Here is a 115,343-nt window from a genome sequence, read left to right as displayed (position 1 = left end):
CCGATACGCGCTCGATATGTACTTGAGATGTCCGTGATCAGAACCGTGATCAGAACATGGAAGGCGCGTGAGGGTACCAAGCCGGTCGCCGCGGCCCTCACCGGGGGCCCGTCTCATCTGTCGAGCCGGGGCGCGGAGCGGGGGCCCGGACCCCGTAGGGTTGAGGGGTGACCGTGAACGCTAAGACCAGCCCGAGCGCTGGCAACACCTGGCGAGACCTGCCCGCGGCGCAGCAGCCCGAGTACCCCGACACCGAGGCTCTGCGCGCAGTGATCGCGGACCTCGAGTCGTATCCGCCGCTCGTCTTCGCGGGCGAGTGCGACCAGCTGCGCGCCCGGATGGCGGCCGTCGCCAAGGGAGAGGCGTTCCTCCTCCAGGGCGGCGACTGCGCCGAGGCCTTCGACGGCGTGTCCGCGGACCACATCCGCAACAAGCTGAAGACACTGCTCCAGATGGGCGCCGTGCTCACGTACGCCGCGTCCGTGCCCGTGGTGAAGGTCGGCCGGATCGCCGGCCAGTACTCCAAGCCGCGCTCCAAGCCGACCGAGACCCGCGACGGCGTGACCCTGCCGACCTACCGCGGCGACTCGGTCAACGGCTTCGACTTCACCGAAGAGGCCCGGATCCCGGACCCCGAGCGGCTCAAGCGCATGTACCACGCCTCGGCCTCCACGCTGAACCTGGTGCGCGCCTTCACCACCGGCGGCTACGCCGACCTGCGCCAGGTGCACGCCTGGAACCAGGACTTCGTGAAGTCCTCCCCGTCCGGGCAGCGCTACGAGCAGCTGGCCCGGGAGATCGACAGCGCGCTGAACTTCATGCGGGCCTGCGGCACCGACCCGGAGGAGTTCAAGACCGTCGAGTTCTTCTCCTCGCACGAGGCGCTGCTGCTCGACTACGAGTCGGCCCTCACCCGGGTCGACTCCCGCACGGGGCAGCTGTACGACGTCTCCGGGCACATGGTGTGGATCGGCGAGCGCACCCGGCAGCTGGACCACGCGCACATCGAGTTCGCCTCGCGGATCCGCAACCCGATCGGCATCAAGCTCGGCCCCACGACGACGGCCGAGGAGGCGCTCCAGTACATCGAGCGCCTCGACCCGGAGCGCGAGCCGGGCCGGCTGACCTTCATCGTCCGCATGGGCGCCGACAAGATCCGGGACAAGCTCCCCGAGCTGGTCGAGAAGGTCACCGCCTCCGGCGCCACCGTCGCCTGGATCACCGACCCGATGCACGGCAACACCTACGAGGCGGCCTCCGGGCACAAGACCCGCCGCTTCGACGACGTGCTCGACGAGGTCAAGGGCTTCTTCGAGGTCCACAAGGCGCTCGGCACCCACCCGGGCGGCATCCACGTGGAGCTGACCGGCGACGACGTCACCGAGTGCGTGGGCGGCGGCGACGAGATCTTCGTCGACGACCTGCACCAGCGCTACGAGACGGCCTGCGACCCCCGGCTCAACCGCAGCCAGTCGCTCGACCTGGCGTTCCTGGTGGCGGAGATGTACCGGGACCAGTGAGGCCGTGCCCCTTACGGGCGGTGGAATGGGGCGCGGGTCACAGGGGATCCGCGCCCCCTCCACTTTTGCCGGCCGGACCTGATGGGTAAGGTTAGGTTTGCCTCACCGATCAGTCGGGCCCTCCGGTCGTCGGTACGGCACGACCTTGTACCCCGCCCGGGAGGTGAACCGCGTGTTCGTCTGCAGCTGCTTCGGTGTCACCGAGGAACAGGTGAAGAGCCACGCGGACGCCGGTGCGTGCACGCCCCGGCAGATCGCGTCCGCCTGCAAGGCCGGCACCGACTGCGGCGGCTGCGTACGGCGCATCCAGGCGCTGCTCGGCCGCGGCGCCTGCCCCCGCCGGAGCATGGCCGACCAGGGCGAACCGGCACTCGCCGAGCTTCCGGAAGCCGCCTAGCCGGCCGTAGGCCGCGCGGCTAGAGCGAGCCGGGGCCGGACGGGTCGGGCTGGGACTGCTCGATCACCGTCGACAGGTACAGCGACTCGCCCAGCTTCTCGATCAGGTCGAGCTGGGTCTCCAGGTAGTCGATGTGGTGCTCCTCGTCGGCGAGGATCGCCTCGAACACGTTGGCCGACGTGATGTCGTGCTTGGCCCGCATCACCTCGATGCCGCGGCGCAGCCGGTCGATCGCCTCGATCTCGATCTCCCGGTCGGCCTGGAACATCTCGGTCACGCTCTGGCCGACCCGCACGTGGAAGAGCCGCTGGTAGTTCGGCAGGCCGTCCAGGAGCAGGATGCGGTCGGTGAGCACCTCCGCGTGGCGCATCTCGTCGAAGGACTCCGCGCGCGTGTACTTCGCGAGCTTGGTCCAGCCCTTGTGGTCCTGCAGCTTCGCGTGCAGGAAGTACTGGTTGATCGCCGTGAGCTCGGCGGTCAGCTGCTCATTCAGGAACTCGATGACCTCGGGGTCGCCCTGCATCGCTTGACGCTCCTTAAAACGGGAACTGGCCTGTTGCGCCGCATGATTGCACCGGCATCGAAGATCGTCCAGTAAGTGTTGACTTAGTAAGTAAGTACAGGCTTAGTCGATTTTGTTGATGTCTTTCCCCTTTGCCCGAATGTAAGTGGGGTGGGTCAAGGGCATCGGTCCGGGTCTGTCAGGATGGAGACATGGGTCAGCCGGTGGGAAACGAAATGGGGGAAGACGGTTCGGAAGGGGCGTCCTCGTTCGAGCTCCCGCCGGGACAGCGACTCCAGCGCGGCTGGCCGGTCACGCACTACGGACCGGTCCCCAAGTTCCGTCCCGAGCGCTGGGAGTTCCGGGTCTTCGGCGCCACCGCCGACGGTGACAAGCGCGGCTGGACCCATGAGGAGTTCACCGCGCTGCCGTACACCACGGTCGTCGCCGACCTGCACTGCGTCACGAAGTTCAGCATGCTCGGCGCCGAGTGGGGCGGGGTGCCCGCCGCCACGATCCTGGAGCTCGCGCCGCCCGCCCCGGCCGTCACCCACGTGATGGTCTGGGCCGAGTACGGCTTCAGCTCCAACCTCCGGCTGGCCGACTTCGCCGCCGAGCGCGCCCTCTTCGCCACCCACAAGGACGGCGAACTGCTCACCGCCGAGCACGGTTTTCCGCTGCGGCTGATCGTCCCCCACCTGTACGCCTGGAAGGGCCCCAAGTGGGTCCGCGGCATCGAGTACATGACAGCCGACCGGCGCGGCTTCTGGGAGGAGCGCGGCTACCACAACATCGGCGACCCGTGGCGCGAGCAGCGCTACTCCTACCAGGAGGAACCCGGGGACGGCCCCGAGCTCTGAGCCCGCCGCCGGACGCGGATCAGCCGTCGCGCAGCTTCTTCAGCCGCTCCACGTCAGCCGCGTGCCCCTCTTTGCCGCCCGGCGTCTCGATGATCAGCGGCACGCCCTCGGTCGCGGGGTGGGTCATGAGCGCCCGGAACGGGTCCTCGCCGATGTGCCCGGCGCCGATGTTCTCGTGCCGGTCCTTGTGGGCGCCCGCCACGTCCTTGGAGTCGTTGGCGTGGATCAGCTTCAGCCGGCCCGCGCCGACCGTGTCCACCAGCAGGTCCAGGGTCTGGTGCATGCCGGACGGGCCGGTCAGGTCGTGCCCCGCCGCGAAGACGTGGCAGGTGTCCAGGCACACGCCCAGCTTCGGATGGGAGTCCAGCGCCTCGAAGTACGGGCCGAAGTCCCAGGTCCGCGAGCACAGCGAGGCGCCCTGCCCGGCGGTCGACTCCAGCAGGAGGAACGGGTCGTCGTCGTGGGTCAGCTCGTCGAGCAGCGGCAGCAGGTACTCCCGCACCTGCTTGAGCGCCACCGACCTGTCCCGTCCGCCGGTCGCGCTGCCGGTGTGCACGACCACGCCCAGCGCCCCGATGGCCCGCCCGCGCCGCAGCGAGTGCCGCATGGACTCCACCGACCGCTCCGCCGTCGCCTCGGTGTGCGAGCCGAAGTTGATCAGGTACGGTGCGTGCACGTACGCCGGGATCGACTCGGCCGCGCAGGTCTCCCGGAACGCCTCGTCCTGCTTCGGGTTGCCGGCCGGCGTGGCCCAGCCGCGCGGGTTGGCGACGAAGACCTGCACGGTCTCCGCCTTCAGCTCGCGGGCGTAGGACAGCCCCACGGAGTGCAGCCCGCCGGCCACGGGGACGTGACCGCCGACCGGGTTGCGGGGGAGTGCGGGCGTCCCGCCCCTGCCCCCGGTCATCGGATGGTGATCGTGACGGTGGAGCCCTCGGCCGCCGTGTCCCCGGCGTCCACGGACTGCTTCTTCACCGTGTCGCCGAACAGCCCGAGGAGCCCGCGGTCCTCGTCCACCTGGAAGCCGGCCTCCGTCAGTTTCCGCTTGGCGTCGTCCACGCTGTCGCCGACCACGTCCGGGACCTCGATCTGCCGGGGGCCCTTGGACACCGTGAGCGTCACGGTGTCGCCCTCGGCGGCGCGGCTGCCCGGCTCCGGGGTCTGCCGGGCGACCTGGCCGCTGTCGTACTCGGAGTTCACCCGCGTCTCGTCGACCTTCACCTTGAGGCCGGCCTCCGTCAGTTGGCTCCGCGCGTCCTCCAGGCCGGCGCCCGCGACGTCCGGGACGTCCACCGGGCTGCCCTTGCTGACCACGAACGCGACCGCCGAGCCGCCGCGCACCGTGGTGCCCGAGGCGGGCTTGGTGGAGATCACGAAGCCCTTGGGCACCTCGTCGCTGAACGCGCGGGTCACCATGCCCGGCTCCAGCCCCTCGTCCTTCAGCAGGGTGCGCGCCCGGTCCAGCCTGTAGCCCTCCAGGTCCGGCAGCTTCACGGTGTCGGGGCCGTCGGAGACCGTGAAGGACACGGAGTCGTTCCTGCGGATCCGGGAGCCCACGCCGGGGTCGGTGCTGATGATCCGGCCGCGGTCCACGGTGTCGCTGTGCGCGTGCCGCACCTTGCCGACGTCCAGCCCGGTGTCCTCCAGCCGGTCGCGGGCCTCCGCCTCGGTCTTCGAGAGCAGCGGCGGCACCTTCGTGAACTGGCCGGAGTTGATGTACCAGATGCCGGTGCCCAGGCCGAGCACCACCAGCACGGCCAGCACGATCGTCAGCGGGCCGCGCCGCACCCCCGGCCGGCGGCGCCGGGGCGGGTCCGGCGGGGGAGACGCCAGCCGGCTGGTGTGCTGCACGCCGTCGTCGGCGGCGCCGTACTCGTCCTCGTTGACCGGCAGCGGCCGGGGCACGGTGAGCGAGCGCGGGATGACACTCGTGCGGTCCTCGGCGTTGTCGTGTTCCGTGCCGAGCGCCTGCGGCGGCACCGCGTCCAGCTGCTCGGCGGTCAGCGCCGCGCGCGCCTCACGGGCCCGCGCGAGCAGCGCGACGGCGTCGTACGGGCGGATCTCCGGGTTGCGCGAGGTGGCCGCGGCGACCAGCTCGTCCAGCTCGTACGCCATCCCCGGCACCGCGGCGGACGGCGGCGGCACGTCCTCGTGGAGGTGCTTGTAGAGCACCACCGCGGCCGAGTCCCCCTCGTGCGGCTTGCCGCCGGTCAGCATCTCGTAGAGCACCACGCCGCACGCGTACACGTCGACCCTGGGGTCGGCGGCACCGTGCTCGACCTGCTCGGGCGCCAGGTAGGAGACGGTGCCGAGGACGGCGCCGGTGGTGCTGGTGACGGTGTCCACGGAGCGGACCAGGCCGAAGTCGGCGACCTTGACCCGGCCGTCGTCCCCGATCAGCACGTTCTCCGGCTTCATGTCCCGGTGCACGAAACCCGCCCGGTGCGCGGCGCCGAGCGCGGCCAGCACCGGCTCCAGGATGTCCAGCGCGGCACGCGGCCGGAGCGCGCCGCGCTCGCGCAGCACGTCACGCACGGTGCAGCCCGGGATGTACTCCATGGCCAGGTAGACGTACGCCCCGTCGGCCCCCTGGTCGAAGACCTGGACGACATTGGGGTGGTCGAGGCGGGCCACCGACTTGGCCTCGCGGATGAACCGCTCGACGAAGCCGGCGTCGGTCGCGAGCGCCGGGTGCATCACCTTCAGCGCGAGCACCCGGTCCAGGCGGGTGTCCACGGCCCGGTAGACCGTGGCCATCCCGCCGACCGCGATCCGCGCCTCGACGCGGTACCGGCCGTCGAGCACCTGCCCGACGAGAGGGTCCTGAAGGGTCGTGTCCACGCAGGCGAGTGTACGAGCCGCGACCGACACCCCGCGCTCGCCGCCCGCCACCGGGGCGGTACTGCAGCGCACCTGTGACGGACGTGACACGTACCCGGTCACGACGGGTCGGCCGCCGACGCCGCACCCCACGGGAGAGGCCAACCTCTTTCCCGACCGGAAACGGGTGGAGGACGCGGTTCGACGCAGGCTCACTGAAAAGCGGGCCGCTCCGGATCGAGCACCGCCAAGCCCTCCGCGGGAGACGACGCCGAAGCGAAGTGCCGCCGAGGAATCCGCCCGGCCCGCCGGGCCAACCGCCCCGCCTCCACCGCGGCCCGCATCCCCGCCGCCATCAACACCGGCTCCTGCGCCCGCGTGACCGCGGAGGCCAGCATCACACCCGCACACCCCAGCTCCATCGCCAGCGCCACGTCGGACGCCGTACCGGCCCCCGCGTCCAGAATCACCGGCACCCCCGCGCGCTCCACGATCAGCTCGAAGTTGTGCGGGTTGCGGATCCCGAGCCCCGACCCGATCGGCGAACCGAGCGGCATGATCGCCGCACACCCCACGTCCTCCAGCTTCCGCGCGAGAACGGGGTCGTCGTTCGTGTACGGCAGCACCGTGAACCCGTCGTCGACCAGCGTCTCCGCCGCCTCCAGCAGCTCGATCGGGTCCGGCAGCAGCGTGCGCTCGTCGGCGATGACCTCCAGCTTGACCAGGTCCGTGCCCAGCGCCTCGCGCGCGAGCCGGGCGGTGAGCACCGCCTCCCCGGCGGTGAAGCAGCCGGCCGTGTTGGGCAGCACGCGGATGCCGAGCTTCTCCAGCACCGACAGCACGGACCCGTGCACCGACGCGTTCACGCGCCGCATCGCGACCGTGGTCAGCTCCGTCCCGGAGGCCACCAGCGCGCGCTCCAGCACGTCCAGACTGGGCGCCCCGCCGGTACCCATGATCAGACGGGACGCGTACGACGTGCCGTCGAGGACAAAGGGATCGTCGGCCATGGTTCAGCCTCCTTGCACAGCGGTGAGGACCTCGACGCGGTCGCCGTCGGCCAGGGCGGTGGCGGACCACCGCGCGCGCGGGACCACGGTTTCGTTCAGGGCGGCGGCCACTCCGGACGGCGCGGTGGTGAGCGTGCCCACCAGGGCGTCCAGGGCCGTACCGGGAGCCACCTCGCGCGGCTCGCCGTTGACGGAGATGTTCATGCGGACTGCTCCGAGAGTGCGGGGGCGGCGGCGAAGCGCCGGGGGGTGAAGGGGCGGGCCTCGTCCGGCAGCTCTCCGGTGGTCAGGGCGTGCGCCATGGCGTCGCCGGTGACGGGGGTGAGCAGGACGCCGTTGCGGTGGTGCCCGGTGGCCAGCAGCAGCCCGTCGAGGCCGGTCGGCCCGAGCAGCGGGGCGTTGTCGGGGGAGGTGGGGCGCAGGCCCGCGCGAGTCTCCGTCAGAGGCAGCTCGGTGATGCCGGGGACCAGCTCGTGGGCGTCGCGCAGCAGCTCGTAGACGCCCCCCGCGGTCACCGTGGTGTCCCAGCCCATCTCCTCGCTGGTGGCGCCGACGACCAGCTCGCCGCTCTCCCGGGGCACCAGGTAGACGTGGTTGCCGCGCACCACCGCGCGCACCGTGCGGTTCAGCAGCGGCCCGTGCGTCCGCGGCATCGTCAGCCGCAGCACCTGCCCCTTCACCGGCCGCACCGGCGGCAGCACGGCGTCCGGTACGCCCGCGAGCCGCCCGCTCAGGCTGCCCCCGGCCAGCACCACCTGCCCGGCCTCCAGCGCGGTCCCGTCGGCGGTGGCGATCCCGGTGGCCCGTTCCCCGGGCCCGACGGTGAGCCGGTCGGCCCACACCCGGTGGAAGACCACGCCCGCCCGTTCACACGCGGCCACGAGCGCGTGGGTGAGGCGCCGGGGGTCGATCTGGTGGTCGCCGTCCACCCGCAGGCCCCCGCGCACGCCCGGCGCGAGCATCGGCTCCAGGCGCCGGCACTCACGCCCCGACAGCCACTCCGACTCCAGGCCGGAGCGCTGCTGGAGCGCGTGCAGTTCGCGCAGGTGGGCCCGGTCGTCGGCGTCCAGCGCGACGGCGAGGGTGCCGCAGCGGCGGTAACCCAGGTCATGGCCGGTGACGTCGGTCAGCTCGGCCGCGAACTCCGGGTAGCGGCCGGCCGAGGCGAGGTTCAGCGAGAGCAGCGTCTGCTCGCCGTAGTGCAGCTCCGTGACGGCGGCCAGCATCCCGGCCGCCACCTGCGCCGCCCCGCCGCCGGGCTCGGGGTCGACGAGGGCCGTGACGAGCCCGCGCTGGGCGGCCCGCCAGGCGGTGACCAGACCGATGACGCCACCGCCCACCACGAGGACGTCGGGCGTACGGGACACGGTGGGTGACGACATGGTGTGCGACGACACGGTGTGTGACGAGCTGTGTGATGAGGACGGCATGGGCGTCCAGCCCCTCCCTTCGCCGGCATGACCCGGATCAGGTTCGTACGGTCGGAGGCCGCCAGCCTCCCTCTCAGCCCGGTGCGTCCGGGCTCCCGCGAGTGCTTTACGTTGGCCAGCCTAGCCCGCAGCGCCACGCACTCGTAAGGGAGCCTCCGCCCGTGCCCCGTTCACTCGACGGTCTCGTCCTCGCCCCCGTCGCCGACCAGGCGCCCGGCCAGGTGGGCACCCGCACCCGGTTCACCTACCACGAGCGGGACGGCGCCGTCTGGGCCGACTACGCGGGCGGTGACGTCGTCCGCGGCCACCTGGTGGGTACCCGCGCGGGGGACCGGCTCGACTTCCGGTACGTGCAGCTCAGAACCGACGGCAGCACGGCGTCGGGGCACTGCGTGTCGACCGTGGTGGAGCTGCCGGACGGCCGGGTGCGCCTGGAGGAGAGCTGGGAGTGGGAGTCGCGCCCCGGCCGCGGCACGAGCGTTGTGGAGCAGGTCACGGTGCACGACCGCTGACTGACAAATTGTCAGGTGGCTAAGGTGATCAGGTGAGCGAGCAGACGCGGGAGCGGGGACCGGAACCGGCGGCGGACGACGCGCGCCGCGTGGTCGTGGTGGGTGCCGGCATGGCGGGCGTGCAGACCGCCGTCGCCCTGCGGGAACAGGGCTTCACCGGCACCCTGACAGTGATCGGCGCCGAACCCCACCAGCCCTACGACCGGCCCCCGCTGTCCAAGGCCGTCCTGCTCGGCACGGCCGAGGGCTCCGCCTTCGACGTCGACTTCGAGGCACTCGGCATCACCCTGCGGCTCGGCTGCGAGGCCCTGGGCGTCCGCCCCGGCGAGCACCTCCTGGACACCTCCGAGGGTCCCGTGCCGTACGACGCCCTCGTCCTCGCGACCGGCGCCGAACCGGTCCGGCTCCCCGGTACCGACGGCGTGCCGGGCGTGCACCTGCTGCGCACCCTGGACGACGCCGAACGGCTGCGCCCCGTGCTCGCCCGCCGCCACGACATCGTCGTCGTCGGCGCCGGCTGGATCGGCGCCGAGTTCGCCACCGCCGCGCGTGAGGCGGGCTGCGCGGTGACCGTGGTGGAGGCCGCCGACCGGCCGCTCGCCGACGCGCTGCCCGCCGAGGTGGCCGCGCCGATGACCGCCTGGTACGCCGAAGCGGGCGCCGCACTGCGCACCCACGCGCGCGTGGAGCGTGTCGAGCCCGGCGACCCGGGGGAGCCCCTCCGGGTCCTGCTCGACGACGGCACCCGGCTGCCCGCCGACGCGGTCGTCGTCGGCATCGGCGCCCGCCCCTCCACCGCGTGGCTCGCCGGCTCCGGGATCTCCCTCGGCACGCACGGCGAGGTCCTGGCCGACGACCTCCTGCGCACCTCGGCGCCGGACGTGCACGCGGTCGGCGACTGCGCCTCCTTCCCCTCCGCCCGCTACGGCGAGCGGCTCCTGGTGCACCACTGGGACAACGCCCTCCAGGGCCCGCGCACCGTCGCCGCCGACATCGTCGGCGCCCCCGCGGACGAGACCCCGGCGGCGTACGACCCGGTGCCGTACTTCTGGTCCGAGCAGTTCGGCCGCTTCGTCCAGTACGCCGGTCACCACACGGCCGCCGACACGGTCCTGTGGCGCGGGGACCGCACGGGCCCGGCCTGGACGGTCTGCTGGCTGCGCGAGAACCGGCTGGTGGCCCTGCTCGCGGTGGGCCGCCCCCGCGACCTGGCGCAGGGAAAGCGGCTGATCCAGGCGGGCACGACGATGGACCCGGTGCTGCTGGCCGACCCGGCGAGGCCGCTCAAGGGGGCGACGGCCTGACACCGGTCCGGACGGGTCCGGCTTCCTCCTGTCAGTGCCAGATGGCAGGCTGGAGACGTGACCGAGATTGACGCAAAGACCGATGCTCTCGTGCCTGCCTGGCTCACCGTTCCCGACATCGCCGAAATGCTCGGCGTCGAGGTGACCCGCGTACGCCAGCTGATCAAGGAAGGCCAGCTCATCGCCGTACGCCGGGGTGAGAACCGCGCGCTGCACATTCCGGCGGCCTTCATCGACGAGGACAAGGTCGTCAAGGGCCTGGTCGGGACCCTGACGCTGCTGCGGGACGACGGCTTCACGCCGGAGGAGATGCTGGAGTGGCTCTTCACCCCCGACCCGACCCTGCCGGGCACCCCGGCACAGGCGCTGAGTGAGAATCGCGGCACGGAGGTGAAGCGCCGCGCCCAGGCGCTCGCCGTCTGACCCGACCCATCGCCCGGCGTACGGGCCGCGGCCCTCACGGTCCGCGGCCCGTACGCCGCACGGCCGTGCGGCCCGCGCCGTCCACGCCATCCACCGACCCGGGGGACACCCGCATGCCCGACAACGCTCCGACCACCGCCCGCGCCCGGCTCGCCGACGCCCGGCTCTACCTGTGCACGGACGCCCGCCGGAGCCAGGGCGACCTGCCCGAGTTCCTGGACGCCGTACTGGCCGGCGGCGTCGACATCGTGCAGCTGCGCGACAAGGGCATGGAGGCCGCCGAGGAGCTGGAGCACCTGGCGGTCCTCGCCGACGCCTGCGCCCGGCACGGCAAGCTCCTCGCGGTCAACGACCGCGCGGACGTCGCGCACGCCGCCCGCGCCGACGTGCTGCACCTCGGCCAGGGCGACCTCCCGGTGCCCGCCGCCCGCGCGATCCTCGGCGACGACGTCCTCATCGGGCGCTCCACGCACGCCGGGTCCGAGGCCTCCGCGGCGGCCGTCCAGGACGGCGTGGACTACTTCTGCACCGGCCCGTGCTGGCCCACCCCCACCAAGCCCGGCCGTCACGCCCCCGGCCTCGACCTGGTCCGCCACACCGCGTCGCTGGGCACCGACCGCCCCTGGTTCGCCATCGGCGGCATCGACCTCGGCAACCTCGACGAGGTGCTGGAGGCGGGCGCCCGGCGGGTCGTCGTGGTCCGCGCGATCACCGCCGCCGAGGATCCGGGCGCGGCCGCGGCCGAGTTCGCGAAGCGGCTGCGGCAGCCGTAGGCGGATGCCGGAGGCATGTGTCCAAGGGGTGGACAACAAATCGACAATGCGGACAAATATCCCGCATCCGGTTGGGTGACCGCCGCCCCCTGGCTAACCTGCCCGTATGGCCCTCGGAACCGCAAGCACGAGGACTGACCGCGCCCGCACGGTGCGTGACATCCTCGCCACCGGCAAGACGACGTACTCGTTCGAGTTCTCGGCGCCGAAGACGCCCAAGGGCGAGAAGAACCTGTGGAGTGCGCTGCGCCGCGTGGAGGCGGTGGCCCCGGACTTCGTCTCCGTGACCTACGGCGCCGGCGGTTCCACGCGCGCGGGCACGGTCCGGGAGACCCAGCAGATCGTCGCCGACACCACGCTGACCCCCGTGGCCCACCTCACCGCCGTCGACCACTCCGTCGCCGAGCTGCGCAACATCATCGGCCAGTACGCCGACGCCGGGATCCGCAACATGCTGGCCGTGCGCGGAGACCCGCCCGGCGATCCGACGGCCGACTGGATCGCACACCCCCAGGGACTGACCTACGCGGCCGAACTGGTCCGGCTCATCAAGGAGTCGGGTGACTTCTGCGTCGGAGTCGCGGCCTTCCCGGAGATGCATCCGCGCTCCGCCGACTGGGACGCGGACGTGAAGCACTTCGTGGACAAGTGCCGGGCCGGCGCCGACTACGCGATCACGCAGATGTTCTTCCAGGCCGAGTCCTACCTGAGGCTGCGCGACCGGGTCGCCGCGGCGGGCTGCGCGACCCCGGTCATCCCCGAGGTCATGCCGGTGACCAGTGTGAAGATGCTGGAGAGGTTGCCGAAGCTCAGCAACGCCTCGTTCCCGCCGGAGCTGAAAGAGCGGATCCTCACAGCCAAGGACGATCCGGCGGCTGTACGCTCCATTGGCATCGAGTTCGCCACGGAGTTCTGCGCGCGGCTGCTGGCCGAGGGCGTCCCCGGACTGCACTTCATCACGCTGAACAACTCCACGGCGACGCTGGAAATCTACGAGAACCTGGGCCTGCACCACCCACCGCGGGCCTAGACCGGCCGCACATACTTACGACACACTGCGTAACGGCCACTGGGAGAGGGGCGTACATGGGCTGGACGGTCCTCTACATCGCGTTCGGCGTGGTTGCGCTGTGGTTGCTCGGTGAGGTGCTGCTGCAGTACAAGGCGCGGCTGCGCTGGCGACTGCTCGCCTTCGGCGGCTTCGTCGGCGTGGTCGCCGGCGTGCTGATGTCCAATGTGCTCGTCATCGGACTGGGTGCCGCCGCCTTCGCGGTCGGCCAGACCTACGTCACGCTGTCGTTCCGCCGCGGCTTCGAGGCCGGCTGGGCGGTCAACGCCCCGGCGAGCCTCGTCGGCAAGCGCGGCCGTCCCGAACGCGGCCGCCAGGAGCCGACGCTGGAGGTCTCCGGTCTGGAACCGGCCGACGCCGGCCAGGGCCACCGGGACGGCTACGACGACCACGCCGGCCACGCCCCGTCCCAGGACGGCCTGTCCTACGGTCACGACGACTACGACCGCGACGACGTCTTCACTCCGGCCCGGCCCGGCGCCCCCACGGCCGCCGAGACCACCGCCGTCTACGAGCCGCAGCCGATGCCGGACGACACCGGCTCCTACGGCGTCTACGCCGACTCCGGCTACGGCCACGACCAGCAGGCACCGGCCGCCGCCGCACCGGGCGCCGACCAGGCCTACGCCTACGACTACTCGGGCTACGGGCAGCAGGGGTACGGCTACGACACCGGCGCCCAGCAGCAGTACGCCGCCTACTCCGACCCGTACATCGGCACCCACGCCTACGGCGGGGCCTCCTACGACACCGGCGGCTACGACACCACCGGGGCGCAGCAGCAGTACGGCCAGCAGGGCTACGGGCAGGACCAGTACGCCACCGGCACGCACGGCGGCTACGGCGGCGAGACCCCGGCCGGCGGGGTGTGGGTGCCGCAGCAGCGCAGCACCGACGACCCCTACGGCGGCGAACTCCCGCCGGAGCAGCAGTACCCCTACCAGGACAACGGCCAGACCCAGGGTCAGAGCCAGGGGCAGGGCCAGGGACAGGGCCAGGGATACGACGAGCAGTACCGCTTCTGACGGCCCCTCCGGCGTCCGGCGACCGTCCCCGGTCGCTCACTGGGAGCCGCGGAACTCCGGTCCCTCCACCACGAGTCCGGCGACCAGCGCGCCCGACATGCCCGCGTGCGGGAGGCCCCCGCCGGGGTGCGACCAGCCGCCGACCGTGAACAGGCCCGCCACGCGCGTGTTGTTCGCGGCGTGCAGCAGCCGTCCGCCGGCCGCCGCCAGCGTCGGCACCGGAATCGCCCCGCCCGCCACGCCGGTGGCCGCGGCGATGTCGGCCGGAGTGCGCACCTCGCGCCACAGGAGGCGGTCGCGGAGCCCGGGTATCGCCCGCTCGGCGGCATCGACGAGGCGTTCGGCCCCGTCCTCGGCGTCCACTCTCCGGCCCGCGGGCACCACCGAACTGAGAGTGACCGCCTCGTGGTCCCCGTCCGGCACCAGCGCCGGGTCGTCGGGCCGCAGGACGGTGACGGTCGCCCGCGCGGGCATGCGCGGCTCCGGGCCGAACAGCGCGTCCAACTCGCCGTCCCCGTCCGGCGCGTGCACCACCGTCCGGTGTGCCGCGCCCTCGTCACGCCCACCCCGCAGCGCCAGATGCACCGTCAGCCGGCTCGCCCCGCCGCGCTGTGGCGGGACTTCGCCCGCACCCCGCACCGTCGACCCGCCGCACAGCCGGTCCAGCACGTCCGGCGCCACCCCGGCGACCACGAACTCGGCCTCCGCCAGGCCCCCTTCGGCCAGCTCCACGCCCGCCACCCGGCCGTCCTTCTCGACCACTTCGGTGACCTCGGTGTCGAAGCGGAACTCGACCCGGCGGGCCAGACACCGCTCGTACACGGCGCGCGCCAGCTCCCGCAGGCCGCCACCGCGCACGTACCACATCCCGAACGCGTACTCCATGTACGGCAGCACGGCGGTGTTCGCCGGGGCGGTCCGGGGATCCAGGCCGTACGCCAGCGCGTGGCTGCCCAGGAGGGCGGCGAGCCGGGCGTCCCGCAGCTCCCAGGCACCCACCTCGGCGAGCGTGCCGGCGCGGCGGGTGCGCAGCAGCCGCTTGTGCGGGACCGACGGGTAGGGGTCGCGTTCGGCCAGCACCTCCCAGTTCGGCCACAGGGGCTCCTCCAGGAGCGGGCGGCGCGTCCGGTCCCAGGCCTCGCGGGCCCGCACGAGGAAGTCGCTCCAGCGCCGCCCGGCCGTCGGACCGAGAGCCGCGTCCAGGGCGTCGACCACGCCGGCCCGGGAGGCGTTCGGCAGCGCGACCTCCGTGCCGTCCGCGAACACGTGCCGTGACGACGGGTCGACCTGGACCAGCTCGACACAGTCCTCCAGCGGCTCCTTGCCGGTCTTGACGAACAGATCGCGCCAGACCGCGGGCAGCGGCAGCAGACCGGGGCCGGTGTCGAAGGAGAACCCGTCCCGCTCGAAGCGGCCGAGGGCTCCGCCGTACGTCCCCGTCCGCTCGTACACCACCACCCGGTGGCCCGCGACGGCCAGCCGGGCGGCGGCCGCCATCGCGCCCATCCCGGCGCCGATCACCGCAATCCGTGCCATGCCAGGGACTCTATCCGCCCCCACCGACAGTCCTCCTCCGGCCTGCTCCCGCCTCGTGCGAGTACCTCGACGGACGCCCGGGTGACCAGTGGACAGGGCGCTGCCGTGAGCCGGGGTGCGCAGGACTGAGTACCCGTACCTAGCCGCGTAGATGAGTATGCGCGCGGATGGGCCCCGACCTGCTGGAACGAGAGAGTGGAGGCACGGAGAGGGGCGCGGCTCCGGTACCGGCGACACGGGGTGCCGGAACGGAGCCGGGCCCGCGATCCGCTCCTTCCGCCGACTGCGGTCGGCGGGAGCGAGGCACGGGGGAACCCGGGGGAACGACCGGCCACGGGGGTTCCGGACGGGGGGACGTAGGGGGAGCAGGAGAAGGCGCCGGTCCGACGGCGGCCCGCGGGGGACGCGGCCACCACGGGCCGGCGTTCTTCGTGTGCGGGCGGCGGCTCAGGGGCGGCCGCTCACCCGCCCGTGGAGCAGCCGCGACAGCGCGGCGTGCACGTCGTCCAGGGAGCGCTCCGGCTGGAACGACTGCCAGTCCAGCGCGGCCACCAGCACCATGCCCACCAGCGCGGCGGCGGTCAGCGGCACGTCGATGCCGTCGCTGAACTCCCCGCTCGCCACGCCCTCGCGCAGCACGCCCTCCACCACCGCCACGGCCTCCTGCCGGACCACCAGCAGAGTCGACTGCCAGGCTCGGTTGGTGCGCCACAGCTCGGCCACGTACAGCTGGGTGAAGGCCGGGTAGCGGTCGATGAACACGAGCCCCGCGCGGATCATCGCGTCCAGGGCGTCGACCCGGCCGCGGCCCTCCCGCGCCGTCCGCTCCGCCGCCTCCCGCAGCGAGGCGGTGAGCAGTCCGACGCCGTGCCGCAGCAGCTCCTCGAAGAGGACGGCCTTGCTGGCGAAGTTGTAGTAGACCGTGCCCTTCGCGACGCCGGCCCGCTCGGCGATCTCGTCCACGGTGGTGGCGGAGAAACCCTGCTCGGCGATGAGGGTGACGGCCGCCTCGTACAGCTTCTGCCGGGTGGCCTCGCGACGGCTGCTGCCCGGCGCGGCGGTGCTGCTGCTTTCCATGGTCCAGATTCTCACAGCACCGCTCGCGCCGCGGTCACCGCAGGGCCCGCCCACCGGCCCACCCGAACGCTCGCTCGAATCAAAAGTCCAGGTCAGAACGGATTGTCAGTGCCATACCTCACGATGGGCACATACGGCACCTCCTGCCAGGACGTGCCGTCCAGGAGACGACAGGAGGATCGTCATGGCCCACTCGTTCGCAGCCGCCTCCCGGCGGCGCCGCGCAGCCGGCCCTGCACCCTCACTGACCGGCCCGGCGAGCGACGTGCACCCGGTGCTCCGCCGGGCGACCGCCCCGCCCGCCGCCCTCGACCTCCTCGCCCAGGCCCGCGCCGGCCTGGAGGAGGCCACCACCCTCGCGACGCCGAACGAGCGTTACGCGACGGCCCACCTCGCCGCCCTGCGCACCGCGGCCGCGGTCCTCGCCGCGCGGGGCCGCCCCGAGACCACCCCGCGGGGCCGCGCCCGCATCCGCAGCGCCTGGGAGGTGCTCCCCGAGATAGCGCCCGAGCTGTCCGACTGGAGCGCCCTGTTCGCCGCGGGCGCCCGGCGCCGGGCCCGGGCCGAGGCGGGCATCCAGGGTGCGGCGGGCCGCCGGGACGCCGACGACCTGATACGCGACGTGGCGATGTTCCTGCGCCTCGTGGAGCGGATGCTGGTACTCCAGCCGGTCCTGCCCCAGCCCCGCCCCGACACGGACCAGCCGGATCCCGACCTGCCGGACACGGGATGAGCAGCGCGGGGCGCCGGGCGCCACCTTGTGGGCGCGGCGGAGGCAATAGGGTGGGAGGCGCCTGAAGCCTCCCCCTTCCCACGCCGGGCGGGGGCGGCAGCCCGTTCGCTCCGCCCGAGTCCGAGGCGGTGCCGCGCCGAGGAGTCGACTGCCGTGCCGGACCCGAGCCCGAACCCCGCGTCGCCGCGCTCCGAGCCCTCGCGCTCCCGGGCGGCCCTGCGCACCGCCGTGGTCTGGGACGTCCTCCAGGACGCCCTGGACCGCCGGGTGAAGGCCACGGGCCGCCAAGCGCTGGACGTCCTCGACACCGGCGGCGGCAGCGGCAACTTCGCGGTGCCGGTGGCCCGCCTCGGCCACCGCGTCACCGTCGTCGACCCGAGCCCCAACGCCCTGTTCGCCCTGGAGCGCCGCGCCGCCGAGGCCGACGTCGCCGACCGCGTGCGAGGCGTCCAGGGGGACGCCCACGGCCTCTTCGACGTGGTCGAGCGCGGCGGCTACGACGTGGTGCTGTGCCACGGCGTCCTGGAGTACGTGGACGACCCCGCCGAGGGCGTCCGCAACGTGGTCGCCGCCCTGCGCGCCGAGGGCGTCCTCAGCCTGCTCGCCGCGGGCCTGGGCGGCGCCGTGCTCGCGCGCGCCCTCGCCGGGCACTTCACGGAGGCCCGGCAGGCCCTGGACGACCCGAACGGCCGCTGGGGCGCGGGTGACCCCGTGCCCCGCCGGTTCACCGCCGAACAGCTCACCGGGCTGGTCGAGGCCGCGGGGCTGCGGATCGGCGCGGTCCACGGTGTACGGGTCTTCGCCGACCTCGTTCCCGGCGTGCTGGTGGACACCGAGCCCGGCGCCATGGACGCCCTGTTGAAGCTGGAGGCCGCGGCGGCCGAACTCGCCGCCTTCCATTCTGTGGCCACGCAGCTTCATGTGCTCGGTGAGACCGCAGGGACCGACGAGACCTGAGCAACCCGGTGGGGTACGCCGCTGATCAGGGGCGCGACTGCACATGGAGTACGCCACAGGCCCCCCGAACGGGGGCCACTCGCCGTATGATCGAGGGAGACGGCCCGGCATGACGGGTCGGCCGCTGGGGAATGGGAACTTCAGCGAGCCGGCACGGCCATGACGGAGTCCGGTTGGCCAATTGGCGCAGAGGGGCGGGTTTCACGGGGGCGATTCCCTGCCTATCCTGAAGGGACCCCCCCGGGTCGCCCCGGCGACTGCACGATGAGGAGGACTCCGTGCCGCTCTCGGAGCACGAGCAGCGCATGCTCGAGCAAATGGAGCGAGCGCTGTACGCCGAAGATCCCAAGTTCGCGACAGCGCTCGAGGGAAGCGGGCTGCGTACGTACACCCGGCGACGGGTCTACCAGGCGGTCGCGGGCTTCCTCGTAGGTATTGCGCTCCTCATGGCCGGTATGGTCGCCCAGCAGGTGTGGCTCAGCGTGGTGGGCTTCCTGGTGATGCTGGGTTGCGCCGTGCTCGCCGTGACCGGCTGGCGCAAGGCCCCCAAGCCGGGCGAGCAGCCGGCTGCCGGTGCCGGACCACAGACCGCGGGCCGCCAGCAACGCCAGAAACGCTCGATGATGGACCGCATCGACGAACGCTGGCAGCGCCGCAGGGATGAGCAGCAGGGCGGCCAGTAGCGCGCCCGGGCAACCGCTCACCAGGACATCCGCGTGAGGGGGTGACCACCGACCGGGTGGTCACCCCCTCACGTGTCCCTACGCGCGCTCACGTGTCCCTACGCGCGGCCGGCGGGTCTCCCCGCACGGCCCGTGCCACCCCGGCGCCTCTCCCTCAGCCCTGCTGCCCCGTCGTCTTCCGCAGGGCCGGCCGCGCCGCCGCGGCCCGCCGCTTCAGAGCCGTCCACCGGTCCGAGAGCGCCCAGGCCACCCGTACGGTCGAACGCGGGGCGATCCGTGCGCGCAGCCGCGTGCGGCGGCCGACCGCCGCCCGCAGACCGGCCGTCGCGAGCCTGACGTCCTCGGCGAGCCCCGCCGTCAGGCGCGGTCGCGGCGCGTAGAGGACCTGCTCCACCGCGTCCGCGACCCGGTGCACCGCCGCAGCGGCCGTCGGATCGAGCCGGCCCAGCCGGACGATCCGGGCCGCCGCCTTGCGGGGCGTCTGCGCCTCCTCCGGCGGGATCCCGTGGTCCCACGCCGTATCGGCCAGCTCCTGCCAGACCGCCAGGGTGTGCGGACCCGCGTCCGCCTCGGCGCGGCCGTGCGCCCCCAGCCGCCTGGCCCGGGTACGCAGGCGCCACAGCATCGGCGACAGCGGGATCAGCAGCACCAGGAGACCCGCCAGCGCCCAGGCCGGCGCCTCGTACCACTTCGGGCCGCCGTCGTCCGAGACGGGCACGGGCAGCGCGGACTCGGTGTCGCAGGCGTCCAGCTTCTTGTCCTGCGCCGAGCAGCTCTCGCTCGTCGACGGCGCCGCGGACGGCTCCGTCTCGCTGTCCTGCGACGGAAGGGCCGGGTCCGGCACCGAACTGCCCGGCGTGTCCGGCACGGTGTACGCCGGGGTCGAGCCACGCGTCGGCGTCGGCTCGAAGCGGGTCCAGCCCACGCCCTCGAAGTACACCTCGGGCCAGGCGTGCGCGTCCCGCAGCCCCACCGACACCGAACCGTCCGCCTGCGGGGAGCCCGGCGCGAAGCCCACCGCGACCCTGGCCGGAATGCCCAGGGACCGGGCCATCGCCGCCATGGCGAAGGAGAAGTGGACGCAGAAGCCCTCCTTGTCCCTCAGGAAACGGGCGATCGCCTCCGAGCCACTGCCGACGCTGACCTCGGTGTCGTACTCGAAACCGCCGTTGACCGCGAAGTACTCCTGGAGCTTGACCGCCTGCTCGTAGGGGTTCGCCGCGCCGGCGGTGACCTCGCGGGCGGTCCTGGAGACCAGGTCGGGCAGCGAGTCCGGCAACTGCGTGTACTCGCGCTTCAGCGCGGTCGACGGCGACGGCGCGGCGGCGAGCTGCTCCGCCGTCGGCTGCACGTTCAGGCTCCGCACCTCGTACTTCAGCCCGCGGGTGTTCTGGCCGTGGTCGCCGACCAGGGTCATGCCGACCGGTTCGTACCGCCAGTTCCCCGCGACGCGCACGCCGGTGGGCGGGTACGGCATCGGCAGCCAGTCCTGCGCGTACCAGTCCGCGGCCGAGATGAAGGTCCGGGTCTCGCTGCGCCGGACGTCGGGGCCCAGGCCGACGGGGGTGGGGAACGAGCCGTCCGGTACGGCGGTGATCTGCCGCTTGGACGGCTTCCAGGTGGTGCCGTCGAAGTCGTCCAGGGACACGATGCGCAGGTAGAGGTCCGACAGGTTGTTCGAGTCCGTCTGGACGGAGAGGACCTGCCGGTTCTCGTCGACGTTGAGACTGTCCCGCAGGGAGACCAGCGGGTTCACCGCCGAGATCGTGCCGCCGCCCCCGGTCCCGGAACCGACGCCCGTCCGGGCGCTGTCCAGCAGCCCGCCGTTCATCGCGGGCAGGGCGAGCGGCACCACCAGGGCGACGCCCAGCGCGAACGCGCCGATCCGCCGTCCGGTGCGGACCGGGGCGACCGCGCCGCCCTGCTCGGCGCCCGGAGCGCGCGCCGCACCGCCGAAGACCCGGCCCCACTGCGAGAGCCGGTCCCGCCCCTCCGCCAGCAGCAACGTCAGATAGCCGACCGCCGCCACCAGGAACCACAGCCAGTCGGCGCCGCCCTCGGACAGCCCCGCGGCCACCGAATACAGCGCGAGCAGCGGCAGGCCGGCCGGCGCGGCGCTGCGGAAGGTCACCGCGAGGGTGTCCACCAGCAGCCCGATCACCAGGACACCGCCGACCAGCATCAGCCGGATGCCGTCGGACTCCAACGGCGCCGGGATGGCGTACCGGGCGATGTCGTCGCCGCCCTGTTGCAGCAGGTCGCCGAAGCGCTGGATGGCCTGCGGGCCGGGGATCAGCCCCGCGAACGCCTGCTGCCGGGCGAAGACCAGGGTCAGGAGCAGCAGCGTGACCAGGGCCTGCACGGCGATGGTCAGCGGGCGCGCCAGCGGCACCCGTCGCGCCACCGCACCCACCGCGGCCTGCACCGCCAGCAGCACCGCGGCCTGCAGGATCCAGGTCGCCGGTTCGACCAGCGGCAGCAGCGCGCACGCCGCCATCAGGGTGGCAGCCCACGCGCACACCGCCAGCCGCGCCCGCCCGCTCATCGCGTCCCCTCCCCGCCGGCCGCCGCCGCGACGGCGGTGCGTTCCCGGTCCGCCAGACGCCACAGCTCCTCCAGGGTGGCGCCGTACGGAACGCTCACGGCGGTCCAGCCGGCCTCCCGCAGCATCCGCAGCCGCTCCTCGCTCCCGTCCGACGGACCGGGCACGTCGGCCGGTCCCCGCGCCCAGGCCCCGCTGTCCAGGACGAAGGCGACCGCGCCGCCGCTGCGCTGCCGCATCCTGGCGGCCACCGTGGCCTGCTCCTCGTCGAGGTCGCCGAAGAACGCCACCAGCAGCCCTTCGTTCCCGCCACGCAGCAGGTCGTAGGCGGGGGACAGGCTCGTGCCGTCGGAGTGGTCGATCACCGCGAGGGTGTCCATCATCAGCCCGGCCGCGTCGGCCGTGCCCTGGCTCGCGCCCGCGAAGCCGTCGGAGCCCTCGCCCGGCACCGAGTTGCCGGTGTCGGTGAGCAGCCGGACGGAGAAGCCCCGCTCCAGCATGTGCACCAGCACGGAGGCCGCGCCCGACACCGCCCATTCGAAGGGCGAGTCGGGGCCCGCGCCCTCGTAGGCCAGGCCCCGGGTGTCCAGCAGCACCGTGCAGCGGGCGCGCTGCGGCTGCTCCTCGCGGCGCACCATCAGTTCGCCGTAGCGCGCGGTGGAGCGCCAGTGCACGCGGCGCAGGTCGTCGCCGTAGCGGTACCCGCGCGGGATCACGTCGTCGTCGCCCGCCAGCGCGAGCGTGCGCTGCCGTCCCTCGCCGTACCCCTTCGCCTCGCCGCTGAGCCGCACCGGCGGCAGCGCCTCCACGCGCGGGATCACGGTCAGGGTGTCGTACGTGGAGAAGGACCGGGTCAGCTCGCACAGTCCGAACGGGTCGGTCAGCCGCAGTTGCAGCGGGCCCAGCGGATAGCGGCCGCGCAGGTCGGAGCGGACCCGGTAGGAAACCTCGCGGCGACCGCCCGGCTCCACCCGGTCGAGCACGAAGCGGGGCCGGGGGCCCAGCACGTAAGGCACCCGGTCCTGGAGCATCAGCAGTCCCGTGGGCATCCGCGAGACGTTGTCGACGCGCAGGTGCACCCGGGCCTCGCTGCCCGCGGGCACCCGCTCGGGGGAGAGCCGGCGGCTGCCCGCCACCCGGTAGCGCGTGCGGTACAGCACGGTCGCGCAGACCAGGGGCAGGACACTCAGCAGCAGCCCGACCCGCAGCAGGTCGCTCTGGCCGAGGACGTAGGCGCAGACCGCGGCGGCGAGTCCGGCGGCCAGGAAGGAGCGGCCGCGGGTGGTCAGACCGGTCAGGGCGGTGCGGATCCCGCCGCTCTCGCCCCGGTCGTCGTGCGACCGGTCCGTCCCCCCGGCGTCCATCAGAGCCTCCGCGGCGGCTGCTGGGGGTACGCCGGTGCGCCGCGGCTCATGCCGAAGCCGGTCTGCTGCTGGGGCGCCGCGGGCACCGGGGTGCGCTGGAGGATCTCCTGGACGACCTGCTCGGCGCTGCGGCGGTTGAGCTGGGCCTGGGCGGTCGGCAGCAGGCGGTGGGCCAGGACCGCGACCGCGAGGGCCTGCACGTCGTCCGGCAGCGCGTAATCCCGGCCGCTCAGGGCGGCGGAAGCCTTCGCCGCGCGCAGCAGATGCAGCGTGGCGCGCGGCGAGGCGCCGAGTCTGAGATCGGGGTGGTTCCGGGTGGCCGCGACCAGGTCCACGGCGTACCTGCGGACCGGCTCCGCGACGTGGACGCCGCGGACGGCCTCGATCAGCTTGAGGATCTCGTCGGCGTGCGCCACCGGCTGGAGGTCGTCCAGCGGGTTCACTCCGCCGTGCACGTCGAGCATCTCCAGCTCGGCCTCCGGGCTGGGATAGCCGATGGAGACCCGGGCCATGAAGCGGTCGCGCTGGGCCTCGGGCAGCGGGTAGGTGCCCTCCATCTCGACCGGGTTCTGCGTGGCCACCACCATGAAGGGGCTGGGCAGCTCGTAGGTCTGGCCGTCGATGGTGACCTGGCGCTCCTCCATCGACTCCAGGAGCGCCGACTGCGTCTTCGGCGAGGCGCGGTTGATCTCGTCACCGATCACCACCTGCGCGAAGATCGCGCCGGGCTTGAACTCGAAGTCCCGCCGCTGCTGGTCCCAGATGGAGACTCCGGTGATGTCGGAGGGCAGCAGGTCCGGCGTGAACTGGATCCGGCGCACTGAGCAGTCGATGGACCGCGCCAGCGCCTTGGCCAGCATGGTCTTGCCGACTCCCGGGACGTCCTCGATCAGCAGGTGCCCCTCGGCGAGCAGCACGGTCAGTGAGAGCCGCACGACCTCGGGCTTGCCCTCGATCACGTCCTCGACCGAACCACGCACCCGCTCGACGACAGCGGTCAGATCGTCTCCCACCCGCGCGTATGCCCGGTCGGGGCTGCCTCCATGGCTCGCCTGATCGTCAAAGGTCGTCACCCGGCCCTCCTCGGCCTTTCCCCGCGCTTCCCGGGAAGCGGGGGTACCCCAACTTGCCGGGCCGGTCCCGCACCGCGCGGACCGGCCCACCCCGAATCACGGACACCGCGCGGAAAAAGTTCCGTGCGACACCGCTTCCCGCATTCTTGCCGCCGTTACCGATTCGTGTCACTCGCCTGTGGACAACTGGCCGCGCTATGTCATGCCTTGCGGCCTTTGCGGGGCTTGGATCAGGCGGGGGTGACCTCGCGCAGCAGTCCCGTCTTCACGTCGTAGACGAAACCACGTACGTCGTCGGTGTGCGGCAGGAACGGCGAGGTGCGCACCCGTTCGATCGACTGGCGCACGTCCTGGTCGACGTCCTGGAAGGACTCGACCGCCCAGACGGGACGCTGGCCGACCTCCAGCTCCAGCTCGTGCCGGAAGTCCTCGGTGAGGGTCTCCATGCCGCACGCCGTGTGGTGCACGAGGACCACGCCGGTGGTGCCGAGCGCCCGCTGGCTGATGGCGAGGGAACGGATCACGTCGTCGGTGACGGCGCCGCCGGCGTTGCGGATGACGTGGCAGTCGCCGTTGCGCAGGCCGAGCGCGGCGGTCACGTCCAGGCGCGCGTCCATGCAGGCCACGACGGCGGTGTGGAGTGCGGGGCGGCCCGCGAGTTCGGCGTCGGAGAACTCGGCGGCGTAGCGCGCGTTCGCCTCGACGAGCCGGTCGGTGGCGGAGCCTGCGGGAACCGATGCAGAAGTCGTCATAAGCATGACGTTACTGGTCACCGATGGGCCAGGCTCGCTGTGAAGAGGGACAAAGAACGTCAACGAGGCTTGTTGTGAGCCACTCCACAGACCCGTACGGGTGCCTCCGTGCGAGTGAAGTACCGGCCCGCGCCGATTCACGCGGTCCGGCGGCGTCCGCGACGCGCAGGCCGGTTGATTGACCGGGCGACAGGGTGGACTAAAGTGACGCGAAGCGGGAGGCGAGGCTCTCCCTGCTGGACTGAATTCCCCGGAGACCTGGGCGACGCCCCGCCAGTTCTCCCCACGTGCGCGGCGCGTACGTACGGCTCGGCCTCCTCCCGCTCCCGGCCGGCCGACGCCTCCGGCGCCGGCAGGGCTCCCCTTCACGAGCGAGCGGGAGGGGACCCGGCGGTGCGTGACGCCGCGCCGGACCTGAGAGGCCGCCCCACTTGAGCCAGAGTCGACACGTCCCGGTGATGCTCCAGCGGTGTCTGGACCTGCTGGCGCCCGCCCTGAAGGAGCCGGGGGCCGTGGTCGTCGACTGCACACTGGGACTCGGCGGGCACAGCGAGGCGCTGCTCGAACGCTTCCCGGAGGCCCGGCTCGTCGCGCTCGACCGGGACAAGGAGGCCCTGCGCCTGTCCGGCGAGCGGCTCGCCCCGTACGGCGACCGCGCCACCCTCGTGCACGCCGTCTACGACGAGCTGCCCGACGTACTCGACCGGCTCGGCTTCCCGCGCGTCCAGGGCGTCCTGTTCGACCTCGGCGTCTCCTCCATGCAACTCGACGAGGCGGACCGCGGCTTCGCCTACGCCCAGGACGCCCCGCTCGACATGCGCATGGACCAGACGTCCGGCATGAGCGCCGCCGAGGTCCTCAACACCTACCCGCCCGGCGAACTCGTCCGCATCCTGCGGGCGTACGGCGAGGAGAAGCAGGCCAAGCGGATCGTGTCCGCGGTCGTGCGCGAGCGCGAGAAGGAGCCGTTCACCAACAGCGCCCGGCTCGTGGAGCTGATCCGCGCCGCGCTCCCGCAGGCCGCCAAGCGCACCGGCGGCAACCCGGCCAAGCGCACCTTCCAGGCCCTGCGCATCGAGGTCAACGGCGAGCTGTCCGTCCTGGAGCGGGCGATCCCGGCCGCCGTAGAGGCGATCGCCGTCGGCGGGCGGATCGCGGTGCTCTCCTACCAGTCCCTGGAGGACCGGCTGGTCAAGCAGGTCTTCGCGGCCGGTGCGGCCAACACCGCGCCGCCCGGTCTGCCGGTGGTCCCCGAACGGTACGCGCCCCGGCTCAAGCTGCTCACGCGCGGTGCCGAACTTCCCACCGAGGAGGAGATCGCCGAGAACCGGCGGGCGGCTCCGGCGCGGCTGCGCGGCGCCGAGCGCATCAGGGAGTCCATCGGGTGAAGCGAGCGAGGCAGGCCAGGCACGGGGGCGGACGGCCCACCCGGGCCGAGGGGGAGGGCCAGTGAGCAGGAAACCCGAACTGAAGGGGCGGGCGGCCCGGCTGGCCCGGCTTCTCCCGCCCGGCGGCCGCGGCCAGGCGGCCCGGGCGCCCTTCGTCCTCCTCGTCGTCGTCCTCCTCGGCGGCGGCCTCATCGGGCTGCTGGTGCTGAACTCCGCCCTGAGCGAGGGCTCCTTCCAGCTGGACGACCTCAAACAGGAGACCAAGAGCCTCACCGACGAGGAACAGGCGCTCCAGCGGGACATCGACGCCTACTCCGCCCCCCGGGCCCTCCAGCGCCGCGCCCGCGAACTGGGCATGGTGCCCGGCGGCGACCCCGCCTTCCTCGGTCCCGACGGCACCGTCAAGGGCTCGCCCAGCGCCGCGCCGACCGGGACCACCCCGCTGGTCCTCGCCCCCGAGGCGCTGACCGCGCCGCCCGGCGGCGTGCCCACGGCCACCCCGTCGCCCGTCGGCACCCAGCCGCCCCCGGCCCCCTCCGCCACGCCCGCCACCCCCACCGCAGCGGCGACCTCCACCCCGAGCCCGACTCCGACCCCGACTCCCGGCAGGTGACGGAAGTGTCCGACAGGGAACCGCCGCGCCGCCGTGTGCCCGGACCCGCGAGGCCCGTCCGTCCCGGCGGACGGCGGCAGCCCGGTCCCGGCGCCCGGCCCGCCCGCCGCCCCGGCCCGCCCCGGCCCGCCGCGCCCCGCACCATCCGGCTGGGCAGCCCCCGGCCGCGGCTCAGGATGATCGGCCTCGCGCTGACCCTCGTGCTGGCCGCCTTCGTCGTACGGCTCCTCCAGGTGCAGGCCGTCGACGCCGGCACCTACTCCGCCAAGGCCGAGCAGAACCGCTACGTGGTCCACACCCTGCCCGCCGAGCGCGGCGGCATCACCGACCGCAACGGCGTCGCCCTCGCGACGACCGTGGACTCCTACGACATCACCGCCGACCCCACGTTGTTCACCCGCGAGGAGCTGAAGGTCGACGACGGGCCCGAGCAGGCGGCGGCGCTCCTGGCGCCCATCCTCGGCCAGGAGCAGGAGGACCTGGTCGAGCGGCTGCGCCCCGAGAACAAGGAACTGCGCTACGTCCGCCTCGCCCGGCGGCAGACCCCGCAGGTCTGGAACCAGATCAAGGACCTGAAGTCCGCGCTCACCACGAAGGCGGAGACGGACGAGTCCGTGGTCAACGTCCTCGCGGGCGTCCTCGCCGACCCCAGCAGCAAGCGCGTCTACCCGGGCGGCGACCTGGCCGCCGGCGTCCTGGGCTGGGTCGGCGCCGACGGCAAGGGCGGCGGGGGCCTGGAGCGGCAGCTGGACAAGACGCTGGCGGGCGAGGACGGCAAGATCCGCTACGCGCAGTCCGGCGGCCGCAAGGTCCCGACCGCCGGCTCCACCGAGACACCGGCCGTGCCCGGCAGCGACGTCGAGCTGACCATCGACCGCGACATCCAGTGGGCCGCGCAGGACGCCATCAGCGAGCAGGTGGAGAAGTCCAAGGCGGACGGCGGCTACGTCATCGTCCAGGACACCGCCACCGGCGAGATCCTCGCCATGGCCAACTCGCCGGCCTTCGACCCGGGCGACCTCGCCCACGCCGACCCGAACGCGCTGGGCAACGCCGCCCTCCAGGACGCCTTCGAACCCGGCTCCACCGCCAAGGTGATGTCGATGGCGGCCGTACTGGAGGAGGAGGCCGCCACCCCGGGCACCCACATCACCGTCCCCAACCGCCTCAAGCGCGGCGACCGGCTCTTCAAGGACGACATCGACCACCCGACCTGGTACCTCACGCTCAACGGCGTGCTCGCCAAGTCCAGCAACATCGGCACCATCATGGCCACCGGCGAGCTGGGCAAGACCCAGGCCGAGGCCAACAAGGTGCTCTACTCCTACCTGCGCAGGTTCGGCCTGGGCGGCTACACCGGCCTCGGCTTCCCCGGCGAGACCAAGGGCATCCTGGCGCCGCCCGGCCAGTGGTCGACCTCGCAGCAGTACACGATCCCTTTCGGCCAGGGCGTCTCCCTGAACGCGCTCCAGGCGGCCTCCGTGTACTCGACCATCGCCAACGGCGGCGTCCGCGTCGAGCCCACGCTCGTACGCGGCACCAAGGACGCCGACGGACGCTTCGCACCGTCCCCGGAGCCCGACAAGCGCCGTGTGATCAGCGAGAAGACCGCGAAGACCCTCTCGCAGATGCTGGAGTCCGTCGTCGACGACGAGGAGGGCACCGGCACCAAGGCCCGCATCCCCGGCTACCGCGTGGCGGGCAAGACCGGAACGGCCAACCGAGTGGATCCGGACACCGGCCAGTACCGGGGCTACACCTCGTCGTTCGCCGGGTTCGCACCCTCCGACAAACCCCGCGTCACCGTCTACTGCGCCATCCAGAACGCCACCGAGGGCAGCTACTTCGGCGGCCAGATCTGCGGACCCATCTACAAGCAGGTCATGGAGTTCGCCCTGAAGACCCTTCAGGTCCCCCCGACCGGGGCCGCCCCCGCGAGACTCCCGGTCACCTTCAAGCCCTGACCCCCATCGGGCCAGTACCGAGCCAGCGTCGATTCAGTACCGAGCCACCAGGAACCACCCGTGACAACGATCACCCCCGACCCCGGGAACCAGAGCAGCCCCGAGCCCTCACTTCGCCCGGAAGCCGGTACGCCCGGTACGCTCACCGCCGTGCCACACCCTGATCAGTCCCAAACCACCCAGAAGGGCCAACCCGTGACATACCCGGGACCGCCCCGGCCGGTGCGGATCTCCGCCACACCCCTCGCGGAACTCGCCGATCAGCTGGGTGTCGCCGCGCCGGACAGCACCGCCGGAGTCACGGGCATCACCCACGACTCCCGCGCCGTCCGCCCCGGTGACCTGTACGCCGCCCTGCCCGGTGCCCGCCTGCACGGCGCCGACTTCGCCACCCAGGCCGAGGGCCTCGGCGCCGTCGCCGTGCTGACCGACCCGTCCGGCGCCGAGCGCGTCGCCGCCGCCGGCCTGCCGGCGCTCGTCGTCGACGACCCGCGGGCGCGGATGGGGGAGCTGGCGGCCACGATCTACGGCCACCCCGGCCGCGACCTGCTCCAGATCGGCATCACCGGCACCTCCGGCAAGACCACCACCGCCTACCTCGTCGAGGGCGGTCTGCGCACGGCGAAGTCCACCGGGCTCATCGGCACGGTCGAGATGCGCATCGGCGACGAGCGCATCAAGTCCGAGCGCACCACGCCCGAGGCCACCGACCTCCAGGCCCTGTTCGCGGTGATGCGCGAGCGCGGCACCGAGGCGGTCGCCATGGAGGTCTCCAGTCACGCCCTGGTGCTCGGCCGCGTGGACGCCTGCGTCTTCGACATCGCGGTGTTCACCAACCTCAGCCCGGAGCACATGGAGTTCCACTCCGGCATGGAGGACTACTTCCAGGCCAAGGCGCAGCTGTTCACGCCGGAACGCAGCAAGCTCGGCGTGGTCAACGTGGACGACGAGTACGGGCGCCGCCTCGCGAACGAGGCCACCGTCCCGGTCGTCACCTACTCCGCCGAGGGCCACCCCGACGCGGACTGGCGCGCCGACGAGGTCGAGGTCGGCCCGCTGGACTCCACGTTCACCGTGCTCGGGCCCAAGGGTGAGCGCGTCACCGCCAAGTCGCCGCTGGCCGGACCGTTCAACGTGGCGAACACCCTCGCCGCGATCGTCGCCCTCGCCGCCGCGGGCCTGGAGCCGCAGACCGCCGCCGACGGCGTCGCCGCGGTGCCGGGCGTGCCGGGCCGCCTGGAGCGCGTGGACGAGGGCCAGCCGTACTTCGCGGTGGTCGACTACGCCCACAAGACCGACGCCGTCGAGTCGGTCCTGCGCGCCTTGCGCAAGGTGACCGGGGGCAAGCTGCACGCCGTGCTCGGCTGCGGCGGCGACCGGGACACCACCAAGCGCGAGCCGATGGGCGCCGCCGTGGCCCGGTTCGCCGACACGGCCGTACTGACCTCCGACAACCCCCGCTCCGAGGACCCCCTCGCGATCCTCGCCACCATGCTCCAGGGCGCGGCCTCCGTGCCCGCCCACGAGCGCGGCGAGGTGCAGGTCTTCGAGGACCGGGCCGCCGCGATCGCCGCCGCCGTCGCCAGGGCCGAGCCCGGCGACACGGTGCTGGTGGCGGGGAAGGGCCACGAGCAGGGCCAGGACATCGCCGGGGTGGTCCGTCCCTTCGACGACCGCCAGGTGCTGCGCGAAGCCATCAAGAAGACCCAGGGATGAGATCCCGAATGACCCAGATGATCCAGGGGACGAACTTGTGATCACCCTCTCTCTCGCCGAGATCGCAGAAGTCGTCGGCGGGCGGATGCATGACATACCGGACGCGTCCGCGCAGGTCACCGGCCCCGTCGTCCGGGACTCCCGGGAAGCGGGGCCGGGCAGCCTCTTCGTCGCCTTCGTCGGCGAACGGGTGGACGGCCACGACTTCGCCGCCGCGGTCGTCGAGGCGGGGGCGGTGGCCGTGCTCGGCTCCCGCCCCGTCGGCGTGCCCGCGATCGTCGTGGACGACGTCCAGGCCGCCCTCGGCGCCCTCGCCCGGCACGTCGTACGCCGCCTCGGCACCACGCTCGTCGCCCTCACCGGGTCCGCCGGCAAGACCAGCACCAAGGACCTCATCGCCCAGGTGCTGCGCCGCAAGGCGCCCACGGTCTTCACGCCCGGCTCCCTCAACAACGAGATCGGGCTGCCGCTCACCGCGCTCACCGCCACCGAGGAGACCAGGTTCCTCGTCCTGGAGATGGGCGCCCGCGGCATCGGCCACATCCGGTACCTCTGCGAGCTGACCCCGCCGAAGGTCGGCCTCGTCCTCAACGTCGGCTCCGCGCACATCGGCGAGTTCGGCGGCCGGGAGCAGATCGCCCAGGCCAAGGGCGAACTCGTCGAGGCGCTGCCGCCGGCCGAGGAGGGCGGTACCGCGATCCTCAACGCGGACGACCCCCTCGTACGGGCCATGGCCTCCCGAACGAAGGCGAAGGTGATCCTTTTCGGAGAGTCCGACGAAGCGGACGTTCGCGCCGAGAACGTGCGACTCACGGACACCGGCCAGCCTTCGTTCAGGCTTCACACACCCTCCGGTGCAAGCGATGTGACCATGCGCCTGTACGGTGAGCACCACGTGTCGAACGCGCTCGCCGCGGCCGCCGTCGCCCACGAGTTGGGCATGTCCGCAGACGAGATCGCCACCGCGCTCTCCGAAGCGGACTCCCTCTCCCGCTGGCGGATGGAGGTCACCGAGCGCCCGGACGGCGTGACGGTCGTCAACGACGCCTACAACGCGAACCCCGAGTCCATGAAAGCCGCGCTGCGCGCGCTGGTGGCCATCGGCAAGGGGCGCCGTACGTGGGCGGTGCTCGGCAAGATGGCCGAGCTCGGGGACGAGGCGCTCGCCGAGCACGACGCGGTCGGGCGGCTCGCCGTCCGGCTCAACGTCAGCAAGCTCGTCGCGGTCGGGGGCAGGGAAGCCCAATGGCTGCAACTGGGCGCATATAACGAGGGTTCGTGGGGTGAGGAGTCGGTGCACGTGTCCGACGCACAGGCGGCGGTCGACCTGTTGCGCAGCGAGTTGCGCCCGGGGGACGTCGTGCTCGTGAAGGCGTCCCGTTCGGTGGGTCTGGAGAGTGTCGCCTCGGCGCTGCTCGAGACCGGCGCCGAGGGTGAGGTTGCCGCCCGATGATGAAGCAGATCCTGTTCGCGGGCGTCATTGGCCTCTTCCTGACGCTGGTCGGCACCCCGCTGCTGATCAAGCTCCTGGCCCGCAAGGGCTACGGCCAGTACATCCGCGACGACGGACCGCGCGAGCACGCCAGCAAGCGCGGTACGCCGACGATGGGCGGTATCGCCTTCATCTTCGCCACGGTCGCCGCCTACTTCCTGGCCAAGGTGATCACCAGCTACCTGGACCCCGACACCGACGCGGGGCCGACCTTCTCGGGCCTGCTGGTGCTCGGCCTGATGGTGGGCATGGGCCTGGTCGGCTTCCTCGACGACTACATCAAGATCGTCAAAAGGCGGTCGCTGGGCCTGCGGGCCAAGGCGAAGATGGCCGGCCAGCTGATCGTCGGCATCGGCTTCGCGGTGCTCTCGCTGCAGTTCGCGGACAACCGCGGCAACACCCCGGCCTCGACCAAGCTGTCGTTCATCACCGACTTCGGCTGGTCGATCGGCCCGGTGCTGTTCGTCATCTGGGCGCTGTTCATGATCCTCGCGATGTCGAACGGCGTGAACCTGACCGACGGCCTGGACGGACTGGCCACCGGCGCCTCCGTCCTGGTCTTCGGTGCCTACACTTTCATCGGCGTCTGGCAGTTCCAGGAGTCGTGCGCCAACGCGCTGACCCTGACCAACCCGGGCGCCTGCTACGAGGTGAGAGACCCCCTCGACCTCGCCGTGGTCGCGTCCGCGCTGATGGGCGCCTGCCTCGGCTTCCTGTGGTGGAACACCTCGCCGGCCAAGATCTTCATGGGCGACACCGGTTCGCTCGCACTCGGCGGTGTGCTCGCGGGTCTGGCGATCTGCTCGCGCACCGAGCTGCTGATGGCCATCCTCGGCGGCCTGTTCGTCCTGATCACCATGTCGGTGGTCATCCAGGTCGGCTCCTTCCGCCTGACCGGCAAGCGGGTCTTCCGGATGGCGCCACTCCAGCACCACTTCGAACTCAAAGGCTGGTCCGAGGTCCTTGTCGTGGTCCGCTTCTGGATCATCCAGGGCATCTGCGTGATCGTCGGACTGGGCCTCTTCTACGCGGGATGGGCAGCGGACAAGTGACCGACTCCTCGGTGCCTTTCGACTTCCAGGGCAAGCACGTCACCGTCGCCGGGCTCGGCGTCTCCGGCGTCCCGGCCGCCAAGGTCCTGCACGGGCTCGGCGCGCGCGTCACCGTCGTCAACGACGGCGACGACGAGCGCGCGCGGGCGCAGGCGGCGGACCTGGAGGCGCTGGGCGTCACCGTGCGCCTCGGCGACGGAGCGACCCTGCCCGAGGGCACCGAGCTGATCGTCACCGCGCCCGGCTGGAAGCCGGACAAGCCGCTGTTCACCGCGGCCCACGAGGCCGGCGTCCCCGTCTGGGGCGACGTCGAACTGGCCTGGCGCCTGCGCCGCCCCGAAGCCGCCCCCTGGCTCGCGGTCACCGGCACCAACGGCAAGACCACCACCGTCCAGATGCTGGCGTCGATCCTGAAGGCGGCCGGCCTGCGCACCGCCGCCGTCGGCAACATCGGCGTCTCACTGCTGGACGCGGTCACGGGCGACGAGGAGTACGACGTCCTTGCCGTGGAGCTGTCCAGCTACCAGCTCCACTGGGCGCCCTCCCTGCGCGCCCACTCGGCCGTCGTGCTCAACCTCGCCCCCGACCACCTCGACTGGCACGGCTCCATGGAGGCCTACGCCGCCGACAAGGGCCGGATCTACGAGGGCAATCAGGTCGCCTGCGTGTACAACGTGGACGCCACCGACAAGCCGTCCACCGAGGACCTGGTCCGTGAGGCCGACGTCGAGGAGGGCTGCCGGGCCATCGGCTTCACCCTCGGCTCCCCGGCCCCCTCCCAACTCGGCGTCGTGGACGGCATCCTGGTGGACCGCGCCTTCGTCGAGGACCGGCAGAAGAACGCCCAGGAACTGGCCGAGGTCTCGGACGTCAACCCGCCGGCCCCGCACAACATCGCCAACGCCCTGGCCGCCGCGGGCCTCGCCCGCGCCTTCGGCGTCTCCGCCGCGGCCGTGCGGGACGGGCTGCGGGCCTTCACGCCCGACGCCCACCGCATCGCGCACGTCGCCGACGTCGACGGGGTGGCGTACGTGGACGACTCCAAGGCCACCAACACCCACGCCGCCGAGGCGTCCTTGGCGGCGTACGAGTCGATCGTCTGGATCGCCGGCGGGCTGGCCAAGGGCGCGACCTTCGACGAACTGGTCACGGGCGCGGCCAAGCGGCTGCGCGGGGCGGTCCTCATCGGCGCCGACCGCGCCCTGATCCGCGAAGCCCTGGCGCGACACGCCCCCGAAGTACCCGTGGTCGACCTCGACCGGACCGACACTGGGGCGATGCTCCAGGCCGTCCAGGAAGCCCAGCGACTCGCCCGGCCCGGCGACACGGTCCTGCTGGCCCCGGCCTGTGCCTCCATGGACATGTTCACCAACTACAACAAACGCGGCGACGCGTTCGCGGAGGCCGTTCGCGAACTCGGCGCCTGACCCGGCCGCCTCCTGCGCCGGGCGACCTCGGGAGGACGCGTGGGACGGTCCATGCCGACGTACAGCGGAGGCAGCGATGCCCGGTAGTCCCCAGAGCCGTACCGGACGTCCGCCCGTACAGCGGGCCGTCAAGCGACCCGTGGCACCGGGGCCGCAGCACGAGAACCCGGTGCTCCGCCTGTACCTGCGCCTGCGCCGCGCCTGGGACCGGCCGCTGACCGCGTACTACCTGATCTGCGGCGGCAGCGCGCTGATCACCGTGCTCGGGCTGGTGATGGTCTACTCGGCCTCCCAGGTCACCGCGCTCCAGCTGTCGCTGCCCGGCTCCTACTTCTTCCGCAAGCAGGCCCTGGCAGCCCTGATCGGCGCCGGACTGCTGGTGGCCGCCATGCGGATGCCGGTGAAGCTGCACCGCGCGCTGGCCTACCCGATCCTCGCCGGTGCCGTCTTCCTGATGATCCTGGTGCAGGTGCCGGGGATAGGAGTCGCGGTCAACGGCAACCAGAACTGGATCGCCCTCGGCGGCTCCTTCCAGATCCAGCCCAGCGAGTTCGGCAAGCTGGCCCTGGTGCTCTGGGGCGCGGACCTGCTGGCCCGCAAGCAGGACAAGAGGCTGCTGACCCAGTGGAAGCACATGCTGGTGCCGCTGGCCCCGGCCGCGTTCATGCTGCTCGGGCTGATCATGATCGGCGGCGACATGGGCACGGCGATCATCCTGACGGCGATCCTGTTCGGGCTGCTCTGGCTGGCGGGCGCGCCGACCCGGCTCTTCGCCGGCGTGCTGTCCATCGCCGCGCTGCTCGGCTTCATCCTCATCAAGACCAGCCCCAACCGCATGGCCCGGCTCAACTGCCTCGGTGCCACCGACCCGGGCCCCGGCGACTCCTGCTGGCAGGCCGTGCACGGCATCTACGCCCTCGCCTCGGGCGGGCTGTTCGGCTCCGGGCTCGGTGCCAGTGTGGAGAAATGGGGTCAACTCCCCGAGGCCCACACCGACTTCATCTTCGCCGTCACCGGTGAGGAACTGGGCCTGGCGGGGACGCTGTCGGTGCTCGCCCTCTTCGCGGCTCTAGGCTATGCGGGTATCCGCGTGGCCGGACGCACGGAGGACCCGTTCGTGAGGTATGCCGCGGGAGGCGTGACCACCTGGATCACGGCCCAGGCCGTGATCAACATCGGTGCGGTCCTCGGGCTGCTGCCGATCGCCGGTGTCCCGCTCCCGCTGTTCTCCTACGGCGGTTCCGCCCTGTTGCCGACCATGTTCGCCATCGGACTGCTGATCGCCTTCGCGCGTGACGAACCCGGTGCGCGGGCGGCGCTTGCGTTGCGGCAACCTCGCTTTGGTAGAAAGCGGGGAGCCAGGGGTCCCGGAACCAAGCGGAGCCCCCGGAGTTGGAACACGATGAGACGGCGTGCCTCGGCGGCGCGTTCGTCCGGAGAGCGGTGAATTTCGGTGCATGTCGTACTCGCCGGCGGAGGAACCGCGGGCCACATCGAGCCCGCGCTCGCCCTCGCGGACGCCCTGCGCAGGCAGGATCCGACCGTGGGGATCACGGCCCTGGGCACGGAACGCGGCCTGGAGACCCGCCTGGTGCCCGAGCGGGGTTACGAGCTGGCGCTGATCCCGGCCGTACCGCTGCCACGCAAGCCCACCCCGGAGCTGATCACCGTCCCGGGCCGGCTGCGCGGGACGATCAAGGCGACCGAGCAGATCCTGGAGCGCACCAAGGCGGACGCCGTGGCCGGCTTCGGCGGTTACGTGGCGCTGCCCGCCTACCTCGCGGCCAAGCGGCTCGGTGTGCCGATCGTGGTGCACGAGGCCAACGCCCGCCCCGGCCTGGCCAACAAGATCGGCTCGCGCTACGCCAGCCAGGTCGCCGTCTCCACCCCTGACAGCAAGCTGCGCAACTCCCGCTACATCGGCATCCCGCTGCGCCGCTCCATCGCCACCCTGGACCGGGCCGCCGCCCGTCCCGAGGCCCGCGCGATGTTCGGGCTCGACCCCAACCTGCCGACCCTGCTGGTCACCGGCGGCTCGCAGGGCGCCCGCCGCCTCAACGAGGTGATCCAGCAGGTCGCGCCCTGGCTCCAGCAGGCGGGCATCCAGATCCTGCACGCGGTCGGCCCCAAGAACGAACTGCCGCAGGTCCACCAGATGCCGGGGATGCCCCCGTACATCCCGGTAAGTTATCTGGACCGGATGGACCTCGCGTACGCCGCCGCCGACATGATGCTCTGCCGCGCGGGCGCGATGACCGTCGCCGAACTCTCCGCCGTCGGGCTCCCGGCCGCCTACGTTCCGCTGCCCATCGGCAACGGCGAACAGCGGCTCAACGCCCAGCCGGTGGTCAAGGCCGGCGGCGGACTGCTGGTGGACGACGCGGAACTGACGCCCGAGTGGCTCCAGCAGAACGTCCTGCCGGTGCTCGCCGATCCGCACCGGCTGTACGAGATGTCCCGCGCCGCCGCCGAGTTCGGCCGCCGGGACGCCGACGACCTGCTCGTCGGCATGGTGTACGAGGCGATCGCCGCCCGTGCCCACCGATAGGGACTGACGGAAGGCAGGGAGCGTGGCCGGACCGACCACCGCCGAGCGCGGGGAACGCCAGCAGGAGTCGTCCGGCCCGCCCCGCGCGCGCCGGTTCGGCCCGCCCCGCCTTCGTACGATCATCATCACGGCCGTCTCTCTCGCCCTTGTCGCGGGCGGCACCGTCTGGGTGCTCTACGGCTCGAACTGGACTCGCGTGGACGGCGTGTCCGTCTCCGGAACGCGGGTCCTCACCCCCGCGCAGGTGCGCGAGGCCGCCGACGTGCCCGTCGGTGAACCCCTGGTCTCCATCGACACCGAGGCGGTCGAGGCGCGACTGCGCCGGAAATTGCCCCGCATTGACGAGGTCGACGTCGAGCGTTCCTGGCCGCACGGAATCGGACTGAAAGTGACGGAGCGCACCCCGGTTCTGATTGTCCAAAAGGGTAAAAACTTCGTGGAAGTGGACGATGAAGGCGTCCGATTCGCCACGGTTTCCCGGGCCCCCAAAGGCGTGCCGGCACTGGAATTGGAGCCCGACCGTTCCGGCTCGGCCGGGGCGAGTCTGCGTCGCTTCGACGACGACCGTCTGGTGCGGGAGGCGGTACGGGTGGCTGGCCGCCTCCCGGCCGCGGTCGCCCGGGACGCACGCCGCGTCGAGGTCCGTTCCTACGACGACATCTCAGTGGAGTTGAGCGGCGAGCGGACCGTGGCGTGGGGGAGCGGCGAACAGGGTACGGACAAAGCCCGTGCGCTCACCGCGCTGATGAAAGCGACGCCCAAGGCGCGGCACTTCGACGTGAGTGTTCCCACCGCCCCCGCGTCATCGGCGAGTTGACGGGTATCCGTGCAGGCCAGCACCCTGGCTGGGCAGCGCTACGGCTGATCACATAGGGTGAAAAGAAAAACGGGAGGTTCGGCGTGTTCGTTGAACGTGCGCCACTTGTCGACTTAGTGTCCTGTTCAGAAGACTCCAAGGAACAGACACACTGGTAACCCTAAACTTCAGCGTTAGGGTTCGGGTCGGCACTACGGACCGTCCCAATCGGCATCAGTCGTCGGGTCGCGGGGGCATCAGTGCTTCGGTGACCGGGCGACACGTAACTCGAGGCGAGAGGCCTTCGACGTGGCAGCACCGCAGAACTACCTCGCAGTCATCAAAGTCATCGGTGTCGGCGGCGGTGGTGTCAATGCCATCAACCGGATGATCGAGGTCGGTCTCAAGGGCGTCGAGTTCATCGCCATCAACACCGACGCGCAGGCGCTGTTGATGAGCGACGCCGACGTCAAGCTCGACGTCGGCCGCGAACTCACCCGCGGACTCGGCGCCGGAGCCAACCCGGCCGTCGGCCGCAAGGCCGCCGAGGACCACCGCGAGGAGATCGAGGAGGTCCTCAAGGGGGCCGACATGGTCTTCGTGACAGCCGGAGAAGGCGGCGGCACCGGCACCGGCGGCGCGCCCGTCGTGGCCAACATCGCCCGCTCGCTGGGCGCCCTCACCATCGGCGTGGTCACCCGCCCCTTCACCTTCGAGGGACGGCGCCGGGCCAACCAGGCCGAAGACGGCATCGCCGAACTCCGCGAAGAGGTCGACACCCTCATCGTCATCCCCAACGACCGGCTGCTGTCCATCTCGGACCGCCAGGTCAGCGTGCTCGACGCCTTCAAGTCCGCCGACCAGGTGCTGCTCTCCGGTGTGCAGGGCATCACCGACCTGATCACCACGCCCGGCCTGATCAACCTGGACTTCGCCGACGTCAAGTCGGTCATGTCCGAGGCCGGCTCCGCCCTCATGGGCATCGGCTCGGCCCGCGGCGACGACCGCGCGGTGGCCGCCGCCGAGATGGCGATCTCCTCGCCGCTCCTGGAGGCGTCCATCGACGGCGCCCGCGGTGTGCTGCTCTCCATCTCCGGCGGCTCGGACCTCGGCCTGTTCGAGATCAACGAGGCCGCCCAGCTGGTCAGTGAGGCCGCCCACCCCGAGGCCAACATCATCTTCGGCGCGGTCATCGACGACGCGCTCGGCGACGAGGTGCGGGTCACCGTGATCGCGGCCGGCTTCGACGGGGGCCAGCCGCCGTCCAAGCGGGACAACGTCCTCGGCTCCTCCTCGGCCAAGCGCGAGGAGCCCACCCCGGCACGGCAGACCGACAGCCGTCCGTCCTTCGGCTCGCTCGGCAGCGTCAAGCCGAAGGAGGAGCCGGAGCAGGCGCCCGCGCCCGAGCCGGTCGCCGACCTGCCGCAGGTCTCCCCGCCGCCGGTCCCGCCGTCGCGGACCTACTCGGACAGCGCGGCCGAGGAACTGGACGTGCCGGACTTCCTGAAGTGATAGGACAGCGCGACACCGTGGACGGCGCGCACTTCGGCTTCACCGACCGGTGGGGCGGAGTGAGCGCCGTTCCGTACGAGGAGCTCAATCTCGGCGGCGCGGTCGGCGACGACCCCGGCGCCGTCACGGCCAACCGGGAGCTGGCCGCCAAGTCGCTGGGCGTGGACCCGGACCGGGTGGTCTGGATGAACCAGGTGCACGGCGCCGACGTCGCCGTCGTCGACGGTCCCTGGGGCGAGGGCCCGGTCCCGCGGGTCGACGCGGTCGTCACCGCCGAACGCGGTCTCGCCCTCGCCGTCCTCACCGCCGACTGCGTGCCCGTCCTGCTCGCCGACCCGGTCGCCGGTGTGGCCGCCGCGGCCCACGCGGGCCGGCCCGGCCTGGTCGCCGGGGTCGTCCCCGCGGCCGTACGGGCCATGGCCGGACTCGGCGCGGACCCCGCCCGGGTCGTCGCCCGCACCGGACCCGCCGTGTGCGGCCTGTGCTACGAGGTACCCGAGGAGATGCGGGCCGAGGTGGCCGCCGCCGAGCCGGCCGCGCACGCCGAGACGAGCTGGGGCACCCCGGCGGTCGACGTGGCCGCGGGCGTGCACGCGCAGCTCGAACGGCTCGGGGTGCGCGACCTGGTGGGGTCGCCGGTGTGCACCCGGGAGTCGCGGGACCACTTCTCGTACCGACGCGACCGCACCACCGGGCGGCTCGCGAGCTATGTCTGGCTGGACTGATGGGGCATGACGGACCGTAAGCACGAAATCGCCGCCAACCTGGCGAAGGTGGAGGAGCGCATCAGCGCCGCCTGCGCGGCCGCCGGCCGCCCCCGCGACGAGGTCACCCTCATCGTGGTCACCAAGACCTATCCGGCGGACGATGTGCGCATTCTCTCCGGACTCGGTGTGCGGCACGTCGCCGAGAACCGCGACCAGGACGCGGCACCGAAGGCCGCCTCCTGTGCGGATCTGCCGCTTTCCTGGCATTTCGTCGGCCAGTTGCAGACCAACAAGGTGCGTTCCGTGGTCGGGTACGCGGATGTGGTGCAGTCCATCGACCGGGCCCGGCTCGTCACGGCCCTGTCGAAGGAGGCCGTGCGGGCCGGTCGCGAGGTGGGCTGCCTCCTCCAGGTGGCGCTCGACGCGGGGGAGAGCGAGCGCGGGGAGCGCGGAGGCGTCTCGCCCGCAGGGGTCGAGGAGTTGTCCGACCTCGTCGCGGGGGCCGAGGGGCTGCGGCTCGACGGGCTGATGACGGTGGCCCCCCTCACCGGCGAGTACGCGGGACGCCAACAGGCGGCGTTCGAGCGCCTCATGGATTTGTCGACCTGCGTGCGCCGAGCCCATCCGGCTGCGAACATGGTCTCCGCAGGCATGAGTGCGGACCTCGAACAGGCCGTGGCCGCCGGAGCGACACATGTACGCGTCGGCACTGCGGTACTCGGAGTCCGCCCCAGGCTCGGGTAACGTCGCCAAGAAGTCGGACCACAGTAGAAAATATGGTCATTACCGCCGAAAGGCGGACGCAACGACCTCGTGGATCGCAGGCACTTGGCAGTCGTCAGCCGATCCACCACAGAGCGGAGGACTCAGAGCATGGCCGGCGCGATGCGCAAGATGGCGGTCTACCTCGGCCTCGTGGAGGACGATGGTTACGACGGCCGGGGGTTCGACCCCGACGACGACTTCGAACCGGAACTGGACCCGGAGCCCGAGCGGGACCACCGGCGACACGAACCGGCACACCAGTCGCACGGTTCACATCAGCCCCAAAGGGACGAAGAGGTACGAGTCGTGCAACCGCCCGCGCAGCGCGAGCCGATGCCCCGTGCCACTTCGCTGGCGGCGGAATCCGGGCGCCCGGCGCGGATCGCGCCCGTGGCGTCCATCACACAAGAACGCGCAAGCCTGGAAAAGAGCGCACCGGTCATCATGCCCAAGGTCGTGTCCGAACGAGAGCCCTACCGCATCACCACGCTTCACCCCCGGACCTACAACGAGGCCCGTACCATCGGGGAACACTTCCGTGAGGGCACTCCGGTGATCATGAATCTCACTGAGATGGATGACACAGATGCGAAGCGACTTGTCGACTTTGCGGCCGGTTTGGTGTTTGGTCTTCACGGCAGTATCGAGCGGGTGACGCAGAAGGTGTTCCTGCTGTCTCCTGCTAACGTCGATGTCACGGCGGAGGACAAGGCCCGCATCGCAGAGGGCGGGTTCTTCAACCAGAGCTGAGACGCACCACCGGTACAGAGCAAGAGCACGGATCCGAGGACGGTTCCGAGAGATGGTTCAGGGGAGAGGGAAGCACCAGTCATGAGCGTGGTCCTGGATGTCGTCTACATCGCGCTGATGTGCTTCCTCATCGTGCTCATCTTCCGGTTGGTCATGGACTACGTCTTCCAGTTCGCCCGCTCGTGGCAACCCGGCAAGGCGATGGTGGTCGTTCTGGAGGCCACCTACACTGTCACCGATCCACCGTTGAAGCTTCTGCGGCGGTTCATCCCGCCGCTGCGTCTCGGGGGCGTGGCGCTCGACCTGTCCTTCTTCGTACTGATGATCATCGTCTACATCCTGATCCACATCGTGAGCCGGCTGTGAACGATGAGAGAGATACGGGCTTGCCGAATGCCGACGACAACGTTGAGGTGAAGAGATGCCGTTGACCCCCGAGGACGTGCGGAACAAGCAGTTCACGACCGTCCGCCTCCGAGAAGGCTATGACGAGGACGAGGTCGATGCCTTCCTCGATGAGGTCGAAGCCGAACTGACCCGCCTGCTCCGCGAGAACGAGGACCTGCGTGCCAAGCTGGCCGCGGCGACGCGTGCGGCCGCGCAGAACCAGCAGAACATGCGCAAGCCTCCGGAACCCCCGCAGGACCAGCAGCACGGGCAGCACCCACCGCAGCAGGGCGGCATGCCCCAGCAGGGTGGGATGCCGCAGCAGGGCGGTATGCCCCAGCAGGGCATGCGAGGTCCCGGCGCTCCGGTGCCCGCCGGCATATCGGGCCCGCCGCAGCAGCAGATGGGTGGCCCCATGGGTGGCCCGCCCCAGCTGCCGAGCGGTGCCCCGCAGCTGCCCGCCGGTCCCGGCGGTCAGGGTGGCCCGCAGGGTCCCGGCCCGATGGGTCAGGGTCCCGGGCCGATGGGCCAGGGCCCGATGCAGGGTCAGATGGGTCCCGGGCCGATGGGCGGCCCCATGGGCGGTCCGCAGGGCCCCGGCGGCCCCGGCATGCCCGGTCAGGGCGGCCCCGGTGGCGACAGCGCCGCCCGGGTTCTGTCGCTGGCCCAGCAGACCGCCGACCAGGCGATCGCCGAGGCCCGTTCCGAGGCCAACAAGATCGTCGGAGAGGCGCGTTCGCGTGCCGAGGGTCTGGAGCGGGACGCCCGTGCCAAGGCGGACGCCCTGGAGCGGGACGCGCAGGAGAAGCACCGCGTCGCGATGGGCTCCCTGGAGTCCGCCCGCGCCACGCTGGAGCGCAAGGTCGAGGACCTGCGCGGCTTCGAGCGCGAGTACCGGACGCGACTGAAGTCGTACCTGGAGTCGCAGCTGCGTCAGCTGGAGACCCAGGCGGACGACTCGCTCGCCCCGCCGCGTACGCCCGCGACGGCCTCTCTGCCGCCGTCCCCGGCGCCCTCGATGGCACCGGCCGGCGCGAGTGCCCCGTCCTACGGCGGCGGCAACCAGTCGATGGGCGGTGGGCCGGGCCAGTCCGGTCCGTCCTACGGCGGCCAGCAGCAGATGTCGCCGGCGATGACCCAGCCGATGGCGCCGGTACGGCCGCAGGGCCCGTCGCCGATGGGGCAGGCGCCCTCGCCGATGCGCGGGTTCCTGATCGACGAGGACGACAACTGAGCCGGCGCACCGACGTCCGGTAGGTAGTACGGCGTAGCAGTCGGCAGCGTTCAGGGCGGGCCCCGGGTTTCTGACCCGGGGCCCGCCCTTTTGCCCGATGCCTTCCAGTGGTGCGACGACGAGGGCCCGCCTCCCCGGCAGGGGGAGGCGGGCCCTCGTCGTTCTCCTTGCTACTGCTTGCGCAGGCGGAACGTCAGGGACAGGCCCTCGTCCGTGAACGGCGTCCCGTACGTGTCGTCCGCCTCGCCCTGCACGAAGTCCGTGGCGAGGACCTCGTCGGCGATCAGCCCCGAGTGGCCGGTCAGCGCGGCGATCGTCGCCGGGTCGGTGGCCGTCCAGCGCAGGGCGATCCGGTCGGCGACGTCGAGGCCGCTGTTCTTGCGGGCCTCCTGGATCAGGCGGATGGCGTCCCGGGCGAGGCCCGCGCGGCGCAGCTCCTCCGTGATCTCCAGGTCGAGCGCCACCGTCGCACCCGCGTCGGAGGCGACCGACCAGCCCTCGCGGGGCGTCTCGGTGATGATCACCTCGTCGGGGGCGAGGGTGACGGTCTCGCCGTCGACCTCGACCGAGGCCGTGCCCTCGCGCAGGGCGAGGGAGAGGGCGGCCGCGTCCGCCGCCGAGACGGCCTTCGCCACGTCCTGGACCCGCTTGCCGAACCGCTTGCCCAGCGCCCGGAAGTTGGCCTTGGCGGTCGTGTCGACCAGGGAGCCGCCGACCTCGCTCAGCGATGCGAGCGACTCGACGTTCAGCTCCTCCGTGATCTGGGTGTGCAGCTCGGGGGAGAGCGTGTCGAAGCCCGCGCCCGCGATCAGCGCGCGGCTGAGCGGCTGCCGGGTCTTGACGCCCGACTCGGCGCGGGTCGCGCGGCCCAGCTCGACCAGGCGGCGGACCAGGACCATCTGCCTGGACAGCTCGGGGTCGATCGCCGAGAGGTCGGCCTCCGGCCAGGAGGACAGGTGGACCGACTCCGGGGCGCTCGGGTCGACGGACACGACCAGGTCCTGCCAGACCCGTTCGGTGATGAACGGGGTCAGCGGCGCCATCAGCTTGGTCACCGTCTCCACGACCTCGTGCAGCGTGCGCAGCGCGGCCTTGTCGCCCTGCCAGAAGCGGCGGCGGGAGCGGCGGACGTACCAGTTGGACAGGTCGTCGACGAACGCGGACAGCAGCTTGCCGGCGCGCTGGGTGTCGTACGCGTCCAGTGCCTGGGTGACCTGGTCGGTCAGCGCGTGCAGCTCCGAGAGCAGCCAGCGGTCCAGGACCGGGCGGTCCGCCGGGGCCGGGTCGGCCTCGCTCGGCGCCCAGCCCGAGGTGCGGGCGTACAGGGCCTGGAAGGCGACCGTGTTCCAGTAGGTGAGGAGCGTCTTGCGGACGACCTCCTGGATCGTGCCGTGGCCGACCCGGCGGGCCGCCCAGGGGGAGCCGCCGGCCGCCATGAACCAGCGGACCGCGTCGGCGCCGTGCTGGTCCATCAGCGGGATCGGCTGGAGGATGTTGCCCAGGTGCTTGGACATCTTGCGGCCGTCCTCGGCGAGGATGTGGCCGAGGCAGACGACGTTCTCGTAGGAGGACTTGTCGAAGACCAGGGTGCCGACCGCCATCAGCGTGTAGAACCAGCCGCGGGTCTGGTCGATGGCCTCGCTGATGAACTGCGCCGGGTAGCGGGACTCGAACAGTTCCTTGTTCTTGTACGGGTAGCCCCACTGCGCGAACGGCATGGAACCCGAGTCGTACCAGGCGTCGATCACCTCGGGCACGCGGGTGGCCGCCTTCCCGCACCCGTCCTGCGGGCACGCGAAGGTGACGTCGTCGATGTACGGGCGGTGCGGGTCGAGGCCGGACAGGTCGGTGCCGGTCAGCTCGGTCAGCTCGGCGCGCGAGCCCACGCAGGTGAGGTGGTCGTCCTCGCAGCGCCAGATGGGCAGCGGGGTGCCCCAGTAGCGGTTGCGGGAGAGCGCCCAGTCGATGTTGTTGTTCAGCCAGTCGCCGTAGCGGCCGTGCTTGACGGAGTCCGGGAACCAGTTGGTCCGCTCGTTCTCCTCCAGGAGGCGGTCCTTGATCTCCGTGGTGCGGATGTACCAGGACGGCTGCGCGTAGTACAGCAGCGCGGTGTGGCAGCGCCAGCAGTGCGGGTAGCTGTGCTCGTACGGGATGTGCCGGAAGAGCAGGCCGCGGGTGTCCAGGTCCTCGGTCAGCTTCTCGTCGGCCTTCTTGAAGAAGACGCCGCCGACCAGTGGGACGTCCTCCTCGAAGGTGCCGTCGGGGCGGACCGGGTTGACCACCGGCAGGCCGTAGGCGCGGCAGACCTTGAGGTCGTCCTCACCGAAGGCGGGGGACTGGTGGACGAGACCGGTGCCGTCCTCGGTCGTGACGTAGTCGGCGTTGACGACGTAGTGCGCCGGCTCCGGGAACTCGACCAGCTCGAAGGGGCGCTGGTACGTCCAGCGCTCCATGTCGGCGCCGGTGAAGGACTGCCCGGTGGTCTCCCAGCCCTCGCCGAGGGCCTTGGCGACCAGGGGCTCGGCGACGACGACCTTCTCGTCGCCGTTGGTCGCGACGACGTAGGTGACCTCCGGGTGAGCGGCCACGGCGGTGTTCGAGACCAGCGTCCAGGGGGTGGTCGTCCACACCAGGAGGGCGGCCTCGCCGGCCAGCGGGCCGGAGGTGAGCGGGAAGCGGACGTAGACGGACGGGTCGACGACCGTCTCGTAGCCCTGCGCCAGCTCGTGGTCGGACAGGCCGGTGCCGCAGCGGGGGCACCAGGGGGCGACGCGGTGGTCCTGGACCAGCAGGCCCTTGTTGAAGATCTCCTTCAGCGACCACCAGACGGACTCGATGTACTCGGGGTCCATCGTGCGGTACGGGTCCTGGAGGTCGGCCCAGTAACCCATGCGGGTCGTGAGCTCCTCGAAGGCGTCGGTGTGGCGGGTCACCGACTCGCGGCACTTGGCGTTGAACTCGGCGATGCCGTACGCCTCGATGTCCTGCTTGCCGGAGAAGCCCAGCTCCTTCTCGACGGCCAGCTCCACCGGCAGGCCGTGGCAGTCCCAGCCGGCCTTGCGGCCCACGTGGTAGCCGCGCATGGTGCGGAACCGGGGGAAGACGTCCTTGAAGACGCGCGCCTCGATGTGGTGGGCGCCGGGCATGCCGTTGGCGGTGGGCGGGCCCTCGTAGAACACCCACTCGGGGCGGCCCTCGGACTGCTCCAGGCTCTTGGCGAAGATCTTCTGCTCGCGCCAGAAGTCGAGCACCGCGTGTTCGAGCGCGGGCAGGTCGACCTGGGCGGGCACCTGGCGGTACTGCGGCTGCGTATTCAACGAGCTTCCTCCGGCGGACGTGCTGCCTTCCGTCGGAGGGACGAGAGACGTGCTCCCGCGGTACCACCCTCCTTGGCTCCCCGGTGCGTCGTGTGCGCCGGACAGCCCCCTCATTGGGGTCGCGAACCGGTTCTACTCGCCGCGGCTCGTCGGTCACGGCTTTCTTCCGGCGGCTCCGGGGTGATCTTCACGTCGCGCTCGCCCCCGGGCTCACACCGTCCCCGGGTCGCTCTGGGCTGCTGACGCCGCTACTCGTCCCCATCCACGCTTTTCGCTCCGCCCAGTGTACGGCGCCGCGCGGACAGCGGCCGACCCGATTTCGCGGGGGCCGGAGCGGTGGGCGCCGCACGGCCCCGGTGGGGCCCGGTGTGACCCGAATGCCGCCGGCGCGCGTGCGGCGCCCGGGCGGCCCGGCCGGACGCCGTCCGGGCGGATTACCCGGCGGGGAGCTGGGCACAACGCATGCATGCTCGCCGCGTGGCGCACGGCGGGCCGGCGAATCGGGCGGCGTGCCCCGTTGCCGCGGGACCCGAGTCGATTTATCGTCCCAGCACGATTCGCGCGCAAGATCACAATATGTGAAGGGGCCGCGGCCATGGTGGCGAAGAAGACCGCCGAAGAGCAGTCGGAGGCGGCTGCGGAGAAGACCGCCGCCAAGAAGACGACGGCCGGGAAGACAGCCGCCAAGAAGACGGCTGCGAAGAAGACGGCTGCGAAGAAGACCACGTCCGACAGGACGACGGGCGCCGCGGAGAAGACCGCGGCCAAGAAGAGCACCGCCAAGAAGAGCACGGCGAAGAAGAGCACGGCGAAGAAGAGCACGGCCAAGAAGGTGGACGCGGCGCGGGCCGCGGAGCAGACGGGAGCCACGACGGTGGTTGCGAAGAAGACTCCTGGCACGGCCACGGCGGCCAAGACCGCCGTTCCCAAGGCCCGCGGCGCCGCTGCGGGCCCTGGTGACCTCGCGGTACGCCCCGGTGAGGAGCCCTGGACCCCGGAAGAGGTCGAGGAGGCGCGCGGCGGGCTCCAGTCGGAGGCCGACCGGCTGCGCACCGAGATCGACTCCGCCGAGCGGTCGCTCCAGGGCATGATGCGGGACTCCGGAGACGGCGCGGGCGACGACGAGGCCGACACCGGCAGCAAGAACATCACGCGCGAGCACGAGCTGGCGCTGGCGGCCACCGCGCGCGAGGTGCTCACCCAGACCGAGCACGCCCTGGAACGCCTGGACGCGGGCACCTACGGCCTGTGCGAGAACTGCGGCAACCCCATCGGCAAGGCGCGCATGCAGGCGTTCCCCAGGGCGACCCTGTGCGTCGAGTGCAAGCAGAAGCAGGAGCGCCGGTACTGATCCGCCGCCACCGAGCGCAGGTATGGGTCCTGAGCACGTACGGGACGGAAAGTGTGCCGTACCCTCGTCCTCAGTCAGGTACCTAGGCTGAGGGACTCACGTGGCAGAGGCGGAGCGCATCATCGGTACGCCGGACACCCCGGACGCGGCGGGGGACGGGCAGGAACGGCCCGACGCCGGTCAGGGGGGCGCTCCGGAGCGGCCTCGGGGCAGGCGGCGGATCGCCGTGCTGTTCGCGGTCGCCGCGTTCGCGTACCTGCTCGACCTGGTCAGCAAGATGATCGTGGTCGCCAAGCTGGAGCACAACGAACCGATCGAGATCATCGGGGACTGGCTGAGGTTCGCGGCCATCCGCAACGCGGGCGCGGCCTTCGGCTTCGGCGAGGCCTTCACGGTGATCTTCACGGTCATCGCGGCCGCCGTGATCGTCGTGATCGCCCGCCTCGCGCGCAAGCTCTACAGCCTGCCGTGGGCGGTCGCGCTCGGTCTGCTGCTCGGCGGTGCCCTGGGCAACCTCACCGACCGGATCTTCCGCTCGCCCGGCGTCTTCAAGGGCGCGGTCGTGGACTTCATCGCGCCCAAGCACTTCGCCGTCTTCAACCTCGCCGACTCGGCGATCGTGTGCGGCGGCATCCTGATCGTGATCCTCTCCTTCCGGGGGCTGGACCCGGACGGGACCGTCCACAAGGACTGAGCGCGCGTTCGGGAGTGTCCGACCCGTCCGGCATACTCGACGGGTGAGCACGATTCCCGAGATCCGCACCCTGCCCGTGCCCGACGGCCTGGAGGGCGAGCGCGTCGACGCCGCCATCTCCCGCATGTTCGGCTTCTCCCGTACCAAGGCCGCGGAGCTCGCCGCGGCGGGCAAGGTGCAGGTCGACGGATCGGTGGTCGGCAAGTCCGAGCGGGTGCACGGCGGCGCCTGGCTGGAGGTCGAGATGCCGCAGGCGCCCGCGCCCGTGCAGATCGTCGCCGAGCCCGTCGAGGGCATGGAGATCGTCCACGACGACGAGGACGTGGTCGTGATCGTCAAGCCCGTCGGCGTCGCGGCCCACCCGTCCCCGGGCTGGAGCGGGCCGACCGTCATCGGCGGACTGGCCGCCGCCGGGTACCGCATCTCCACCTCCGGCGCCGCCGAGCGCCAGGGCATCGTGCACCGTCTCGACGTCGGCACCTCCGGCCTGATGACGGTGGCCAAGTCGGAGCGCGCGTACACCTCGCTCAAGCGCCAGTTCAAGGAGCGCACGGTCGACAAGCGCTACCACACGCTCGTGCAGGGCCACCCCGATCCCACCAGCGGCACCATCGACGCCCCCATCGGCCGCCACCCGCAGCACGACTACAAGTGGGCCGTCACCGCCGAGGGCAAGCCCTCCGTCACGCACTACGACCTCATCGAGGCATTCCGCGCCGCCTCCCTGCTCGACGTGAAGCTGGAGACCGGCCGCACCCACCAGATCCGTGTCCACATGGCCGCCCACCGCCACCCCTGCGTCGGCGACCTGACGTACGGCGCCGACCCCGTGCTCGGCAAGCGGCTGCGCCTGACCCGCCAGTGGCTGCACGCGGTCCGGCTCGGCTTCGAGCACCCGGGCACCGGCGACTGGGTGGAGTACGCCAGCGACTACCCCGAGGACCTCCAGCTGGCCCTCGACCTGGTCCGCGAGGAGACCTACGGATGAGCGCCCCGGACCCGGCCCCTGCCTACGTGGTGCGCGTCGCCGAGGACCCGGCCGACCGGGAGGCCTGCTTCGCGGTGCGCAAGGACGTCTTCGTCGCCGAGCAGAAGGTCCCCGAGGACATCGAGTACGACGCCTACGACGCGGACGCCGTGCACGTCCTCGCGGTCCGGGAGGACGGCGGGGCCCTGGGCACCGGCCGGCTTCTGCACGGTGCGGCGGCGGCCGCGAAGAACGGCGACGGCGACCCGGCCGTCGGCTCGCTCGGCCGGCTCGCGGTGACCGCGGCGGCCCGCGGTCTCGGCGTCGGCGCCGCCCTGGTGCGGGCCGTGGAGGACGCGGCACGCGCGCGTGGGCTCACCGCGGTGGACCTGCACGCGCAGACCCACGCCCTGGGCTTCTACGAGCGGCTGGGGTACGTGGCGTACGGACCCGAGTTTCCCGACGCCGGGATCCCCCACCGCGCGATGCGGCGCGCCCTGTAACCAGAGGCGCGGAACAGGCTGGTGGGGCGGGTGGCGTGGCAGGCTTGAGGTCCGCCGTGCCCATACCGAGACCCCACCGGAGCGGTGACCGTGGATCAGTTGGCCCTGTTGTTCATGCTGTTGCTCGGGGCCCTGCTGAGCGTCCCCCTCGGTGCCCGGCTCGGGCTGCCGGCACCGGTCCTGATGACGGTCCTCGGGATCGTCCTCGCCCTGCTCGACTTCGTGCCCAACGTCGACATCCCGCCCGAACTCATCCTGCCCGCACTGCTGCCGCCGCTGCTGTACGCGGCCGTGCGGCGCACCTCCTGGCGGCAGTTCGCGGCCAACAAGCGCCCGATCTTCCTGCTGGCGGTCGCGCTGGTCTTCGTCACCATGGCGTGCGTGGCCACCGTCGCCCACGCGATCGTCCCGGGGCTGCCGATCGCCGCCGCCTTCGCGCTGGGCGCACTGGTGGCACCGCCCGACCCGGTCGCGGCGACCGCCGTCGCCGGCCAGCTGGGGCTGCCGCGCCGCCTGGTGTCCATCCTGGAGGGCGAGGGGCTGTTCAACGACGTCACGGCGATCGTCCTCTACCACGTGGCCATCGCCGCGGCCGTCAGCGGCACCTTCTCGGCCTGGGAGGCCGGGCTCGACCTGGTGCTGTCCGCCGTCGTCGCCGTCGCCGTGGGACTCGCGCTGGGCTGGGGCTCCAACAGGCTGATGAGCCTCCTGGAAGACCCGACACTGCAGATCGGCCTGACCCTGTTGGTGCCGTTCGTGAGTTACGTGGCCGCCGACGAACTGCACGGCTCGGGGGTGCTCGCCGTGCTCACCACCGCGATGTTCCTCGCCGAGTACGCCTCGGACGCGGACGACGTGATGACGAGGCTCGCCGGGCACACGGTGTGGGACGTCGTCGACACCCTGGTCACCGGCGTGGCCTTCGGGCTGATCGGTCTCGAACTGCACAACGCGATCCGCACGGCCTCCGGCCGCTGGACCGAGCTGCTGGGCTGGGCGGCCGCGGTCAGCGCCGTCGTCATCCTGGTCCGGCTGCTGTGGCTGCTGCCCGCCACCTGGCTGACCCAGCGGCTGCACGCCAGACGCGACCAGGACGAGGACATCCCGACGAGCTGGCGGGAGACCGTCGTCATGTGGTGGGCCGGGATGCGCGGCGTGGCCTCGGTCGCGCTGGCCCTCGCGATCCCGCTGGAGACGGAGGAGGGAGCGGCCTTCCCCAACCGGGAGGAGATCATCTTCATCGCCTTCGGGGTGATCATGGTCACCCTGCTGCTCCAGGGGCTCACGCTGCCCTGGCTGGTGGGCCGGCTCGGGGTACGGGCGGACACCGAGCGGGAGCAGGCCTACGAGAAGGAGCTGGGCCTGCGGGCGGCCAAGGCGGCCAAGCAGCGGCTCAAGGAGATCGAGGCGGTGGAGGAACTGCCGGACGAGCTGGCCGAGCAGATGCTGCGCCGCGCCTACGACATCGGGGTGCGGATCAGCCCCGACCTCGGGGACGAGGAGCGCCGGGAGGCGCAGGAGCAGCGGGCGCGGCGGATCAAGCGGATCCGGCGCATCCAGGGCGAGATGCTCAGCGCCGCCCGGCACGAGATCCTCGCGGCGCGCAGCGAACCCGGCTCCGACCCGGAGATCGTGGACCGGGTGCTGCGCCACCTGGACGTGCGCAGCCTGCGCTGAGCCCCGCCCGGGCGCGCGGCGGTCACAGGTTCTTGGTGGGGTGCTCCGGGAAGCGGCGGATGCCCCCGTCGGAGGAGCGGCGGGGCCGGTGGACGCCGTCGCGGGACGGCCGCGGGGCCGCGTCCGCCGTGTTGACCCGCGGCAGGGCGTAGGGGTGCTCCTCGGCCAGCCAGCGGATCATCCCCTCACGGACCGTGACCCGTACCGTCCAGATGTCGTCCGCGTCCTTCGCCGTCACCAGGGCCCGCACCTGCATGGTGTTCTGGGTCGTCTCCGTGACCGTCAGGTTGTAGTCCCGTCCGTCCCAGGCCGGGCACTCGCGCAGCAGGTCGCGCAGCCGCTCGCGCATCCGGTCCAGGGGCGCCGTGTGGTCGAGGTGCCAGAAGACGGTCCCGGTCATCTGCGGGGTGCCGCGCGACCAGTTCTCGAACGGCTTGGAGGTGAAGTACGACACCGGCATGGTGATCCGGCGCTCGTCCCAGGTGCGCACCGTCAGGTACGTCAGCGTGATCTCCTCGACGGTGCCCCACTCGCCGTCCACCACGACCGTGTCGCCCATGCGCACCATGTCGCCGAAGGCGATCTGGAACCCGGCGAACATGTTGCTCAGCGTGGACTGCGCGGCTATGCCGGCCACGATGCCGAGCAGTCCGGCCGAGGCCAGCAGCGAGGCGCCCGCCGCGCGCATGGCGGGGAAGGTGAGGAGCATCGAGGCCACGGCGACCACGCCGACGACCGCCGTGACCACCCGCATGATCAGCGACACCTGGGTGCGCACCCGGCGGACCCGGGCGGGGTTCCGCTGGGAGTGGGCGTGCGCGTAGCGGGAGTACGACGTCTCGACGACCGCGGCGGCGATCCGGATCACCAGCCAGGCCACCGAGCCGATCAGCAACAGCGTCAGCAGCCGGCCGACGTCCGACCGGTGGTCCGGGAACACCTGTGCCTCTACGTAGGACCCTCTCAGCAGGGCGGCGCACAGCATCACCTGGTAAGGGATGCGGGCACGGCGCAGCAGCCCCCACAGCGGTGTCTCGGGGTGCCGTCCGTCGGCCTTGCGCAGCAACAGGTCGGTGGCCCAGCCGATGACCAGCGTCAGCAGGACGGAGCCGCCGACCACGATCAGCGGGCGGAGTATCGTCTCCATGCCCTCGAACGTAACCGCCCGCGGCGTGCCGTGAACCTGTGACTTCCGTCCCGCCCGGGGGATCTTCGCGCATCGCGCTGTCACACCCGGCTGGCACCATGGCCTCATGAACATCGTGCTCTTTCACTCGACCCTCGGCCCGAGGCCCGCGGTGCGGCAGGCCGCCGACCGGCTGCGCGACGCCGGGCACCAGGTCTGGACCCCGGACCTCTACGAGGGCCGGACCTTCGACACGGTCGAGGAGGGCATGGCCCACCAGGACGGGATCGGCCGGGAGGAACTGCTCAAGCGGGCCGTGCTGGCCGCCGCCCCGTATTCCGAGCGGGGACTGGTGTACGCCGGGTTCTCCCTCGGCGCGTCCATCGCCCAGACCCTCGCCCTCGGCGACCACCGGGCGCGCGGACTGCTCCTGCTGCACGGCACCTCGGACATCGCGGCCAACGCCGCGGTCGACGACCTGCCGGTCCAGCTGCACGTGGCCGAGCCGGACGCCTTCGAGACGGACGACTGGCTCAGCGCCTGGTATCTCCAGATGGGCCGGATCGGCGCCGACGTGGAGGTCCACCGCTACCCGGGGGCGGGCCACCTCTACACCGACCCCGAGCTGCCGGACTACGACGAGGAGGCGGCCGAGGCCACCTGGCGGGTGGCGCTCGGCTTCCTCGACTCGCTTAGGGAGGAGACGGCTCAGGCGGGCGAGTAGACGCGCTCCACCCGCTGGGTGCCGCTGCGGGTGCGGTAGGAGCGGACCCACCGGGACGTGGCGTCCGGGTCGGTGCGGTCTGAGACGGCGTAGTAGTCCATCTGCGCGCGCTCCGCCGTGATGTCCAGCACGCCGTAGCCGTGCCGGTCGGTGTCGACCCAGTGCACGTGCCGGTTCGCGGCCCGGATGACCGGTGCCGCGATCGCCGAGACGGTGCCCTCGGGGACCTTCACGATGTCGTCGAGGTTGTCGGAGGTCACCGAGGTGACGACGAACTCCGTGGCGGCGGAGGCGGACAGCGGGTACGTGCCGGCGTTGTACGGCACGTCGTTGGCCCACGCCATGTGGATGTCGCCGGTGAGGAACACGGTGTTGCGGACGGCGTTCGCGCGCAGGTGCGCCAGCAGTTCCCGGCGGTCGTCGGTGTAGCCGTCCCACTGGTCGGTGTTGAGGGCGAGGCCCTCCCTGGGCAGGCCGAGCAGCTCGGCGAGCGGCTTGAGCAGCTCGGCGGAGAGCGAGCCGATCGCGAACGGCGACATCATCACCGGGTTGCCGACCAGCCGCCAGGCGGTGTCCGAGGCGGCGAGGCCGGACTTGAGCCAGTCCAGTTGGGCGCGGCCGGTCACGGTGCGGTCCGGGTCGTCGACCTCGCCCTCGCCGATGCCCACCTGCTGGGAGCGGTAGGTGCGCAGGTCCAGCAGCGACAGGTCGGCCAGCTTGCCGAAGCGCAGCCGCCGGTAGGTGGTGCCGGCGATCGCCGGGCGCACCGGCATCCACTCGAAGTAGGCCCGCTTGGCGGCGGTCTGACGCGCCGCCCAGGAGCCCTCGGTGCCCTCGGTGTGGTTCTCGGCGCCGCCCGACCAGGTGTCGTTGGCGATCTCGTGGTCGTCCCAGATGGCCACGACCGGCGCGGTGGCGTGCAGCGCCTGGAGGTCGGGGTCGGTCTTGTACCGGCCGTGCCGTGCGCGGTAGTCGGCGAGGGTGAGGATCTCGTGGGCCGGGGCGTGCGGCCGTACAACGGTGTCCCGGGTGCCGTACTCGCCGGTGCCGTACTCGTAGATGTAGTCGCCCAGGTGCAGCCAGGCGTCCAGGTCGCCGCGGTCCGCGAGATGGCGGTACGACGAGAAGTACCCGGCCTCCCAGTTGGCGCAGGAGACGACGCCGAACCGCAGCCCGGAGACGGCCGCGTCGGCCGCCGGCGCGGTGCGGGTGCGGGCGACGGGGGAGTCGGTGGGGCCCGCGGAGAAGCGGAACCAGTAGTCCGTGGCGGGGGCGAGACCGCGGACGTCCGCCTTGACGGTGTGGTCGGAGCCCGCGGTCGCGGTGACGGAGCCCTTGGCGACGATGTTCGTGAGGGCCTTGTCGGTGGCGACGACCCAGCTCACCGCGGTGTCGGGACCGGCTCCCGACCCCGGTATGGCCTCGGGCGCCGGCGTCACGCGGGTCCAGAGCAGGACGCCGTCGGGCAGCGGGTCGCCGGAGGCGACGCCGTGCAGGAAGGCCGGGGCGGTGTCGGCGGCGCCCGCGGGCAGGGCGGCGGCGAGCGGGGCGGCCAGGACGGCGCCGGCCGCCGCGGCCTTGACGACCGTACGGCGGCTCGGAGTTCGGGCGCCCGCGGACTCGGCGGGCGACGGGACGGGAATCTCGGACGATCTGTGTCGACTGGTCACGGACGATCAGGTTACTGATCGGTATGCGCGCGAGCGGGCGAACTCGTAAAAGTTCGCCCGCTCGTTCGTCGTGCGTCGGTGCGGCGTCACCCCCGTGCGGGGGTCACTTGGTGACCTTGGCGTCCTTGAGCGCCTTCTCCCAGTCGGCGACCGAGCTGGGGTTCTCGATCACCTTGTCGTTGATCTTGATGGTCGGGGTCGACTGGACGCCCTCGGCGGTGTCGAAGGACTTGCTCATCCGCATCGCCCAGGCGTCGTAGGTGCCCTTCTCGACGGCGTCCTGGAACTTCTTGTTGTTCTTCAGGGCGTCGACCGAGTTCGCCACCTTGATCAGGTAGTCGTCCTTGGCGAACTCGTCGCTGGACTCCTCCGGGTGGTACTCGGAGGAGTACAGGGCGGTCTTGTAGTCGATGAACGCCTCGGGGCTGACGTTGAGCGCGGCGCCGAGGGCGCTGAGCGCGTTCTTCGAACCCTCGCCGCTCAGGTTGCCGTCGAGGAAGGTGCCGATGGTGAAGGAGAGCTTGTAGTCGCCGTCCTCCATGCCCTTGTTGACGGTCTCGCCGATGTTCTGCTCGAAGGAGGCGCAGGCCGGGCAGCGCGGGTCCTCGTAGAGGTGGACGGTGTTGTCGGTCTTGGACTCGCCCATGGTGACCGTGGTGCCGTCCTTGCCCGAGGTGTTGGCCGGGGCCACCACCTTGGCGTCGGCGGCCGCCTCCCACTTCGAGGGCTGGTTGCCCTGGACGACGGCGTAGCTGATGCCGCCGGCTATCGCCAGCACGCCGACGATGGCGGCGGCCACGATGCCCTGCCGCTTGACCTTGTCGCGCTTGGCCTGACGCTCGCGCTCCTGGCGCAGGCGCTCACGGGCCGCCGTCTTCGCCGCCTGGCTGTTCCGCTTGCTCATGATGGTGATCTCTCCGGGGACGCGCACACGGGCGTGTGCGGAAACTCGTAAGGGGGGCTGCGGTGCTCGGTGAGGTCCGGTGACGGGTCACACGAGGGCGGCCGCGCACGGCGGTCCGCGACGTCCCAGGGAGTACGTGAGGATCCGCTCGCGGGCGCCGGTGGTGCGGCCGGCCGGGACGGCCGGGCGGCGCACCGCCGGGGCGCGGCGGACGGACACGGCCGCGACCGCGATCAGCAGCGGCCGGAAGGTGGTCGCGGCCACCGCGCCGAGCAGTTGGGCCAGCGCCTTCTCGCCCCGCCGCAGCCAGGCCGCGGCGAGCAGCCCGACCCCGACGTGCGCGCCGAGCAGCAGCCAGGCGGTGCCGGGATCGGCGTCGGCGAGCAGCGCCGCCATCCGGTCGGTCTCGGCGCCGGTCACCCGGGTCAGCGGCGCGGTCACGCCCGCGTGGAGGCCGGTGCCGTCGCCGCACAGCACGTCGAAGCCGACGGAGCGCAGCGGGCCCGCGACGGGACCGCCCGCCCGGCCGTAGCAGACGTGCTGACCGGTGGTGAAGACCGTGTCGGCGGCAAGCTCCAGCGGGATCAGCAGGGCGGCGATCCGCCCGAAGCCGCGCTCGCGCCGCCCGGCCAGGGCGTACGCGATCAGGAACACGGCGGCGGCGACGGCGGCCACCGTGGGCAGCGGCAGCGGAACCCCGGACAGCAGAACGTGCGACGCGGTGCTGAGGGTCACGACGAGTGCCGTGAACAGCGCCGCGCGTACGGCTCTGAGCGGGGTTCCGGATATGTCCATAGCAGTAGAAGAGTGTGTCACGGGGTCCGGTAAGGGACCCCTAAAGGGTTCCTGTGAGAGCGCCGAAGGTTACAGACCCGGAATGCGGCCGTTGCGGAAGAGGTCGACGAAGGTCTGGTGGTCGGCACGCGCGCGTGCGCCGTACCGGTGCGCGAAGTCGGTCAGCAGGGGGGCGAAATTCTCCTCGTCGGCCGCGATCGCCGCGTCGATCGCCCGCTCGGTGGAGAACGGCACCAGCGACTCACCGGACTGGTCGTCGGCCGCCGCGTGCATGGTGGCCGTGGCCCGGCCCAGGTCGGCGACGACCTCGGCGATCTCCTCCGGGTCGTCGATGTCGCCCCAGTCCAGGTCGACGGCGTACGGCGAGACCTCGGCGACCAGCTGGCCGGAGCCGTCCAGCTCGGTCCAGCCCAGCCACGGGTCGGCGTGCGCCTGCAGGGCGCGCTGGGAGATCACCGTGCGGTGGCCCTCGTGCTGGAAGTAGTCCCGGATCGCCGGGTCGGTGATGTGCCGCGAGACCGCCGGGGTCTGGGCCTGCTTGATGTAGATCACGACGTCGTTCTCCAGGGCGTCGCTGTTGCCCTCCAGAAGGATGTTGTACGAGGGCAGGCCGGCCGAGCCGATGCCGATGCCCCGGCGGCCCACGACGTCCTTGACGCGGTAGGAGTCGGGGCGGGCCAGGGAGGACTCCGGGAGCGTCTCCAGGTAGCCGTCGAAGGCCGCGAGCACCTTGTAGCGGGTGGCGGCGTCCAGCTCGACGGCGCCGCCGCCGGGGGCGAAGCGTCGCTCGAAGTCGCGGATCTCGGTCATCGAGTCCAGCAGCCCGAAGCGGGTCAGGGAGCGGGCCACCCGCAGCGCGCCCAGCAGCGGCCCCTCCGCGGTGTCCAGCGTGAAGGGCGGCACCTCGTCGCTCTTGGCGCCGGTGGCCAGGGCGTGGATCCGCTCGCGGTACGCGCCCGCGTACACCCGCACCAGCTCGGTGATCTGCTCGTCGCTGAACGCCTTCGCGTACCCGATCAGCGCGATGGAGGCGGCGAAGCGCTTGAGGTCCCAGGTGAAGGGGCCGACGTAGGCCTCGTCGAAGTCGTTGACGTTGAAGATCAGCCGGCCGGTGGAGTCCATGTACGTGCCGAAGTTCTCGGCGTGCAGGTCGCCGTGGATCCACACCCGGGAGGTCCGCTCGTCCAGGTAGGGGCCACCGTCCTGCCCACCGAACTCACGGTCCACGGTCAAATCGTGGTAAAAGAGGCATGCCGTGCCCCGGTAGAACGCGAAGGCCGAGGCCGCCATCTTCCGGAACTTCACGCGGAACGCCGCCGGGTCCGCGGCCAGCAGCTGGCCGAAGGCGGTGTCGAAGACGGCGAGGATCTCCTCGCCGCGGTGCTCCTCGTTGAGCTGCGGGACCGACATGCCTGGTGCCTCCTGGTGCGGGGTGGTGCCTGACGGGTGGAGCGGATTCCCCCCACGGCCCAACGTCCGAAGGGGTGAGGGAGTGCCCGCCCACGAAGGTACGCGTGGGGGGCCTCGGAGTGTCAGTGCCGAGGCATAGACTTCGACGCTGACCCCCCGGACTGACCGCAGCCCGTCGCCCACCCGTCGCCCGACCACCGCCCCTCATCGAGGCGCTACGCGCCACAGCAATCGAATCCATGGAGGCCGCACGTGTCCAAGCCGCCGTTCACGCACCTGCACGTCCACACCCAGTACTCGCTGCTGGACGGTGCCGCGCGGCTCAAGGACATGTTCGAGGCCTGCAACGAGATGGGCATGTCGCACATCGCCATGTCCGACCACGGCAACCTGCACGGGGCGTACGACTTCTTCCACTCCGCGAAGAAAGCCGGAGTCACCCCGATCATCGGCATCGAGGCGTACGTCGCCCCCGAGTCGCGGCGGAACAAGCGCAAGATCCAGTGGGGCCAGCCGCACCAGAAGCGGGACGACGTCTCCGGTTCCGGCGGCTACACCCACAAGACGATGTGGGCGACCAACCGGACCGGACTGCACAACCTCTTCAAGCTCTCCTCGGACGCCTACGCCGAGGGCTGGCTGCAGAAGTGGCCCCGGATGGACAAGGAGACCATCTCCCAGTGGTCCGAGGGCATCGTCGCCTCCACCGGCTGCCCCTCCGGCGAGGTCCAGACCCGGCTGCGCCTCGGCCACTTCGACGAGGCGCTGAAGGCGGCCGCCGACTACCAGGACATCTTCGGCAAGGACCGCTACTTCCTGGAGTTGATGGACCACGGCATCGAGATCGAGCACCGGGTCCGTGACGGCCTGCTGGAGATCGGCCGCAAGCTCGGCATCCCGCCCCTGGTCACCAACGACTCGCACTACACCTACGCGCACGAGGCGACCGCCCACGACGCGCTGCTGTGCATCCAGACCGGCAAGAACCTCTCCGACCCGGACCGCTTCCGCTTCGACGGCACCGGCTACTACCTGAAGTCGACGGACGAGATGTACGCCATCGACTCGTCCGACGCCTGGCAGGAGGGCTGCGCCAACACGCGCCTGATCGCCGAGATGATCGACACCACCGGCATGTTCGAGAAGCGCGACCTCATGCCGAAGTTCGACATCCCCGACGGCTTCACCGAGGTCACCTGGTTCCAGGAGGAGGTCCGCCGCGGCATGGAGCGCCGCTTCGCGGGCCAGGTCCCCGAGGACCGCCAGAAGCAGGCCGAGTACGAGATGGACGTCATCATCCAGATGGGGTTCCCGGGCTACTTCCTCGTGGTCGCCGACTTCATCATGTGGGCCAAGAACCAGGGCATCGCGGTCGGCCCCGGCCGAGGCTCCGCCGCCGGTTCGATCGTGGCCTACGCGATGGGCATCACCGACCTCGACCCCATCCCGCACGGCCTGATCTTCGAGCGGTTCCTCAACCCCGAGCGCGTCTCCATGCCCGACGTCGACATCGACTTCGACGAGCGCAGGCGCGTCGAGGTGATCAGGTACGTGACGGAGAAGTACGGCGCCGACAAGGTCGCCATGATCGGCACCTACGGCAAGATCAAGGCGAAGAACGCCATCAAGGACTCCGCGCGCGTGCTGGGCTACCCGTACGCGATGGGCGACCGGCTCACCAAGGCGATGCCCGCCGACGTCCTCGGCAAGGGCATCGACCTCAACGGCATCACCGACTCGACCCACCCCCGCTACAGCGAGGCCGGCGAGATCCGCTCGATGTACGAGAACGAGCCGGACGTGAAGAAGGTCATCGACACCGCCAAGGGCGTCGAGGGCCTGGTCCGGCAGATGGGCGTCCACGCGGCCGGCGTGATCATGTCCAGCGAGCCGATCGTCGACCACGCCCCGATCTGGGTGCGGCACACCGACGGCGTCACCATCACGCAGTGGGACTACCCGCAGTGCGAGTCGCTCGGCCTGCTGAAGATGGACTTCCTCGGCCTGCGCAACCTCACGATCATGGACGACGCCGTCAAGATGGTGAAGTCCAACAAGGGCGTCGACCTCGACCTGCTGTCCCTGCCGCTGGACGACCCGACCACCTTCGACCTGCTCCAGCGCGGCGACACGCTCGGCGTCTTCCAGTTCGACGGCGGACCGATGCGCTCGCTGCTGCGGCTGATGAAGCCCGACAACTTCGAGGACATCTCCGCCGTCTCCGCGCTCTACCGTCCCGGCCCGATGGGCATGGACTCGCACACCAACTACGCGCTGCGCAAGAACAACCTCCAGGAGATCACGCCGATCCACAAGGAGCTGGAGGAGCCCCTCCAGGAGGTCCTCGCGGTCACCTACGGCCTGATCGTGTACCAGGAGCAGGTGCAGAAGGCCGCCCAGATCATCGCGGGCTACTCGCTCGGCGAGGCCGACATCCTGCGCCGCGTGATGGGCAAGAAGAAGCCCGACGAACTGGCGAAGAACTTCGTCCTCTTCCAGGAGGGCGCCCGCAAGAAGGGCTACAGCGACGAGGCCATCCAGGCCCTGTGGGACGTCCTGGTCCCCTTCGCCGGCTACGCCTTCAACAAGGCGCACTCCGCCGCGTACGGCCTGGTCTCGTACTGGACGGCGTACCTCAAGGCCAACTACCCGGCCGAGTACATGGCGGCCCTGCTCACCTCGGTCAAGGACGACAAGGACAAGTCGGCCGTCTACCTCAACGAGTGCCGGCGCATGGGCATCAAGGTCCTGCCGCCCAACGTCAACGAGTCCATGTCGAACTTCGCCGCCCAGGGCGACGACGTGATCCTCTTCGGCCTCTCCGCCGTCCGCAACGTCGGCACCAACGTCGTCGAGTCGATCATCAGGTGCCGCAAGGCGAAGGGGAAGTACGTCTCCTTCCCCGACTACCTGGACAAGGTCGAGGCGGTCGTCTGCAACAAGCGGACCACCGAGTCGCTGATCAAGGCCGGCGCCTTCGACGAGATGGGGCACACCCGCAAGGGCCTCACCGCGCAGTACGAACCGATGATCGACAACGTGGTCGCGGTCAAGCGCAAGGAGGCCGAGGGGCAGTTCGACCTCTTCGGCGGCATGGGCGACGAGCAGAACGACGAGCCGGGGTTCGGACTCGACGTCGTCTTCGGCGAGGACGAGTGGGACAAGACCTATCTGCTCGCCCAGGAGCGGGAGATGCTCGGTCTCTACGTCTCCGACCACCCGCTCTTCGGCCTGGAGCACGTGCTGTCCGACAAGGCCGACGCGGGCATCTCCCAGCTCACCGGCGGTGACTTCGGGGACGGCGCGGTCGTCACCATCGGCGGCATCATCTCCGGCCTCCAGCGCAAGATGACCAAGCAGGGCAACGCCTGGGCCATCGCCACCGTCGAGGACCTGGCCGGCTCGCTGGAGTGCATGTTCTTCCCGGCGACCTACCAGCTGGTGTCCACCCAACTCGTCGAGGACGCCGTGGTCTTCGTCAAGGGCAGGCTGGACAAGCGGGAGGACGTGCCGCGGCTGGTCGCGATGGAGCTCCAGGTCCCCGACCTGTCCAACGCGGGCACCAACGCGCCCGTGGTCCTCACCATCCCGGCCACCCGCATCACGCCGCCGATGGTCAGCCGTCTCGGCGAGATCCTCACCCACCACCGGGGCGACAGCGAGGTGCGGATCAAGCTCCAGGGCCCGACGAAGACGACGGTGCTCCGGCTGGACCGGCACCGGGTCAAGCCCGATCCGGCGCTCTTCGGCGACCTGAAGGTGCTGCTCGGGCCGTCCTGCCTGGCGGGCTGACCGGGCTCCGGGGGCTCGGCCCGAAGTGAGCGAGGGGCGCTCCCGGTCTGCCGGGCGCGCCCCTCGTCGTGCGGGCCGCAACGGCCCGTACCGCGGATGTCAGTTGTCGCCGTGGTGCGGCTCAGTTGTGGCCGAAGCGCTTCTGGCGCTTGCGCGACGCGGCGTCGCCGGGCGTCGTCAGCTGCGGGGAGTGCTGCTCCTCGCGCTCCAGCACGTTCGACTCGGCGGCCTGCGGGGCGCGCTCGGCATGGGGCTGCTTACGGTCACGGTTGTTCTTGTTCTTGGCCATGGTGATCTACCTCCTGAGGGGGATCTAGGGGCCAACGACGGAACCAGGTTCACATAGGCCGATAAAGAACGCATATCGGGCAATTACCGTGTGTGACACGGCTGGTCGGGGTCCGGTCCGCCGAAACGCCACGCCGAAGATCGAGTTCGGGCCGTTAACCTCCGCGCCGTCGGGCAGACTCGAAGGAAGCCCGAAGCAAACCTCCCGGAAAGAGGGTGGATCGCGTGGACCGCTGCATCGTCCTGGTGGACGCCGGGTATCTGCTGGGGGCCGCCGCGAGTCTGCTCGCCGGGGAGCCCTCACGCTCGCGCATCACCGTCGACCACGCCGCCCTCATCCAGGGGCTGCGCGACCGCGCCGAGTCCGACACCGGGCAGCCCCTGCTGCGCATCTACTGGTTCGACGGCGCCCCCGACCGCGTCCCGCAGCCCGAGCACCGCCGGCTGCGCGTGATGCCCCGGGTCACCGTCCGGCTGGGCGCCCTCACGCGCAGTGACGGCCGCTGGGCGCAGAAGGGCGTCGACGCCGCCATGCACGCCGAGCTGACCGAGCTGGCCCGCAACCGGGCCTGCTCCGACGTCGTCCTGGTGACCGGCGACGGCGACCTGCTGCCCGGCATGATGGCCGCCAAGGAGCACGGCGTCGCCGTCCACCTGTGGGCCGTACAGGCCGCCGACGGCGACTACAACCAGTCCGAGGACCTGGTCGCCGAGGCCGACGAACGCCGCGTCCTGGACCGTACGTGGATCACCAAGGCGGTACGCGCCAAGGAACTCGGCGGAATCTGCGCGCCGCCGCCCGTGCCCCGCCCCGAGATCGCCGCGATCCTCTCCGCGCCGCTGCCCGAATCGGCCCTCGCGGCGACCGCCGAACGGCCCGCACAGGAGCCCGAGCACCCCACGACGGCCGCCGGGCGCAACGGGGCGGAGGAGCGCGTACCGCCCGCCAAGGGCGTGCCCACCCCCAAGGACCTGGCCGCCCTGCGCGCCCCCGGCGCCCCTCATGCCCCGCAGCCGACCACCGCCACCCTGCGCTGGTCCTCCGACAAGGGCTGGGTCGACCGGCCCGGAGCCGAGCCGTCCGAGGCCGCCTCCATGCCGACGCTGGCCCAGCTCACCACGGCCGAGCAGCGCTGGGCCGACCGCGAGGAGGACATCACCACGGTCGGCGGCGACCCGTACGAGGTCGGTCAGGTCTTCGCCCGCCGCTGGCTGGAGCGCCTCGGCGACCACGGCCACCTGCAGAAACTCTCCGGGATGTACCCGCGCATCCCGCACCGCGTCGACGGGGAGCTGCTGCGCTACGCGGCCCGCTTCGGGCTGCTGGCCCACAAGGACGACCAGATCGACGAGCACGACCGGTACGCGATCCGGGCCGGGTTCTGGCGGGAGATCGACGTGCGGACGGCGACCGAACGCACCCCCGCGGCGGAGTGAGACGCTCCGGCGCCTCCCCGGCTGAATCGACACTTATGGGCGGACCCGGGAGCGGGCCGGGGGGACGGACCCCGTAGTCTCGTCCCTTGTGAGTACGCGCGCGGCACAGGCACTACGACCCGGTGGCGGTGCCGTGTGCGCGGTGCGCGGACTGACCAAGACCTATCCGGCCCAGCGCGGCAGGCGCGGCGTTCCCGCCACCCCCGAGGTGCGGGCCACCGACGACGTGAGCCTGGACATCCGCCGCGGTGAGATCTTCGGCCTGCTCGGACCCAACGGCGCCGGCAAGTCCACCCTCGTACGCCAGCTCACCGGCCTCATGCGGCCCGACCACGGCAGCGTGGAGATCCTCGGGCACGACGTCGTGCGCCACCCCGAGCGGGCCGCCCGGATCCTCGCCTACCTCGGACAGGAGTCCAGCGCCCTGGACGAGCTGACCGTGTCGCTCGCCGCCGAGACCACCGGGCGGCTGCGCGGCCTGGAGGTGCGGCGGGCGCGCGCCGAGCGGGACGCGGTCCTCGACGAGCTGGGCCTGACCCCCCTGGCCGCCCGCCCGATCAAGAAGCTCTCCGGTGGCCAGCGCCGCCTCGCCTGCTTCGCCTCCGCGCTGGTGGGGGAGCGCCCGCTGCTCGTGCTGGACGAGCCGACCACCGGCATGGACCCGGTGGCCCGGCGCGCGGTGTGGGCGGCCGTCGACCGGCGGCGAGCGGAGCGCGGCACCACCGTCCTGCTCGTCACCCACAACGTCATCGAGGCCGAGACTGTCCTCGACCGGGTCGCCGTCCTCGACCGGGGGCGCGTCATCGCCTGCGACACCCCCTCCGGGCTCAAGGAGAAGGTCGCCGGCGAGGTCCGGGTCGACCTGGTGTGGCGCGAGACGGCCCCCCTGCACGTTCCGGAGGTCGCCGCCCTGCGCGACCGCGTCGTCGAGTCGGGGCGGCGCTGGACGCTGCGCCTGGCCCCCGAGGAGGCCCGCGCGGTCGTCGCCACCGTCACCGGCGGTGCGGCCTTCGCCGCGCTCGACGACTTCACCCTGGCCACGCCCAGCCTGGAGGACGTATACCTGGCACTGGGCGGCGCGGCGCGGCAGGGGCTGGTGAGGGCTTGAGCGCACGCACGGTGAGCACATCGGCCGCCGCATCCGTACCCGTCGGGGCGACCGTCTCCAACGACCCCAACGAAGGGGAGCAGCGCGACGTGAGTGTCGTATCCGCCGATGTCCTGACGGGCGGCGTCCTGGCCGTCGAGGAGCAGGACGCCGCCGAGCTGGGCCCCAGGGCGCGGCTGTGGCCCTCCCTGGTGGCCGTGTACCGGGCGCAGCTCTCCCGGGCGCGGGTCGCGCGCATCCCCTTGCTCTTCGTGGCCACCTTCCAGTCGGTCGGCATCATGATCCTGATGCGCGGCGTGGTGGACGGCGGCGGCGAGGCCCGGGCCGTGGTCGCCGGTTCGGCGGTGCTCGTCGTGGCCTTCGTGGCGCTGAACCTGCTCGCCCAGTACTTCGGGCAGCTGCGGGCCAGCGGTGGCCTCGACCACTACGCGACCCTGCCGGTGCCGCCGGCCGCCGTGGTGCTGGGCGCGGCGGGCGCGTACGCGTCCTTCACGGTGCCCGGGACCGTCGTGACGGCGGTGTTCGGCTGTCTGCTGTACGGGCTGCCGATGACGCATCTGTGGGTGCTGGTGGCGGTGATCCCGCTGGCGGGCGCCGCCCTCGCCGGACTGGGCGCGGCCCTCGGCCTGCTCGCGCCCCGGCCCGAGTTCGCCACGCTGCTGGGCCAGCTGGGCATGTCGGCGGCGCTGCTGCTGGGCGTGCTGCCGGCGGAGCGGATGCCGGAGGCGGTCCGGCTGGTCCGGGACCTGCTGCCCTCGACGTACGGCGTGGAGGCGTTCGCGCGCACCTTCGGGGAGCGGCCCGACTGGGCCTTCGTCCTCGGGGACCTCGCGGTGTGCGCCGGGGTCGGTGTGATCTCCCTGGCCGTCGCCACCTGGGCGTACCGCAGGGCGGCCGTCCGGTGATGTGCCGCACCGGCGGGTTTGGCACGATGGCACGGTGACCGCTCCTCTGAATCCGCCACCCCCACCGAACGAACGCCCGCCGTACCGGGGTGGGCCGGTGCCGCCGCCCGTCGGCGCGCACGCGGTGGGAACCGCGCCCGGCGCACCGTACGACCACCACGGCGAACAGGACGGCCCCGGGATGCTGACCGAAGTGCGGCAGGCCGCCGTGGCCGTGCTGGCGATCGCGCTCTCCGGTGTGCTGCTGGGCGTGCTGTGGTGGAAGCTGGCCCCGACCGTGCCGCTGGTCGGCGACGTGGTCGACGAGCGCTGGGTGGTCTTCCTCAAGGAGTCCGAGGGCGAGCAGGCGATCGGCGTCGACGGAACGTTCACGCTGCTCGCGCTGGCGTTCGGGGCGCTCAGCGGGCTCGTGGCCTTCCTGCTGCGGCGGCGCGGCGGCGTGCCGCTGGTGGTGGCGCTGGGCGTCGGCGGACTGCTCGGCTCGCTCCTGGCGTGGCGGGTCGGCGTGTGGCTCGGACCCGCACAGGACGTGATCGCGCACGCGAAGGACGTGGGCAAGGGCGTGACGTTCGACGCGCCGCTGAAGCTGGGCGCGAAGGGCGCGCTGCTGGCCTGGTCACTGGCGGCGCTCGTCGTCCACCTGGGACTGACCGGACTGTTCGGCCCCAGGGACCCGGAGCCGGACCCCTGGCCCGCGCCGTACGGGGACAAGCCGGCGTAGCTCCCGCCGAGCCGACGCGGGTCTCGTCGCCGTCGCCTGGTCCAGGCGGGGCGGCGGCCGTGGTTCGCCCGTCCCTTCCTGGTGCGCCACTTGCGTTTGCGCGTTCTCTTCGACATGTTCTGTCTGATTGGCCGAGAACGGCGCCCTCGTCGAGTGGTTACACGCGGCCGATCGGCGCGCGGACCGCGTCGGTCAGCTTGGCGAGGTCGTCGGGGGACAGCTCGACCTCCAGGCCGCGGCGGCCCGCCGAGACGCAGATCGTCGCGTGCTCCGAGGCCGACGCGTCCAGGACCGTCGTGAGCCGTTTGCGCTGGCCCAGGGGCGAGATGCCGCCCCGCACATAGCCCGTGGTGCGCTCGGCCAGCGCCGGGTCGGCCATCGCCGCGCGCTTGCCGCCCACCGCGGCCGCCAGGGCCTTCAGGTCCAGCTGGCCCGCCACCGGCACCACCGCGACCGTCAGGGCGCCGTCGACGTCCGCCACCAGCGTCTTGAAGACCCGCTCCGGGGAGACACCCATCGCCTCGGCCGCCTCCTCGCCGTAGGACGGGTGCGCGGGGTCGTGCTCGTAGGCGTGCACGGTGTACGTCACCCCGGCCGCCGTGAGTGCCACCGTCGCGGGGGTGCCGCCGGACTGCTGCTTCTTCGACTTCTTCGCCATACGGGCCGGTACCTCAGTTGAGACTCGTCGGGCCGCGCGTCAGTTCCGACGCGGGCAGGGACGGCAGCGTACGGATGACGGCGGTCTCGGAGCGAAGGAGTTTCAGCTCGTCCCTCAGGCGGGACGCGGTGTCCGGAGCCTGGAGCAGACGCTGCTTCGTCGGTGTGTCGAGCATCATCGCGGCGGCGACCAGGTACGAGACCACGCCCGGTTCGTCCGGCAGCTCGGCGCCGGTGGCCAGCGACCGCTCGCGCGCCCCCGCCAGCCGCTTCTGGTACTGCCGGAAGGACCGCAGGACGCCCTCGGCCAGCGCGCCGGCCTCGTCGCCCGGTTCCTCCGGCAGCGGTTCCAGCTCCGCCGTCAGGAAGGGGCCCGACGCGTCCACCGAGACCAGGCGCACCCGGTTCGTGCCGGTCGCCAGCACCTCGAAGGTGCCGTCGGCCCGCTCGCGGATCGTCGCGGCGTCCGCGATGCAGCCCACCTTGTGGAACGCCTTCAGCGGATCGGAGCCGAACCCGGCCGTCGGCCCGCGTTCCGGCGTGGCCGTCGGGTCGGGCAGGCCGGGAGCGCTCTGGGCCACCTCGTAGCCGTCGCGGATCGCCACGACGGCGAACCGCCGGGGTTCGTCCTCGGAGGTCTTCAGCAGTTCGCGCATCAGGGCGCGATAGCGCTCCTCGAAGATGTTGAGGGGGAGCACCAGCCCCGGGAACAGGACGGAGTTCAAGGGGAAGAGGGGGAGCCGGACGGTGGTCACGACGCAGAAGCCTAATGGTCGCCGCGACCGACGCGTCCGCCCCGCCCACTTCGTGGATGGCCCGAACCCGTCCTCGGCGGCGCGGCGGCCACGGCCGCGAGGACATCGGCGCGCACCTGGAGGAAGCGGCCGAGTGGATCGTCCGTCTCCCGGTCCCACGGGAAGGACGTGACGTACGGGCCGGTCAGCCGCAGCTGTTCCGCCGCGTCCGCGAGCCGGTCCAGGCGCACGAGGACGTAGACCAGCAGGTTCCGCAGCTCCGCCGCCCACGGGTCGGCCGCCGGGTGGGCCGCCGACAGGGCGACCGCGCGGTCGGCGGCCGCGTCCAGACGGACACGGAGGTCACGCGGGGGCGCGCCGGTCGCGGCGCCGACGTCGGCGCCGGCGGCCCGCAGACAGGTGAAGGCCGCCCGCAGCGGCAGCGCCCGGACCAGGGCGTCCTCGGGGGCGTCCTGCGCGGCCGTCTCGGCGAAGTCCAGGCATTCGCGGTGGGCGCCGGGTGAGGCGGCGGCGAGGTATTCCAGGGCGGCGACGTGGCAGCCGTAGTGGTGCGGGGAGCGGCGGACCGCCTGTCCCCACAGCCGCTCGAACTCGGCGTGTCCGGCACCGGCGCCCCGCGCCGCGTCCAGCGCCGTGCGCCACGGCACCGGGTCGGGTCCGGCCGCCTCGGCCGCCGCGGTCACCGCGGGCACGAGCCCGCGCAGCAGCTCGGCACGGTCCGGTGAGTCCCAGTGGCGGGCCACCGCCAGGCGCGCCGCTACCAGCGGGGCGCCGGGGTCCTCCGGGGCGGTGGCACGCCAGGTCTCGAGCCACTCGGAACGGGAGCGGGAGAAGGCGGCGAGACGCGTGGTGTACCGGTCGCGGTGCTCCCACTCCGCGTCCTCACGGGTGCCGGCGAGGAGACCGGCCGCGGGGGTGTGCTCGCCGCGGGCCGCGGCGAGGAGGGCGGGGGCGAGGCGGTCGTCGGGGGCGTCGAGGAGCACGTCGTCGTCTTGGGCGGGCCGTGAGGTCCGCGAGCGGGCCCGGGTGGCCGCGGTCCTGAGGAACGCGCGCAGCATGGTGACTACGACGGTCGACCGGGCGGGATGGTTGTGCGGACGGGGTCCGGATTCGGCCTCGGCTTCGCCTTCGGTCGATTGTGGTCCCACCCGCACCACTCGTGCGGCTTTCGCCGTCGGGTGCGGGTGGCCCTTGTGGGGCCTCTCGCCGTCGGCGGCCGCTGGTCGTGGGGCGTCGGGGGTGGAGCCGCCCCGGAAGCGGAGGGTGCGCCGCACGTGCGGCTTTCGTGGTCGGGTGCGGGTGTCCCAGGCGGACGCGGGCCGGGCGTCGGACGTGCTGCCGCTCCACCCTCGGAGGGCTCAGCTTCTGCGCAGCAGGCGGGTCGCGCCCGCCGCCACCGTCGTCGCCAGGATCCAGCCCAGCAGGATCAGGGCCGTCGCCAGCCACTGCCAGGCGTCGTGGAGCTGCCAGAAGCCGGCCTGGCCCAGGTCGATGACCGGCAGGAGCAGGTCGAGGGCGAAGAGGGCCGGGTTCCAGTCCGGGTGCTCGCCGGTCTTCAGCGGCGGCGGCTCGGCACGGGCGAAGGCGAGCGAGCCCGCCGCCCACAGCACCGCCATCCACACCGCGGCCCGCCCCGGCCGGTAGCCGTAGGCGACCGTCCAGTCCTGGGCGTACCCCACGAGCTTCGCGGCGATCGGCAGGCTCTCGCGGCGTCGGCGGTGCTTGGCGAGCAGCACCTCGCGGGCGTCCTCGTCCTCGCCGCCGGCCCGCAGCACGGCGGCGAGGCGCTCGTACGGCTCCGGGTTGTACTCGGCGGTCGCGGCGCCCACCCAGCGCAGCCGCTTCTCCAGCGGGAACGGCCCCCGCGGTACCAGGTTCTCGTAGGTGAAGCCGCCCATGTGCAGCCGGCCGGGCCCCGGCCAGCTGTCCGCCCGGTCCATCAGGTTGACGACCCGCGCCCCCGACAGCACCACCCGGCCGCGCGCCGGCCGCTCGCCCAGGAACCGCAGCTCGGGCGTCTGCACCCGGCGCAGCGACAGCTCCTGCTCGTCGGTGAACGTGAAGCGGGCGTGCTCGAAGTCGAGCGCGTCGCCGAACCGCCCGTCGTCCAGCCGCACCCCGCCCTCGCACTCGAAGCGCTGGATCCGCGTGCCCTGCGCCGGCGTGGTGCCCCGCAGCAGCGGGCTGCCGAGCCCCGCCGGTGTCAGGTACAGGGTGCGCTCCACCGTCAGCTGCGGGGCGTTGAGCGCGTGCCGCGTGTACGGGTTTAGGAGCCGGGCGCCGCGCAGGCTCAGCGACACGCCGACCTGGGCGCTGCGCAGACTCACCTCGCCGTGCGCCTCCAGCATCTCGGCCTGGAGGTCCTGCCCGACGGTCATCCCGTCGGCGGCGATGGAACGGCCGTGCCGGTCCCGGTGCACGATCGCCTGGTTGAGCAGCAGGTCGGTGCCTATCCGCGCGTCCGTGAGCCGTATGCCGCCCCGGAAGCGGGAACGGGGCAGGTGCAGGTCGCCCTCCGTGTGCAGCCGGGCCGCCTCCAGGCGGGGCACCGAGCAGTCCACCAGGCGCACGGTGGTGAAGCGGGTCTCCGGCAGCAGCACCTCCCGCTCGAACCGGCAGCCCCGCAGCTCCACGTACGGGTCCACGGTGCCGCCGGCCAGGTCCATCGTGCCGCTGATCCGCACGCCGGTCAGCTGGAGCGAGGCCACCCGGCCCGCGAGCGCCGGCGGACCGTCGAGCAGCAGCCAGCACACGATGCGGGCCCGCACGCTCCGCTCCGGTCCCCACGGGTGCCCGCCGTGCGGGTCGTCGACGAGCGCGTCGCCGCTGCTGAGGTCGTACACGCTGCCGTTGCGGAAGGCCTGCCACATGCCGGCCTCGGCGGCGGTCAGGTCGTCCGGCAGCTCTCCGTCACGAGGACCCACCACTACGGTCACGGCACTTCACTCCCTCCCCAACTACTCGTCGGTCGCTCACTCTTCGTACAACCGTTCATGCCCGCTGGGTGACACTCCGAACACTCAAAGTGAGCACCGATTCGGGTGAGTTGCCCGTGGGCCGCGCGGGGCCGCCGCGTTCTGTATCAGCCATTGATACGCGCGAACCGTGCCCGACGCGGGTCTGAGAGAATTGGTTGCGTGATCTCCCGAATCGATCTGCGCGGCGACGCCCTCCCCGAGGGCCCCGCTCTGCGCGACCTGCTGCCCCGAGCCGACTTCGACGTCTCGGCCGCCCTGGAGAAGGTGCGTCCGATCTGCGAGGCCGTGCATCATCGGGGCGACGCGGCGCTGATCGACTTCGCCGAGCAGTTCGACGGGGTCCGGCTGGACCAGGTCAGGGTCCCGGCGGCCGCGCTCACGCGCGCGCTGGAGGAGCTGGACCCGGCCGTGCGCGCCGCCCTGGAGGAGTCCATCCGCCGCGCCCGGCTCGTCCACCGCGAGCAGCGCCGCACCACCCACACCACGCAGGTCGTGCCCGGCGGCTCGGTCACCGAGAAGTGGGTGCCGGTCGAGCGGGTCGGGCTGTACGCGCCCGGCGGCCGGTCGGTCTACCCGTCGTCCGTGATCATGAACGTGGTGCCCGCGCAGGAGGCGGGCGTCGAGTCGGTCGCCCTCGCCTCGCCCGCCCAGGCCGAGTTCGACGGCCTGCCGCACCCGACGATCCTCGCCGCCTGCGCCCTGCTCGGCGTCGACGAGGTGTACGCGGCGGGCGGCGCCACCGCCGTCGCGATGTTCGCGTACGGCACCGAGTCCTGCCCGCCCGCCAACATGGTCACCGGCCCCGGCAACATCTGGGTCGCCGCCGCCAAGCGCTACTTCACCGGAAAGATCGGCATCGACGCCGAGGCCGGCCCGACCGAGATCGCGGTCCTCGCCGACGCCACCGCCGACCCGGTGCACGTCGCCTCCGACCTGATCAGCCAGGCCGAGCACGACCCGCTGGCCGCCGCCGTCCTGGTCACCGACTCCGTGGAGCTCGCGGACGCGGTCGAGAAGGAACTCCAGCCGCAGGTCGAGGTCACCAAGCACATCGACGACCGGATCGTCCCCGCCCTGAAGGGCCGCCAGTCCGCGATCGTCCTGGTCGACGGCCTCGACGAGGGCCTGCGCGTCGTGGACGCCTACGGCGCCGAGCACCTGGAGATCCAGACCGCCGACGCCGCCGCCCTCGCCGACCGGGTGAAGAACGCCGGCGCGGTCTTCGTCGGCCCCTGGGCGCCCGTCTCCCTCGGTGACTACGCGGCCGGGTCCAACCACGTCCTGCCCACCGGCGGCTGCGCCTGCCACTCCTCGGGCCTGTCCGTGCAGTCGTTCCTGCGCGGCATCCACATCGTCGACTACACGCGCGACGCGCTCGCCGAGGTCGCGCACCACGTGGTGACGCTGGCGGAGGCCGAGGACCTGCCCGCGCACGGGGCGGCGATCAAGGCGAGGTTCGAGTGGAAGGTCCCGGAGAGCAAGTGACGTTCAAAATCGACGACCTCCCCGTACGGGACGAGCTGCGCGGCAAGTCCCCCTACGGCGCGCCCCAACTGGACGTGCCCGTACGGCTGAACACCAACGAGAACCCCTACCCGCTGCCCGAGTCGCTGGTCGAGCGGATCACCGAGCGGGTCCGCGAGGCCGCCCGCGACCTCAACCGCTACCCGGACCGGGACGCGGTCGAGCTGCGCACCGGGCTCGCCGAGTACCTGACGAAGACCTCCGGCCACCCGCTGGACACGGGCAACGTCTGGGCGGCCAACGGCTCCAACGAGGTCATCCAGCAGCTGTTGCAGACCTTCGGCGGCCCGGGCCGCACCGCGATCGGCTTCGAGCCCTCGTACTCGATGCACGGCCTCATCGCGCGCGGCACCGGCACGGGCTGGATCTCCGGGCCGCGCCACGACGACTTCACCATCGACGTGCCCGCCGCCGAGCGCGCCCTCGCCGAGCACCGCCCGGACGTCGTCTTCATCACCACCCCCAACAACCCCACCGGCAACGCCGTCCCGGCCGAGACCGTCCTCGCCCTGTACGAGGCCGCCCAGGCGGCGAAGCCCTCGATGGTCGTCGTGGACGAGGCCTACATCGAGTTCAGCCACGGCGCCTCGCTGCTGCCGCTGCTGGACGGCCGGCCCCACCTCGTGATCTCCCGCACCATGTCGAAGGCGTTCGGCGCGGCGGGCCTGCGCCTGGGCTACCTCGCCGCGCACCCGGCCGTCGTCGACGCCGTCCAGCTCGTACGGCTGCCGTACCACCTCTCGGCCGTGACCCAGGCGACCGCGCTGGCCGCCCTGGAACACACGGACACGCTGCTGAAGTACGTCGAGCAGCTCAAGACCGAGCGGGACCGGCTGGTCGCCGAACTGCGCGCCACCGGCTACGAGGTGACCGAGTCCGACGCCAACTTCGTCCAGTTCGGGCGGTTCGCGGACTCCCACGAGGCCTGGCGGAAGATCCTCGACCGGGGCGTGCTGGTACGGGACAACGGCGTACCGGGGTGGCTGCGGGTCACCGCCGGAACCCCGGAGGAGAACGACGCGTTCCTCGACGCGGTACGTGAAGTCAAGAAGGAGCAGAACACATGAGCCGCGTGGGACGCGTGGAGCGTACGACCAAGGAGACCTCGGTCCTCGTCGAGATCGACCTCGACGGCACCGGGAAGACCGACATCGCCACCGGCGTCGGCTTCTACGACCACATGCTCGACCAGCTCGGCCGGCACGGTCTGTTCGACCTGACCGTGAAGACCGACGGCGACCTGCACATCGACTCCCACCACACCATCGAGGACACCGCCCTCGCGCTGGGCGCCGCATTCAAGCAGGCCCTCGGCGACAAGGTGGGCATCTACCGCTTCGGCAACTGCACGGTCCCGCTGGACGAGTCCCTCGCCCAGGTCACCGTCGACCTCTCCGGCCGCCCCTACCTCGTGCACACCGAGCCCGAGAAGATGGCGCCGATGATCGGCGAGTACGACACCACGATGACCCGGCACATCCTGGAGTCCTTCGTCGCCCAGGCCCAGGTCGCGCTGCACGTGCACGTGCCCTACGGGCGCAACGCGCACCACATCGTGGAGTGCCAGTTCAAGGCGCTGGCCCGGGCCCTGCGCTACGCCAGCGAGCGCGACCCGCGCGCGGCCGGCATCCTGCCTTCCACGAAGGGCGCGCTCTAACCCATGAACGGTACGTCCACCGCGCTGATCGTCGTCGGCCTGTTCTTCATCGGCGGCATCATCTCCTTCGCCAAGCAGCAGATGCCCAAGGGCCTGATCGTGCTGCTCTCCATCGGTGCCGCGATGTGTCTGTTCGCGGGCGTGCTGCGCCTGGAGGTGTGGAATTGAGCTCCCCCGCCAAGCGGGTCGTCGTCTTCGACTACGGCTTCGGCAACATCCGTTCCGCCGAGCGCGCCCTCGCGCGCGCGGGAGCCGACGTCGAGATCACCCGTGACTACGACAAGGCCATGAACGCCGACGGCCTGCTGGTCCCCGGCGTCGGCGCCTTCGCCGCCTGCATGGACGGCCTCAAGGCGGCCCGCGGCGACTGGGTCGTCGACCGCAGGCTGTCGGGCGGCCGCCCGGTGATGGGCATCTGCGTGGGCATGCAGATCCTGTTCGCGCGCGGCATCGAGCACGGCGTGGAAGCCGAGGGCCTGGACGAGTGGCCCGGCACCGTCGGCCCGCTCCAGGCCGACGTCGTGCCCCACATGGGCTGGAACACCGTCGACGCGCCGGCCGACTCCCAGCTCTTCGCCGGCCTGGACGCGGACGCCCGCTTCTACTTCGTGCACTCCTACGCCGTCCACGACTGGACCCAGGAGTCGCTCAACCCGCTGATCGCCCCGCCCAAGGTCACCTGGTCCACGCACGGCAAGCCCTTCGTGGCCGCCGTGGAGAACGGCGCCCTGTGGGCCACGCAGTTCCACCCCGAGAAGTCCGGTGACGCGGGAGCCCAGCTCCTCACCAACTGGATCGAGACCCTGTAGAGATGAGCCCGGTAGAGATGAGCAAGCTCGAACTCCTCCCCGCCGTCGACGTCCGCGACGGCCAGGCCGTCCGCCTCGTGCACGGCGAGTCCGGCACCGAGACCTCCTACGGTTCCCCGCTGGAGGCCGCCCTCGCCTGGCAGCGCTCCGGCGCCGAGTGGCTGCACCTCGTCGACCTGGACGCCGCGTTCGGCACCGGGGACAACCGTGCGCTGATCGCCGAGGTCGCGAAGGCCATGGACATCAAGGTCGAGCTGTCCGGCGGCATCCGCGACGACGACACGCTCGCCGCCGCGCTCGCCACCGGCTGCACGCGGGTGAACCTGGGCACGGCCGCCCTGGAGACCCCCGAGTGGGTCGCCGGGATCATCGCCGAGCACGGTGACAAGATCGCCGTCGGTCTCGACGTACGCGGCACCACGCTGCGCGGCCGCGGCTGGACCCGCGACGGCGGCGACCTCTACGAGACGCTGGCCCGCCTCGACAAGGAGGGCTGCGCCCGGTACGTCGTCACCGACATCGCCAAGGACGGTACCCTCCAGGGCCCCAACCTGGAGCTCCTGAAGAACGTCTGCGCGGCCACCGACCGCCCGGTCGTCGCCTCCGGCGGCGTCTCCTCCCTGGACGACCTGCGCGCCATCGCCGGTCTCGTCCCGGCCGGTGTCGAGGGGGCCATCGTCGGGAAGGCCCTGTACGCGAAGGCGTTCACCCTGGAAGAAGCCTTGGAGGCTGTGTCGCCATGACATCCGAAGCCGTACGGCGTGTGCAGAGCGGAAGTCCCTGGGAAGAGTCCTTCGGTTTCGCACGGGCCGTGGCGGCGGGTGATCATGTCATCGTGGCCGGCACGACCGCCTTCAGGGGCGACGTGCTGTACGGCGACGGCGACCCGTACGAACAGACCAAGGTGGCCTTCGCCACCGCGGTCGAGGCGATCGGTGAGTTCGGGCTCGGCATCGAGTCCGTGATCCGGACGCGTGTGTGCCTGGCACATTCGCGCGACGTCGATGCGGTGGGCCGCGCCCACAAGGAGCTGTTCGACGCCGTACGCCCGGTGACGACCCTGCTGGTCGTCGAGGGCTTCATCGACTCGCGGGTGCTGGTGTCGGTGGAAGTGGAAGCATTCAGAGGACAGTAAGAGGAGCCGTGGATTCATGACCCTGGCGGTCCGAGTCATCCCCTGCCTGGACGTGGACGACGGCCGGGTCGTCAAGGGCGTGAACTTCCAGAACCTGCGCGACGCGGGCGACCCCGTCGAGATGGCCAAGGTGTACGACGCCGAGGGTGCCGACGAGCTGACGTTCCTGGACATCACCGCCTCGTCGGGCAACCGCGAGACGACCTACGACGTGGTGCGGCGCACCGCCGAGCAGGTGTTCATCCCGCTGACCGTCGGCGGCGGCGTGCGCACCGCCGACGACGTCGACAAGCTGTTGCGGGCCGGCGCGGACAAGGTGGGCGTGAACACGGCCGCCATCGCCCGGCCCGACCTGATCCGCGAGATCGCCGAGCGGTTCGGCCGCCAGGTCCTCGTGCTGTCGGTGGACGCGCGGCGCACCGAGGCGGGCACCTTCGAGGTGACCACCCACGGAGGCCGGCGCGGCACCGGCATCGACGCGGTGGAGTGGGCGCACCGGGCCGCGGAGCTGGGCGCGGGCGAGATCCTGCTCAACTCGATGGACGCGGACGGCACGAAGGACGGCTACGACCTGGAGATGATCGAGGCGGTCCGGCGCCACGTGACCGTCCCGGTGATCGCCTCCGGCGGCGCGGGCCGCCTCGCCGACTTCCCGCCCGCCGTGGCGGCGGGTGCGGACGCGGTCCTGGCGGCATCCGTCTTCCACTTCGGCGACCTGCGGATCGGCCAGGTGAAGGACACGCTGCGTGAGGCGGGGCGTCCCGTCCGGTAGTGAATCAGGAAAGGAAAGTTGCGCAATAAATATTGCGCAACTTTCCTTTCCTGATTACGGTGAGGTCATGACCCGCGAGGAGAACCGCCCCATCACCGACCTGGGCACCCTCAAAGCCCTGGCACATCCGTTGCGCATGCAGCTCTACCGAGGTCTGTGCGTTGCGCGGACGGCGACCGCCTCGCAGCTTGCCGAGCAAGTGGACGAGGCGGTCTCCCTGGTCAGCTACCACCTGCGCAAACTGGCCGAGCACGGGCTGGTCGAGCAGGCCGAGGCGCAGAGCGGGGACGGCAGGGAACGGTGGTGGCAGCCCGCCTCGGACGGGGTCAGCATCCGCGACGAGAACTTCCGCGGCGCTCCCGAGCGAGCGGCCGCCCACCTCGCGGCCACCCGGCTCTTCCACGACCAGCGCACCGGCATGTACCGCCGCTACCTCGACGAACGCCCGACCTGGGGCCCCGAATGGAACTCCGCCGCTCCCGACAACGAGTCCCTGCTCCGGCTGACCCCGGCCGAACTGGCGGAGTTGGCCGCTGAGCTGCTCGCCCTGGCGAAGAAGTACGACGAGAAGGGCAAGGCCGCCGAGGCCGCCGGCGACACCGAGGGGCGCGAGAACGTCGCGCTGCACGTGTACGGGTTCCCGTTCCGTGTCTGAGACCACGTCCGTGCCGGACACCTTCATACCCCCGCCCGCAGCGGTCGCCGCCCATCGCGACCCCAACGTCCTGCGCTGGGTCGCCGCCTACACCGTCTCCATGGTCGGCGACATGGTCTTCTACCTCGCGTTGTCGTGGGCCGCCGTGCAGAACGGCACCGCCGCGCAGGCCGGGATCGTCACCGCCGTGAGCGCCGTGCCGCGGGCGCTGCTGATGCTGGGCGGCGGCGTGGTCGCCGACCGGTTCGGGCCGCGCCGGGTCGTCATCGGCAGTGACGCCGTACGGTGCGGCACGGTCCTCGCGGTGGCCGCCGTGCTCTTCGTGACCGACCCCGGACTGTGGCTGCTCGCGCTGCTCGCCGTCGTCTTCGGCACCGTCGACGCCGTGTTCCTGCCCGCCGTCGGCGCGCTCCCCGCGCGGATCACCACCAAGGACCAGCTCGCCCGCGTCCAGGGGATGCGCGGCCTCGGCATCCGCTTCGCCGCCGTGGTGGGCGCCCCGCTCGGCGGGCTCGGCGTGGCGGTGGGCGGTTCGGCCGCCGCCTTCGCGTGCGCGGGGCTGCTGATCGCCGTCTCCGTGCCGCTGCTGGTCTCCGTACGGGTACGCGAGCTGCCGCCGGAGGAGGCCACCCCCCGGGACAACACCACCGCCTGGCGCGACCTGCGGGCCGGCCTGCGCCACATCCGCCGGCACCGCGTCCTCGGCCCGCTGATGATCACCATCGCCCTCGGCGACCTCGGCTTCGTCGGCCCGCTCAACGTCGGCCTCACCCTGCTCGCGGACGAACGCGGCTGGGGCGCCTCCGGCATGGGCTGGGTGCTCGGCGGCTTCGGAACCGGGGCCGGCGTGGCGGCGCTGCTGCTGACGGTGCGCGGACGCGTCCCGCACGCCGGTCTGGTCGCCGCCGGAGCCATCATCCCCGGCGCCGCCGCCATCGCCGCCCTGGCGTACGCCCCCGGCCTCCCCGTGGCCGTCGGCACCGCGGTGCTCGTGGGGCTGCTCACGGGGCTCAGCGGCGCCATGTGCGGAGCCCTGCTGCAGACGCAGACCGACACCGCCTACCTGGGGCGCGTCACGGCGGTGGCCGGGATCGTCAGCCTGGGGATCGCGCCCCTGAGCATGCCGCTGTCCGCCGCCGCGATCGGCGTCTGGGGCACCGGGCCGGTCTTCGTCGTCAGCGCGGTGGTCTGCGCCCTCGGAGGGGTCGTCGCCCTGTGCGCGCCCGGCCTGCGGCGGGCCGAACTGCCGAAGTGAGCGGTCGGCCTCAGAGCCCGAGCTGCTTCGTCTCCTGCAGCCTGGCGATCGCGGCCTTCTCGCCCTCGAGTTCCACGTTCGCCGCGTCCTGACGGCCGTACGCGAACAGCAGCAGCTCGGACGGCTCACCGGTGGCCGTCACCACCGGCGTACCCCGGTGGGCGACGGTCGTCTGGCCGTTCGGGCGGCGCAGGACGAGGCCCGTCGGGGCGCCCCGGCCCATCAGCCGGGCGGCGCGCTCCAGGCGGGACCAGAGGGCGTCCTGGAAGACCGGGTCCAGCTCGCGCGGCGACCAGTCGGGCCGGGCCCGGCGGACGTCCTCGGTGTGGACGTAGAACTCCACCGTGTTCGCCGCCTCGTCCACCTGCTTGAGCTGGAACGGCGAGAAGCGGGGCGGCCCGGTGCGGATCAGCTGGAGCAGCTCCTCGTACGGCTTCGCCCCGTACTCCTCCATCACCCGGTCGAGCCGGGACGCCAGCTGCTTGATCAGGGTGCCCCCGGCGGCGTCCGGCCGGCGCTCGCGCACCACCACGTGCGCGGCGAGGTCGCGGGTCCGCCAGCCCTCGCACAGGGTCGGTGCGTCCGGGCCCGCCGTCTCCAACAGGTCCGCGAGCAGAAGTCGTTCACGCTTGGCGAAAGTCGACATGCGGCCAGCCTACGGCGCCCGGCCGGGTCCGCCCAATGGACAGCGCCGGGGTGTGTCCGACCCGCGCGGCACAATGGGCGCATGACCAGCAGCTCCCCCCGGCCGCCCAGCCCGCTCGCCCCGGAGATCGCGGCCCGCCTCAAGCGCAGCGCCGACGGCCTTCTGCCCGCCATCGCCCAGCAGTACGACACCGGAGAGGTGCTGATGCTCGGCTGGATGGACGACGAGGCACTGCACCGCACGCTGACCACGGGACGCTGCACCTACTGGTCGCGCAGCAGGCAGGAGTACTGGATCAAGGGCGACACCTCCGGGCACTTCCAGTGGGTGAAGTCCGTCGCCCTGGACTGCGACGCCGACACCGTCCTGGTCAAGGTCGACCAGGTCGGCGCCGCCTGCCACACCGGCGCCCGCACCTGCTTCGACGCCGACGTGCTCCTCGCCGAAGCGGCCGAGGGGGCCGAGGGCGCCGAGGGCGCCGACGGCGCGGGTTCCGGCGCGCCCGCCGCGGGTCAGTAGGGTCTGCCGCCATGGACGACATGGACCTCCCGACCTTCCGCAAGCTGGCCGCCGACCGCCGCGTGATCCCGGTGAGCCGCAAGCTCCTCGCCGACGGCGACACCCCCGTGGCGCTGTACCGCAAGCTCGCCGCCGAGCGCCCCGGCACCTTCCTGCTGGAGTCGGCCGAGAACGGACGATCCTGGTCCCGGTACTCCTTCGTCGGCGTCCGCAGCGCCGCCACCCTCACCGAGAAGGACGGCCAGACGCACTGGCAGGGCACCCCGCCCGTCGGCGTCCCCACCGACGGCGACCCGCTCGCCGCGCTGCGCGCCACCGTCGAGGCCCTGCACACCCCCCGCGACCTCGCTCACGACCTGGGCCTGCCGCCCTTCACCGGCGGCATGGTCGGCTACCTCGGCTACGACATCGTGCGCCGTCTGGAGAAGGTCGGCCCGGGGGAGCGGGACGACCTCAAGCTCCCCGAGCTGACCATGCTGCTCACCAGCGACCTCGCCGTGATGGACCACTGGGAGGGCTCGGTCCTGCTGATCGCCAACGCGATCAACCACAACGACCTGGAGACCGGCGTCGACGAGGCCTACGCCGACGCGATCGCCCGCCTGGACGTCATGGAGGCCGACCTCACGCGCGCGGTCGCCCAGCCCCCGGCCGCCCTGCCGCCGTCCGAGCTGCCCGAGTACACCGCGCTGTGGGGCGGGCCCGACTTCCAGGAGGCCGTCGAGGACATCAAGGAGCGCATCCGCGCGGGGGAGGCCTTCCAGGTCGTCCCCTCCCAGCGGTTCGAGACGCCGTGCACCGCGAGCGCGCTGGACGTGTACCGGGTGCTGCGGGCCACCAACCCCTCCCCGTACATGTACCTGCTCCGCCTCGACGGCTTCGACGTCGTCGGTTCGTCGCCCGAGGCCCTGGTCAAGGTCGAGGAGGGCCGCGCCATGGTGCACCCCATCGCCGGCACCCGGCCCCGCGGTGCCACCCCGCAGGAGGACCAGGCCCTCGCCGACGAACTGCTCGCCGACCCCAAGGAGCGCGCCGAGCACCTGATGCTCGTCGACCTCGGACGCAACGACCTCGGCCGGGTCTGCGAGCCCGGCTCCGTCGAGGTCGTCGACTTCATGTCCGTCGAGCGGTACTCGCACGTCATGCACATCGTCTCGACGGTCACCGGACGGGTCGCCCCCGGCCGCACCGCCTTCGACGTCCTCACCGCCTGCTTCCCGGCCGGCACCCTCTCCGGCGCCCCCAAGCCGCGCGCCCTCCAGATCATCGACGAACTCGAACCCTCCCGGCGCGGCCTGTACGGCGGCTGCGTCGGCTACCTCGACTTCGCGGGCGACTCCGACACCGCCATCGCCATCCGCACCGCCCTGCTGCGCGACGGCACCGCCTACGTCCAGGCGGGCGCCGGCGTCGTCGCCGACTCCGACCCCGTCGCCGAGGACACCGAGTGCCGCAACAAGGCGGCGGCGGTGCTGCGCGCCGTACACACGGCCAACCGGCTGGCGCAATAGGGCCAACCCGCCTCAGCGGTGGGGCGATTCTCACGCCGGCCAATCCGAACCCCGGGTGACGGTTCGCCCGGGGTTCGGGTGATAGTGGAGTACGTGACAGCCGTTCCTCACCCCCGTACCCCAGCCGCAGGACCCGCCCGGGCCGGCCGGCGGAGCCTCGCCGTCGCCCTGCTGTGCGGCGCGCTCGGCGCCGCCGTCGCCCTGCTCGCCACCCGGCAGGAGTGGGCGGAGGGCACCGCGACGGTGGCCGGCGGCGCGTTCCCCCTGACCGCCAAGGGCAGCGACGTCACGGGCGTGCCCGCGGCGCTGGCCATAGTGGGCCTCGCCGCGCTCGTAGCCGTGTTCGCCGTCCGCCGCGCGGGCCGCTTCGCGGTGGCCGGACTGCTCGCGCTGAGCGGCGCGGGCACCGTCGCCGCCGCCCTGGCCGGCGCCTCCGACAGCTCCGCGCTGGACGACCAGGCCGCGAAGGCCGCCGGCGACACCTCGGCCACCGTGGACGTCCTCTCGCACACCGCCTGGCCGTACGTCGCGGCCGTGGGCGGCGCCCTGCTGCTGCTCGCGGGGCTGCTCGCGCTGCGCTACGGCCGCCAGTGGCCCGCGATGTCCGGCCGCTACGAGCGCGACGGCACCCCGCGCCCGCGCCGCAAGCCGCAGACCGTGGACCCGGACCGCCCCGAGGACCTCTGGAAGGCCATCGACCGCGGCGAGGACCCCACCAGCGCCTGACGCGCCGTGCCCCGGCGGAGCACCCCCGCTCATGGCGCGCGCGGGGGTGCGGGACAATGGGTACGAGCATCCTGCTCAGACACGGCACACAGCAACGAGGAGCAAGCAATGGCGGGCAGCAGCCACGGTCACACCCCGGCCGCCTGGACCGGTGTCATCATCGCCTTCATCGGTTTCTGCATCGCGGGCCTGTTCATGGTGGCGGCCCAGCCCATGGGCTTCTGGGCCGGTCTCGGAGTCGTGGTCCTCGGTGGTGTGGTGGGCTACATCATGCGGATGATGGGCCTCGGCCAGCCGAAGCACAGCCACCCCGTGCACCAGGTCGCCGGCGAGCGCGCCACGGCCGGCGCCAAGGGCTGACCCCGCACGGCGTCACGGACCCACCGGAGGGGCGGAGCGGCACAAGGGTGCCGGGACCGCCCCTCACGTGCGGGTGGGAACCGCCGGGGGCAGAATGCGGGGCGTGGACGCCGAGACCGCACCGCCGACCCCGACCAGTGCCGTACCGAAGGGCCGGGCCGCCCGCCTCGCCGCCCCGGCCGCGGTGCTCGCGGCCGTCGCCGGGGCCTTCGCGTACGTGGGTGCCGTGGACCCCAACGAACCCGGGCACTACCCCGTCTGCCCCCTGCTGCGCTTCACGGGGGTCCTCTGCCCCGGCTGCGGCGGCCTGCGCAGCGCCCACGCCTTCGCCCACGGGGACCTGCTCGCCGCGCTGCAGGCCAACGCGACGGCGGTCCTGGGCTATCTGGGGTTGGCCGTCCTGTGGACCGTCTGGGTGGTCCGCGCGGCCCGCGGCCGGCCGCTGCGGGTCGAACTGGGACCGGTCCACCTGTGGGCGCTGGGGACGTTGCTGCTGGTCTTCACGGTTGTCCGGAACCTGCCGTTCGGTGGCTGGCTCCGCCCTTGATCATCCGATGAATGTCCAGGTAATGGGACCGGCGGCGGCCGGATGCGGGCCCTGTGCCCCGCTCCGGATACCATCACAGTGACCACCGGTTTCGCCGTCTGAAAGGGGGCCGCTCGCGTGAGTGTGCTCGACGAGATCATCGACGGAGTCCGTGCCGACCTCGCGGAGCGGCAGGCGCGCGTCAGCCTCGACGAGCTCAAGGAGCGTGCGGCCAAGGCCCGTCCCGCGAAGGACGGTGTGGCCGCCCTGCGCGGCGACGGCGTCAAGGTCATCTGCGAGGTCAAGCGCTCCAGCCCGTCCAAGGGCGCGCTGGCGGCCATCGCCGACCCCGCCGGACTCGCCGCGGACTACGAGGCGGGCGGCGCCGCCGTCATCTCCGTCCTCACCGAGGAGCGCCGCTTCGGCGGCTCACTGGCCGACCTGGACTCGGTCCGCGCCCGGGTGGACATCCCCGTGCTGCGCAAGGACTTCATCGTCACCTCGTACCAGCTGTGGGAGGCCCGCGCGCACGGCGCCGACCTCGTGCTGCTGATCGTCGCGGCGCTCGACCAGCCCGCGCTGGAGTCCCTGATCGAGCGCGCCGAGTCCATCGGTCTCACCCCGCTCGTCGAGGTGCACGACGAGGACGAGGTCGAGCGCGCGGTGGACGCGGGCGCCAAGGTCATCGGCGTCAACGCGCGCAACCTGAAGACCCTGGAGGTCGACCGCGGCACCTTCGAACGGGTCGCCCCGGAGATCCCCGCGCACATCGTCAAGGTCGCCGAGTCCGGCGTCCGCGGCCCGCACGACCTCATCGCCTACGCCAACGAGGGCGCCGACGCCGTCCTGGTCGGCGAGTCCCTGGTCACCGGCCGCGACCCGAAGACGGCGGTCTCCGACCTGGTCGCCGCAGGCGAACACCCGGCATTGCGCCACGGCCGCGGCTGACTCCCGGTAGGCTGACCGACGATGACTCTCCCGCTCACCCTGGCCGCCAGGGATCCGTACGCGCGCCTGGCGCGAGGCTGCCGCCCCCGCGGCTGCCGCGCCCCCGCACGCCGGATCCACGGCCGCCGGGTGCGGTACGTCATCGGAGACGAGCCGGGCCAGGTCAATGGCATGCGATGGCAGCAGCGCCCCGTCAGGGGCGCGGGGCTGTACTGAATCTGCGACTCCGTCGCGTGGGCGCGAGCAACCACCGACGGCCCGCAGCGGCCTGACAACCCCGTCCCCACGGCGACAGTGCCCACACAAGACACTCACCGTGAGGCTTCCGCATGCCCAGCAACTTCTTCATCCCCGACCCCGAGGGTCAAGTCCCCACCGTCGAGGGCTACTTCGGCACATTCGGGGGCAAGTTCATCCCCGAGGCCCTCGTCGCCGCCGTCGACGAGGTGGCCGTCGAGTACGACAAGGCCAAGCACGACCCCGAGTTCGCCCGGGAACTCGACGACCTGCTGGTCCACTACACCGGCCGCCCCAGCTCCCTCACCGAGGTACCCCGCTTCGCCGAGCACGCCGGGGGCGCCCGGGTCTTCCTCAAGCGCGAGGACCTGAACCACACCGGCTCCCACAAGATCAACAACGTGCTGGGCCAGGCCCTGCTCACCAAGCGCATGGGCAAGACCCGCGTGATCGCGGAGACCGGCGCCGGTCAGCACGGCGTGGCGACGGCGACGGCCTGCGCCCTCTTCGGCCTCGACTGCACCATCTACATGGGCGAGATCGACACCCAGCGCCAGGCCCTGAACGTGGCCCGCATGCGGATGCTCGGCGCCGAGGTCATCGCCGTGAAGTCCGGCAGCCGCACCCTGAAGGACGCCATCAACGAGGCGTTCCGCGACTGGGTCGCCAACGTCGACCGCACGCACTACCTCTTCGGCACCGTCGCCGGACCGCACCCCTTCCCGGCGATGGTGCGCGACTTCCACCGCGTCATCGGCGTCGAGGCCCGCCGCCAGCTCCTGGAGCAGGCCGGGCGCCTCCCCGACGCCGCGATCGCCTGCGTCGGCGGCGGCTCCAACGCCATCGGCCTCTTCCACGCCTTCATCCCCGACGCGGACGTCCGCCTCATCGGCTGCGAGCCCGCCGGGCACGGCGTGGAGACCGGCGAGCACGCGGCCACCCTGACCGCGGGCGAACCCGGCATCCTGCACGGCTCCCGTTCCTACGTCCTCCAGGACGACGAGGGCCAGATCACCGAGCCGTACTCGATCTCGGCCGGTCTGGACTACCCGGGCATCGGCCCCGAGCACTCCTACCTCAAGGACTCCGGCCGCGGCGAGTACCGCGCGGTCACCGACGACGCCGCCATGCAGGCCCTGCGCCTGCTGTCGCGCACCGAGGGCATCATCCCGGCCATCGAGAGCGCCCACGCGCTGGCCGGCGCCCTGGAGGTCGGCAAGGAGCTGGGCAAGGACGGGCTGATCGTCGTCAACCTGTCCGGCCGCGGCGACAAGGACATGGACACCGCCGCCCGCTACTTCGGGCTGTACGACACGGACGCCGAGGTCGCCGCCGACGAGGCCGGCACCACCGCGGAGATCGAGGGGGACGCCAAGTGAGCGGGAACGTACAGCTGCTGAACGACACCCTCGCCGGGGCCAGGTCCGAGGGCCGCGCCGCCCTCATCGCCTACCTCCCGGCCGGGTTCCCGACCGTCGACGGCGGCATCGAGGCGATCAAGGCCGCGCTCGACGGCGGCGCCGACGTCGTCGAGGTGGGTCTGCCGCACAGCGACCCGGTGCTCGACGGCCCGGTCATCCAGACCGCCGACGACATCGCCCTCAAGGGCGGTGTTCGCATCGCCGACGTGATGCGCACGGTCCGGGAGGCCCACGCCGCCACCGGCAAGCCGATCCTCGTCATGACGTACTGGAACCCCATCGACCGCTACGGCGTCGAGCGGTTCACCGCCGAGCTGGCCGAGGCCGGAGGCGCCGGGTGCATCCTGCCCGACCTGCCGGTCCAGGAGTCGGCGCTGTGGAGGGAGCACGCGGAGAAGCACGGGCTCGCCACCGTCTTCGTGGTCGCGCCCAGCAGCAAGGACGCGCGGCTCGCCGAGATCACCGAGGCCGGCAGCGGCTTCGTCTACGCCGCCTCCCTCATGGGCGTCACCGGCACCCGTGAGTCGGTCGGTGCGCAGGCCGAGGACCTGGTGCGGCGCACCCGCGCCACCACCGACATCCCGGTCTGCGTCGGACTCGGCGTCTCCAACGCCGCGCAGGCCGCCGAGGTGGCCGGCTTCGCCGACGGCGTGATCGTCGGCTCGGCGTTCGTCAAGCGCATGCTGGACGCCCCCGACGACGCGGCCGGCCTGGAAGGCGTCCGCGCCCTCGCCGCCGACCTCGCGAAGGGCGTACGCGGAAAGGCGTGACGACGGGCACGTGACCAGGGTCCCTCGTACGGGTGGACCTTCGACCGGGGAGGCGCGCTGCGCCTCCCCGGTTCGTTCTGCGGGGTGTGAGCGAGAAGAACCGACAGGGAAAGCGCACCGCCCGGGAGAAGCTGGCGGCCGAGCGCGAGAAGCACAGGTCCAGGGACAGGCGCCGCCGCGCGCTGATCGTCGGCGCGAGCGTGGTCTGCGTTCTGGGGCTCGCGGCGGTGATCGGCGTCGTCGCGGCGAACGCGGGCAAGGACGACGGCAGCGACTCGGCCGGACCGGTCGTGGCGCCCTCGGGCGCGCAGGGCAAGGACGGCCTCGCGATCCCCGTCGGTGAGGACGGCGCCAAGTCGACGCTCACCGTCTGGGAGGACTTCCGCTGCCCGGCCTGCAAGGGCTTCGAGCTGGCGTACCGAGACACGATCCACGAGCTGACCGAGTCCGGACAGCTCAAGGTCGAGTACCACCTGGCGACCATCATCGACGGCAACATGGGCGGCACCGGCTCCCGCAAGGCCGCCAACGCCGCCGCCTGCGCCCAGGACGCCGGGAAGTTCACCTCGTACCACGACGTGCTGTTCACCAACCAGCCGCCCGAGAGCGACGACGCCTTCGCCGACGAGGACCGGCTGATCGACCTGGCAGGCAAGGTCGACGGCCTCGACACCACCCCGTTCCAGGAGTGCGTGAAGAACGGCAGGCACAACAGCTGGGTGGAGAAGTCCAACAAGGCCTTCCAGAACGGCGGCTTCAGCGGCACCCCGACCGTGCTCCTCGACGGCACGAACATCTACCAGGACCAGTCGATGACCCCGGCCAAGCTGAAGCAGATGGTGGAGGACGCCAACAAGTAGGGCGGGCGGCGGTGGGCAGGCGCGGCGCCGTGATGCGCGCGCTCGTTACGGACCCGTAGCCGGGCTGCCCGCCGCGCCTCCCGTCCGACACGGTAGCGTCGACCCTGCCATGGAACTTGCCTTCATTCCCAGCCCGTCGCGCGGGGTGCTGCACCTCGGTCCCATCCCGCTGCGCGGCTACGCGTTCTGCATCATCATCGGTGTCTTCGTTGCCGTCTGGCTCGGCAACCGCCGCTGGATCGCCCGGGGCGGGCGGCCGGGCACGGTGGCCGACATCGCGGTCTGGGCCGTGCCCTTCGGCCTGATCGGCGGCCGGCTCTACCACGTGATCACGGACTACCAGCTGTACTTCAGCGAGGGCCGTGACTGGGTCGACGCCTTCAAGATCTGGGAGGGCGGCCTCGGCATCTGGGGCGCGATCGCGTTCGGCGCGCTGGGCGCCTGGATCGGCGCCCGCCGCCGGGGCATCCCGATGCCCGCGTACGCCGACGCCGTCGCCCCCGGCATCGCCCTCGCGCAGGCCATCGGCCGCTGGGGCAACTGGTTCAACCAGGAGCTGTACGGCAAGGCGACCGACCTGCCGTGGGCCGTGGAGATCACCTCGACGACCGACGGGCGGGTCCCGGGCACCTACCACCCGACGTTCCTGTACGAGTCGCTGTGGTGCATCGGTGTCGCCGCGCTCGTCATCTGGGCCGACCGCCGCTTCAAGCTGGGCCACGGCCGGGCGTTCGCCCTGTACGTCGCCGCCTACTGCGCGGGCCGGTTCTGGATCGAGTACATGCGCGTGGACGACGCCCACCACATCCTCGGCCTGCGGCTCAACAACTGGACCGCGTTGCTCGTCTTCGTGCTCGCCGTGGTCTACATGGTGCTCTCGGCGCGGTCGCGTCCGGGCCGGGAGGCCGTGGTCGAGCCGGGTGCCGGGCCGTCCGACGGCGCCGACGGTGCCGAGGGACCCGAAGGCTCCGCCGGGGACGACGCGAAGACGGACGCGGACACCACCGACGAGGACGCCGGGTCCGGTGCCACGGAGGACGACGCCGGGACTCCGGACGAGGCGGACGACGCGCGGGACGTGAAGGACGGCGCCGACTCCGCCAAGAAGGGCTGACGGCCCGCCGTACGACGTCCCCGAGGGCGCCCGGATCTCCACCGGGCGCCCTCGGCGCGTGTCAGGACAGGACGGGCCGCCGGGCCAGCGACAGGGTGCGCCGGGCCGTCGCCACCACCGCGGCGTCGACGAACCGGCCGTCCGGCAGCGCCTGCGCCCCCGGCTGCACGCTGGCCGCCTTGACGATCGTCTCCGCCTCCTCCAGCTCCCGCTCGGTCGGCAGGTACGCCCGCTCGATGATGGGCAGCTGGCGTGGGTGGATCGCGGCGCGGCCGAGGAACCCCAGGGCGCGGCCGTGCGCGCAGGACGCCGCCAGGCCCTCCAGGTCCCGGGTGTCCGGATGGACCGTCTGCGACGGCGGCGCCAGGCCGGCCGCCCGCGCGGCCACCACCACCCGGGAGCGCGACCAGTCGAGGCCGGTGTCCCCGTGCACGCCCAGGTCGGCCCGGAGGTCCGCCTCGCCGAGGGCGATGCCGCGCAGCGCCGGATGGGCCGCGGCGATCGGGTACGCCCGCTCCACGCCCAGGGCGGTCTCCAGCAGCGCGTACAGGGGCGGCCCGCCGGTGGCCGCCGCCACGCCGGTGATCTGTCCGGGGGACGTCACCTTGGGCAGCCGCAGGCCGGACAGCCCCGGCAGCGCGGCCAGCGCCCGCAGGTCCGCGGCGGCCAGCGGGCCGTCCAGGGCGTTGACGCGGACGTGCACCGGCACCGGCTGCGGCTCGGTGAGCAGTTCCGCGGTGGCCTCGCGGGCGTACGCCTTGCGGTCCGGGGCGACCGCGTCCTCCAGGTCGACCACCACGACGTCGGCCCCGGCGGCCAGCGCCTTGGCGACCACCCGAGGCCGGTCCCCGGGGGCGTACAGCCAGGTCAGCGGGGGTGCGGTCATACGACGCCCTCCTCACGCAGCTCTTTCACGTCCGCCGGGGTCAGCCCCAGCTCGGTCAGCACCTCCTCCGTGTCCGCGCCGTGCGGACGGCCCGCCCAGCGGATGGCGCCCGGGGTCGCGGAGAGCCGGAAGAGGACGTTCTGCATGCGCAGCGGGCCCAGCTCGGGATCGTCGACGGTGGTGACGGTGTCGAGCGCCTGGTACTGCGGGTCGGTCATCACGCCCCGCACGTCCTGGATCGGTGCCACGGCCGCCTCGGCCTTCTCGAAGGCGGCGAGCACGTCGGTCCGGCTGTGCCGGGCGATCCAGTCGCCGACCGCCGCGTCCAGGACGTCGGCGTGGCGGGCCCGGTCGGCACCGGACGCGAACCAGGGCTCGTCGATCAGCTCCGGACGGCCCACCAGGCGCATCACCCGCTCGGCGACCGACTGGGCCGAGGTGGACACGGCGACCCAGGTGCCGTCGGCGGTGCGGTAGGTGTTGCGCGGGGCGTTGTTCTGCGAGCGGTTGCCGGTGCGCGGCTGGACGTGGCCGAGCTGGTCGTACCAGGTGGGCTGCGGGCCCAGGACGGTGAGGATCGGCTCGATGATCGCCATGTCGACGACCTGCCCCTCGCCGGTGCGCTCGCGCGCGGCCAGCGCCGTCATCACGGCGTACGACGTCGCCAGCGCGGCGATCGAGTCGGCGAGCCCGAACGGGGGCAGCGTCGGCGGGGCGTCCGGTTCGCCGGTCATCGCGGCGAAGCCGCTCATGGCCTCGGCGAGGGTGCCGAAGCCGGGGCGGCGCGCGTACGGGCCGAACTGGCCGAAGCCGGTGACCCGGGTGAGGACCAGGCGGGGGTTGACGGCGGACAGCTCGTCCCAGCCCAGGTCCCACTTCTCCAGCGTGCCGGGACGGAAGTTCTCGATGACGACGTCCGCGGTCGAGACGAGGCGCAGCAGGGTGGTGCGCCCGGCGGGCTTCGACAGGTCCAGGGTGATCGTGCGCTTGTTGCGGCCCAGGATCTTCCACCACAGGCCGATGCCGTCCTTGGACGGGCCGTGGCCCCGGGACGGGTCGGGCCGGGAGGGGTGTTCGACCTTGACCACCTCGGCGCCGAAGTCGCCGAGCATGGTGGCGGCGAGCGGGCCCGCGAAGAGGGTGGCGAGGTCGAGCACCCGCAGACCGGTGAGCGGGGCGGAGGCGGCGGTGACGGAGCCGGGGACGGCGTTCACGGCGGGCTGGGACATGGGCGGGTGGCCTCCCGGTGGGTGAGGTGGGCGAGGGTGTCGAAGCCGGCGCCGTCGAAGTCGCCGACCGACGTGGCCAGGCGGTTCTTCAGCGGGCCCGTCCAGTGCTCGGGCAGGGCGGCGGGGGAGCCGGCGAGGAGTCCGGCGACGCCGCCGACGGTGGCGCCGTTGGAGTCGGTGTCCCAGCCCCCGGAGACCGCGCGGGAGACCGAGCCGGTGAAGTCGCCGTCCGCGTGGGTGAGGGCGGCGGCGATCAGGGCGGTGTTGGGCACGGCGTGCACCCAGTGGTGGGTGGGGGAGTGGCGGGCGTGCAGCTCGTCCACGACCGTGTCGAAGTCGGCGTGTGCCTGGGCGAGGTGGACGGCGTGGCGCACGGCCGCGGACAGGCGGGAGCCGGGCGGGACGACCGCGAGGCCGGTGTGCAGGCAGGTGTGCACGTCGTGGGTGCCGGTGGCGGCGGTGGCGATGACGGCCGCGGCGAACATGGCCGCGTGGACGCCGCTCGCGGTGTGGGTCAGGGCGGAGTCGCGGTGGGCCTGTTCGGCCGCGGCGGCCGGGTCGCCGGGGTTGGTCCAGCCGTGCACGTCGGCGCGGATCAGGGCGCCGATCCACTCGCGGAAGGGGTTGCGGTGGCGGGCGGTGGCCGGCGGTTCCAGGCCCGAGAGCAGGTTGCGGTAGGCGACGCGCTCGGCGGTGAAGGTGCGGCCGGCGGGGAGTTCGTCGAGCCACACGCGGGCCACGTCGGCGGTGCTGAAGCTCCTGCCGTGACGCTGGAGGAGCAGGAGGTTGAGGAGCGGGTAGTTGAGGTCGTCGTCCTCGGGCATCCCGTCGATGTTCTCGGCGAGGGAGGTGGCGGCGGAGCGGCGGTTCCAGGGGTGGGCCGCCGCGAGGTCCGCGGGGAGGCCCCGGGCGGTGAAGTAGCCGGTCGGGGGCCAGTTGCCGGTGGCGCGGCCGATGCGGCGGATGCCGGTCAGCGGGAGCTTCTCGACCGGTTTGCCGAGCAGGCAGCCGGCGGCCCGGCCCAGCCAGGCGGCCTCCAGCCCGGCCGGGGACACGGACGAGGCCGGTGGGGCGGCCGGTGCCGGCCAGTCGGGGCACAGGGCCCGGATCCGGTCGAGGTCGGTCGGTTCCGCGGCGGCGGTCGGGTTCGCCAGCCCGGCCAGGTCGTCCAGCAGCTCCTCCGCCAGGAGCCGGAGGCGGCGGGAGGCGGGCCGGGGGGACGCGCCCGCGCGGTCGGGGGCCGGCTCGCCGCCCGCCGCCTCCCAGCGGGCGGCGACCGCCGACGCGTCGCGGCCCTCCAGGGCCGCCTGGCGAAGCTCGTGGCCGATCAGGTCCTCGGGCTGCACCCAGGTCAGCCGGAGCATCACGGACCTCCGATCGCGCCGAACGCCCGCTCGTGCTCGCGGCGCCGCACCAGGTCCCGCTCGAAGACCTCCCGGGCGACCGCGCTCAGCGTCGCGGCCGGTTCCCACAGGTCGAGCCGACTGGCCTCCGCGACCCGCTTGGCCCACTCCTCCGGGACCGGTGAGCCCAGCGCCCCGGCCAGCGCGCCCGCCATCGTGGCGATGGAGTCGCAGTCGCGGCCGTAGTTGACCGCGCCGAGCACCGCGTGCCGGCAGTCGCCGCCGGAGACGAGGAGCATGCCGAGGGCGACGGGCAGTTCCTCGATCGCGTGCAGCCGGGACGGGCGGCGGGCGCCCAGCGAGGGCGCGCGGTAGTCGGGGCCCACCGTGTCGTACGGGGTGACCGCCTCCCGCAGCGGGGCCAGCGCCGACTCGAAGTCCGAGTACCGCGCGGCCACGTCGCAGACCGCCTCGATCGCGGCCCGTGTGCCGTCCTTGGCCAGGGACAGACATGCGGCCACCACCGAGTCCGGCGTCGCGCCCGGCGCGCAGGCCGCGGCCACCGCCGCCGCGAAGACACCGGCCGCCTCCCTGCCGTACGAGGACTGGTGCGCGCCCGCGACGTCCAGGGCCTCGGCGTACGCCCCCGCCGGGTGGGCGGCGTTGACCAGGCCGACCGGCGCCATGTACATCGCGGCACCGCAGTTGACGATGTTGCCGGTGCCCGCCTCGCGCGGGTCCACGTGTCCGTAGTGGATCCGCGCCACCAGCCACTTCTCGGCGAGGAAGATCCGCTGGAGCGGGAGCGCCTCGGTCTCCAGCTCCGGGATCCACCGGGGGTGCGTCATCAGGTCCGGGACCAGGTGCTCGGCGACCGCGTACGCGTCGAGGTGGTCGCGGACCGTGCCGTACACCCGGACCAGCGCGTGGGTCATCAGGGTGTCGTCGGTGACGTGGCCGTCGCCCTTGTGGTACGGCGCGAGGGGGCGGGCGGTGCGCCAGTCGTCGCCGTTCCAGGGGCCGACGACACCGTGGATCCGGCCGCCGTGGCGTTCGAGGATCTGCTCGGGGGAGTAGCCCTCGACCGGGCCGCCGAGCGCGTCGCCGACGGCCGCGCCGACGAGGGCGCCGGTGACGCGCTCCTCCAGGGTCGCCGGGCCGGGGCGCGGGGTGCGGGCTGTCATGTCGTGCGTCCTCCTTCGGGTCGGGTCGGCTGCGTGGCGTGCAGGAGTCCGGCGAGTTCGACGAGGTCGGTGCCGGTGAGCCTGGGCAGTACGCAGCCGGGGAGGGTGCGGCAGGTGTCCCGCCAGGACGCGGGCACCGAGGTGCCGCCGCCCAGCGCGCCGGTGAGGGCGCCCGCCAGCGCGGGGGCGGAGTCCGCGACCCGGGACAGACAGGCCGCCGCCGGGACCGCCTCCGCGAGGACGCCCCGGGCGGCGGTGGCCAGGGCGAGGGCGACCGGCACGGTCTCGGCGGCGGCGATGCCGTAGCTGTAGACGTGGTCGACGATCTGGTGCTCGAGGAGCGGGACGAGGGCGAAGGCGCTCTCGGCGTCCGCCGCCAGGGCCAGTGCCTGGCGGGCGTTGCGGCCGATCTCCGTGCCCTCGGGGAGTTCGGCGAGGGCGGCCGCCACACAGGTGTCCACGTCGGCGCCGGTGAGGGCGCGGGCCAGCGCCGCCGCCATCGCCCGCGCGCCGTGCACGCCGTCGCCGTCCTGGGTGTAGCGGGCGTCGAACTCGGCGAGGTCCGCCGCGAGGCGCGGGTCGCCCGGGTGGGCGACGGCGAGCACGCAGGCGCGGACGCAGGCGGCGTCGTCGAAGTAGTGCGGGTTGTCGTGGCCGGTGGCGGGCGGGCGCAGGCCCGCGGCGAGGTTGCCGAGCCCGGCCCGTACCGAGATGCGGGCGCGCAGCGGCAGTACGGCCGACTCGGCCTCCGGGGCGCGTTCCGTCGCCGCGGCCACCTCGCTGGCGACGGCGTTCCAGGTCAGGTCGATCGCCGCCCGCATCCGGCGGTCCCGGCTCAGGTCACCGAGCACGCTGTCGTCACCGGCCCGCAGCAGCGCCTCGGCCGCGAACGCCGCCCACTCGGCGTCGTCCGAGGGGCCGAGGCGCAGGGGCTCGGGGGGCTGGTTCAGGGCGATGGGGACGGGGAGGGTGGTGGTCGCGTTCTGCTCGGCGAAGGTGTCCAGCTCGCGGGTGAGGCGCCGCGTCCACTCCGGCATCCGGGCGGCCCGGTGCCGGGCGGCGGGCCAGCCCGCCGCGTCCCCCGCGGCCAGACCGAGGAGCAGCCCTTCGACCCGGTCGCGGCCCGGCACCGCACGCAGGGCCTCGGGCGCGGGGCGCTGTCCCATCCCGGGGGGCGCCGACTCCCCGGGCGCCTCGACGTACGCGGTGGCGACCGTGGTCTCCACGCCGGGCCGGACCCCGCTCACGGCCACACCTCCGTCCCCGCCTCGGGCACGAGGGTGCCCTGGTCGGGCGGGCTCGCGAGCGGTGCGGCCTGCGGTGTCCGGAGTACGCCGGTGGCTTGGCCGCCCGGCGCAGGCGGGTTCGTGACGGGCTCCGGCGAGGGCCCGTCGCCGGGGAGCGGGGTGGCGCCCGGCAGGGGCGAGCCGTGGGGCCTCGTGCGCCGTGCGGTTTCCGCGGGCCGGGGTGCCTTCGGTGTCCCGACGGTCGGCAAGGGGGCGTACGGGCCGGGGTCCGGTGGGGGCCGGTCGCCGGGTGGGCGCGGGGTGCGGGGGCCTTCGGGGTGGGACGGGTGCCTCGGCTCCTCGCGTCCCGGGGGGATCCGCTCCGGATCCCGCACGGCCCGCCGCATTCCCTCGGCCGCGCCCGTCAGCAGGTCCGCCACCTCCAGGACGTGGTGGCCGGCGATGGCCGGCAGGCAGGTGCCGCGGGCGGGGCCGATGGCCGCGGCCCAGGCGGGCGGGATGGCGGCGACACCGTGGGTGGCGCCGGCCAGCGCGCCCGCCACCGCGGCCGTGGTGTCGGCGTCGCGCCCCATGTTGACGGCCGTCAGCACCGCGTCCGCGAAGTCGCCGTCGGCCGCCGCGTACGCGCCGAAGGCGAGGGCGACCGCCTCGGGTGCCAGGTCGGTCCACGGGTAGCCGCCGATGACCACCGCGGAGCGGACCGCGCGTTCGCCGCGATGCGCCGCCGTCATCGCGCGGCGCAGACAGCGGGCGGTCCAGGAGTCGTCCGGTACGACGGCCAGCGCGGAGGCCACGACCGCGACCGGCGCCGCCCCGGCCATCGCCGCCGCCACACCCGCCGCCACCGCCTGGCCGCCGTAGATGCCCTCGCCGTCGTGGCTGACCGAGCCGTCGATCGCGACCAGCCGGGCCGCCTCGGCGGGGCGGCCGGCCGCGAACACGCCGTGCGGGGCGGCCCGCATGGCGAGGCCGTCGCTCCAGGCGTGGCGGTGCTGGGCGGAGATCGGTGCGGCCAGCCCCCGGCGCAGGTTCTCCAGGGTGCCGCGTTCGCTGAAGCCCGCGCCCCGGAACGGGCCCTCCTCCCGGTCCGCGATCCACTCGTGCCAGGCGGTCTCCACGTGCACCGGGGTGAGCGCGGCGCCGTACCGGGCGAGCAGCAGGCCGGAGAAGATCGCGTACTCGGTGTCGTCGGTGCCGGCCGGCCGGTCGGCCACGTATCCCGTGATGCGGCCCCACCGGGCGCGGATCTCCGAGGGCTTCATGTTCTCGGCCGGCGCCCCGAGGGCGTCCCCGACGGCCAGTCCGAGCAGCGCGCCCCGGGCCCGTTCGCGGAGTCCGACGGCGTCTCCGGGCGCGGGGACCGGGGGAATGCAGGCGGTGGATGCCATGCGGCCTCTCCTCTCCCTCTGCGCATCTGTCCCCGGTGCGGTGCGCACCGCAGCCTCACCGGGCTCAGCGTCACCCGGTCGACATCTGTGCAGGCAAGATCACGAATGAGCGTGGAGAGGTAAAACCGCAGGTAAGCCCAGCCTTTCCTTGCTGGCGGGGCGGAAATGATCGGCGTAGATTGGGTGTTGTTAAAAAGTAGAACCGATCCAAACTAGCTTTCCGGGGGATCCCGCATGGCCATCATCGAGACCGAGGCGCCGCTGCACGAGGCGCACCGCGACAACCACACCCACCGCGACGTGAACGGCGGCTGGCTGCGGCCCGCCGTCTTCGGCGCGATGGACGGCCTGGTCTCCAACCTCGCCCTGATGACCGGCGTCGCCGGCGGCGCGGTGAGCCAGCAGACCGTCGTACTGACGGGCATGGCCGGCCTGGCCGCCGGCGCCTTCTCCATGGCCGCCGGCGAGTACACCTCCGTCGCCTCGCAGCGCGAGCTGGTCGAGGCGGAGCTGGAGGTGGAGCGCCGGGAGCTGAGAAAGCACCCGAAGGACGAGGAGGCCGAGCTGGCCGCGCTCTACGAGGCCCGCGGCGTAGAACCGCGGCTCGCGCGCGAGGTGGCCCGGCAGCTGTCCAGCGACCCCGAGCAGGCGCTGGAGATACACGCCCGCGAGGAGCTGGGCATCGACCCCTCCGACCTGCCCTCGCCCGCCGTCGCCGCCGTGTCGTCCTTCGGTTCCTTCGCGCTGGGCGCCCTGCTGCCCGTGCTGCCCTTCCTGCTCGGCGCCGGTGCGCTGTGGCCCGCGGTGCTGCTCGCGCTGGCCGGACTGTTCCTGTGCGGCGCGGTGGTGGCCAAGGTGACGGCACGCAGCTGGTGGTACAGCGGACTGCGGCAGCTCGCGCTCGGCGGTGCGGCGGCCGGTGTGACGTACGTCCTGGGCAGCCTGTTCGGAACGGCCGTAGGATAGCCCGGCTCGAACTTATGCGGGGGGCCGCATAAGTAGCCGTTACTCGCTGGTTTCGAGTACGTAATCTCCGGGCATGAGCCGTAAGCGCTGTGGGCAATGAGGCCGGCCGCGCACCCGTGGGGCGAGCGACGTCGCTCATTCCACGCCGTCGGGCCGACGGACATCGATCTGTGCGCTTCGGTCCTCCATAGCTTCCACCGCCGGGCGCGGTACCCCGCCGCAGCCCCCGGTGTCCGCATGTTGGAATGGATTGTCCCGTTTACCGAGAACCACTCCATCATGTAACCTGCACCAAATTTTGCACCGACACCGCAGAGGGCCAACGTCGTCCCTCGGCACCTGCACATGCCAGATGACGACGACGGGAGAGCCGATGCGTACGCCGCGCCAGCCGTCCCAGCATTCCGCGAGTGGCCAGAACTGGTCCTTCATGGATGCTCGCCCTGCTGCCCAGGGTATGTACGACCCCCGCAACGAGCACGACGCCTGCGGCGTCGGTTTCGTCGCCACTCTCACCGGCGAGGCATCGCACACCCTGGTCGACCAGGCACTCACCGTGCTGCGCAACCTGGAGCACCGCGGCGCCACCGGTTCCGAGCCCGACTCGGGCGACGGCGCGGGCATCCTCTCCCAGGTGCCGGACGCGTTCTTCCGTGACGTGGCCGAATTCGACCTGCCCGAGGCCGGGTCGTACGCCGTCGGCATCGCCTTCCTGCCGGTGGACGGCACCGAGGACGCCGTCTCGCGGATCGAGACGATCGCGGGCGAGGAGGGCCTGACGGTCCTCGGCTGGCGCGAGGTGCCGGTCGCCCCGCAGCTGCTCGGCGCCACCGCCCGCTCGACGATGCCGGTCTTCCGCCAGATCTTCGTGAGCGACGGGGAGTCGCGGGGCATCGCCCTCGACCGCCACGCCTTCGCGCTGCGCAAGCGCGCCGAGCGCGAGGCCGGCGTCTACTTCCCGTCGCTGTCCGCGCGGACCATCGTCTACAAGGGCATGCTGACCACCGGCCAGCTGGAGCCGTTCTTCCCGGACCTGTCCGACCGCCGCTTCGCCTCGGCGATCGCGCTCGTGCACTCCCGGTTCTCCACCAACACCTTCCCGAGCTGGCCGCTCGCCCACCCGTACCGCTTCGTCGCGCACAACGGCGAGATCAACACGGTCAAGGGCAACCGCAACTGGATGCGCGCCCGCGAGTCCCAGCTCGCCTCCGACCTGTTCGGCTCGTCCTCGGACCTGGAGCGGATCTTCCCGGTCTGCACGCCGGACGCCTCGGACTCCGCCTCCTTCGACGAGGTCCTGGAGCTGCTGCACCTCGGCGGCCGCTCGCTGCCGCACTCCGTGCTGATGATGATCCCGGAGGCGTGGGAGAACCACGACTCCATGAACCCGGACCGGCGCGCCTTCTACCAGTTCCACTCCACGATGATGGAGCCCTGGGACGGCCCCGCCTGCGTCACCTTCACCGACGGCACCCAGGTCGGCGCCGTGCTCGACCGCAACGGCCTGCGCCCCGGCCGCTACTGGGTCACCGACGACGGCCTCGTCGTCCTCGGCTCCGAGGTCGGCGTCCTCGACATCGACCCCGCGAAGGTCGTCCGCAAGGGCCGCCTCCAGCCGGGCCGCATGTTCCTCGTGGACACCGCCGAGCACCGCATCATCGAGGACGACGAGATCAAGGCCCAGCTCGCGGCGGAGAAGCCGTACGCCGAGTGGATCGAGGCCGGCGAGATCGAGCTGTCCGACCTGCCCGAGCGCGAGCACATCGTGCACACCCACGCCTCGGTCACCCGCCGCCAGCAGACCTTCGGATACACCGAGGAGGAGCTGCGCGTCCTCGTCGCGCCGATGGCCAAGTCCGGCGCCGAGCCGATCGGCTCCATGGGCACCGACTCGCCCATCGCCGCGCTGTCCGAGCGCCCCCGGCTGCTCTTCGACTACTTCACCCAGCTCTTCGCGCAGGTCACCAACCCGCCGCTGGACGCCATCCGTGAGGAACTGGTCACCTCGCTGCGCTCCTCGCTGGGCCCGCAGGGCAACCTCCTGGACCCGACGGCGGCCTCCTGCCGCAGCGTCCTGCTGCCCTTCCCGGTGATCGACAACGACGAGCTGGCCAAGCTCATCCACATCAACGCCGACGGCGACATGCCCGGTTTCAAGGCCGCGACCCTCTCCGGTCTCTACCGGGTGCACGGCGGTGGCGACTCGCTCGCCGCCCGCATAGAGGAGATCTGCGCCGAGACCGACGCCGCGATCGAGAACGGCGCCCGGCTGATCGTCCTCTCCGACCGCCACTCGGACGCCGAGCACGCCCCGATCCCCTCGCTGCTGCTCACCTCGGCCGTCCACCACCACCTCATCCGCACCAAGCAGCGCACCGAGGTGGGCCTGCTGGTCGAGGCCGGCGACGTCCGCGAGGTCCACCACGTCGCCCTGCTCATCGGCTTCGGCGCCGCCGCCGTCAACCCGTACCTGGCGATGGAGTCCGTCGAGGACCTGGTCCGCGCGGGCACCTTCCTGCAGACCGACGACGGCGAGCCCGACCAGGCCATCCGGAACCTGATCTACGCCCTCGGCAAGGGCGTCCTCAAGGTCATGTCCAAGATGGGCATCTCCACCGTCGCCTCCTACCGCGGCGCCCAGGTCTTCGAGGCCGTCGGGCTCGACGAGGAGTTCGTCGCCAAGTACTTCAACGGCACCGCCACCAAGATCGGCGGCGTCGGCATCGACGTCATCGCCAAGGAGGTCGCCGCCCGCCACGCCAAGGCGTACCCGGCCAGCGGCATCGCGCCCGCGCACCGTGCCCTGGAGATCGGCGGCGAGTACCAGTGGCGCCGCGAGGGCGAGCCGCACCTGTTCGACCCGGAGACCGTCTTCCGCCTCCAGCACGCCACGCGCTCCGGCAAGTACGACATCTTCAAGCAGTACACCGAGCGCGTGAACGAGCAGTCCGAGCGCCTGATGACGCTGCGCGGCATGTTCGGGTTCACGTCCGACCGGGCGCCGATCTCCATCGACGAGGTCGAGCCCGTCTCCGAGATCGTCAAGCGCTTCTCCACCGGCGCCATGTCGTACGGCTCCATCTCCCAGGAGGCGCACGAGACCCTCGCCATCGCCATGAACCAGCTGGGCGGCAAGTCCAACACCGGTGAGGGCGGCGAGGACCCGGAGCGCCTGTACGACCCGGCGCGCCGCTCCTCGATCAAGCAGGTCGCCTCCGGCCGCTTCGGCGTCACCAGCGAGTACCTGGTCAACGCGGACGACATCCAGATCAAGATGGCCCAGGGCGCCAAGCCCGGCGAGGGCGGCCAGCTGCCCGGCCACAAGGTGTACCCCTGGGTCGCCAAGACCCGGCACAGCACCCCGGGCGTCGGCCTGATCTCGCCGCCTCCGCACCACGACATCTACTCCATCGAGGACCTCGCCCAGCTGATCCACGACCTCAAGAACGCGAACCCGCAGGCGCGGATTCACGTCAAGCTGGTCTCCGAGGTCGGCGTCGGCACGGTCGCGGCGGGTGTGTCGAAGGCGCACGCGGACGTCGTCCTCATCTCCGGCCACGACGGCGGCACGGGCGCCTCGCCGCTCACCTCGCTGAAGCACGCCGGCGGCCCCTGGGAGCTGGGCCTCGCCGAGACCCAGCAGACGCTGCTGCTCAACGGCCTGCGCGACCGCATCGTCGTGCAGACCGACGGCCAGCTGAAGACCGGCCGGGACGTCGTCATCGCCGCGCTGCTCGGCGCCGAGGAGTTCGGTTTCGCGACCGCGCCGCTCGTCGTCTCCGGCTGCGTCATGATGCGCGTCTGCCACCTGGACACCTGCCCGGTCGGCATCGCCACCCAGAACCCGGTGCTGCGCGACCGGTACTCCGGCAAGGCCGAGTACGTGGTGAACTTCTTCCAGTTCATCGCCGAAGAGGTCCGCGAGATCCTCGCCGAGCTGGGCTTCCGCTCCATCGAGGAGGCCGTCGGCCACGCCGAGACCCTCGACGTGACCCGCGCCGTCAACCACTGGAAGGCGCAGGGCCTCGACCTGGAGCCGCTCTTCCACGTGCCCGCGCTGGCCGAGGGCGCCGTGCGCCACCAGGCCACCGGACAGGACCACGGCCTGGAGAAGGCGCTCGACAACGAGCTGATCAAGCTCGCGTCGGACGCGCTCTCCGCCTCGGACGCCGCCCCGGTGCGCGCCCAGGTCGCGATCCGCAACATCAACCGCACGGTCGGCACCATGCTCGGCCACGAGGTGACGAAGAAGTTCGGCGGCGCGGGCCTGCCCGACGACACCGTCGACATCACCTTCACCGGCTCCGCCGGCCAGTCCTTCGGCGCCTTCGTCCCGCGCGGCATCACGCTGCGCCTGGAGGGCGACGCCAACGACTACGTCGGCAAGGGCCTCTCCGGCGGCCGGATCGTCGTCCGTCCGGACCGGGGCGCCGACCACCTCGCCGAGTACTCCACCATCGCCGGCAACACCATCGGCTACGGCGCCACCGGCGGCGAGATGTTCCTGCGCGGCAAGGTCGGCGAGCGCTTCTGCGTCCGCAACTCCGGCGCGCTGGTCGTCTCCGAGGGCGTCGGCGACCACGGCTGCGAGTACATGACCGGCGGCCACGCGGTCGTCCTCGGCGAGACCGGGCGCAACTTCGCGGCCGGCATGTCCGGCGGCATCGCCTACGTCGTCGACCTCGACCCCGACAACGTCAACGCCGGCAACGTCGGCGCCGTACAGGCCCTGGACGACGCCGACCGGGACTGGCTGCACGACGTGGTGCGCCGGCACGCCGAGGAGACCGGGTCCACGGTCGCCGAGAAGCTGCTCGCGGACTGGCCCGCCGCCGTGGAGCGGTTCAGCAAGATCATCCCCAGCACGTACCAGGCAGTGCTCGCCGCCAAGGACGCCGCCGAGCGAGCCGGTCTCTCCGAGACCGAGATCACCGAGAAGATGATGGAGGCGGCGACCAATGGCTGACCCCAAGGGCTTTCTCAACCACGGCCGCGAAGTCGCCAAGTCCCGGCCGGTGGAGGAGCGCGTCAAGGACTGGAACGAGGTCTACGTTCCCGGCTCCCTGCTGCCGATCATCAGCAAGCAGGCCAGCCGCTGCATGGACTGCGGCATCCCGTTCTGCCACAACGGCTGCCCGCTCGGGAACCTGATCCCCGAGTGGAACGACTACGCCTACCGCGAGGACTGGTCGGCCGCGCAGGAGCGCCTGCACGCCACCAACAACTTCCCGGAGTTCACCGGCCGCCTGTGCCCGGCGCCGTGCGAGTCGGCGTGCGTGCTCGGCATCAACCAGCCGCCGGTCACCATCAAGAACGTCGAGGTCTCGATCATCGACAAGGCGTGGGAGACCGGGGACGTAGCCCCGCAGATCCCCGAGCGCCTGTCCGGCAAGACCGTCGCCGTCATCGGCTCCGGCCCGGCCGGCCTGGCCGCGGCCCAGCAGCTCACCCGGGCCGGCCACACGGTCGCCGTCTACGAGCGCGCGGACCGCGTCGGAGGCCTCCTCCGGTACGGCATCCCCGAGTTCAAGATGGAGAAGCGGCACATCAACCGCCGCATAGAGCAGATGCGCGCGGAGGGCACCCGCTTCCGCACCGGCGTCGAGATCGGCCGCGACCTGAAGGCCACCGACCTGAAGAAGCGCTACGACGCCGTCGTCATCGCCGCCGGCTCCACCACCGCCCGCGACCTGCCGGTCCCCGGCCGCGAGCTGAACGGCATCCACCAGGCCATGGAGTACCTGCCGCTGGCCAACAAGGTCCAGGAGGGTGACTACGTCGCCCCGCCGCTCTCGGCCGAGGGCAAGCACGTCGTCGTCATCGGCGGCGGCGACACCGGCGCCGACTGCGTGGGCACCGCCCACCGCCAGGGCGCGGCCTCCGTCACCCAGCTGGAGATCATGCCCCGGCCGGGCGAGGAGCGGGACGCGGCGCGCCAGCCGTGGCCGACCTTCCCGATGCTGTACAAGGTCACCAGTGCCCACGAGGAGGGCGGCGAGCGGGTCTACGCCGTCTCCACCACCCACTTCGAGGGCGACGAGGACGGCAACGTCCAGTGGCTGCACATGAGCGAGGTCGAGTTCATCGACGGCAAGCTCACCCCGAAGCCGGGCACCGAGCGCAAGATCCCCGCCCAGCTGGTCACCCTCGCCATGGGCTTCACCGGCACGGACAAGGAGAACGGTCTGGTCGACCAGTTCGGCCTGGACCTGGACGAGCGCGGTAACATCGCCCGGGACGCGGACTTCCAGACCAACGTGCCGGGTGTGTTCGTCGCCGGTGACGCCGGCCGCGGGCAGTCGCTCATCGTCTGGGCGATCGCCGAGGGCCGCTCGGCCGCGCGCGGCGCCGACCGCTTCCTGACCGGGGCCAGCGACCTGCCGGCCCCGATCCGCCCGACGGACCGCGCACTCGTGGTCTGACGGACGGAACAACCGAAGAACGTCCCGCACAAAGGCGTGCGGAACACTGATGGCGCCTGCCCCGTCCCCGACCGGACCATGGGCAGGCGCCGTCGCATGTGTCAGGGCGCCCGGTAGGCGTCCCCGTACACCTCCCACTCCAGCGGCGTCTCCAGCTTCAGGTTCCCGGCCGCCAGGAACCGGCGCTGGGCGGTGTCGACGCGGGAGGTGTCGATGCCCGGGCGCTTGGCCTCCATGGCCCGGCGGCGGACGTCGAGGAAGGCCCCCAGGTAGTCCTTCTCGGAGCCGCCCCGCGCGGGCGTCCTCGCCTCGGCCATGGCCCGCTCGCGCAGCCCGTAGAAGCCCTCGGCGTCCGTGTCCGGGCCGTGGAAGACCATCGCGTCGTAGTAGACGAACTGCCCCAGCGTCCCGAGGCCGTCCAGCTTGGCGAGGCGGACCGCCGGTTCGAAGTAGACGCGGTCGCGCTCCGCCTCCTGGGCCTCGCGGAACGCGGGGACCTCCGCCTCCGCCCGCCAGGCCGCCGTGAAGCCCGGGTCCAGGCCCTCGTGGGAGTCGGTGCCGTCGACCTCGCGCAGGGCGGGCAGGTACCGGGCCAGGCCGTTGTCCGGGTGGGCCTCGGTGTAGCGCTCGACCAGGGCGAGCAGGTCGTGGGTGCCGGTGCAGAAACCGATGATGCCCGCGGTGTACCCGTCGCCGTCCCCGAGGTCCTCGATGGTGCCGTACGCGGTGCGCCACTCGGTGGTCGAGTTCTCGGCGCTGGACACCAGCTGCTGGGCCAGCTCCTTCTTGTCCGGCGAGGCGAGCCCCGGCGGCAGGCCGGCGATCAGCGCGTCGTCCGCCGCCCGCTCCTGTTCGGCCCGCCCCTTGGCGTCCTCGCGGGACGACGGGGCGGTGGCCGTGGCGGTCGAGGCGCCCTCGGTCTCGCCGGAGTCCGCCGGCACCACGAAGTACACCCCCGCGGCGATCAGGGGAACGGCCGCCAGAAGCAGCACACCGGCACGTCTCATCGGGGGAGAACCTTTCATAGGGGAACACTTCCGCCGGTCAGCTCCGCGACCCTGGCCGTCGTCGTCACCGCCAGCAGCGTCAGCAGGCCCAGGCACGCGCCCGCCTGCACCGCCGTGCGACGCCCGTACGCGAACGCCAGGGCCACCACGCCGCCGGCCGGCAGCCCGCCGAGGTGGCCCTCCCAGGAGGAGGCGAACCAGGCGGACACCACCAGCCAGAGCAGCAGGAGGACCATGGAACGGTTGACCGGTGCCATCCGGGCGCCCAGCCTGCGGTGCAGCACGTAGTACGCGGCACCCACACCGAAGACCGCCCCCGACGCGCCGACCGTGGCCTGCCCCGGGTCCGCCAGGACCAGCACCAGGACGGAGCCGCCCAGCGCCGAGAGCAGATACAGGACGACGAACCGGGCCGCTCCGAGCATCAGCTCCACCACCCGCCCCAGATGCCACAGAGCCACCATGTTCAGCGTGATGTGCAGGATCCCGAAGACGCCCTCGAACGGCGAGACGTGCAGGAACGTGCCGGTGAGCAGCCGCTCCCACTCACCTCCCGCCACCCCCTCCGTGCGGACCGGCCCGAGGACGAGGTACGCCCCGTCGTCCGAGTACCGGGTGCCGTCCACGGCGACCACCCGCGCACCGACCATCGCGAACCGGTCCACGACGCCGGGCCGCACCAACTCCGCCAGGTACGCCAGTACGTTCAGCGTGAACAGCGCGTACGTCGCCACGGGGGTCGCCGGACGGCGGCGACGGGTCGTGTCGGGGGACTCGGGATCCACGGCCGGCTCCTCGGTGCGCGACGGAAGGTGAGCCGGTGGGGTCGGCGGCGAACAAAATAGCGAATGCCGGTGGCCGCTCCGGGAGGCGGGGTGCGCGGTGCCGTAACCTCGGCAGCCAGTAGCCGTACGTCAGGGGTGACGGGGGAGTCCGGATGGCCGCGATCAGTCTCACCAAGGTGCGGGAGACGGCGCCCGCGCTGGTCGACCTGTACAAGAGCGCCGGGGTGTCGCTCACCAAGCACGGGCTGGAGGAGACGAGGGCGGCGGTGTACCTGGTCGTCGACTACTCAGGGTCGATGAAGCCGTACTACAAGGACGGCAGCGTGCAGGCGCTCGCCGACCGGGTGCTCGGGCTCTCCGCGCACCTCGACGACGACGGCACCGTGCCCGTGGTGTTCTTCTCCACGGACGTCGACGCGGTCTCCGAGATCGCGCTCGCCGACCACGAAGGACGGATCGAGCGGATCGTGGCCGGACTCGGGCACATGGGCAAGACCAGCTACCACCTGGCCATGGACGCCGTCATCGACCACTACCTGGACAGCGGCGCCCGCCACCCCGCCCTGGTCGTCTTCCAGACCGACGGCGGCCCGATCAACCGGCTCGCGGCGGAACGGTACCTGTGCAAGGCGGCGCCGCTGCCGCTGTTCTGGCAGTTCGTCGGCTTCGGCGACCCGGGCAGCCGCCAGTTCGAGTACCTGCGCAAGCTGGACGAACTGGCGGTGCCGCAGAAGCGGGTCGTGGACAACGCCGGGTTCTTCCACGCGGGCCGCGACCCGCGCCGGGTGACCGACGCCGAGCTGTACGACCGGCTGGTGGGCGAGTTTCCCAAGTGGCTGGTGGCCGCACGCGCGCAGGGCATCGTACGGCCGTAGCGGACGGGCGGCGGCGCTTGGTCAGTGCCGCAGCGAGAAGCCCAGCAGGACCTCCGCGGACACCTCCACCGTGCCCGGCGCCAGGTCGCCGGACCCGCCGCTCGCCTTGGCCGCCCGGAAGTGCGCGAAGGGCTCCGCCTCCACGTCCTGGATGTGCAGCACCGGGCCCAGCCGCACGTCCGCCGCCTCCGCGTACACCTGGGCCTTGCGCCGGGCGGCGGCCACCGCCCGGCGCCGTGCCTCGTCCCGCAGCGTCTGCTTGTCGAGCACGTCGAACTCGACGCCGTCGATCCGGTGGGCGCCCGCGTCCACCATGTCCACGATCAGCTGTTCGAGACCGTCCAGCGCCCGCGTCTCCACCGAGTACGAGGCCTGGCACCGGTAGCCGAGGAGCGTCCGCCCACCCCCGTGACCGTCGTACTCCGAGCTGAGCCCGAGCCGGGAGCCCGAGACCGAGGCGTCCGGTACGCCGTGCCGCCGCAGGACCTCCCGCAGCCGCGACACGGCCGCCCCAGCCTGCTGGAACGCGCGCTCCGGTGACGGCTCCAGCACGTCCACCGCCGGCTGTACCCGCGCGAGGCCGGGTTCGGTTCGCACCGTGCCCGTGCCGGACACGCTGATCCCCCAGGGCTCTTCGATGGCCTTTGTCATACCGGCAATTGAAGCACCGCGCCACCCGCTAGGTGTCGCACTCCAGCACCGTCCGGCACAGCCCGCACCGGGCCCGCACCCGTCCGCGCACCGGCACCCTGATCCGCTGATGACAGGTCGGGCAGGGGAACGACACACGCAGCGGTCCGTGCTCCTGCGGCGTGAACCGGTACGGGCCCTCCGCGGCGGGGCCCGCGGCGTGCGCGTCCTGGGCGTGGCGGCGGTCCCGTGCGTAGCGGCGGCGGCCCGCCCAGCCGGCCGCGGTGAGCGGCGGCTGCTGCCCGTCCTGGCGGGCCCGCTGCATGCCCTTGCCGTACGCCGTGTACGCCTGTGGACTGGTGAACCACACCGACGGGTCCTCGCCGAACACCAGCGCCCGCTTGGCCAGCACGTACCCGAACTCCTCCGGGGTCAGGTAGCCCAGCTTCTGCGAGGACGCCGAGTCCTCCCGGTAGGCGTCGAGCAGCAGCCACCCGGCGCCCAGGTACGTCGTCGCGGTGTCGGTGAGGATCTCGTTGTCCCGGGTGCCGGGGAAGGACAGGTCGAGACGGTGCAGGTAGACGTGCATCACCTCGTGCGCGAGGGCCGCGCCGATGTCCCGGCGGTGGGTGCGGAAGCGCTCGTTCAGCTCGACGAAGTACTCGGGGCCCGCCGTGAGTTCCACGTTCGCCGCGTGCGTCATCTCGCGGAAGGAGACGATCATCCGGGCGTCGGGCAGCCGGTAGTGCCGCACCAGCTCGTGGGCGACCCGCTGCGTGCCCAGATACAGGTCGTCGGTGTCGCTGAACGCCACGTCGGCCGGGGCCACACTGGCGGAGAACGTCCGCACGGTGTCGTACGACAACCGCCTGTACAGCGCGGTGACCGCCTCGCGCACCGTCGCCAGGTGCGGGAAGCCGTGCTCGACCGGTCCGCCGTTCGCCACGCCCGACCCCCAAGACGCCTGAACCCCGTGTCCACTCCAAGAGGACCCTCACGACGACTGTACGGCGTTCAGGGCCTGAGACGGTCTGCGGCGAGAGCCGCCACGCCCGTAGGGTGGGCGTCCATGACCACCAGCAACACGGATGCCGTCGACCCCGCCGTCCGCGAGGAGCTGGCCCGGCTGCGGGACAGCATCGACAACATCGACGCGGCCGTCGTCCACATGCTCGCCGAGCGCTTCAAGTGCACCCAGCAGGTCGGCCACCTCAAGGCCCGCCACCAGCTGCCGCCCGGAGATCCGGCCCGTGAGGCGAAGCAGATCGCCCGGCTGCGCGCTCTCGCCGAGAGCGCCAAGCTGGACCCGGCGTTCGCCGAGAAGTTCCTGAACTTCATCATCGCCGAGGTGATCCACCACCACGAGCGCATCGCGGAGAGTTCGGCCTCCGGCTGACCCGGCGACCGCGCCCCGCCCGTGGGGGCGCGCGCCGGACATTCTCCGCGTACCGAACCGCCCCTGTGCCCTGCCGACGGCATCAGGCAGCATGTCGTGCATGTCCGTACTGACGCGCGACGAAGCGCAGACCCGTTCCCGGCTCCTCGACGTCCACCACTACGCGATCGACCTCGATCTCACCCGTGGGGACGAGACCTTCGACTCCCGTACCGTCATCCGCTTCACCGTCCGCGAGGACACGGACAGCACGGACACCTTCGTCGAGGTCAGGCCCGCCGAGCTGCGCACCGTCACGCTGGACGGACAACCCCTCGACCCGGCCGCCCTGGACGACAACAGGCTCGCCCTGAAGTCCCTCACCCCGGGCGAGCACGAGCTGCGCGTCGAGGCCGCCATGCGCTACTCCAGCACCGGCGAGGGCATGCACCGCTTCACCGACCCCGCCGACGGCGAGACCTACGTCTACACCCAGCTGTTCCTGGACGACGTGCAGCGCGTCTTCGCCGCCTTCGACCAGCCCGACCTCAAGGCCGTCTTCGACCTCACCGTCACCGCCCCCGAGCGCTGGACCGTGCTCGCCAACGGCGTCACCGAGCACCTGGGCGACGGCCGCTGGAAGGCCGCCGCCACCCCGCTGATCTCCACCTACCTCGTCGCGGTCGCCGCCGGCCCCTGGCACTCCGTGCGCACCGAGCACCGCGGTCTGCCCTTCGGCATCCACTGCCGCCGCTCGCTCGCCCGCCACCTCGACGCCGACGCCGGCGAACTGCTCGACGTCACCCGCGCCTGCTTCGACCGCTACCACGAGAAGTTCACCGAGCCCTACCCCTTCGACTCCTACGACCAGGCGTTCGTCCCCGAGTTCAACGCCGGCGCCATGGAGAACCCCGGACTGGTCACCTTCCGCGACGAGTTCGTCTTCCGCTCCGCGGTCACCGAGACGCAGCGGCAGACCCGCGCCATGGTCATCGCCCACGAGATGGCCCACATGTGGTTCGGCGACCTCGTCACCCTCCGGTGGTGGGACGACATCTGGCTGAACGAGTCCTTCGCCGAGTACATGGGCTACCAGACCACCGCCGAGGCCACCCGCTTCGCCGACACCTGGACCGACTTCGGCGTCACCCGCAAGGCCTGGGGCTACGACGCCGACCAGCGCCCCTCCACCCACCCCGTCGCCCCGGAGAACGTCGGGGACACCGCCTCGGCCCTGCTCAACTTCGACGGCATCTCCTACGCCAAGGGCGCCTCCGCCCTGCGCCAGCTCGTCGCCTGGCTCGGCGAGAAGGACTTCCTGGCCGGCATCAACATCCACTTCGAGCGCCACAAGTTCGGCAACGCCGCCCTCGCCGACTTCATCGACTCCCTCGCCGCCGCCACCGACCGCGACGTCCACGCCTGGGCCGACGCCTGGCTGCGCACCACCGGCGTCGACACCCTCACCCCGCGCGTCACCGGCGACAACGGCGGCCGCCTGCTCGCCGTCGACCGGGACGGCAGCCGCCCGCACCGCGTCGCCGTCGGCCTCTACGACCGAGACCTGGGCGACGAGGGCCGCCTCACCCTGCGCGAACGCCTCGACGTCGACCTGCCCCAGGCCGAACCCCGGCCCATCGGCAAGCTGCCCGCCCTGGTCGTCCTCAACGACGGCGACCTCAGCTACGCCAAGGTCCGCTTCGACCCCGAGTCCTTCCGGACCGTCCGCGAGGGCCTGTCCGGACTGCCCGACCCGCTCACCCGGGCCGTCGTCTGGAACGCCCTGCGGGACGCGGTGCGCGACGGCGAACTCCCCGCAGGCACCTACCTGGACATCGCCCGCGCCCACCTCCCGTACGAGACCGACCTCGCCCTCGTCGACGGCGTCCTCGCCTTCGCCGCCGGCCAGGTCGCCGACCGGTACGTCACGCCCGAGCGGCGGCCGGCCGCGCTGTCCACCCTCGCCGAGCTGTGCCGCGACCTCATCCGCCGCACCGAGGACGGCGACCACCCCGGGCTGCGCCTCATCGCCGTGCGCCACCGCATCGCCACCGCCGCCCACCCCGACACCATCGCGGCCTGGCTCGCCGACGGCACCGTGCCCGGCGGCCCGGAGCTGGACCCCGAGCTGCGCTGGCGCATCCTCACCCGCCTCGCCGTCCTCGGCGCCACCGGCGAGGAGGCCATCGCCGCCGAACTCGCCCGGGACCCCAGCGCCACCGGCCAGGAGGGCGCCGCCCGCTGCCGCGCCGCGCTGCCCGACGCCGAGGCGAAGAGCCGGGCCTGGGAGGCCATGTTCGCCACCGACGACCTCTCCAACTACCTGTTCACCGCCACTGCCCAGGGCTTCTGGCAGCCCGAACAGGCCGACCTGGTGCGGGAGTACGTGCCGCGCTACTACGCCGAGGCGGTCGCGGTCGCCACCCGCCGCGGCCCCGCCATCGCCGACGCCGCCGGCCGCTGGGCCTTCCCCGGCCACGCCGTCGACGACGCCAACCTGCGCCTCGGCCGGGAATGCCTCGCCGGCGACGGCCCGATCCCCGCCCTGCGCCGCAAGCTCGCCGACCAGCTGGACGACCTGGGCCGGGCGCTGCGGGTGCGGGAGGCGGACGCGCGCTGAACCCCGCCGCGGCCGGTTCCCTCCCCCGGGGAACCGGCCGCGGGCGTACACCCTTTCGGGTGTGATCGTTGGGCTGTCCGGGCGAAGCCACGCATTCGCGTCCAAGCTGGAGCTCCCCGTCCCCGCGCCCGGAGGACAGCCCATGGGCCCCCCGCCCTCCATCCGGAACCCGCACGGCACCCACGCCCCGCGGCCCCCACGCGACCTCCCACCCCACGCGCCACCGCCCTCCGGGCCCACCGCCCCGCCCGCTCTCGCCAGGGCCCGCGTCCTGCGGTCCCCGCTCGGCGTCGTATCGCGCGCTCGGCGCGCTGCCGCGGCCGCCCGCGGTGGCCGGCCGCCCTGGGGCGGGCTCGACGCCGTCGCCTCCCGGGCCGTGGTCGCGGCCGGCGAGATCCTGCCCGCCCGGGGCGGTGCCGCGGCGCTCCGCGCCCTGGAGACGGTGCCCGCCGAGGGCGCCGCCGGCCCTGCCCGCGCCACTCGTGCCTCCGCCAGGGCCGTCGCCCTCGCCACCCGCGCTCCCGCCCGCCGGCCGCGGCTCACGGCTGCCCCGCCCACCCTCCATGCCCGTCCCGCCGAGCCGCCCGCGCTCCGCACCCCCGTGGAAAACTTCCCGAAAGGACCCGCTCCGCGATGAACGCCACCGCGTCCGACGTCCCCCGCGACCTCGTGGGCATCGGCATCGGCCCCTTCAACCTCTCCCTCGCGGCACTCGCCGACCCCCTCGCCGGGCTCGACGCCGTGTTCTACGACCAGCGCCCCGCCTTCCACTGGCACCCCGGGCTGCTCATCGACGGCGCGCGCGTCCAGGTGCCCTTCCTCGCCGACCTGGTCACCCTCGCCGACCCGGCGAGTCCCTGGACCTTCCTCAACCACCTCAAGGCCAGAGAGCGCCTGTTCCCCTTCTACTTCGCCGAGCGCTTCCACATCCGGCGCGCCGAGTACGACGCCTACTGCCGCTGGGTCGCCGAGAGCCTGCCCTCGCTCCGCTTCCACCACCAGGTCGACGCCGTCCGCTGGAACCCCGAGCGCGAGCTGTTCGAGGTCGACTACACCCAGCTCGACGCGGAGGGCGAGGCCGAGGCCCTCGGCCGCACCCACACGCGCAACGTCGTCCTCGGCGTCGGCACCGAGCCCGACGTCCCCGACCCGCTGCGGCCCCTCGTCGACGCGCCCGGCGTGCCCGTCCTGCACGCCGCCGACTACCTCGACCACCGGGACGCGCTCCTCGCCGCCGGGCACGTCACCGTCATCGGCACCGGGCAGTCCGGCGCGGAGATCTTCCTGGACCTGCTCCGCCACCGGCCCGCCGGCCGCGAGCGGCTGCACTGGCTGGGCCGCAGCGAGGCGTTCGCCCCCATGGAGTACTCCAAGCTCGGCCTGGAGCACTTCACCCCCGACTACACCCGCTACTTCCACGGCCTGGCCGAACAGGTCCGCGACCGTCTCGTCGCCTCCCAGTGGCAGCTGCACAAGGGCATCGACGCGGACACGACCGCCGACATCCACGACGAGCTGTACCGCCGCACCCTCGACGGCGGCTGGCCCGACACCGTCCTCACCCCCGGTGTGCACGTCCGCACCGCCGGCCGCGTCGCCACCACCAGGATCGAACTCCACCTGGAGCACGCCCAGCAGAAGACCCGCTCCCGCCTCACCACCGACGCCGTCGTCCTCGCCACCGGATACCGCGAGCGCCCCCTCGGCCGCGTCCTCGCCGGCCTCGACCCCTACATGCGCCGCGACGGCCGCGAACGCCCCCGCGTCGACGACCGGTTCCGCCTCCTCCTCGACCCCTCCGTCGGCGGCTCCGTCTACGTCCAGAACGCCGAGACCCACACCCACGGCGTGGGCGCCCCCGACCTCGGCCTCGCCGCCTGGCGCAGCGCGACCATCCTCAACGACCTGACCGGGCAGGAGCCGTACCCCCTGCCCGGCCGCACCGCCTTCACCACCTTCGGCCTGGAGAGCGGACAACCGCAGATCCCGTCCGCGCGCCGCCCCCGGGCGCTCATCCCCCTGGTGGACGGCGTCTGAGGCCCGCCCGGCGGACCCGGATCAGAACACCGGCGTGCCGTCCCGCGTCAGCGACCAGTCCACGGACGCGAAGTCCTTCGGGTCCAGCACGCCCTTCGCCGTCACCCACTCGGCGATGCGCGTGCGGATCTCCGTCGACTCCGCCCACACCTCCTTGGCCGACGCCACGTGCGGGAAGGCACCGCCGCCGTTGGCCCGGTAGTTGTTCACCGCCAGCACGAACTGCTGGTCGTCGGCGAGCGGCGTACCGCCGTGGGCGAGGTTCCTGATCCGCGACCCGGCCGCCTGCGCGATGTCGATCTCGTACGTCAGCCCCGACACGTAGTCGTAGTTGTAGTCCGGGCGGCCGCCCGCGTTGGTCAGCTTGTCCACGTCCACGGGAGCACCGGCGGCCGTCTGGACGTAGTACTCCGCCGAGTACTCCAGGTAGGCCCGCACCTGCGCGCCCGTCAGCACCTTCGCGACCAGCGTGTTGTCGTACACGTACAGGCTCGACAGGTCCCGGATGGTCACGTCGCCGGCCGGGATCTCGGAGGTCCGGGAGAACGGCGACGCCTGCGCCAGCACCGGCAGCGACGCGTACTCGGTGCCCGCCAGCGCCGCCTTGACCACGTCCTCCTGCACCTTGGTGATCAGGTCGATGATCGGGGCGTCCTTGTACCGTGCCTCCACCGTCGTCAGCGCCTCGGTGGCGGTGCCGACGACCTGGTTGACGTACGCCACGACCTTCGCGTGCTCGTCGGTCAGCAGTCGGGTGATCCTCGGGTCGTCGGCGACCGTGCTGGTGTTGCGCAGCGACGCCTTCACCGACTCCACGTGCCACCGCCCGCGTTCGAATACCAGCTCGAAGTCGAAGAGGGTGAGCCGCTCGGCGTAGCACAGCGGCTCCGACAGGACGACGGTCTTCCCGGTCTCGTCGTTGACGACCTTCAGCTCCGCGATCTCCTGGTGCGCGTGCCCGACGAGGATCGCGTCGATGCCCGGCACCTGCTTCGCCACGTTGGCCGCCGCGTTCTCGACGTACGGGAGCTGGTCGCCGTACGAGGACGTGCCCGAGGAGCCGGAGTGCGCCGAGACGACCACCACGTCGGCGCCCATCGAGCGCAGCTTCGGCACCCACTTCGCCGCCTGCTCCTCCAGCCCCGGGAAGGCGAGCCTGCCCTGCACGTACGCCTTGTCCCAGATCGCGATGCCGGGGTTGGTCAGGCCCAGCACCGCCACCTTCACGGGCGGCGCGCCCTTCACCCGGAAGGTCTTCATGAAGTACGGCGGGAACGCGGGCTTCAACGTCTTCGCGTCGACCGCGTTCGCGCCGAGCAGCGGGAAGTCGCACTGCTCCTCGAACTTCCGCAGCGTCTCGATGCCGTAATTGAACTCGTGGTTGCCGAGCGCCACCGCGTCGTACCCGATGGCGTTCATCGCCTGGGCCATCGGGTGCACCGGGCCGCCCTTGGCGGTGATCGGGTCCACCTTCGCGTAGTAGTACGTCAGCGGGGTGCCCTGGATGGTGTCGCCCGCGTCGAGGAGCAGCGTGTTGCGGCGGCCCTTCTCCTCGCGTACCTGGTCGACCAGGGCCGAGATGCGCGCCAGTCCCTGCGCGTTGCCCGCCGCGTCCGTGTACTCGGCGTCCTTGAAGTAGTCCCAGTTGAAGACGTGTCCGTGCAGGTCGGTGGTGCCCAGCACGGTCAGCGCGTACCGCTTGGGCCGCCTGCGGCCCCGGTGCGCGGCGGGCGCCGCCTCGGCCGCCGGAGCCGCCGCCGCACCGGCCAGCGCCACCCCCGCTCCCGTCACTGCGGATCTGCTCAGGAACTTCCGGCGGTTGAACGGCATGACGGGATCTCCTTGACGGCACGGCATCGACAACGCGCGTAGATTCCTGCGTGATCACCTCGCCTGTCAACAGCGGGTCGCTCAATTGCCCGAAAGGCGCAATAAGAACCGCCGGGAATGCTCATCGGAGCGCCCCGGCGCACAATTCAACACTTGTCAATAACCCTTTACTCAAAGGTTGTTGAGTGGTCATACGTGGCCAATTCGCTACTGGCCGGTAAGTCATAGGCTCGACCCATGCGCCGAGCAAAGATCGTCTGCACTCTTGGGCCCGCCACCGACTCGTACGACCAGATCAAGGACCTGGTCGACGCCGGAATGGACATCGCCCGCTTCAATTTCAGCCACGGCACCCACGCCGAACACGAAGAGCGCTACCGCCGTGTCCGGAAGGCGTCCGACGAGACCGGCCGCAGCGTCGGCACCCTCGCCGACCTTCAGGGTCCGAAGATCCGCCTCGGCCACTTCGGAGAGGGCCCCGTACTCCTTGAACGCGGCGACACGTTCACCATCACCGTCGAGGAGGGCGTCGAGGGCGACCGCCACACCTGCGGCACCACCTACGCCGGCCTCGCCGCCGACGTCACCCCCGGTGAACGCGTCCTCGTCGACGACGGCAAGGTGTGCCTGGAGGTCACCGGCGTCGACGGGCCCCGCGTCCGCACGACGGTGATCGAGGGCGGCGTGGTCTCCGACCACAAGGGCCTCAACCTCCCGGGCGTCGCGGTGTCCGTCCCCGCGCTGTCGAAGAAGGACGAGGACGACCTGCGCTGGGCCCTGCGCAGCGGCTTCGACGTGATCGCGCTGTCCTTCGTGCGCAGCGGGCGGGACATCCGCGACGTGCACCGCATCATGGACGAGGAGGGCCGCCGCCTGCCCGTCATCGCCAAGGTCGAGAAGCCGCAGGCCGTGGAGGACATCGAGGGCATCGTCGCGGCCTTCGACGGCATCATGGTCGCCCGGGGGGACCTGGGTGTCGAGATGCCCCTGGAGCAGGTGCCGTTCGTCCAGAAGCGGGCGATCAAGCTGGCGAAGCGCAACGCCAAGCCCGTCATCGTCGCCACCCAGATGCTCGACTCGATGATCGACAACGCCCGTCCCACCCGCGCGGAGGCCTCCGACGTCGCCAACGCGGTCATCGACGGCACGGACGCGGTGATGCTGTCCGGCGAGACGAGCGTCGGCAAGTACGCGACCGAGACGGTGCGGACCATGGCGCGGATCGTCGAGGCGGCGGAGGAGGACATCCTGGCCAAGGGCCTGCCCCCGCTGACCGAGCGCAACAAGCCCCGCACCCAGGGCGGCGCGGTGGCCCGGGCCGCGGCGGAGATGGGCGACTTCCTCGGCGCGAAGTTCCTGGTGGCCTTCACCCAGTCCGGCGACACCGTCCGCCGCCTGTCCCGCTACCGCTCGCCCATCCCGCTGCTCGCCTTCACCCCGGAGCCGGCCACCCGCTCGCAGCTGAGCCTGACCTGGGGGGTGGAGACCTTCCTGGGTCCGCACGTGGACTCCACGGACGCGATGGTCGACCAGGTGGACGAGCTGCTCACCCGGTACGGCCGCTGCCAGAAGGGCGACGTCG

At 72.3% G+C, this 115,343-nt stretch carries 103 protein-coding genes, 1 pseudogene and 1 riboswitch (1 of these 105 running past the window's edge); of the genes and pseudogenes, 69 read left to right on the top strand and 35 right to left on the bottom strand.

Annotation, left to right across the window (positions count from 1 at the left end):
• Positions 1-167 precede the first annotated feature (167 nt).
• Both OIE75_RS09915 and OIE75_RS09910 read left to right on the top strand, forming a co-directional pair.
• Positions 168-1,520, top strand: a complete 1,353-nt coding sequence (locus OIE75_RS09915) for a class II 3-deoxy-7-phosphoheptulonate synthase (protein WP_307011434.1) — start codon at positions 168-170, stop codon at positions 1,518-1,520.
• 163 nt (positions 1,521-1,683) lie between these two features.
• Entirely contained in the window at positions 1,684-1,917 is a 234-nt protein-coding gene (locus tag OIE75_RS09910; RefSeq protein ID WP_329473959.1) for a (2Fe-2S)-binding protein, read from the top strand.
• 19 nt (positions 1,918-1,936) lie between these two features.
• On the opposite strand, the gene bfr is transcribed toward OIE75_RS09910, so the two are convergent.
• Positions 1,937-2,440, bottom strand: a complete 504-nt coding sequence (gene bfr, locus OIE75_RS09905) for a bacterioferritin (protein WP_122614957.1) — start codon at positions 2,438-2,440, stop codon at positions 1,937-1,939.
• Between the two features lie 191 nt (positions 2,441-2,631).
• Between bfr and OIE75_RS09900 the strand changes: the two genes are divergently transcribed.
• On the top strand, positions 2,632-3,279 hold the full coding sequence (locus OIE75_RS09900) for a sulfite oxidase-like oxidoreductase (RefSeq protein ID WP_307011432.1): 648 nt from the start codon (positions 2,632-2,634) through the stop codon (positions 3,277-3,279).
• Positions 3,280-3,298: 19 nt separating this feature from the next.
• Here the strand turns inward: OIE75_RS09900 and OIE75_RS09895 are convergent, their stop codons facing one another.
• From OIE75_RS09895 to thiO, 5 genes are all read right to left on the bottom strand, one after another.
• Complete coding sequence (locus OIE75_RS09895; protein ID WP_329470385.1) at positions 3,299-4,186, bottom strand: deoxyribonuclease IV; 888 nt, start codon at positions 4,184-4,186, stop codon at positions 3,299-3,301.
• Positions 4,183-6,120, bottom strand: a complete 1,938-nt coding sequence (gene pknB / locus OIE75_RS09890) for a Stk1 family PASTA domain-containing Ser/Thr kinase (RefSeq protein WP_329470384.1) — start codon at positions 6,118-6,120, stop codon at positions 4,183-4,185. The genes OIE75_RS09895 and pknB overlap by 4 nt, the downstream gene beginning before the upstream one ends.
• Positions 6,121-6,311: 191 nt before the next feature.
• On the bottom strand, positions 6,312-7,109 hold the full coding sequence (locus tag OIE75_RS09885; protein ID WP_329470382.1) for a thiazole synthase: 798 nt from the start codon (positions 7,107-7,109) through the stop codon (positions 6,312-6,314).
• Positions 7,110-7,112: 3 nt separating this feature from the next.
• Positions 7,113-7,313, bottom strand: coding sequence for a sulfur carrier protein ThiS (gene thiS / locus OIE75_RS09880; RefSeq protein ID WP_122614953.1), 201 nt, complete (start codon positions 7,311-7,313; stop codon positions 7,113-7,115).
• Complete coding sequence (gene thiO, locus OIE75_RS09875) at positions 7,310-8,491, bottom strand: glycine oxidase ThiO (protein ID WP_329470380.1); 1,182 nt, start codon at positions 8,489-8,491, stop codon at positions 7,310-7,312. Before thiO ends, thiS begins: the two co-directional genes overlap by 4 nt.
• A gap of 45 nt (positions 8,492-8,536) precedes the next feature.
• A riboswitch (TPP riboswitch) is annotated at positions 8,537-8,648 on the bottom strand.
• Positions 8,649-8,700: 52 nt separating this feature from the next.
• Here thiO and OIE75_RS09870 point away from each other — a divergent pair.
• From OIE75_RS09870 to OIE75_RS09845, 6 genes are all read left to right on the top strand, one after another.
• Positions 8,701-9,051 (top strand): hypothetical protein, encoded by a 351-nt coding sequence (locus OIE75_RS09870; protein ID WP_307011425.1) that lies wholly within the window; start codon positions 8,701-8,703, stop codon positions 9,049-9,051.
• 32 nt (positions 9,052-9,083) lie between these two features.
• Positions 9,084-10,355 carry an NAD(P)/FAD-dependent oxidoreductase gene (locus tag OIE75_RS09865; RefSeq protein WP_329470378.1) on the top strand — a complete coding sequence of 424 codons (1,272 nt, stop codon included), beginning with the start codon at positions 9,084-9,086 and terminating at the stop codon, positions 10,353-10,355.
• Between the two features lie 57 nt (positions 10,356-10,412).
• Positions 10,413-10,778 (top strand): Rv2175c family DNA-binding protein, encoded by a 366-nt coding sequence (locus OIE75_RS09860; RefSeq protein WP_122614951.1) that lies wholly within the window; start codon positions 10,413-10,415, stop codon positions 10,776-10,778.
• Between the two features lie 113 nt (positions 10,779-10,891).
• On the top strand, positions 10,892-11,551 hold the full coding sequence (gene thiE / locus OIE75_RS09855) for a thiamine phosphate synthase (RefSeq protein ID WP_329470376.1): 660 nt from the start codon (positions 10,892-10,894) through the stop codon (positions 11,549-11,551).
• A 106-nt stretch (positions 11,552-11,657) separates the two neighbouring features.
• A complete protein-coding gene (gene metF / locus OIE75_RS09850) occupies positions 11,658-12,581 on the top strand; it encodes a methylenetetrahydrofolate reductase [NAD(P)H] (RefSeq protein ID WP_307011420.1) in 924 nt (307 codons plus the stop codon).
• Positions 12,582-12,637: 56 nt separating this feature from the next.
• Entirely contained in the window at positions 12,638-13,645 is a 1,008-nt protein-coding gene (locus OIE75_RS09845) for an SCO2102 family sporulation regulator (RefSeq protein WP_329470375.1), read from the top strand.
• A gap of 36 nt (positions 13,646-13,681) precedes the next feature.
• Here the strand turns inward: OIE75_RS09845 and OIE75_RS09840 are convergent, their stop codons facing one another.
• Together OIE75_RS09840 and OIE75_RS09835 are read right to left on the bottom strand one after the other, a co-directional pair.
• Entirely contained in the window at positions 13,682-15,181 is a 1,500-nt protein-coding gene (locus OIE75_RS09840) for a phytoene desaturase family protein (protein WP_329470374.1), read from the bottom strand.
• Positions 15,182-15,628: 447 nt separating this feature from the next.
• Positions 15,629-16,258 carry a TetR/AcrR family transcriptional regulator gene (locus tag OIE75_RS09835; RefSeq protein ID WP_329470373.1) on the bottom strand — a complete coding sequence of 210 codons (630 nt, stop codon included), beginning with the start codon at positions 16,256-16,258 and terminating at the stop codon, positions 15,629-15,631.
• A gap of 184 nt (positions 16,259-16,442) precedes the next feature.
• On the opposite strand from OIE75_RS09835, the gene OIE75_RS09830 reads away from it, so the two are divergent.
• The 3 genes from OIE75_RS09830 to OIE75_RS09820 all read left to right on the top strand — a co-directional run bounded on the left by OIE75_RS09830 (position 16,443) and on the right by OIE75_RS09820 (position 18,631).
• Positions 16,443-16,991: an SAV_6107 family HEPN domain-containing protein gene (locus OIE75_RS09830; protein ID WP_329470371.1), complete on the top strand. Its 549-nt coding sequence runs from the start codon at positions 16,443-16,445 to the stop codon at positions 16,989-16,991.
• 153 nt (positions 16,992-17,144) lie between these two features.
• Complete coding sequence (locus OIE75_RS09825; protein ID WP_329470370.1) at positions 17,145-17,948, top strand: methyltransferase; 804 nt, start codon at positions 17,145-17,147, stop codon at positions 17,946-17,948.
• Between the two features lie 278 nt (positions 17,949-18,226).
• The gene (locus OIE75_RS09820) at positions 18,227-18,631 is read left to right on the top strand and encodes a spore wall synthesis complex protein (RefSeq protein WP_064727439.1); all 405 of its coding nucleotides are present in this window, start codon (positions 18,227-18,229) and stop codon (positions 18,629-18,631) included.
• A gap of 154 nt (positions 18,632-18,785) precedes the next feature.
• On the opposite strand, the gene OIE75_RS09815 is transcribed toward OIE75_RS09820, so the two are convergent.
• The 4 genes from OIE75_RS09815 to OIE75_RS09800 all read right to left on the bottom strand — a co-directional run bounded on the left by OIE75_RS09815 (position 18,786) and on the right by OIE75_RS09800 (position 24,362).
• Positions 18,786-21,176, bottom strand: a complete 2,391-nt coding sequence (locus tag OIE75_RS09815) for a transglutaminase TgpA family protein (RefSeq protein WP_329470366.1) — start codon at positions 21,174-21,176, stop codon at positions 18,786-18,788.
• On the bottom strand, positions 21,173-22,537 hold the full coding sequence (locus tag OIE75_RS09810; RefSeq protein ID WP_329470364.1) for a DUF58 domain-containing protein: 1,365 nt from the start codon (positions 22,535-22,537) through the stop codon (positions 21,173-21,175). Before OIE75_RS09810 ends, OIE75_RS09815 begins: the two co-directional genes overlap by 4 nt.
• The gene (locus OIE75_RS09805; RefSeq protein WP_373462944.1) at positions 22,537-23,610 is read right to left on the bottom strand and encodes an AAA family ATPase; all 1,074 of its coding nucleotides are present in this window, start codon (positions 23,608-23,610) and stop codon (positions 22,537-22,539) included. Before OIE75_RS09805 ends, OIE75_RS09810 begins: the two co-directional genes overlap by 1 nt.
• A 230-nt stretch (positions 23,611-23,840) precedes the next feature.
• On the bottom strand, positions 23,841-24,362 hold the full coding sequence (locus OIE75_RS09800) for a beta-class carbonic anhydrase (RefSeq protein ID WP_122614942.1): 522 nt from the start codon (positions 24,360-24,362) through the stop codon (positions 23,841-23,843).
• Between the two features lie 431 nt (positions 24,363-24,793).
• Here OIE75_RS09800 and rsmH point away from each other — a divergent pair, with 431 nt between their 5' ends.
• From rsmH to divIVA, 16 genes are all read left to right on the top strand, one after another.
• Entirely contained in the window at positions 24,794-25,750 is a 957-nt protein-coding gene (rsmH, locus tag OIE75_RS09795; protein ID WP_307011408.1) for a 16S rRNA (cytosine(1402)-N(4))-methyltransferase RsmH, read from the top strand.
• A 61-nt stretch (positions 25,751-25,811) separates the two neighbouring features.
• On the top strand, positions 25,812-26,363 hold the full coding sequence (locus OIE75_RS09790; protein ID WP_307011407.1) for a septum formation initiator family protein: 552 nt from the start codon (positions 25,812-25,814) through the stop codon (positions 26,361-26,363).
• Entirely contained in the window at positions 26,360-28,327 is a 1,968-nt protein-coding gene (locus tag OIE75_RS09785) for a peptidoglycan D,D-transpeptidase FtsI family protein (RefSeq protein ID WP_329470361.1), read from the top strand. The genes OIE75_RS09790 and OIE75_RS09785 overlap by 4 nt, the downstream gene beginning before the upstream one ends.
• Before the next feature lie 195 nt (positions 28,328-28,522).
• Positions 28,523-30,043 carry a UDP-N-acetylmuramoyl-L-alanyl-D-glutamate--2,6-diaminopimelate ligase gene (locus OIE75_RS09780; RefSeq protein ID WP_329470359.1) on the top strand — a complete coding sequence of 507 codons (1,521 nt, stop codon included), beginning with the start codon at positions 28,523-28,525 and terminating at the stop codon, positions 30,041-30,043.
• 37 nt (positions 30,044-30,080) lie between these two features.
• Positions 30,081-31,496: a UDP-N-acetylmuramoyl-tripeptide--D-alanyl-D-alanine ligase gene (locus tag OIE75_RS09775; protein ID WP_329470357.1), complete on the top strand. Its 1,416-nt coding sequence runs from the start codon at positions 30,081-30,083 to the stop codon at positions 31,494-31,496.
• Positions 31,496-32,587 (top strand): phospho-N-acetylmuramoyl-pentapeptide-transferase, encoded by a 1,092-nt coding sequence (gene mraY, locus OIE75_RS09770; RefSeq protein WP_064727430.1) that lies wholly within the window; start codon positions 31,496-31,498, stop codon positions 32,585-32,587. Before OIE75_RS09775 ends, mraY begins: the two co-directional genes overlap by 1 nt.
• Before the next feature lie 11 nt (positions 32,588-32,598).
• Positions 32,599-34,014, top strand: coding sequence for a UDP-N-acetylmuramoyl-L-alanine--D-glutamate ligase (murD, locus tag OIE75_RS09765; protein WP_329473958.1), 1,416 nt, complete (start codon positions 32,599-32,601; stop codon positions 34,012-34,014).
• A 76-nt stretch (positions 34,015-34,090) separates the two neighbouring features.
• Positions 34,091-35,461 carry a putative lipid II flippase FtsW gene (ftsW, locus tag OIE75_RS09760; protein WP_307011401.1) on the top strand — a complete coding sequence of 457 codons (1,371 nt, stop codon included), beginning with the start codon at positions 34,091-34,093 and terminating at the stop codon, positions 35,459-35,461.
• Positions 35,462-35,467: 6 nt separating this feature from the next.
• Positions 35,468-36,562: an undecaprenyldiphospho-muramoylpentapeptide beta-N-acetylglucosaminyltransferase gene (gene murG, locus OIE75_RS09755; RefSeq protein ID WP_064727427.1), complete on the top strand. Its 1,095-nt coding sequence runs from the start codon at positions 35,468-35,470 to the stop codon at positions 36,560-36,562.
• Positions 36,563-36,584: 22 nt separating this feature from the next.
• Entirely contained in the window at positions 36,585-37,379 is a 795-nt protein-coding gene (gene ftsQ, locus OIE75_RS09750) for a cell division protein FtsQ (RefSeq protein ID WP_307011399.1), read from the top strand.
• A gap of 288 nt (positions 37,380-37,667) precedes the next feature.
• Complete coding sequence (gene ftsZ, locus OIE75_RS09745) at positions 37,668-38,870, top strand: cell division protein FtsZ (protein WP_125491053.1); 1,203 nt, start codon at positions 37,668-37,670, stop codon at positions 38,868-38,870.
• Positions 38,867-39,595, top strand: coding sequence for a peptidoglycan editing factor PgeF (gene pgeF / locus OIE75_RS09740; RefSeq protein WP_307011396.1), 729 nt, complete (start codon positions 38,867-38,869; stop codon positions 39,593-39,595). The genes ftsZ and pgeF overlap by 4 nt, the downstream gene beginning before the upstream one ends.
• A gap of 6 nt (positions 39,596-39,601) precedes the next feature.
• Entirely contained in the window at positions 39,602-40,321 is a 720-nt protein-coding gene (locus OIE75_RS09735; protein ID WP_329470351.1) for a YggS family pyridoxal phosphate-dependent enzyme, read from the top strand.
• A 129-nt stretch (positions 40,322-40,450) separates the two neighbouring features.
• A complete protein-coding gene (locus tag OIE75_RS09730; RefSeq protein ID WP_064727422.1) occupies positions 40,451-41,092 on the top strand; it encodes a cell division protein SepF in 642 nt (213 codons plus the stop codon).
• An 81-nt stretch (positions 41,093-41,173) separates the two neighbouring features.
• Positions 41,174-41,458 carry a YggT family protein gene (locus tag OIE75_RS09725; protein WP_122614930.1) on the top strand — a complete coding sequence of 95 codons (285 nt, stop codon included), beginning with the start codon at positions 41,174-41,176 and terminating at the stop codon, positions 41,456-41,458.
• Between the two features lie 55 nt (positions 41,459-41,513).
• The gene (gene divIVA / locus OIE75_RS09720; protein ID WP_307011392.1) at positions 41,514-42,713 is read left to right on the top strand and encodes an apical growth/hyphal branching protein DivIVA; all 1,200 of its coding nucleotides are present in this window, start codon (positions 41,514-41,516) and stop codon (positions 42,711-42,713) included.
• A 170-nt stretch (positions 42,714-42,883) separates the two neighbouring features.
• Here the strand turns inward: divIVA and ileS are convergent, their stop codons facing one another.
• On the bottom strand, positions 42,884-46,030 hold the full coding sequence (ileS, locus tag OIE75_RS09715; RefSeq protein WP_307011390.1) for an isoleucine--tRNA ligase: 3,147 nt from the start codon (positions 46,028-46,030) through the stop codon (positions 42,884-42,886).
• Between the two features lie 595 nt (positions 46,031-46,625).
• Between ileS and OIE75_RS09710 the strand changes: the two genes are divergently transcribed.
• The 5 genes from OIE75_RS09710 to OIE75_RS09690 all read left to right on the top strand — a co-directional run bounded on the left by OIE75_RS09710 (position 46,626) and on the right by OIE75_RS09690 (position 51,222).
• Positions 46,626-47,381: a TraR/DksA family transcriptional regulator gene (locus tag OIE75_RS09710; protein ID WP_307011388.1), complete on the top strand. Its 756-nt coding sequence runs from the start codon at positions 46,626-46,628 to the stop codon at positions 47,379-47,381.
• A 100-nt stretch (positions 47,382-47,481) separates the two neighbouring features.
• Positions 47,482-48,075, top strand: a complete 594-nt coding sequence (gene lspA, locus OIE75_RS09705) for a signal peptidase II (RefSeq protein WP_329470348.1) — start codon at positions 47,482-47,484, stop codon at positions 48,073-48,075.
• Positions 48,076-48,118: 43 nt separating this feature from the next.
• Entirely contained in the window at positions 48,119-49,063 is a 945-nt protein-coding gene (locus OIE75_RS09700) for an RluA family pseudouridine synthase (RefSeq protein WP_307011385.1), read from the top strand.
• Positions 49,060-49,545, top strand: a complete 486-nt coding sequence (locus tag OIE75_RS09695) for a GNAT family N-acetyltransferase (RefSeq protein WP_307011384.1) — start codon at positions 49,060-49,062, stop codon at positions 49,543-49,545. Before OIE75_RS09700 ends, OIE75_RS09695 begins: the two co-directional genes overlap by 4 nt.
• 90 nt (positions 49,546-49,635) lie before the next feature.
• The gene (locus tag OIE75_RS09690; protein ID WP_307011382.1) at positions 49,636-51,222 is read left to right on the top strand and encodes a Na+/H+ antiporter; all 1,587 of its coding nucleotides are present in this window, start codon (positions 49,636-49,638) and stop codon (positions 51,220-51,222) included.
• Between the two features lie 22 nt (positions 51,223-51,244).
• On the opposite strand, the gene OIE75_RS09685 is transcribed toward OIE75_RS09690, so the two are convergent.
• Positions 51,245-52,369 carry a mechanosensitive ion channel family protein gene (locus OIE75_RS09685; RefSeq protein ID WP_307011381.1) on the bottom strand — a complete coding sequence of 375 codons (1,125 nt, stop codon included), beginning with the start codon at positions 52,367-52,369 and terminating at the stop codon, positions 51,245-51,247.
• Between the two features lie 61 nt (positions 52,370-52,430).
• Here OIE75_RS09685 and OIE75_RS09680 point away from each other — a divergent pair, with 61 nt between their 5' ends.
• Positions 52,431-53,072 (top strand): dienelactone hydrolase family protein, encoded by a 642-nt coding sequence (locus OIE75_RS09680; protein WP_329473957.1) that lies wholly within the window; start codon positions 52,431-52,433, stop codon positions 53,070-53,072.
• On the opposite strand, the gene OIE75_RS09675 is transcribed toward OIE75_RS09680, so the two are convergent.
• The 4 genes from OIE75_RS09675 to OIE75_RS09660 form a co-directional block, all read right to left on the bottom strand.
• Entirely contained in the window at positions 53,057-54,742 is a 1,686-nt protein-coding gene (locus OIE75_RS09675; protein WP_329470347.1) for an alkaline phosphatase D family protein, read from the bottom strand. The two genes, OIE75_RS09680 and OIE75_RS09675, sit on opposite strands and share 16 nt — an antisense overlap.
• A 103-nt stretch (positions 54,743-54,845) precedes the next feature.
• Positions 54,846-55,646, bottom strand: coding sequence for a DsbA family protein (locus tag OIE75_RS09670; protein ID WP_122614996.1), 801 nt, complete (start codon positions 55,644-55,646; stop codon positions 54,846-54,848).
• A gap of 87 nt (positions 55,647-55,733) precedes the next feature.
• The gene (locus OIE75_RS09665) at positions 55,734-56,441 is read right to left on the bottom strand and encodes a hypothetical protein (RefSeq protein WP_329470345.1); all 708 of its coding nucleotides are present in this window, start codon (positions 56,439-56,441) and stop codon (positions 55,734-55,736) included.
• Positions 56,442-56,510: 69 nt separating this feature from the next.
• Positions 56,511-57,851, bottom strand: coding sequence for a DUF2252 domain-containing protein (locus tag OIE75_RS09660; RefSeq protein ID WP_307011374.1), 1,341 nt, complete (start codon positions 57,849-57,851; stop codon positions 56,511-56,513).
• Positions 57,852-58,103: 252 nt separating this feature from the next.
• Between OIE75_RS09660 and dnaE the strand changes: the two genes are divergently transcribed.
• Entirely contained in the window at positions 58,104-61,643 is a 3,540-nt protein-coding gene (gene dnaE, locus OIE75_RS09655; protein ID WP_307011373.1) for a DNA polymerase III subunit alpha, read from the top strand.
• A 121-nt stretch (positions 61,644-61,764) separates the two neighbouring features.
• On the opposite strand, the gene OIE75_RS09650 is transcribed toward dnaE, so the two are convergent.
• Positions 61,765-61,932 carry a hypothetical protein gene (locus OIE75_RS09650; protein ID WP_307011372.1) on the bottom strand — a complete coding sequence of 56 codons (168 nt, stop codon included), beginning with the start codon at positions 61,930-61,932 and terminating at the stop codon, positions 61,765-61,767.
• 224 nt (positions 61,933-62,156) lie between these two features.
• On the opposite strand from OIE75_RS09650, the gene OIE75_RS09645 reads away from it, so the two are divergent.
• The 4 genes from OIE75_RS09645 to OIE75_RS09630 all read left to right on the top strand — a co-directional run bounded on the left by OIE75_RS09645 (position 62,157) and on the right by OIE75_RS09630 (position 66,102).
• On the top strand, positions 62,157-63,368 hold the full coding sequence (locus tag OIE75_RS09645; RefSeq protein WP_329470343.1) for an NYN domain-containing protein: 1,212 nt from the start codon (positions 62,157-62,159) through the stop codon (positions 63,366-63,368).
• 133 nt (positions 63,369-63,501) lie between these two features.
• Positions 63,502-64,476: an ABC transporter ATP-binding protein gene (locus tag OIE75_RS09640; RefSeq protein ID WP_307017838.1), complete on the top strand. Its 975-nt coding sequence runs from the start codon at positions 63,502-63,504 to the stop codon at positions 64,474-64,476.
• A gap of 89 nt (positions 64,477-64,565) precedes the next feature.
• A complete protein-coding gene (locus OIE75_RS09635; RefSeq protein WP_307017836.1) occupies positions 64,566-65,381 on the top strand; it encodes an ABC transporter permease in 816 nt (271 codons plus the stop codon).
• 34 nt (positions 65,382-65,415) lie between these two features.
• Positions 65,416-66,102 carry an AAA family ATPase gene (locus OIE75_RS09630; protein WP_307011369.1) on the top strand — a complete coding sequence of 229 codons (687 nt, stop codon included), beginning with the start codon at positions 65,416-65,418 and terminating at the stop codon, positions 66,100-66,102.
• Between the two features lie 157 nt (positions 66,103-66,259).
• Here OIE75_RS09630 and ybaK read toward each other — a convergent pair whose 3' ends face one another.
• From ybaK to OIE75_RS09610, 4 genes are all read right to left on the bottom strand, one after another.
• On the bottom strand, positions 66,260-66,760 hold the full coding sequence (gene ybaK, locus OIE75_RS09625) for a Cys-tRNA(Pro) deacylase (RefSeq protein WP_307011367.1): 501 nt from the start codon (positions 66,758-66,760) through the stop codon (positions 66,260-66,262).
• A 13-nt stretch (positions 66,761-66,773) separates the two neighbouring features.
• The gene (locus OIE75_RS09620; protein WP_307011365.1) at positions 66,774-67,514 is read right to left on the bottom strand and encodes an LON peptidase substrate-binding domain-containing protein; all 741 of its coding nucleotides are present in this window, start codon (positions 67,512-67,514) and stop codon (positions 66,774-66,776) included.
• A gap of 11 nt (positions 67,515-67,525) precedes the next feature.
• Positions 67,526-68,572 (bottom strand): hypothetical protein, encoded by a 1,047-nt coding sequence (locus tag OIE75_RS09615; protein ID WP_329470342.1) that lies wholly within the window; start codon positions 68,570-68,572, stop codon positions 67,526-67,528.
• A 300-nt stretch (positions 68,573-68,872) separates the two neighbouring features.
• Entirely contained in the window at positions 68,873-70,450 is a 1,578-nt protein-coding gene (locus OIE75_RS09610) for an oxidoreductase (RefSeq protein ID WP_307011363.1), read from the bottom strand.
• Positions 70,451-70,651: 201 nt separating this feature from the next.
• Between OIE75_RS09610 and hisD the strand changes: the two genes are divergently transcribed.
• The 10 genes from hisD to OIE75_RS09560 all read left to right on the top strand — a co-directional run bounded on the left by hisD (position 70,652) and on the right by OIE75_RS09560 (position 78,299).
• On the top strand, positions 70,652-71,977 hold the full coding sequence (hisD, locus tag OIE75_RS09605; RefSeq protein WP_329470341.1) for a histidinol dehydrogenase: 1,326 nt from the start codon (positions 70,652-70,654) through the stop codon (positions 71,975-71,977).
• The gene (locus OIE75_RS09600) at positions 71,974-73,083 is read left to right on the top strand and encodes a histidinol-phosphate transaminase (protein ID WP_329470340.1); all 1,110 of its coding nucleotides are present in this window, start codon (positions 71,974-71,976) and stop codon (positions 73,081-73,083) included. The genes hisD and OIE75_RS09600 overlap by 4 nt, the downstream gene beginning before the upstream one ends.
• A complete protein-coding gene (hisB, locus tag OIE75_RS09595) occupies positions 73,080-73,673 on the top strand; it encodes an imidazoleglycerol-phosphate dehydratase HisB (RefSeq protein WP_055416452.1) in 594 nt (197 codons plus the stop codon). Before OIE75_RS09600 ends, hisB begins: the two co-directional genes overlap by 4 nt.
• Positions 73,674-73,676: 3 nt before the next feature.
• A complete protein-coding gene (locus OIE75_RS09590) occupies positions 73,677-73,841 on the top strand; it encodes a hypothetical protein (protein ID WP_163015643.1) in 165 nt (54 codons plus the stop codon).
• Positions 73,838-74,482, top strand: coding sequence for an imidazole glycerol phosphate synthase subunit HisH (hisH, locus tag OIE75_RS09585; RefSeq protein ID WP_307011356.1), 645 nt, complete (start codon positions 73,838-73,840; stop codon positions 74,480-74,482). The genes OIE75_RS09590 and hisH overlap by 4 nt, the downstream gene beginning before the upstream one ends.
• A gap of 17 nt (positions 74,483-74,499) precedes the next feature.
• Complete coding sequence (gene priA, locus OIE75_RS09580; protein ID WP_125491062.1) at positions 74,500-75,225, top strand: bifunctional 1-(5-phosphoribosyl)-5-((5-phosphoribosylamino)methylideneamino)imidazole-4-carboxamide isomerase/phosphoribosylanthranilate isomerase PriA; 726 nt, start codon at positions 74,500-74,502, stop codon at positions 75,223-75,225.
• Entirely contained in the window at positions 75,222-75,617 is a 396-nt protein-coding gene (locus OIE75_RS09575; RefSeq protein ID WP_307011355.1) for a RidA family protein, read from the top strand. The genes priA and OIE75_RS09575 overlap by 4 nt, the downstream gene beginning before the upstream one ends.
• Before the next feature lie 16 nt (positions 75,618-75,633).
• On the top strand, positions 75,634-76,389 hold the full coding sequence (gene hisF, locus OIE75_RS09570) for an imidazole glycerol phosphate synthase subunit HisF (protein WP_307011354.1): 756 nt from the start codon (positions 75,634-75,636) through the stop codon (positions 76,387-76,389).
• Between the two features lie 67 nt (positions 76,390-76,456).
• Entirely contained in the window at positions 76,457-77,044 is a 588-nt protein-coding gene (locus tag OIE75_RS09565; RefSeq protein ID WP_307011353.1) for an ArsR/SmtB family transcription factor, read from the top strand.
• Complete coding sequence (locus tag OIE75_RS09560; protein ID WP_329470338.1) at positions 77,037-78,299, top strand: MFS transporter; 1,263 nt, start codon at positions 77,037-77,039, stop codon at positions 78,297-78,299. Before OIE75_RS09565 ends, OIE75_RS09560 begins: the two co-directional genes overlap by 8 nt.
• Before the next feature lie 10 nt (positions 78,300-78,309).
• On the opposite strand, the gene OIE75_RS09555 is transcribed toward OIE75_RS09560, so the two are convergent.
• On the bottom strand, positions 78,310-78,945 hold the full coding sequence (locus OIE75_RS09555; RefSeq protein ID WP_307011349.1) for a TIGR03085 family metal-binding protein: 636 nt from the start codon (positions 78,943-78,945) through the stop codon (positions 78,310-78,312).
• Between the two features lie 81 nt (positions 78,946-79,026).
• Here OIE75_RS09555 and hisI point away from each other — a divergent pair, with 81 nt between their 5' ends.
• The 11 genes from hisI to lgt all read left to right on the top strand — a co-directional run bounded on the left by hisI (position 79,027) and on the right by lgt (position 87,937).
• On the top strand, positions 79,027-79,464 hold the full coding sequence (gene hisI, locus OIE75_RS09550; RefSeq protein ID WP_329470336.1) for a phosphoribosyl-AMP cyclohydrolase: 438 nt from the start codon (positions 79,027-79,029) through the stop codon (positions 79,462-79,464).
• A 20-nt stretch (positions 79,465-79,484) separates the two neighbouring features.
• On the top strand, positions 79,485-80,975 hold the full coding sequence (locus tag OIE75_RS09545; RefSeq protein ID WP_329473956.1) for an anthranilate synthase component I: 1,491 nt from the start codon (positions 79,485-79,487) through the stop codon (positions 80,973-80,975).
• Between the two features lie 84 nt (positions 80,976-81,059).
• The gene (locus OIE75_RS09540; protein ID WP_122614900.1) at positions 81,060-81,701 is read left to right on the top strand and encodes a TIGR02234 family membrane protein; all 642 of its coding nucleotides are present in this window, start codon (positions 81,060-81,062) and stop codon (positions 81,699-81,701) included.
• A 108-nt stretch (positions 81,702-81,809) separates the two neighbouring features.
• Complete coding sequence (locus tag OIE75_RS09535) at positions 81,810-82,061, top strand: HGxxPAAW family protein (protein ID WP_329470335.1); 252 nt, start codon at positions 81,810-81,812, stop codon at positions 82,059-82,061.
• Positions 82,062-82,155: 94 nt separating this feature from the next.
• Positions 82,156-82,608, top strand: coding sequence for a DUF2752 domain-containing protein (locus OIE75_RS09530; protein ID WP_329470333.1), 453 nt, complete (start codon positions 82,156-82,158; stop codon positions 82,606-82,608).
• A 117-nt stretch (positions 82,609-82,725) separates the two neighbouring features.
• Complete coding sequence (gene trpC, locus OIE75_RS09525) at positions 82,726-83,535, top strand: indole-3-glycerol phosphate synthase TrpC (protein WP_329470332.1); 810 nt, start codon at positions 82,726-82,728, stop codon at positions 83,533-83,535.
• Positions 83,536-83,556: 21 nt separating this feature from the next.
• A complete protein-coding gene (gene trpM, locus OIE75_RS09520) occupies positions 83,557-83,751 on the top strand; it encodes a tryptophan biosynthesis modulator TrpM (RefSeq protein ID WP_307011340.1) in 195 nt (64 codons plus the stop codon).
• A gap of 113 nt (positions 83,752-83,864) precedes the next feature.
• Positions 83,865-85,151 carry a tryptophan synthase subunit beta gene (gene trpB, locus OIE75_RS09515; protein ID WP_329470331.1) on the top strand — a complete coding sequence of 429 codons (1,287 nt, stop codon included), beginning with the start codon at positions 83,865-83,867 and terminating at the stop codon, positions 85,149-85,151.
• A complete protein-coding gene (trpA, locus tag OIE75_RS09510; RefSeq protein WP_307011336.1) occupies positions 85,148-85,963 on the top strand; it encodes a tryptophan synthase subunit alpha in 816 nt (271 codons plus the stop codon). Before trpB ends, trpA begins: the two co-directional genes overlap by 4 nt.
• A gap of 86 nt (positions 85,964-86,049) precedes the next feature.
• Positions 86,050-86,823 carry a DsbA family protein gene (locus OIE75_RS09505; protein WP_307011334.1) on the top strand — a complete coding sequence of 258 codons (774 nt, stop codon included), beginning with the start codon at positions 86,050-86,052 and terminating at the stop codon, positions 86,821-86,823.
• A 109-nt stretch (positions 86,824-86,932) separates the two neighbouring features.
• Positions 86,933-87,937, top strand: coding sequence for a prolipoprotein diacylglyceryl transferase (lgt, locus tag OIE75_RS09500; protein WP_307011333.1), 1,005 nt, complete (start codon positions 86,933-86,935; stop codon positions 87,935-87,937).
• 61 nt (positions 87,938-87,998) lie between these two features.
• Here lgt and OIE75_RS09495 read toward each other — a convergent pair whose 3' ends face one another.
• The 6 genes and pseudogenes from OIE75_RS09495 to OIE75_RS09470 form a co-directional block, all read right to left on the bottom strand.
• On the bottom strand, positions 87,999-88,823 hold the full coding sequence (locus OIE75_RS09495; protein WP_307011331.1) for an HpcH/HpaI aldolase/citrate lyase family protein: 825 nt from the start codon (positions 88,821-88,823) through the stop codon (positions 87,999-88,001).
• Positions 88,820-90,052: a CaiB/BaiF CoA transferase family protein gene (locus OIE75_RS09490; protein ID WP_329470330.1), complete on the bottom strand. Its 1,233-nt coding sequence runs from the start codon at positions 90,050-90,052 to the stop codon at positions 88,820-88,822. The genes OIE75_RS09495 and OIE75_RS09490 overlap by 4 nt, the downstream gene beginning before the upstream one ends.
• Positions 90,034-91,416 (bottom strand): ADP-ribosylglycohydrolase family protein, encoded by a 1,383-nt coding sequence (locus OIE75_RS09485; RefSeq protein WP_329470329.1) that lies wholly within the window; start codon positions 91,414-91,416, stop codon positions 90,034-90,036. The genes OIE75_RS09490 and OIE75_RS09485 overlap by 19 nt, the downstream gene beginning before the upstream one ends.
• Positions 91,416-92,579 carry an ADP-ribosylglycohydrolase family protein gene (locus OIE75_RS09480; protein ID WP_307011326.1) on the bottom strand — a complete coding sequence of 388 codons (1,164 nt, stop codon included), beginning with the start codon at positions 92,577-92,579 and terminating at the stop codon, positions 91,416-91,418. Before OIE75_RS09480 ends, OIE75_RS09485 begins: the two co-directional genes overlap by 1 nt.
• The gene (locus tag OIE75_RS09475; protein WP_329473955.1) at positions 92,576-93,745 is read right to left on the bottom strand and encodes an ADP-ribosylglycohydrolase family protein; all 1,170 of its coding nucleotides are present in this window, start codon (positions 93,743-93,745) and stop codon (positions 92,576-92,578) included. The genes OIE75_RS09480 and OIE75_RS09475 overlap by 4 nt, the downstream gene beginning before the upstream one ends.
• Positions 93,746-94,193: 448 nt before the next feature.
• Positions 94,194-95,214, bottom strand: a pseudogene (locus OIE75_RS09470) (ADP-ribosylglycohydrolase family protein); the annotation flags it as partial.
• 234 nt (positions 95,215-95,448) lie between these two features.
• Here OIE75_RS09470 and OIE75_RS09465 point away from each other — a divergent pair.
• The 3 genes from OIE75_RS09465 to OIE75_RS09455 all read left to right on the top strand — a co-directional run bounded on the left by OIE75_RS09465 (position 95,449) and on the right by OIE75_RS09455 (position 102,602).
• Entirely contained in the window at positions 95,449-96,180 is a 732-nt protein-coding gene (locus OIE75_RS09465) for a VIT1/CCC1 transporter family protein (RefSeq protein ID WP_329470327.1), read from the top strand.
• Positions 96,181-96,610: 430 nt separating this feature from the next.
• Positions 96,611-101,146, top strand: coding sequence for a glutamate synthase large subunit (gene gltB, locus OIE75_RS09460; RefSeq protein WP_329473954.1), 4,536 nt, complete (start codon positions 96,611-96,613; stop codon positions 101,144-101,146).
• Positions 101,139-102,602, top strand: a complete 1,464-nt coding sequence (locus OIE75_RS09455) for a glutamate synthase subunit beta (RefSeq protein WP_307011323.1) — start codon at positions 101,139-101,141, stop codon at positions 102,600-102,602. The genes gltB and OIE75_RS09455 overlap by 8 nt, the downstream gene beginning before the upstream one ends.
• 101 nt (positions 102,603-102,703) lie before the next feature.
• On the opposite strand, the gene OIE75_RS09450 is transcribed toward OIE75_RS09455, so the two are convergent.
• Both OIE75_RS09450 and OIE75_RS09445 read right to left on the bottom strand, forming a co-directional pair.
• Complete coding sequence (locus OIE75_RS09450) at positions 102,704-103,609, bottom strand: chitosanase (RefSeq protein WP_329470326.1); 906 nt, start codon at positions 103,607-103,609, stop codon at positions 102,704-102,706.
• Between the two features lie 14 nt (positions 103,610-103,623).
• Positions 103,624-104,394, bottom strand: a complete 771-nt coding sequence (locus tag OIE75_RS09445; RefSeq protein ID WP_329470324.1) for a rhomboid family intramembrane serine protease — start codon at positions 104,392-104,394, stop codon at positions 103,624-103,626.
• 152 nt (positions 104,395-104,546) lie between these two features.
• On the opposite strand from OIE75_RS09445, the gene OIE75_RS09440 reads away from it, so the two are divergent.
• Positions 104,547-105,269, top strand: coding sequence for a vWA domain-containing protein (locus OIE75_RS09440; RefSeq protein WP_307011318.1), 723 nt, complete (start codon positions 104,547-104,549; stop codon positions 105,267-105,269).
• A gap of 21 nt (positions 105,270-105,290) precedes the next feature.
• Here OIE75_RS09440 and OIE75_RS09435 read toward each other — a convergent pair whose 3' ends face one another.
• The gene (locus tag OIE75_RS09435; protein ID WP_329470323.1) at positions 105,291-105,920 is read right to left on the bottom strand and encodes an SIMPL domain-containing protein; all 630 of its coding nucleotides are present in this window, start codon (positions 105,918-105,920) and stop codon (positions 105,291-105,293) included.
• A gap of 28 nt (positions 105,921-105,948) precedes the next feature.
• Positions 105,949-106,845 carry a hypothetical protein gene (locus OIE75_RS09430; RefSeq protein WP_307011314.1) on the bottom strand — a complete coding sequence of 299 codons (897 nt, stop codon included), beginning with the start codon at positions 106,843-106,845 and terminating at the stop codon, positions 105,949-105,951.
• Between the two features lie 123 nt (positions 106,846-106,968).
• On the opposite strand from OIE75_RS09430, the gene OIE75_RS09425 reads away from it, so the two are divergent.
• The 4 genes from OIE75_RS09425 to OIE75_RS09410 all read left to right on the top strand — a co-directional run bounded on the left by OIE75_RS09425 (position 106,969) and on the right by OIE75_RS09410 (position 111,931).
• Positions 106,969-107,295: a chorismate mutase gene (locus OIE75_RS09425; protein ID WP_122614883.1), complete on the top strand. Its 327-nt coding sequence runs from the start codon at positions 106,969-106,971 to the stop codon at positions 107,293-107,295.
• Between the two features lie 100 nt (positions 107,296-107,395).
• Complete coding sequence (gene pepN / locus OIE75_RS09420; RefSeq protein WP_329470322.1) at positions 107,396-109,894, top strand: aminopeptidase N; 2,499 nt, start codon at positions 107,396-107,398, stop codon at positions 109,892-109,894.
• A 142-nt stretch (positions 109,895-110,036) separates the two neighbouring features.
• On the top strand, positions 110,037-110,531 hold the full coding sequence (locus OIE75_RS09415; RefSeq protein ID WP_329470320.1) for a hypothetical protein: 495 nt from the start codon (positions 110,037-110,039) through the stop codon (positions 110,529-110,531).
• Positions 110,528-111,931, top strand: a complete 1,404-nt coding sequence (locus OIE75_RS09410) for a lysine N(6)-hydroxylase/L-ornithine N(5)-oxygenase family protein (protein ID WP_307011307.1) — start codon at positions 110,528-110,530, stop codon at positions 111,929-111,931. Before OIE75_RS09415 ends, OIE75_RS09410 begins: the two co-directional genes overlap by 4 nt.
• Positions 111,932-111,952: 21 nt before the next feature.
• On the opposite strand, the gene OIE75_RS09405 is transcribed toward OIE75_RS09410, so the two are convergent.
• A complete protein-coding gene (locus tag OIE75_RS09405; protein WP_329470318.1) occupies positions 111,953-113,761 on the bottom strand; it encodes a bifunctional metallophosphatase/5'-nucleotidase in 1,809 nt (602 codons plus the stop codon).
• 237 nt (positions 113,762-113,998) lie between these two features.
• Between OIE75_RS09405 and pyk the strand changes: the two genes are divergently transcribed.
• On the top strand, positions 113,999-115,343 hold the 5' portion of the coding sequence (gene pyk, locus OIE75_RS09400; protein WP_329470317.1) for a pyruvate kinase. Its footprint extends 86 nt past the window's final position; only the first 1,345 of its 1,431 coding nucleotides appear in the window; the start codon lies at positions 113,999-114,001; the stop codon falls past the right edge of the window.

The sequence above is a fragment of the Streptomyces sp. NBC_01723 genome (assembly GCF_036246005.1).
GTDB lineage: Bacteria > Actinomycetota > Actinomycetes > Streptomycetales > Streptomycetaceae > Streptomyces.
This window is presented reverse-complemented; position numbering and strand designations above follow the sequence as displayed.

Coding starts and splice junctions, on each gene's coding strand:
- bfr (WP_122614957.1), bottom strand. CDS start 2,440: ATGCAGGGCGACCCCGAGGTCATCGAGTTCCTGAATGAGCAGCTGACC.
- OIE75_RS09900 (WP_307011432.1), top strand. CDS start 2,632: ATGGGTCAGCCGGTGGGAAACGAAATGGGGGAAGACGGTTCGGAAGGG.
- OIE75_RS09895 (WP_329470385.1), bottom strand. CDS start 4,186: ATGACCGGGGGCAGGGGCGGGACGCCCGCACTCCCCCGCAACCCGGTC.
- OIE75_RS09885 (WP_329470382.1), bottom strand. CDS start 7,109: ATGGCCGACGATCCCTTTGTCCTCGACGGCACGTCGTACGCGTCCCGT.
- thiS (WP_122614953.1), bottom strand. CDS start 7,313: ATGAACATCTCCGTCAACGGCGAGCCGCGCGAGGTGGCTCCCGGTACG.
- thiO (WP_329470380.1), bottom strand. CDS start 8,491: ATGTCGTCACCCACCGTGTCCCGTACGCCCGACGTCCTCGTGGTGGGC.
- thiE (WP_329470376.1), top strand. CDS start 10,892: ATGCCCGACAACGCTCCGACCACCGCCCGCGCCCGGCTCGCCGACGCC.
- metF (WP_307011420.1), top strand. CDS start 11,658: ATGGCCCTCGGAACCGCAAGCACGAGGACTGACCGCGCCCGCACGGTG.
- OIE75_RS09845 (WP_329470375.1), top strand. CDS start 12,638: ATGGGCTGGACGGTCCTCTACATCGCGTTCGGCGTGGTTGCGCTGTGG.
- OIE75_RS09840 (WP_329470374.1), bottom strand. CDS start 15,181: ATGGCACGGATTGCGGTGATCGGCGCCGGGATGGGCGCGATGGCGGCC.
- OIE75_RS09835 (WP_329470373.1), bottom strand. CDS start 16,258: ATGGAAAGCAGCAGCACCGCCGCGCCGGGCAGCAGCCGTCGCGAGGCC.
- OIE75_RS09830 (WP_329470371.1), top strand. CDS start 16,443: ATGGCCCACTCGTTCGCAGCCGCCTCCCGGCGGCGCCGCGCAGCCGGC.
- OIE75_RS09815 (WP_329470366.1), bottom strand. CDS start 21,176: ATGAGCGGGCGGGCGCGGCTGGCGGTGTGCGCGTGGGCTGCCACCCTG.
- OIE75_RS09810 (WP_329470364.1), bottom strand. CDS start 22,537: ATGGACGCCGGGGGGACGGACCGGTCGCACGACGACCGGGGCGAGAGC.
- OIE75_RS09800 (WP_122614942.1), bottom strand. CDS start 24,362: ATGACGACTTCTGCATCGGTTCCCGCAGGCTCCGCCACCGACCGGCTC.
- mraY (WP_064727430.1), top strand. CDS start 31,496: ATGAAGCAGATCCTGTTCGCGGGCGTCATTGGCCTCTTCCTGACGCTG.
- ftsW (WP_307011401.1), top strand. CDS start 34,091: ATGCCCGGTAGTCCCCAGAGCCGTACCGGACGTCCGCCCGTACAGCGG.
- OIE75_RS09735 (WP_329470351.1), top strand. CDS start 39,602: ATGACGGACCGTAAGCACGAAATCGCCGCCAACCTGGCGAAGGTGGAG.
- OIE75_RS09730 (WP_064727422.1), top strand. CDS start 40,451: ATGGCCGGCGCGATGCGCAAGATGGCGGTCTACCTCGGCCTCGTGGAG.
- OIE75_RS09725 (WP_122614930.1), top strand. CDS start 41,174: ATGAGCGTGGTCCTGGATGTCGTCTACATCGCGCTGATGTGCTTCCTC.
- divIVA (WP_307011392.1), top strand. CDS start 41,514: ATGCCGTTGACCCCCGAGGACGTGCGGAACAAGCAGTTCACGACCGTC.
- OIE75_RS09710 (WP_307011388.1), top strand. CDS start 46,626: ATGGTGGCGAAGAAGACCGCCGAAGAGCAGTCGGAGGCGGCTGCGGAG.
- OIE75_RS09695 (WP_307011384.1), top strand. CDS start 49,060: ATGAGCGCCCCGGACCCGGCCCCTGCCTACGTGGTGCGCGTCGCCGAG.
- OIE75_RS09685 (WP_307011381.1), bottom strand. CDS start 52,369: ATGGAGACGATACTCCGCCCGCTGATCGTGGTCGGCGGCTCCGTCCTG.
- OIE75_RS09670 (WP_122614996.1), bottom strand. CDS start 55,646: ATGAGCAAGCGGAACAGCCAGGCGGCGAAGACGGCGGCCCGTGAGCGC.
- OIE75_RS09665 (WP_329470345.1), bottom strand. CDS start 56,441: ATGGACATATCCGGAACCCCGCTCAGAGCCGTACGCGCGGCGCTGTTC.
- OIE75_RS09660 (WP_307011374.1), bottom strand. CDS start 57,851: ATGTCGGTCCCGCAGCTCAACGAGGAGCACCGCGGCGAGGAGATCCTC.
- OIE75_RS09650 (WP_307011372.1), bottom strand. CDS start 61,932: ATGGCCAAGAACAAGAACAACCGTGACCGTAAGCAGCCCCATGCCGAG.
- ybaK (WP_307011367.1), bottom strand. CDS start 66,760: ATGGCGAAGAAGTCGAAGAAGCAGCAGTCCGGCGGCACCCCCGCGACG.
- OIE75_RS09615 (WP_329470342.1), bottom strand. CDS start 68,572: ATGCTGCGCGCGTTCCTCAGGACCGCGGCCACCCGGGCCCGCTCGCGG.
- hisB (WP_055416452.1), top strand. CDS start 73,080: ATGAGCCGCGTGGGACGCGTGGAGCGTACGACCAAGGAGACCTCGGTC.
- OIE75_RS09590 (WP_163015643.1), top strand. CDS start 73,677: ATGAACGGTACGTCCACCGCGCTGATCGTCGTCGGCCTGTTCTTCATC.
- priA (WP_125491062.1), top strand. CDS start 74,500: ATGAGCAAGCTCGAACTCCTCCCCGCCGTCGACGTCCGCGACGGCCAG.
- OIE75_RS09575 (WP_307011355.1), top strand. CDS start 75,222: ATGACATCCGAAGCCGTACGGCGTGTGCAGAGCGGAAGTCCCTGGGAA.
- hisF (WP_307011354.1), top strand. CDS start 75,634: ATGACCCTGGCGGTCCGAGTCATCCCCTGCCTGGACGTGGACGACGGC.
- OIE75_RS09565 (WP_307011353.1), top strand. CDS start 76,457: ATGACCCGCGAGGAGAACCGCCCCATCACCGACCTGGGCACCCTCAAA.
- OIE75_RS09555 (WP_307011349.1), bottom strand. CDS start 78,945: ATGTCGACTTTCGCCAAGCGTGAACGACTTCTGCTCGCGGACCTGTTG.
- hisI (WP_329470336.1), top strand. CDS start 79,027: ATGACCAGCAGCTCCCCCCGGCCGCCCAGCCCGCTCGCCCCGGAGATC.
- OIE75_RS09545 (WP_329473956.1), top strand. CDS start 79,485: ATGGACCTCCCGACCTTCCGCAAGCTGGCCGCCGACCGCCGCGTGATC.
- OIE75_RS09535 (WP_329470335.1), top strand. CDS start 81,810: ATGGCGGGCAGCAGCCACGGTCACACCCCGGCCGCCTGGACCGGTGTC.
- OIE75_RS09530 (WP_329470333.1), top strand. CDS start 82,156: ATGCGGGGCGTGGACGCCGAGACCGCACCGCCGACCCCGACCAGTGCC.
- trpM (WP_307011340.1), top strand. CDS start 83,557: ATGACTCTCCCGCTCACCCTGGCCGCCAGGGATCCGTACGCGCGCCTG.
- trpB (WP_329470331.1), top strand. CDS start 83,865: ATGCCCAGCAACTTCTTCATCCCCGACCCCGAGGGTCAAGTCCCCACC.
- lgt (WP_307011333.1), top strand. CDS start 86,933: ATGGAACTTGCCTTCATTCCCAGCCCGTCGCGCGGGGTGCTGCACCTC.
- OIE75_RS09495 (WP_307011331.1), bottom strand. CDS start 88,823: ATGACCGCACCCCCGCTGACCTGGCTGTACGCCCCCGGGGACCGGCCT.
- OIE75_RS09490 (WP_329470330.1), bottom strand. CDS start 90,052: ATGTCCCAGCCCGCCGTGAACGCCGTCCCCGGCTCCGTCACCGCCGCC.
- OIE75_RS09485 (WP_329470329.1), bottom strand. CDS start 91,416: ATGCTCCGGCTGACCTGGGTGCAGCCCGAGGACCTGATCGGCCACGAG.
- OIE75_RS09480 (WP_307011326.1), bottom strand. CDS start 92,579: ATGACAGCCCGCACCCCGCGCCCCGGCCCGGCGACCCTGGAGGAGCGC.
- OIE75_RS09475 (WP_329473955.1), bottom strand. CDS start 93,745: ATGGGACAGCGCCCCGCGCCCGAGGCCCTGCGTGCGGTGCCGGGCCGC.
- OIE75_RS09465 (WP_329470327.1), top strand. CDS start 95,449: ATGGCCATCATCGAGACCGAGGCGCCGCTGCACGAGGCGCACCGCGAC.
- gltB (WP_329473954.1), top strand. CDS start 96,611: ATGGATGCTCGCCCTGCTGCCCAGGGTATGTACGACCCCCGCAACGAG.
- OIE75_RS09455 (WP_307011323.1), top strand. CDS start 101,139: ATGGCTGACCCCAAGGGCTTTCTCAACCACGGCCGCGAAGTCGCCAAG.
- OIE75_RS09450 (WP_329470326.1), bottom strand. CDS start 103,609: ATGAGACGTGCCGGTGTGCTGCTTCTGGCGGCCGTTCCCCTGATCGCC.
- OIE75_RS09440 (WP_307011318.1), top strand. CDS start 104,547: ATGGCCGCGATCAGTCTCACCAAGGTGCGGGAGACGGCGCCCGCGCTG.
- OIE75_RS09435 (WP_329470323.1), bottom strand. CDS start 105,920: ATGACAAAGGCCATCGAAGAGCCCTGGGGGATCAGCGTGTCCGGCACG.
- OIE75_RS09425 (WP_122614883.1), top strand. CDS start 106,969: ATGACCACCAGCAACACGGATGCCGTCGACCCCGCCGTCCGCGAGGAG.
- pepN (WP_329470322.1), top strand. CDS start 107,396: ATGTCCGTACTGACGCGCGACGAAGCGCAGACCCGTTCCCGGCTCCTC.
- OIE75_RS09415 (WP_329470320.1), top strand. CDS start 110,037: ATGGGCCCCCCGCCCTCCATCCGGAACCCGCACGGCACCCACGCCCCG.
- OIE75_RS09410 (WP_307011307.1), top strand. CDS start 110,528: ATGAACGCCACCGCGTCCGACGTCCCCCGCGACCTCGTGGGCATCGGC.
- OIE75_RS09405 (WP_329470318.1), bottom strand. CDS start 113,761: ATGCCGTTCAACCGCCGGAAGTTCCTGAGCAGATCCGCAGTGACGGGA.